This window comes from Paenibacillus sp. RUD330, from assembly GCF_002243345.2.
GTDB lineage: Bacteria > Bacillota > Bacilli > Paenibacillales > Paenibacillaceae > Paenibacillus_O.
In genome coordinates this window covers 3,549,731-3,665,073 of record NZ_CP022655.2, presented here as the reverse complement: position 1 = coordinate 3,665,073, position 115,343 = coordinate 3,549,731, and the positions used below count along the sequence as shown (strand labels likewise).

Below are 115,343 nucleotides of genomic sequence, written 5' to 3'. Positions count from 1 at the left end.
GCGCTTTGCGCGGAGCGGAGGGCATCGTTCATCTGGCGGCGATTCCGGCGCCGGTCGGGTTCCCGCACAACCATATTTTCACCAACAATGTCATCGGCGGGTTCAATATCCTGGAGGCGGCTTCCCTGCTCGGCATCAAGCGCGTCGTGATGGGATCAAGCACGTCCTGTTACGGGTTCGCCTGGGCGGAAAAGCCCTTTGCGCCGGCTTATCTGCCTGTCGACGAGGATCATCCCCATCTCGCCCAGGAGGGCTACGGCCTGTCCAAGACGCTGAACGAGCAGACGGCGGCGATGTTCAGCCGCCGCAGCGGGCTGGAGACCGTCAGCCTCCGCTTCTCCCTGATCGCGGCTCCGCAGGAGTATGCTCATCTGCGGGAAGCGATGAAGCGGCCGGAGGCTTTCCGCAAGATTCTATGGAGTTATGTCGATCTGCGGGACGCCGCGGCTGCTTGCGTGCTCGCTCTGACGGCGGAAGGAATCCATGGCGCGGAGGTGCTGAACATGACCGGGGATGATACGCTGAGCGAGCTGGATACGGCAGACCTGACGAGGGTGTATTATCCCGAGGTGAAGGAATTTAAGAAGGAAATGACCGGGCGGGAGCCGCTGTTCAGCAATGAGCGGGCAAAGCGGGTTTTGGGCTGGAAGCCGGGGTATTGCTGCGGAGATAACGATACGGGTGATTAGGATCGCTGCACTCAGCCATTGCACACGGTTGGATTCATCATGTTTGTTCAAGTTTCAAGTCCGCATAAAATGCGGGCTTTTTTCTTTACATACCTTTAACGAGCCGGCCTGGAAGGTGAAGAGAGCATCTAGATCCTTTATTCGTTTCCCACCCATGGACTGCTGTTGGAAATGAGGTCTCCGCCACTTCCATCTGAAGAAGCTTGTCTAAAAAGGCGGTATAAGCTATATTTTTGTCAGCGGCTCAACATGCCCATTTGTGAGCATTTGCATGCCTGGCCAGAAGTAGCCGCAGCGGTCGGCAAGCTTGCGAACCGCTCATTCCATACCCTTCCCCCCTGTTCACCTTGGCCGGTTGCGACCGTTCATATTTTCATAGAGGCAGGTCCGCGTTGCACCGCCGAAGTGCCGCATAGCGCGAGAGCAGCTCGACAACGTGTCCAGCCGCTCGTTTTCAATAATTTCCACATGCAGCATACGTGTTACGTGAATGCCCCAGCACCATGACGAAGTCAAGATTGACGCTTGCAAGAACCGTTCCACTTTGCATAAAATAGCCCTCAATCCTATTGAGCTGCGGCCCAGGCGCGTCTCACAGCGCCCGTCTTTTGATATATAGACCGAGCATCGTCGTTCGACCTTCGCAGTCGTCGAAGAGGACGACCGCATGGAGACGTCCTTCTTCCATACGCTTCAGGGATCGTTTATTGCTTGTGGCATAAAGACCATCCATCTATACAAGGCTCATTTTGCAGATATAAAAAGGGGGAAGCAAGGTGGGGCGTCTACTGAAGCAGAAATTGCATGCCCGTTCCGTATTCGTGAAGCTGATGTCGAGCTTTCTGCTGATCATTCTTTTGTACGGTTCGTTCATCTTGATTTCCCAGTCTTATTTCAAGAAGAAGCTGCACGAAGAAGTGGTGACATACAGCGGCTCAAATCATGCAAGTATGTCACGGGATTTTGAACAGTATTTTCAGGTTTTGAACAGTGTGACGATCAATTATTTCATTAGCAATGATTACATTAACAGCAATAATAATAGCTTTCGAAAAGATCTCGACTATGTTTCTGCATCCGATTTCATCAGCAGCATTCATCGATTTGTACTTAATCCGCAGCTGTTTCTGAAGAATATGCTTGTTTTTGACGCTCATCATTCATTGGTATTTGATAATGCCCGAGGTCAAAGTCCGGAAGCCATGTTTCAGGCCCACTATGGCAGCCCAAAATATTCAAGCGAATTCTGGGAGCAGGAAATCGCCTCGGGCATCCGCTCGAAAATGTATCCTGCAACCGTCCTCTCCGTTAAAACGGGTTCCGAGCCGAATCAGATCATGCCCTACTTGGTTAAAAGCGTGGCGTATCCGAACTTCGCGATTCTTGCGTTCATTGATATCAAGCCTTTGTTCCGGGACATAAACCGTATGATAAGCGGTCCCTTTTACATCCTGGATTCGAACGGATCGTTGCTGTATTCGACCGACACCGCCGACATAAGCCAATTTCCAAGATGGGATTCAAATAGGAAATGGTTGAAAAAGGGCGGCAGTTACTATTTTTATGAGAAAGGCGAGAATACAGGTTTCACTTATGTCCAAATGGTGCCGGACGAGCAAATCGCCTCCCTTGCGTCCATGAATATCACGCTGACTGTGCTTTTTTTAGTATCGATTCTGATCGGCGTTTTGGCATCGGTGTTTTTCAGCATGAGGTTCAATAATCCCCTAAAAGAAATCATTCAGTCTATTCGTCAGTTCAACCAGGATGAAGATATGGATAGGATCAATGAGTTTGACCTGATCAGAACCAATATTCATCGGATTGTAAGCTCGAAATCGGAGTATCAGGAGATGGAGAAGCATAAGTCTTCATTGAAATATTACGCTTATATGAACCGTGTAAAACGAATACGGGGAATCGGCCAGGAGCTGAACCAGCAGGATGAGGAGCAGAGGCCTTATCGATTCATTTTGGTTCAGCTCTCGTTCAAGCGAAAGCATAAGGATGATCTGGATCAGGAACGGATCGTTTATTATATCCGCGAGTTTATCGATCTCAGCTTCAAGGAAGCGGGCAGCTCCCATACGTTTCAGATTGAAAGCAATCAGGTGTTGACCATCGTGTATGAGAACCCCGATCAACCTGATTTGATGGATTCATTGCTCCGACTGAAAAGTGTAGTCGACAATGATGGGGACTATTTATTTGCGACTGTGGCAGTCAGCCGCCGGTTCGAACATGCTTCCGACATGACGGCCGCATACGAGGAGCTTTTGGATTTGATCAAGTACAGGCCTTTTACTGCGGATTCGCAAATTGTGTATGAAACCCAAACGACTGCCAAAAGGTTCGTTCCTTCCATAACGAAGATGCAGGAAATCGACATTAACCTGCAAGAAGGGAACCCCGAGCTGGTGATGCAGTCGTTGAAGAGCATCCTGCTGGAGATGAAGTCCAAAAACGCGGGAATGTATTTGTTTCACCGGTTTTTCGGAGAAATACACGAGAAGATAAGCCGAATGCATCTCCATGCACATACCGAGGGAATACCCGAAGTGAACCCAAATGACATCCATTGCATCGAGGATATCGAGCATGAGCTCGAAATATCGGTCCAAAAGACGACTTCCATCGTCAAGCTGCGAAAAGAAAAAGAGAAGTCGATCGTCAGTCTCGTTCTCAAATATATCGAGGAGCATTACGAGGAAGATGTCACCCTTGATTCGGTCGCTGGAAAGCTGGGCATTACCGGCAGATATTTGTCTATGCACTTCAAGGAAAGGACAGGCGTGAATTTTACGGACAAGGTGAATGAGGTTCGTGTCCATAAAGCGATGGAGCTGCTGAAAAAAACCGATCTGCAGATTCAAGAGATTGCTGCGCAGACCGGTTATAATACGCTCAGTTCCTTTAACCGGTCGTTTAAAAAAATAGCTGGCGTTACTCCACGGGCATACAGAAGATCGATAGATTCGTAAATGAAGCGGCATGGCCAACCTCCACCCCCTTGCACGAGGGTGGAGGTTTTTAGCGTTTTCATAGGTGTGACGATCTGTTCAGATACTGTGCATATTTACAGCTCGTACGCATTCAACGCTCGGAAGTTGAAAAAGCGCCGATAGGCAAGGATGCTGCCTTGTCTTACGATGAATCTGCATCAGACAACATGAAAGGAGATTCAACGCATGTCATCCAACGCACAGATCGCAGGCGCCAGCAAGCCGAAGATTGCTCGGCAAGCATTTTGGGCAAGGCTTTGGAGGGAACGGTACTTATTTGCATTGCTGTTGCCGGGACTTTTATATTTCATCATTTATAAATACATCCCGATGGCAGGCAATGTAATCGCTTTTCAAAACTTCAAGCCTTTGATCGGGTTTGTAGAAAGCGAGTGGGTGGGATTCAAGCATTTTGAAAAGCTGTTCCAGGACAGGGAAGTCATTCGGGTCATATGGAATACGCTGTATCTTTCTTTTCTGCAGATTATGTTCTCCTTCCCGATCGCGATCGTTTTATCGCTCATGCTGAACGAAGTCCGCAACGGAAAGGTTAAACGAGTTGTTCAGTCCATCGTGTACCTTCCGCACTTCTTGTCTTGGGTCGTGGTCATCGGACTCGTCACTTCGTTCCTGAAATCGGACGGAATCGTCAATGAGCTTTTTGCAGGATTGGGGCTGAAGACCGTCCCCTTCATGCAGAATCCGGACTGGTTCATGCCGCTTGTCGTGCTGGAGGTCATTTGGAAGGAATCCGGATTCAGCACGATCATTTTTTTGGCTGCTTTGTCGGCTGTGAATTACGAGTTGTATGAAGCTGCTGTCGTCGACGGCGCAAGCCGCATCAGACGGCTCTGGCATATTACGCTCCCGGCCATTCGCGGTACGATCGTCATCCTGCTGCTTCTCCGCTTGGGCAACGTGCTGGATGTCGGCTTTGAACAAATTTACTTGATGCTGAATCCGTTCAACAAAGACGTAGGCAACGTACTGGACACCTATGTGTACCTGAAAGGCATTCAACAGTCCGATTTCAGCTTCGCCACCGCGGTAGGTCTGTTTAAATCGGTGGTCGGATTTGTGCTGATTGTCGGCGCGAACCGGTTGGTGAAACGGATGACCGGAGACTCCATTTTCTAATTACCGGCATGGACAGGAGGCAAGTCAATGGAAAAATTCAGGAGCCGAAAAGAGAAGGCCGCAGATATCGCAAACGTCTTTTTCCTGATCGTTATTGCGCTGGTCATGCTGTTCCCCTTCTACTACATGATCGTCGTTTCCTTCACCCCTTATTCGGAGTATGTCCGTCACAACGTGGTGCTCTGGCCGCGGCAATGGTCATGGGACGCTTACTCGTTCATCTTCCATTCCCGATCGTTCGTTCGGTCTCTGGGGGTAACCGTCTGGATTACAGTGGCCGGGTCGCTGTTCAGCTTGGCGCTCACCTCCATGATGGCCTATCCGCTGACACGCAACATCTTCGGACAACGCTTCTTCATGTTCATGGTCCTGTTCACGTTTGTTTTCGGGGCGGGCATGATCCCGACTTATCTGGTCGTCAAGGCGACGCACTTGATCGATTCGTTCTGGGCGCTCATTATTCCCACGGCCATCAGTTCCTTCAATCTGATCGTATTGAGGCAATTCATGCTCGGCATTCCGAAGGAATTAATTGAAGCGGCAGTGATGGACGGAGCGAACGAGGGAAAAGTGTTCCGGAAAATTATTATTCCGTTGTCCAAGCCGGCGCTTGCCGCATTCGGATTATTCTACGCCGTAACGAATTGGAACACCTATTTCAATGCGCTGCTGTTCATCAACAATCCGGAAAAATGGCCGATCCAGGTCATTTTAAGGCAAATCGTCATTCTGAATCAGTCGATCGGCATCTCCGATGCGCGTCAGACGGGGATGATCGTCAACCCGCCTCCGCCGGAAACGATCGGAATGGCGGCCATCCTGATCGCGACGCTGCCGATCCTGGTCTTATATCCGTTTCTGCAAAAGCATTTTGCGAAGGGGGTGATGCTCGGTTCCGTGAAGGGGTGAAAACCCGCGCTTGCAGTAGAGAAAGAAATCGACCATCAGCAAAGGGAGGCTATCAAGCATGAAGGTTCGAAGGCTGTTTTTTTTACAAGCTCTCACCATCGCAGCATTGGCCGCGAATTTGGCCGCCTGTTCCGACACCACCGGGAATAGCCCGGATACGCCCAAGCCGTCCGGAGAAACGACTCCAGAAAAAATATCGATTTCGCTGATGGCGGGCACATGGGCAAACCCGATTCCTTCACCGGACAGCGAAGGCGTCAAGGCCATCAATGAGAAATTCCAGGTCGATTTCAAGCCGCAGCTGATGCCTTGGGACGTCTATTCGGAGAAGGTCAACGTGCAGATGGCCTCGGGGGATCTGCCGGACATCATTGCGACAGAATTTGCGGATTCCAACTTCGTGAGATGGGTGAGCCAGGGCGCGTTTTTACCCTTGAACGAATTTGTATCCCAATACGACACGATGAACAAGGTGGAGGATTTCATCTGGGACGCGTTGTCCGTGGACGGGAACATTTACGGGATTCCGAACTATTTTGCGACGAAGGGCGAAAAGAAGCCGATCATTCGGCAAGATTGGCTCGACAATCTGGGCTTGAGCATGCCGACGAACTACGAGGAGCTCCGGCAAGTTGCGCTTGCTTTTACCGAGAACGACCCGGATCAGAACGGAAAAAAGGATACGCTGGGATTCGGGCTGGCTAGGGACAACCTCAACATCTGGTACGATCCGGCATTCAGCGCTTATTACAAGATGGACAATTGGTATCACAAAAACGATGAGGGACAATTGATTCCCGGCTATATATCGCAAGCGAATAAAGAAAAGACGCAGCACTTGGCAACGATGTACAAGGACGGGTCGATCAACAAGGATTGGGCGATAACGACCTACAGCGACGTCTTCAAAGCTTTTGCGGCCGGCAAGGTCGGCATCTGGTGGGAGCAGCCGGGCGGAGAAAGCATCACGATGGATGTACTTCTTCAGAACGATCCAAAAGCGAAAGTCGCTCCGATTCCGCCGTTCGAGGCTCCGGACGGTACGAAAGGTTTCGTGCACGGCACAGGCTACTATACGGCGTACATGCTTAACGCCAAGCTGAAAGACAATCCGGAAAAGGTGAAGCGGATCCTGGAAATTCTGGAATATTTCAGACAGTACGTGCCAGTAGACCAGCAGAATCCCTCGAATGAGTATTTCGATTGGAAGTCCGGACACGAAGGAAAAGGCTATACGATGGAAAACGGCATCGCCCTCGTCGATCGCGAGAACTTTTCCACCTACGCGCCGGCAGCGCAGATTATCAACGCAGGCTGGACGACGAACGAGCAGACGTTGAAGGATTTCGTAACCAACGGCAGACCGGAATACAAGGATATGAATCAGGCTTTCATGGAACTGTACTCGCCGATGGAGTTTTACGTTAACCCGGTTAACCGGATTCATCCTCCGATGTATATGGAAAGAAAGAGCGAGCTGAATCAATATGTCGTCGACGAAATGACAAAGATGATCACCGGCCAAAGGCCTGTATCCGATTGGGACAAGATGGTGCAGGAGTACATGGCCAAGGGCGGGCAGGAAGTCATTGACGAAGTGAACGCAGATCTTCAGAAGCTGGGGATTGAAGGATCCTGGCAGCCCTAAAGCATGACCGCATAAGCAAAGAGGGAGAGGCCAGTCGATTTTACGATAAAGAATCGAGATCCTTTCCCTTTTTGAACCTACCTAGAAGAGGTGATTCATTGATGAAAAAGGCAGCCGCGATTTGGATTTGTATGGTGCTTCTGCTGCAAATCGCATGGACAAATACCGCTTACGGAGCCGAATGGGTCGATCCGCCCTTGGAAACGAACGCGCGCCTCGTGTACGAAACTTCGTTTGAAAATGCAAACGATCAGACATGGCTGTCCGGCGTAACCCGTTATGATTCAACGGAGCATGCCTTTGGAAGCAGCTCTTTGAAATATAACCGGACAGCAGCCGGCGATTATACGATTATTTCGAAAGCGCTTACCAAATTTGCGCCGGGAAAAGAATACTACGCCACCGCCTGGATTAAAACACAAGGATTGAGCGGTGCAGGCGGCGGGAAAGTGGCGATCGAAGCCTTTGACGCAAACGGAGCCTGGCTCGGCGGCAAATACGGCGAAGCTGTAAAAGCAGGTGATTGGACCTCTTTCAAGCTGGATAAGTACAGTCTTCCAGCAAATGCGGCCAAAGTGCTCATCCTGCTGTACCTGGATCAAAATACGACGGGGACGGCTTGGTTTGATGGCCTGAAAGTGTATGGAATCGGAGATGTTCCCGTAGCGGATCCGGAACCCGGCGCGCCGGAGCCTCCAGCTCGGCCCAATGCGGAAATCCTGTACCAAACCTCTTTTGAGGAACCGCATGATCCGGAGTACGTTTCCTCTTCGACCCGTTATGATGCGGGACAGTTCCGATCGGGAAGCCATTCCTTGCAGTATGCTCGAACCGACGCCGCGGATTATGTTCTCGTCCGAAAAACGTTTCCGGTTGCGGGGGGACAAGCTTATTACGTAAGCGGGTTTGCGAAGGCTCTGAATCTAGTAGGAGAAGCCGGCAAGGGAGCGAAGATTGCCATCGAAGCGTTCGATGCCGACGGAAATTGGATTCTTGGCCGATACAGCAATGCGGCCACAACGAACGAGTGGACGAACATGGCCACCGATACGTATTCGATTCCTCCCAATGCCACGCACATTAAACTGGTCGTTTATGTAGAAAAAGGGGTGACGGGAACCGTCTGGTTCGATGATATCAAGCTGTATCAGATCAAAACAAACGTTCTCTCGACCGAATTGATCAGTCCGTCTTATCGCGGCTTGTTGATGGAAGGCGACCATACCGAAATCAAAGTCAGAACCAGACTTGATTTAGGCGCCAACGACGCCAATCGGTACAGTACGTTGATCCAGCTGGTCGATTCCGCGAACCAGACGATAGCTTCCAAGGCCGATCCGACGGGGCAGGCCGATTTCACAGCCGCTTTTCCCGCGCAATCGCTGCCGTCAGGATCCTACAAGGTCAAAATTGAAGTAACCGACAAAACGTCGAATACGGTTTCCCAATCGGATGAGTGGGCGATAACCAAGCTGGGCGCCGCTGATCCTAAGCCGAAATCCTATGTCGATAAACACGGTCGGCTATTGATAGACGGCAAGCCCTTTTTCCCGCTGGGATTGTACTTTGGCTTTTTGAATGACGGCGAAATCAATGAATTGAAAAACAGCCCGTTCAACACGGCGCTTCCCTATCAATTCCAGGCGACGACCAATGAATTGCTGGACAAATTGAACCAGGCCGGGATCAAGTATATCCATGCGGTGAAAGACAAGGACACCTTCTTCAGCGGCCCGACGCTGGAGGCGGAGGCCGCGCTCATCGCTCAGCAAGTAAACAAATTCAAAAACCACCCGTCGCTTCTGGCCTGGTACATCAATGATGAAATGAACAAAACGGTATGGAGAGACAATTTGATTGCCCACAATAAAGCGATTGCGGCCAACGATTTCAATCATCCGTCCTATACGGTGGATATGGATTTGCCGAATGCGGATCTGTTCATGAAGTCGACGGATATTTTCGGCACCGATCCTTACCCTGTTTATGGCAAACCGGAAGACGCGGTATCCCGGCCGGGAGAATGGTCTAGAAGCACGAAGGCCGAACTGCCGAACCGAGCGATGTGGCATGTCGTCCAGGCCCACAACCTGAGCAACTATGATGCCGGCGTGGCATTGCGGGCACCTAATCTAGCGGAGCTGCGTTCCATGTCCTGGCAGTCCATTGCGGAGGGCGCGACAGGCCTCATGTATTATTCCTACTTCGATATCTTGCGCGACGCAAGCGGAACGCCATATGAGACACTATGGGGAAACCTCAAGCAAGTCGGGCAAGAAATCAAGCCCTTGATCCCGGTCATCATGTCTGTGGAGCCGACGCCGAACGTGCAGCTGATGAACGGCGGCAGCTGGCTGAACTGGACGGTGCGCCAGCATGAGGGGAAAACGTATGTCATTGCGGTCAACAACGGCAAAGAAGCTCGTCAGGCGTCCTTCAAGGTGCCGAATGCGACCGGCGTGAAAGTCGTTCATGGCAACCGCTCGATCCCGGTGACGGACGGTGCGTTTACGGATTCCTTCGAGGCGCTCGGCGTCCGTGTGTATGAAGTCTCGACGGCTCCGCAGGACACGACGCCGCCGACGGCAACGGTAGCTTACAGCCAGACAACGCCGACATCGGGCTCCGTCAAGGCGACGATCACGTTGAACGAACCGGCCACGATTATCAATAACGGCGGCTCGAGCAGCTACGACTTTCAGTTTAACGGCAGCTTTACGTTCGAGTTCGCCGATGCGGCAGGCAATCGCGGCACAGCGACGGCAACCGTGAACAACATTATCTCGAACAGCAAAGCCAAACCGAGTACGATTTCCCTGACTCACGACAATGGATGGGATAACGGGATTCAGGATGGCAAATACAATGTAAAGATGGACTTATGGAGCGGGAATAATGGAAAAGTATACAAGTTATTTGAAAACGATGTATGGATTGATACGAAGATTCTCCCGGAAAATTCACCTAGCGCCCAGCATGTCCAGACGGCCATTGCAAACAAGACGAATGGTACGTACCGGTATGTCGCGGAGCTTACGAATGCCTTCGGTACAACGCGCAGCAGCATGTTGACGGTACAAGTGTCGCAAGCAAATCCAGCGAAGCCCGTGCTGTCCAACAACAACTGGGATGGGGACGGAACGTACGCGGTCACGATGAACATGTGGTGGGGGACGAACGGCCGTACGTATAATCTGTATGAGAATGGAATTCTCATTCATACGCAGGAGTTGAACGACAACAGCCCGAATGCGTTATCGGTTGCGGTTAACCTCGCGAACAGGGCGAAAGGCTCCTATGAATATCGCGGCGAGCTCGTCAACTATGCGGGCGCGACCTCCAGCGACACGATGATCGTTAAGGTAACGAAATAGAGTATTTCCGTCATGATGCTGCCTCAAGACGTACGCCTGCTTGGCAGCCGTTTTGAGGCAGTTCGATTTCTTTATATTTGCAGATAACGTAGGGGGTTATAGAGGAGATGCTGCAACAAACGTTTGAGACCCGATGCCTAAGCTCGTTATCGAAAGTGTTTTGCGACGAAGAACTGCACGACAAGCCTTTCCGCAAGGCCTCCGCGCTGCTGGGAGAAACCTATTCGTTTCAGGTGGCGTTTCGTTCCGAGAACCAAGTCAAAGCGCTTCGGATCCGGATTGAGTCCGCTTTATGCGAACATATAACGATCCGATCAGTAGGCCTTGTGCCCTCGGAATTGCCATGCTTTGAAGATGCGGACGAGAATGTTCTGCGAACCACTCCGGGCTTGTATCCCGACCCTCTTTACCCGGATGAAGGGGGGAGGATAAAGGCTTTCCCGCAGCAATGGCGCTCCGTATGGGTAGCCGTTGGTATTCCTGAAACGCTCCATCCAGGACAGTATGGGATTCGAGTGACGTTCGAGAACGAGTCGGATGACTTGCTCGGCGAGGAAACATTTTCGCTAGCTGTCATTCCGGCAACGTTGCCGAAGCAGCGTCTCATTCACTCCGAATGGTTACATGCGGACTGCATCTCGACCTATTATGGCTGTCCGGTGTTCAGCGAAGAGCATTGGCGGCGTCTCGGACAATTTATCGAAACTGCCGCAGCGCATGGCATCAATATGATGTTGACCCCGCTGTTCACACCGCCTCTGGACACCGAGGTAGGAGGGGAGCGCCCTACGGTGCAGCTTGTGGATGTCGTCAGGAAAGGAATGGAGTATAGATTCAGATTTGATCGTCTGAAACGTTGGGTTGACCTATGCACGGATAAGGGCATTGAATATTTGGAGTTCTCCCACCTATTCACGCAGTGGGGTGCTAAGCACGCTCCGAAAATTGTAGCCTTCGACAACGGGGAGGAGAGGCGGATTTTCGGATGGGATACGGATGCTTCCGGAGAGGAATACCGCCATTTTATCAAGCAGCTGCTGCCCGAGCTTGTCAGGTTCTTGAAGGAGAATGATTTAGAACGACGCAGTTATTTCCACATATCGGATGAACCGTACGAGGAGCATTTGGATCAATACAAGACGGTGAGCGGGATGATTCACGAGCATCTTCATGAGTTTCCCTGTATCGACGCGCTATCGGATTATTCGTTCTACGATAAGGGGCTTGTGAAAATCCCGATCGCAGCCAACGATCATCTCTCCCCTTTTATAGAAAACGGGGTTGATCCACTGTGGACGTACTATTGCGTATCGCAGCGTCAAAAGGTGTCCAACCGCTTTTTCCATATGCCGTCCAGCCGCAATCGCATTATCGGGATACAGATCTACAAGTTTGGCATCGCCGGATTTTTGCATTGGGGATACAATTTTTGGTATGCCCAATATTCCAAAAAGAGCATTGATCCGTTCAAAGTGACGGACGCGGATGGAAATTTCCCATCTGGCGATCCTTTTCTTGTATATCCGGGAGAGCAGGGTCCGATCGAATCGATCCGCCTAGAAGTATTTTATGAAGCCCTTCAGGATTTGCGTGCGCTGCAATTGCTCGAGAGCAGACTTGGCAAAGAGAAGGTCATCGAGCTTCTCGAGGAGGGGCTCGCGGAGCCGATTACGTTCAGCCAATACCCCGTTTCGAGTGAATGGCTGCTTGCCATCCGCGAAAAGATTAATCAGGAAATTGCAACAGCAATAGGGTGAACATGGAGGAGCTCTCGATGGTTATTAATGGGGCTCTAGCTTCGGCACCTATATTTGGAGCCTCCGGTCCGACCGGTCAACTCACTGCAATTGGGACCCATCTGATCAACCTTCAGTTGAATACGCCAAACGGGTAATCGGAGTAAATACACGAACCGCAACGAGGGCGCCGAATTCGGTATCCTCGTTGCGGTTCGTTGGATTCATTATGCTTCCCGTCGCATCCAAAGCGCTGATGGAACGCTCTTCGATCGTGGAGGACTTCGAGCTTTTCTGAATGTCGACCATAAATAGGGCGAATCTGCTAAACGGTTGTATTCTCCTCCTCCAGAACGAGGACCTCCCTCGCTGCTTCTATGAAAGACGACAGGATGGGTGAAAGCCACTTGTCTTTATGCCACAACATCTGTGTATACACGCGCAAGTCCGGTATTTGCCATGGAAGAGCAACAAGTTCTCCGCGTTCAACTTCGGCTTCCGCTACAATTTCAGGAAGAAAGGCAATGCCGATTCCCGAAATGGCACATTGTTTGATGGCTTCGGCACTTTGAAACTCCAGATACGTAATGCTATCGATACCTTCTTTCTCAAATGACCGGTCAAACATGGTGCGATAGGGACAGCCCTTTTCATTCGTCAGGAACACTTCACCGTGAAAATCCTCCAGCTGCAGCACCGTTCGTTTTGCGAGCGGGTGGTCTGGAGCAGCGAGCAAGCGGAAAGTTTCTTCCCGCAACGGTTCCACGGCCAGTCCGCTCGAGCGGATAGGCTCGTCCAACATATAGACGACATCGGCGGTTCCCTCAAAGAGGGATTGCTTGAGCTCTTGATTCGGAACGGAGCGGAAGATCAGACGAACTCCCGGATGCTGCGAACGAAACCGTTGAAAGACAGCTGGAAGCCGATAGGCGCAAATGACTTCATTGGCACTGATCGTCAGGGTGCCGCTTATATTTTCATTGTCATGAACGTCGCTGCGAGCCTCGTCCAATTTGTCAAGGACACCTTGGATATGAGTTAAGAAACGTTTACCCGCAGTTGTGAGAACGAGCTGCTTGCCCAAGCGATCAAAGAGACGAACACCAAGCTCATCCTCCAATGCTTTCATTTGCATCGTGACGTTGGAGGGGACGTAGTTCAACACTTCCGCGGCCCGAGTGAAATTCAAGGTGGATGCAACCGTGCGAAACGTATTCAGTTGGCGCAACTCCATCTTACGATCCTCCTCATGCTTTCAATATTATTGAATGCTGCTTTTAATTTCATTCACTTTTATTGAGAGTATCACAGCCCCTATACTAAGTTCAAGAAATCACCGACTGAACGTGTGGTTTCATATGGAAGGGAGCGATCATACGATGGACTATGAGATTTTTACTTTGGGTGATGTCACCCTGCAATCAGGAGTGACGTTGCCAGGCGCTTTTCTTGCCTATAAGACTTATGGGAAATTAAATGAACAGAAAGATAATGTCATCGTCTATCCAACTGCTTTTGGTGACCAGCATGTTCAGAATGAATGGCTGATTGGCAGGGAGATGGCACTGGATCCTGAGAACTATTTTATTATTGTTCCGAATCTGCTGGGCAACGGATTATCCTCGTCTCCCAGCAACACGCCTCCTCCATACGATCGGGCTCGTTTCCCGCAGGCAACCATCTATGACAACGTCAGATTGCAGCATCGGCTGTTGACTGAAAAATTCGGCATCCAAAAGATCGCTCTCGTCGTTGGCTGGTCCATGGGAGGCATTCAGGCGTTTCAATGGGGGGCAAGTTATCCGGAGATGGTGGAACGAATTGCGCCTTTCGCGGGAATTGCCAAGCCTTGGCCCCATACATTTGTGGTCCTGGACAGCTTGAAAGCTTCGCTGCTGGCTGCAGTCGGCTTCGATTCAAGCAAGCTGAACCAGTTGACTTCTGCAGACATGCGAGCCGTTGGCCGGGTCTATGCGGGATGGGGATTGTCGCATGCGTTTTATAGAGAGGAGCTTTATCGCGAGCTGGGATTTGACTCCTTGGAGGATTTTGTGGCTGGCGTCTGGGAAGACAGCTTTATGAATATGGATCCGCATAATGTCCTGGCCATGTTATGGACAGGCCAACATGCAGATATTAGTGCAAACCCCTCCTATAACGGAGATTTCGACAAGGCGCTTAAGAGCATTAAAGCTCTTGCCTGCATCATGCCGGGGAGCACGGACCTCTTTTGCACAGCGGACGATAATAAATACGAAGCCAATCTTATGCCTCACGCTGTTTTTAATCCGATCGAGTCGATTTGGGGCCATTTTGCCGGTCGTGGAATCAACAGTGCCGATAATAAATTTATTGATGACAACCTGAAGCATTTGTTGGCGCGGAGTACAAACGGATAAATCATCATTAGCATTGGAGAGTCTGGCAGGGCATGGCATGGCAAGAAAAGCCGATGATCCTTTACGCTGAACCGAAAACAACACGCAGCGCGCAAGCGCTCGTGTTGTTTTCTTCCATTAGATGGAGGTTGCGTTCAGCAGAATCCTCCCGCGTCCATGTCTGGTTTCGCTTTTCTCCCGCGCCTTATCCGCTTGGCTCAACGCGAATAGGGATGTCTGCCTGGATAAGACTAGATTTACAACGGTAATGTCTTCCATCTTGCATGGGCGCGGAAGCGGCAAGGAAATCATGGAGCATATTCACAGGTCTCTGAACGCGCTGATGCATCAGGAGATACAGGCCCCAAGGGATGGGATACAAATCGATTGAAGTCGGTTGGAAACAGTGTTACTCTAGCAACGTTATCTCATGATCTATGTCAGGCAATAAATCTAATAACAGTCCCTATTTCAAGCACCAAGAAAGGTAATCTGATGATCAAAGCTGAGAAACTATCCTTCTCTTTTCCACAAAAAGAACTATATAAAGATATTTCATTTACGTTTGAAGAGGCACAACATTGCGCTTTTATAGGAACAAGCGGCAGTGGGAAAAGTACGTTGATAGATATACTGATGGATCCGGAAAGATATTTGTTCGAGGGCAGGCTGGAAATAGACCCCACTTGCAGGATTGGACATGTAAGTCAATTCGCGCAACTAGACAAAACGAAAGAAACAACCGTTTTCGAGTATATTGGGGAAGAATTCATGAAGATACAAAATGAAATCACAGCGATTTGTACGGAAATGGAAACATCATCGGATATGGATCCGTTATTGGAAAAGTATCAATTGGCTTTAGATGCCTTTGATTCCATCGGCGGGGATGATTTTGAAAGCAACATCAATAAGAAGCTAAATCTTGCCAACCTCATGAAGCTGAAAGATCTTAGGGTAACCGACCTGAGCGGCGGGGAATTCAAGCTTATTCAAGTGATGAAGGAAATGCTCAGGAGTCCAGACTTGTTGATTATGGACGAACCGGATGTATTTTTAGACTTTGAAAACCTGAATGCGCTTAAAAATCTGATCAATTCTCACAAAGGAACACTGCTGGTTGTCACGCACAACCGATATCTATTGAATCATTGTTTCAACAAAATCATCCACCTTGAAAACACGGAGATCCAAGAGTTTGATGGGCGATATATGGAGTATACCTTCAGCTTGCTTCAGAAAAAAATCGAGCTGCAGGAACTCGCAATCGCCGACGATGAAGAAATGGAGAGAAACGAGAACATAATTAACAATCTCAGAGCCATCGCAACTTATAATTCTGAAGCCTCTAGAGGGAAAGCGCTAAAAGCCAGAGTCAAGTTTCAGGAAAGATTTGAAGCGCGTAGAATCAAAGCGCCTTTTGTCGATATTAAGCAGCCGAATATTGATTTTGGGATTGAGGATGAAAGGGAAGACACCACGGTTGTAAATGTCACCAACTATCGTGCTGCCTTTGATGAGCTGCTTTTGGATAAGGTTAGCTTTGAGATCAAATCGACGGATAAAGTCGCCATTATTGGTGCGAACGGTACCGGTAAAACGACTTTGCTCCGAGATATCTATGCAAACAATCATGATTCCATTGAAATAAATGCCGATGTTAAAGTGGCTTACTTATCTCAGGTTCAAGGCGAAATGCTAAAGGATTCTAATACGATACTGGAAGAATTCATTGATGCCGGATTCAAGGCTTATGATGAGATTCGATCGTATCTTTCCAGCTTTGGCTTTGAAGGAGAGATCCTTACTCAAAAGATAGAGTCTTTATCCGGCGGAGAAAAAAATATGCTTCAATTGGCTAAAGTCTCTGCCCGTAAAGCAAACGTACTGCTTCTTGATGAACCGACAAGCCATTTGGACACCTATTCGCAACTAGCGCTGGAGAAAGCCATTGAAGACTATAAAGGTGCGATTCTCATGATTTCGCATGATTTCTATTCGGTTGTAAATGGCATGGATTATGTTTTGATCCTTGACGATAAGACGATCCGAAAAATGAGCATGCGAAAATTTAGACAGATGATTTACGCCAGTCATTTTGATCGGGACTATTTAGAAACGGAACAGAATAAAAAATCAGTTGAGATGAAAATAGAACTGGCCTTAAAAGCTGCTGATTTTGAACATGCAAAAGTATTGGCTGATGAGCTGGAAGAGCTGATTAAGCTGCTTTAAAGATCCATAAAAAAGACAAAGCGCGGCAGCCGTCCATAGACGGTGCCGCGCTTGTTTTATTTCTTACCCGCCATGACGGAATCAAGAAACTTGTCGGCGTCGCTGTTGAACTTCCAGACGATGCCGAACCTGTCGGCCAGCATTCCGAAGCAAGCGGACCAAGGCTGGCTGGACAATGGCATGATGATATGTCCTCCAACCGACAAGTTGTTGAAGTACGCGGCCAAAGCTTGTTGATCCTCGATAACGAGGCTGATCAGCACCTGGTTTCCTTGCACAAGCTCGCCCGTTACCGGCTTCATGGAAGGCAGGATGTCCGACATCATGATTTTTCCGCCGTCGAATTCTATGGATGACTCCATGATCATTTCCTGTTCATGGGACGGCAAGGGGTAATCGGGATTCTGGGGAAGATCCTTGAACTGGACTTTCTTGACCTCGGTCGCATGGAACGCTTCGGCATAAAAGTCGATCGCTTGACCTGCATTTCCATCCATATTCAAATACGCAACAGCTGACATGGTTATTCCTCCTTCTTATGATGCACTCAGCATAAGGTATAATAGGTGACAGCTACATTGTCACTTATTATCGAGCGCCCGAACAAAAGTTGGAATCAAATGAAGTGCATATGAGCGGCGACAAGGCTCGATTTCGAGGAGGGAGAAAATGGGGAAGATAGAGCGGCTGATCGCCAGCGTCATGATCCTGCTGCAAAAGGAAGTCGTGTCAGCGAACGAATTCGCCACGCTGTTTCAGGTGTCCAAGAGGACGATTCTCCGTGACATGGAAACGCTCGGCCTGTCCAATATCCCGATCTACTCCATTCATGGGGTGAATGGCGGTTATGGAATCATGAAGGAGTATAAGCTCGACAAGCGCCTTTTGAGCCATAAGGATTTGGAAAATCTGTTGGTCGCTCTGGGCGGACTGGGGCAAATACGGGTCCATCGGGAAGTGGAGATGACGTTAAGGAAAATCGAGTCCATGGTGAATGCGGCGTCTCCCAAAGGGTTTATTCAGCTGTCCTTTTACGATTGGGAAGGGCGGTCTGAAATTCAGCTGATCCTGGACATTTGCCAGCAGGCCATTTTGCAGAACAGACTGGTTTCTTTTGATTATAGGGATCGAAATGGCCTTGCGACCAAAAGAACGGTTGAGCCTTACCAGCTTCATTTCAGCGAGACGAGCTGGTACTTGAAAGGATTTTGCTTAGAACGGCAGGCGTATCGAACGTTCAAACTGTCGAGAACGGATCGTTTGATTGCCGGGAAACAAGCCTTTGCTCCTCGGGATGACCGGGACAATCCAGTCGCGGAAAATGGCTATCAGGCACAGCTCGTTGCCGTCAAAGCGCGGATTTCCCCCCGCATCCAAGATCAATTGATGGAAAGGTATGGCCGAAAAAGCATCGATGCCTCGGATCCTGAACAGGTGGTGGCTGCGATCAGCGTGCCTCAAGACGAGATCGGGTTTCAATTTCTGGCGGGCTTTGGGCGGAACCTGAAGATTATCGAGCCTGAATCCTATGCCGCTGACTATCGGGATTTTTTGGCGGGAATCATGGAGGCCTATACTTGAGAGAAGCAGAGCCAATATCCCCCTGCAAAAGCCAATTCCGCCCTATTATTTCCATTCCATCCTTGCGCTAACATGGACTTTAGAGCAATCCAGAAGAGTCTAGCGCGAGGTGAGAACAGTGGGAAGCATCACGTTCAATCATGTCTTCAAACGCTACAAAGGCGAAGCCCGCCCCGCCGTGGACGACTTTCATCTGTCCATCGAGGAGGGCGAGTTCCTCGTGCTCGTCGGACCGTCCGGCTGCGGCAAGTCCACGACGCTCCGCATGCTGGCCGGTCTCGAGGAGATCAGCAGCGGCGAGCTGTACATGGACGGCAAGTTCATCAATTACGTCTCCCCCAAGGACCGGGACATCGCCATGGTGTTCCAGAACTACGCCCTTTACCCCAACCTGTCCGTATTCGAAAATATCGCGCTCGGCCTCAAGCTGCGCAAGACCGCCAAGCATGAAATCGAGCTGCGCGTGAACCGCGTGGCCAAGATTCTCGAAATCTCGCATCTGCTGGAGCGCAAGCCGAGCCAGCTGTCCGGCGGCCAGAAGCAGCGCGTCGCCCTCGGCCGCGCCATCGCCCGCGAGCCGCAAGTATTCCTCATGGACGAGCCGCTGTCCAACCTTGACGCCAAGCTGCGGGCGCAGACCCGCGCCGAGCTCATCAAGCTCCAGAGCGACCTCAAGCGGACGACCGTCTACGTCACCCACGACCAGGTCGAGGCGATGACGATGGGCACCCGGATCGTCGTCATGAAGGACGGCGTCATCCAGCAGGTCGCCCCTCCGCGCATGCTGTACGACGAGCCGGCCAATCTGTTCGTGGCGGGCTTCATCGGCTCCCCTCAGATGAACTTCATCCCCGGCAAGATCCAGCGAGAGGACGGGACCCTTTATTTCACCAACCGCAGGATGAAGCTGCCGCTGCCCGCGGAGATGGAGCGCCGCCTCGGCGGCACCGACCGGTCGCTGCGCAGCGTCGTGCTCGGCGTCCGGCCGGAGCATGTGCGTCTCAGCTCCGCTCTCCCGGAAGGGGAGGAAGGCGGGTATACGGCCGCCGTCGTGCAGATGAAGGAAGAGACCGGAGCCGACTCCTATGTGTATCTGCTTGCCGGAGACACGAGAGTCATTGCCCGGACCGATCCTGAAAGCGCATACCATCCGGAGGAGCAGGCTGCCTTCGGCTTTCAGATGGACAAGATCCACCTATTCGACGAGAGCACCGGAGTGTCGCTGAGGAGAGAGCGGGCATGACGGGTAGCGGCAAAAGAACCTTCTTCCCGACATGGAGCCGGAAGCCTCTATCCCGGGCGGGCAAGCTCGGCTTGAGGCTGCTGCTCATCGCCGCTGTTGCAAGCGGTATCATCTGGTGGTCCTCCGGCAAGGAAGCGGCGACGTTCGCCCAGACGGTCAGCGCCTCGCAGCTGCTGGGGAATTCCACGCCGGCCGATGCCGAAGACAAGCTTCCCTATGCGAGGCTGATGCTCCGGCATCCCGAGGCGGAGGCGGAAGCGGCCTCCTCGCCGGCCATCTCGATCGATCCGCTCCGGTACACGGAAGCGGCTCCGGAAGCGAAGCTGGCGGAGACGGCCGGCCCGGACGGTCCCGCGCTGGGCTGGAACAGCGACTCCGGCTGGGTGGAATGGTCGTTCGAAGCTCCGCGCGCAGGCTGGTACGAGCTGCATCTGGACTACAAGCCGCTGCCCGGAGGCCGCACGTCCGTCATCCGGGGCGTGCAGATCGACGGCGCCTATCCGTTCGCCGAGTCGGAGACGATCGAGCTCCAGCGGCTGTGGAAGGACGCCGAGTACCCGTATGAACGCAACGAGCTCGGCATGCAGGTGCGCCCCCGGCAGACGGAGATATCGGAATGGTCCGTCAAGGCGGCGAGCGACTTCTCGGCCTCGTCCAGGCCGCTGCTGTACCGGCTGGAGAAGGGCGGCCACAGACTGAGGCTGATTGGAGAGCGGGAGCCGGTCGCGCTTAAGAAGCTTTCCTTCGAGCCGCAGCGCGCCCTTCCCTCCTACGAGGAGTATGCTTCCTCGCAGCCCGCATATCGGACCGGGAGCCAGCCGAAGTGGTACGGAATCACGGAAGCCGAGGCGTTCGACCGCAAGTCGAGCATCTCCATCCAGACGGACCACTGGGCCGAGCCCAACATCTCTCCCGATCCCCAAGGGCATCTCACCTACAACGTGCTCGGGGGCAACCGCTGGCGGCTGCCGGGAGAATGGGTGGAATGGAGGGCGGAGGTTCCGGAGGACGGCTGGTACGTCCTGGATCTGAAGAACTTCCAGAACTACCGCGCCGGCTTCAAGGCCTACCGCACGATCCAGATCGACGGCGAGGTTCCTTTCCGCGAATGGCTGCATTACGGGCTCGGCTACCACAAGGAATTCGAGATCGCCCCGGCGGCTGACGGCGAAGGCCGTCCTTACCGGATCTACTTGAAGAAAGGCGAGCACAAGATCACGATGACGGCGGATTCGTCGCCGCTCCAGCCGGTGTCGCTGGCGCTCAAGGAGACGCTCGGCCAGATCTCGGACTTCGACCGCCACATCCGCCTGATTACGGGCAATTACAGCAAAAACGCCTCGGATGCGAACATCGACTCCCAGCGCACCTGGGACATGAAAAAATACGATCCCGACGCCGGAGCCAAGTTGCAGGCGATCGTCGACAGGCTGAACGTCGTCCGCGACTATGTGAACGGCCTGAACGGCCGGGATTCCGATCTGTCTCAGGCGATCAAGTCCTCCGTCAGCATGCTGCAGGCCATGCTGGACGACGTGGGCGAGATTCCGAGCAAGGTCAACGACTTCTCCACGATCCAGGCCAGCATCGGAACCTGGATGTCGACGCTGACCCAGCAGCCGCTCATGCTCGATTACCTCGTCCTGCGCACGCCGGACAGCGATCCCGGCTTGAAGACCGCCTCGGTGCTGTCCCGCGTGCCGTACGCGCTCGGCGACTTCGGGCGCTCGTTCACGATGGACTACGATCTCAGCGGCAAGAACAAGCAGGGCGCGCTGACGATCTGGGTGCAGCGGGGACGGGACTACGTCGATCTGCTGCGCGAGATGGCGAATCAGGACTTCACGCCGAAGACGGGCATCGCGGTGAACATCAACCTGATGCCGAATCCGAACATGCTCATCCTCGGCAATGCGGCAGGCGAGGTGCCGGATGTCGCGCTCGGGCTCGGGGAAGCGACGCCGGCCGACTACGCGATGCGGAATGCGGCACAGGACCTGTCCGGATATCCCGGCTTCGGCGACGTCATGAAGCGTTTCATCCCGGGAGCGGCCCGGGCGCTCAGCTATGACGGCGGCACCTACGGCCTGCCGGAGGTGCAGAACTTCCAGCTGCTCTTCTACCGCACGGACATCCTGGAGAGCCTGGGACTGAAGGCTCCGGACACATGGGAGGACGTCTTCGACATGCTGCCGACGCTGCAGGAGAACGGAATGACGATGAACGTGCCCAAGGGGGACTACGCGACCTTCTTCCTGGAGAACGGAGCGGATCCGTATTCGGCCGACGGCCTCAAGGCCAATCTCGGCAGCCCGCAGGGGCAGCAGGCGTTCAAGCAGTGGACGGAAATGTTCACGAAATACAACCTGCCGATCGACATCCCGGCGTTCTTCCAGCATTTCCGCGACGGCGACATTCCGGTCGGCATCGCCGACTTCAACACCTACGTGCAGCTGCTCGTCGCCGCGCCGGAGATTACCGGCCACTGGGCGACCGCTCCGCTGCCGGGCGTCTCCCAGGAGGACGGAACGGTCGCCCGCTGGTCGCCGCAAGGGCTGTCGACGGCGATGATCATGAAGAAGAGTCAGCGGAAGGACGCCGCCTGGGAATTCCTGAAGTGGTGGACCTCGGACGAGGTGCAGGCCCAGTACGCGAGCGATATGGAATCGTTCTACGGCATGGAATACCGGTGGAACACCGCGAACGTCGAGGCGATGAAATCGCTCAGCTGGCCGGGCGCCGACCTCAAGGCGATCCGCGAGCAGTCCCGCTGGGCGAAGAACATGCCGAACGTGCCCGGCTACTATTTCCTGGGACGGGAGATGGAGTTCGCCTGGAACCGGACGGTATTCGACGGCATCCCGGCCAAGGAATCGCTGGAGCAGGCGCAGCTCTCGCTGCAGCGGGAAATGAACCGCAGGCAGAAGGACTTCGGCATCGCGGGCGTCGGCCTCGGCGTGCCGCAGATCGACAAGCCTTACGATTGGGGAGGGACGGACAAATGAATACCGGCACCGAGCTGACTCCCGGAATCGACATCGGCAGCGGGCGCAAGCCTTCTCCGGCGCTGCTGAAGCTGAGGCGCTTCGGAAGCGACCTGCGCAGGGACGCCTTCTGCTATCTGTTCCTCGCTCCGTTCCTGATCTGCTTCCTCGTCTTCATCGTCGTACCCGTCGTCATGGCGGCGACGCTCGGCTTCACGTCCTACGACGGCTTCGGCAAGCTGCATTTCATCGGCTTCGACAACTACATCGCGCTGTTCACGCAGGACATCGTCTTCCTGACCAAGGCGCTGCCCAATACGTTCCTGTTCGCGCTCATCGTCGGTCCGGGCGGGTACGTCCTGTCGTTCCTGTTCGCCTGGCTGATCCATCAGCTGCCGCTGAAGGTCCGCGATTACTACACGCTCGTCTTCTACGCCCCGTCGATGGCGGGTGCCGTGGCGCTGTCCGTCGTCTGGATCGCCGCCTTCAGCGGGGACCGCGTCGGCTACGTCAACAACTTCCTGCTGTCGATGGGCTGGATCGACGGGCCGGTCGTCTGGCTCCAGGATCCGAAGTCGCTCATGAAGATCATGATCCTCGTCTCGCTCTGGATGAGCTTCAGCGTCGGCTTCCTCGCGATGCTCGCCGGCCTGCAGACGGTGAACCGGGAGCTGTACGAGGCCGGGCGCATCGACGGCATCTCCAGCCGGCTGCAGGAGGTGTTCTACATCACCGTCCCGTCGATGAAGCCGCAGATGCTGTTCAGCGCCGTCATGACGATCGTATCCACGCTCAAGGCAGGCAGCATCTCGACGCAGCTGACCGGCATGGCGGTGACGCCGCAGTACGCGGGGCATCTCATCATCAACCATATCGACGACTACGCCTTCATCCGCTTCGAGCTCGGCTACGCGTCGGCGCTGTCGGTCATCCTGCTGCTGCTCAGCTACTTCGTCATGAGATTCGCCTATCGCCTGTTCAACTCGAAGGAGGAGCTGTGAGCCATGATCGCCAGACTCCGAAGATTCCGCTCCGCATCGCCTTTCCAGGCCATTCTGATCGGCGGCTTCACCGCGCTCGCGGCGTTCATGTCGCTGCCGATCATCTTCATCTTCAGCCATGCGTTCAAGCCGCAGAACGAGCTGTTCCTGTTCCCGCCGCGCTTCTTCGTCCAGCATCCGACGCTGCGCAACTTCGAATCGCTGTTCCTGCACGCCTCGAACGCGACCGTTCCGTTCACGCGCTATCTGTTCAACAGCATCGTCGTGCTCGGCCTGACGCTGGCGAGCGTCATCATCGTCAGCACGATGGCGGCCTATGTGCTGGCGAAGCACCGGTTCCACTTCAAGGCGCTCATCCTCTCGATGATCACCCTGTCGCTCATGTTCGCGCCGGAGACGGTCTCCATCCCGAGGTATCTGATCGTCAGCGGCATCGGCCTGAACAACACCTACTTCGGCCATGTGCTGCCGTCGCTCGCCTCGCCCGTCGCCGTCTTCATGCTCGTCGGCTTCGTCTCGCAGATTCCGAACGATCTCATCGAGGCGGCCAAGATCGACGGAGCGAGCCATGTCGGCATCTTCGCCCGCATCGTGCTGCCGCTGTCGGCTCCCGCCATCGCGACGATCTCGATCCTGACGTTCCAGACGGTATGGGGCGACGTCGAGACGTCGACCTTGTTCATGCAGAAGGAAGCGATGCGGACGCTCGCCTTCTATGTGAACAGCCTGCTCAGCGGCTTGCAGAACAACGTCGCCGGCCAGAACATGGCCGCAGCGGCCGGACTGCTCATCTTCATCCCGAACCTGATCATATTCCTGCTCTTCCAGCGCAAGGTGCTCGAGAGCATGGTCCATTCCGGGATCAAGTGATTCCATCAGCAAAGGAAGTCGGACAATGAAGAAATGGATCGCTCTACTGCTCGTCGCGGCGCTGGCCTGGATCGCCGTGCCGGAGCCCGCTTCCGCCGGGCTTCCGTACCGGACGTTCTATTACGACAGCAACCAGTCGGACTGGTTCCGCATCCAGCCGATCTATACGCCGGCGGGCGCCTACACCGCGGACTTCCAGGAGCCCGCGGATCTGCAGGCGGGACCGGACGGCAGCATTTACGTGGCCGACAAGAAGCTGGACCGGATCGTCGTGCTGCGCAAGGACGGCTCCCTCGACCGCCGGATCGGCGAGGAGGAGGGACCCGGCAGCCTCAGCTCGCCGGAGGGGGTGTTCGTGACGCCGGACGGCAGCGTCTACGTCGCCGATTCCGGCAACCAGCGGATCGCGGTGTTCGGCCCGGACGGCGCCTTCCGCAAGGAATACAAGAAGCCGGAGTCGCCGCTGCTCGGGACCGAGCATTTCATCCCGGTCAAGCTTGCGGTCGACCGTCGCGGCGTCATGTACATCGCGCTCAACTCCTCCTACCAGGGACTGGTCCGGCTCAGTCCGGCCGGCGAGTTCATGGGGTATTTCGGAGCGAACAAAGCCGATACGTCCATGCTGAGCTGGCTCAAGAGGCTGATCCTGAACAAGGAGCAGCTGTCCAAGGAGAAGGCGGCGCTGCCGAGGCCGATCACCAACATCGCGATCGACGGAGACGGCTTCATCTATACGGCTACTGCCGGAGGAGAGGGCAAGGGGGCGCTCCGCAAGCTCAATGCGGGCGGGGTGGACGCCTTCAAGAACAAAACGCTCGTGAACGGCCACGGCATCGTGGATGCGGCTCTCGACGACGAAGGCTTTCTGTACGACGTCGATACGGACTCCGGCTTCATCACCCTGTACGACCGCAGCGCCGAAGCGCTGTTCGCCTTCGGCGCCGTGGACAAGGACACGCAGCAGTACGGCATACTCGGCTTCCCGACCGCCATCGGCGTCGACGGAGACCATGCCGTCTGGATCGCCGACAGCGCCACCCGGACGGTGCACAAGTTCGTCCGCACCGAATTCGGTCGGGAAGTCCTGAAGGCGATGGCTCTCTACGCGGACGGCAGGTACGAGGAGAGCAAGCCCTTCTGGGAGGCGGTCTATGCCCGCAACGACATGTTCGGCGCGACCTTCCAAGGGCTGGGCAAGGTGTATCTGCATGAGGAGGACAACAGCAAGGCGCTCTCGTTCATGAAAACGGCGTTTGATACGGACGGATATTCCAAGGCGTTCTGGCAGATCCGGCTGGAATGGCTGCAGAACCGGTTCGTCCTGCTGCTCGCCGGACTCGCGGTCTTGCTCCTCCTGATCCGGTTCGGAGGGAAGGGGATTCGGCGGCTCTTAAAGAGGCGTCCGCTGCCGGAGTCCTGGAGGAGCCCGGTCGGCCATCTGCGGAACTTCGGCTCCGTCATGATCCATCCCTACGACGGCTTCTACCGGCTCAAGGAAACCCGCGTTCCGGCCTGGATCACCGTGCTGCTGCTGGCTGCCGTGCTCGCCGTCAAGCTGGCCCGGATCTATTGGACCGGGTTCCTGTTCCATCCCGTCGATCTGGCCGGCATCAACCTGCTGAGTGAGCTCGGCCTGTTCATCCTCCCGTGGGCGACGTGGATCATCGCCAACTACCTCGTCTGCAGCGTCCGGGACGGGGAGGGTCGGTTCCGCGAGGTCGTCCAGGGCAGCACGTACGCGCTGGCTCCGTATCTGTTCCTGTCGGTCCCGATTCTCATCCTGTCGAACATCGTGACGCTGGACGAGAAGGTGCTGGTCACTTCCCTGACGACGGTGACGGCGATCTGGCTCGGCGTCCTGTTCATCGTCATGACCCAGGTCATCCATAACTTCGACTTCATGGAGACGATCAAGAACTCGGCGGTGACCGTCTTCGCCATCGGCACGATCTGGCTGTTCGGCTTCATCGTGTTCGGCCTGTCCTACAATCTGCTGGATTTCTTCCAAGAGCTGTACAAAGAGGTGAACTTCCATCCTTAACTTTCTGAGACGAATAGCCCGGATTCCGCTGCGGATCAAGCTGATCGCCGCTGTGGCAGCCGCCCTGCTGGCGGTGCTGGCCGTCCTGCTCGGGGGCGGCGGAGGCATGACGGCGGCGGAGACATTCGCCCGGATCGGCATCGATCCCGCGCCGCCCGTCCATGCCGCCGTGCGGCCCGGCGAGCCGTGGAAGCCGGCCCCCGATGCCGACGGATACGCGCTGGCGGCGGAAAACGAAGGCTTCGCCCTCTATGTCCGACCGGACAACGGCGGCATCGCGGTGCTGAACCGCAAGTCCGGCTACCGCTGGACGAGCAATCCGTCCAAGGAGGAGCTGGCCAGGGAAAAGGTCAAAGGCTTGCCGCTGTCCAATCTGCAGTCGACGTTTGTCCTTACCTATGTGCGGAGCCAGGGAGCGGATCAGACGATCCGGGAGTCGGTCAACAGCGTCAGTCCCGGCGTCGTCCGCGATATGGCCAAGGAAGGCGGGGCGCTCCAGATCCGGTATTCTTTCCCGGACAAAAAGCTGGGCGTCACGATTGCCTACGAGCTGACGGAAGCGGGGCTTAAGGTCGGCATTCCGGCGGCCGGAATCCGGGAGGAAGGCGATTTCGCCGTGTTCTCGATCGACCTGCTGCCGTACTTCGGCTCCGCTGCGGCGGCGGATGACGGCTACCTGTTCGTGCCCGACGGCCCGGGCGGGCTGATCCGCTTCGACGCTCCGCGCGCCGGCATCTCCAAGGGATATCTGCATGAAGTGTACGGGACGGAAGTGACCAATTCCGCCAACTGGACGCGCGACGCCGGAATGAGGGAGGATATCGCCTATCCCGTGTTCGGGCTCAAGAAAGGCGCCGAAGCCTTCCTCGCCGTCCTGACCAAGGGCGAGGGATCGTCGCAGATTGCGGCCATGCCGCCCGGAATCAAGTCGTCCCGGTACAACGTCTACTCGAGCCAGATGTACCGGGAGGAGTACCTGTACCGGATGAGCCGGCTCGCCGCACCGACGAAGGCGGTCCAGAAGCAGCCGCTCGACTTCGACCGGGAGGTGGAGTACCGCTTCCTGAGCGGGGACGAGGCGGATTATTCCGGCATGGCGGCCTCGTACCGCGATTCCCTGATCGCCGCGGGATCGCTGGGCGAGCCGCTGCAGCCCGCCGGGCATGTGCCCCTGTATCTCAAGATCATGGGAGGCAACTACGAGAAGGCGTTCGGCAGGGTGCGCTACGTCGCCGCTACGACGTTCGCGCAGGCGGGAGAGATCATGCGCAGCCTGCAGAGCCGAGGAATCGCCCGCGCGAGCGTCGCCTTCTACGGCTGGCCGAACATGGGCGACTACGACATGGAGAGGCGGTTCCCGATCGAGCCGGCTCTCGGCGGAGAGTCCGGCGCCAAGGCGTTCATCGACGAGATGCGGAAATCCGGAACCGACGTCAGCTTCTACGAGGACTTCCTCTGGGTCGACGGCCATTCCTCGGCGTCCGGCAAGAGCGACGCCGTGCGCGGTATCGACGGGACGGCCTTCATCGACGAGGGCTGGTTCCTGGCGAAGCCGTCCTTCACCGCCGCGAGCGCGGCGGCGGCCGTGGACCGGCTCAAGAAGCTGGGCGTATCCGGCATTCTGTACAGCGGACTCGGCGATACGACGTTCAACGACTATGAGCCCTCCGGCATCCTGTCCCGGGGATATACGGGCGAGGTGTACGCCGGCTTGCTGGCGTACACCCGCAAGGAGCTCGGCTCGGCGGGCGTATTCCGCGGCAACGCCTACACGCTGGGCCAGGCGGACTACATCAGCTCGCTGCCTTCGGAATCGAGCTACGATTTCCTGATCGACGAGACCGTTCCGTTCTATCCGATGGTGCTGCACGGGTATGTGCCCTATACGTTCGGGGAAGGCAATCTGCGCGACGACGAAAGGAAGGAATTCCTGCGGGCGATCGAATACGGCGCCATGCCGTCCTTCATGGTGACCCATGACGACTCTCGCAAGCTCAAGGAGTCGGCCTCCAATTTCCTGTACAGCAGCCGCTTCGACAAGTGGGAAGGCCGCATCGTCGAGGAATACCGCAGGTTCGACTCGCTCGCGGACTTGTTCGCCCAGAGGATCACGGCCCATGAGAAGCTGTCGGCCGACCGGTACGCGACGACTTACGAGGACGGAACCCGGGTGATCGTCGATTATGCGGCGGGAAGCTTCTCGGTCGAGAAAGGAGGCGGAGCATGAGCCGCCCTGCGCCATACAGACGAAAAGCGATGGAGCATCACGCCAAGCGGTACGGGATCGGCATGCTGTTCATGCTGCCCTGGATGATCGGCTTTGCCGTCTTCGTCGCGGTGCCGATCGGCTGGTCGATGTTCATGTCGCTGCACAAGGTCGCCGTCGTGCCGGGCGGCTTCAAGTACGACTGGATCGGCCTGCAGAACTACCGGGACGCGTTCCTGAAGGACAATGTATTTCCGATCGAGCTCATCACGTACTTCCAGCAGATGCTGCTGATGGTTCCCGTCATCGTCATCTTCGCGCTGCTCATCTCGCTGCTGCTGAACCAGAAGTTCCCCGGCCGGTTCATCTACCGGGCGCTGTTCTTCCTGCCGGTCATCTTCGCTACGGGCCAGGTGCTCTCGGAGCTGTTCTCCCAAGGGGCGGGAGACATCCCGTTCCTCGACCAGTACAATCTGGAGCCGCTGGTGCGCCAGTATGTCGGAGGGGAGCTGGCCAAGACGGTGATGGAGGTGCTCGGGCGGATCGTGCTCATCCTGTGGTATTCGGGCGTCCAGATCCTCATCTTCATCGCCGGCTTCCAGACGGTCTCCCCGTCCATCTACGAGGCGGTCCGCATCGACGGCGCCTCTCCGTGGGACAGCTTCTGGAAGATCACGCTGCCGGCAAGCATGCCGTTCGTCAGCCTCAATGTGCTGTACACGATCATCGACCTGTTCACATTCCCGCTCAATCCGGTGCTGAAGCATATCCGGGACAACATGTTCAAGGTGGACACGGGATACGGCTACGCGAGCGCGCTGGCCTGGATATATTTCGCCTTTATATTCGCGCTGATCGCCATCGTGATGGGACTGTTCAGCCGCAGCATGAGCAAGAGGAGGGGAAGGGCATGAGCGCCAACGTATGGCTTCAAAAGGCGGGCAAGCAGGCAAAAGGGCTGCTCTGGGGGCGCCGCGTCCAGAAAGCCAAGATGATCGTGCTCGGGCGCAGCCTGTCGGACGGCCTGCTGGCGAAGCTGGTCATCTACGCGCTGCTCTCCATCGTCGCGTACCTGTATTTGCAGCCGCTGCTGTACATGGTCAGCACGATGCTCAAGGACATGAGCGACCTTCTCGATCCGACCGTCAAATGGATCCCGCGCGCCGTCACCTGGGAGAACCTGTCCAAGGCGGTCAAAGGGCTTCAATACCCCGAAGCGCTGCGGAACACGACGCTGATCGCCCTCAGCTGCTCGCTCGCCCAGGTGCTTCTCTGCGCCATGACGGGGTACGCGCTGGCTAGGCTCGCCGTGCCGTTCAAGGGGCTGATCACGGCGCTCGTCATCCTGACCTTCCTCATCCCGCCGCAGGTGATCATCATTCCGCTGTACGTCATCTTCAGCAAGCTCGGCCTGCTCAACACGCTGTTCGTCTTCCTCGTGCCGGCGCTGTTCGGCCAGGGGCTCAAGGGAGCGCTGTTCATCCTCATCTTCCGCCAGTTCTTCCGCGCGCAGCCGGCCAGCCTGGAGGAGGCGGCGAAGCTCGACGGGGCGTCCTCGTTCCGGCTGTTCTTCCGCATCATGCTGCCGCTCGCCCAGTCCGCCTGCCTCGTCGTGTTCCTGTTCTCGTTCATCTGGTACTGGAACATGTACTACGAGCCGTCCATGTTCCTCGCGAACGGCTTCACGCCGCTGTCGATCCGCCTCGACAATCTCGAGGACGTGCTCAATCCGTCCCTGCTCGGCAATACGCATTTCATCACGAATCCCGTGACGGAAGGCACCAAGATGGCAGCCGCCTTCCTCATCATCCTGCCGCCGCTGCTCATCTTCATGGTGCTGCAGCGCTGGTTCGTCGCCGGAATCGAGCGGACGGGAATCGTGGAATGAATCGGGGCCGCGGCCTTGAAGGGAGGGATGCGCCTTCGTCCGGCGCGGACGTGCCAGTTTGACCTTCAAGTCATCATTTACGGTTCATATCAGGGGAGGATATCCAAGATGACCAGCAAAAAAACGATCCATTCCGTGCTCGGCACGGTGCTCGCCCTATCCGTCGTTCTGGCCGGCTGCAGCGGCAACAACGCGAACAACGCTCCAGCCTCCGGAAGCCCGTCTCCGAGCGCGGCGGCCAATACGGATGCGGCAGGCGGCGGAGGCGGCTCGGACGTGAAGCATGATCCCGTCACGCTGAGATTCATTTCGTGGAAGGATTCCTACAACGAGCTCTACGGGCTTTTCCACCAGAAATACCCTTGGATCACCATTGAGCAGATCCCCGTCAACTCCCAGCCCATCATGGAGATCATCGCGGCCCAGGAAGCGGCGGGCACGCCGGCGGACGTCACGGAGATCGACTCCGACCTCATCACGTTCCAGCAGAACGGCCTGATCGAGGATCTGACGCCGTACATCGACAAGAGCGACATCTTCAAAAACGCCAAGTTCCCGGACGGTTTTTTCGACACGATGACGTTCAAGGGCCAGAAGCTCGCCGTCCCGATGGTCGACGTGCCGATGTGGGTGCTCGTGAACAAGGATCTGCTCGCCAAGCACGGCGTCGAAATGCCGGGCAACGACTGGACGTACGACGACTTCCGCGACGTCTCGAAGAAGATCACGGATCCGGATGCGGGCGAATACGGCGTGACGACCCAGCCCGAGATCCAGATGCGCCTGCTCAGCACGAAGGCGATCGCGGACGGCCATGCCGACAATCTGCAGTACATGAACAAGGATCTCACGCAAAGCCTGCTCAGCACCCCGGATGTCATCAACGACGCCAAATGGCTGCGCGAGTTCGTGACGAAGGACGGCTCGATGCAGAGCGAGGCCGCGGCCGCGGCCAGCGGCGGCGTGACCAAGGAGTTCATCAACGGCAAGACCGGCTTCGCGATCGGCGGCGACTGGGTGCTTCCGACGCTTAAGGAGAAGGCGGCGTTCAACTGGGATGTGCTGCCGTTCCCCAAGGGCAAGGTCAGCCAGCCGGGCTACTCCATCTACGGACCGCTCGCGCTGCTGTCCGGCTCCAAGCATAAGGAGGAGGCGTTCCTCTGGCTCAGCTTCCAGTTCACCAAGGAAGCCCAGAAGTGGAAGATCGACCAGGGCGCGAACGCCTCGGTCGTCGATCCCGAGCTGACGGCTTATTACGACCAGGCTCCGATCTGGCAGGGCAAAAACATCGAGGCGGTCAAGATTGCGCAGAAGAACGCCTACATCCAGCCCGGCCTGACCGTCCCCGGCTGGAACGAGTACAACTACAACAACATCGTCAACGACATCGTGTTCGGCGACCGTGACATCAACGACCTCATTCCGGAGACCGAGGCCTGGAACAAGAAGACGACCGAGCTGGCCGCGACGCTGAAGTAGCGGCAAGGACGGAAATGGAATTTCCAGGCTGAAGGGAAAAAGGACTGTTCCGCAGAGCCCTCAGGGCTACAGGGAACAGTCCTTTCTGCGCGGCGGCGAACATTGGAGAAGGAAAGCCGTCTCCCTGAGGAAGACGCCAGGTGCCGAGTGCGGCTTTTGCACTTTATCTGGAGAATCCGCCAAGATCAGACGGGATTGTTTGCAATCGCCTCATTGTCGGAAGGAGGAAGCGGAGCTATCATTAATGGGAAGCGCACCAAAATGAAAGCGCATACCCGACAAGGCGCCGTCCGGCGCCTGTTTTCATATACCATTCCATAACCGAAGGGAGAGCTCTCGCGCATGTTCGGGACCAAGCTAGGCAAACTCGCAGCGGCTGCCTGCGTTCTCCTCATTCTGGCCGGCCTGTCCGTCTACATGGCCCGCGGCACGGACCGCCATGCCGCCCGGGACCCGCAGCTTCCGCCATCCGAGCCGGAGGTCACGCTCAAGTTCTACTTCGGCGGCGACAAGAAAGCCGCGACCGACGAGGTCTGGACGGCGGTGAGCGATTACGTCAAATCCAAGGGCTTGAACGTGAAGTTCAACGTCAACTTCATTCCTTGGCCCGAATTGCCGGGCAAGCTGCTCGTGATGGCCGCGGCCGGCGACCGCTGGGATCTGAACTTCGACTCGGACAACTCCTATCAGCAGATGGCTGCTCGCGGCTCGTATCTGCCCCTGAACGAGCTGCTGCCGAAGTACGCCCCCCGCCTGTACGAGAAATACAAGGATCTGGACACGCTGTCCGCCACGACGGTGAACGGCGAGGTGATCGCCCTGCCCTGGACGATCAAGATGAACCAGCGCTTCTATGCCGGCTGGCGCTCCGATCTGGCCGAGAAGGCCGGCATCCGCCGCAGCCCGGGCTCCGTCCGGACGGTCGAGGACGTCGATGTGCTCCTGCATGAGCTGAAGGCGGCCTATCCCGACGCCAAGTTCACGAGGACGGCTCCGCTGCCTCTCTATATGGTGAGGGAGGAATGGGTCGACCTCGGCTTCCACGGCCTCGGCTTCTATTACGGTGATCCCAAAGTGACGGTGCGGGCGATCGAGCAGCAGCCGTTCTACCTGGAATCCGCGGAGATGAGCCGGAGGTGGTACAACGACAACATCCTCAACCGCGACTCGACGATCGACAAGGAGAGCGCCGCCGACCAGTGGAGGAACGGGAAGATGCTGTTCACGATCACTTCCCACGAATGGGCCTACGCCGCCGATCCGGGCTTCTCGGACGACTCGTACCGCCAGCAGATGTCGCTCATGTATCCCGACAAGCGGTATATCAACCGTTCTCCGATCGCGAACGTGGCCGCCATCAACCGCAACTCCGAGCATCCCGACCGGGTGCTCCGCTTCCTGGACATGATGGAGACGGACCGGACGCTCTATGATCTGGTCATTTACGGCATCGAGGGCAAGACGTACGAGCTGGAGGGAGACACGGCGGTCTATCCCGGCAACATGGGATTCGCCACGAGCAATTATATGGACTGGGGCGGCCAATGGGCGTTCTGGAAGCCGGCGTTCATGCGCCCGACCGCGACGTATCCGTCAGGCTTCTGGGAAGAGGAGACGCGCTTCGCCGAGCAGCCGGTGAACGTGAAGTCGCCCGTGGAAGGGCTGTTCATCAGCGATGCGGGCATCGGCGCCAAGCTGGCGGCGCGCGATCAGAGCTACGAGGACAAGGGGAAGGCGATCGAATACGGCATGGTCCAGGATGTCGGCCCATCCGTGGAGGCCTATATCGCGCTGCAGAAAAAGAACGGCCTGGACACGGTCATCGCCGACGTGCAGAGGCAGATCAACGACTATCTGGGCGCGAAAAGAATGCAGCACGCGAAGTCAGGAGGATGATAGGATGCTCAGCGCATTGATCGTGGATGACGAATACGAGATTCGCGAAGGCCTTCGCCGGCGGATTCCCTGGTCGGAATTCGGCATCGGCACGGTGCTGGTGGCGGACGACGGGGACGAGGCGCTGACGATCGCCGCCGAAGCGAGGCCGGATCTCATCATTACGGACATCAAGATGAACCGGATGTCGGGATTGGAGCTGCTGGACGCGCTCCGGGAAGTGCCGGACTACGACTGGCAGGCCGTGCTGATCAGCGGCTACGACGATTTCGAGCTCGTCAAGCAGGGCATGCAGCTGCGGGCGATGGACTATATCCTGAAGCCGATCAACAAGGAGGAGCTGGAGCGGATCGTGCGCAGGGCGGTCGACCTCATCGTCGGCAAGCGGATGGACAAGCAGAGCCGGGAGCTGATGAACGACCAGATGCGGCTGGCGATGCCGAAGCTGCGGGAGGAGCTGCTGCGGGAAATCGTGGAGAGCGACTACGATCCCTACCGGGAGACGAGGGTGCTGCACCGGCTCAAGGCGCTTCAGCTGGGATGGCTCGAGAAGACGCCGCTCATGCTCATGATGGCGGAGGCCGACGATCTCAAGGCCGTCGCTTCCCAGAAAAGCTTTCCGTCCGAGAAGGAGCTGATCCTGTTCGGCATCGGCAACGTGGTGAGCCAGACTCTGCAGGAGGAATACCCGGGCGAATTCACGCTGTTCACCGATTCCGGCGACCGCTGGATCGCCGTGCTCGGCAGCCGGGACGGGCGGAATCCGGAGCAGAGCCTCGCCGTAGCGGGCGTCTGCCTGCAGCGGATCAACCAGTTCGTCAAGGTGAAGGCGAGCATCGCCCTGACCAGCGTGCCGAAGGACTGGAGCCATCTGCACGTCCAGTACGTCGAATGCGGCGAGTGGCTGGAGCAGAAGGCGCTCTACGGCGGCAACCGGCTGTTCACGGAGACGATGGACGAGGAGAGCCGGCACGAAGGCCCGCTGTCGATCCGCGAGCCCGCGGACGTGCTCGATCTCGTCCGCTACGGCTCCGATCAGGACATCACGGCAGCGATGGCCAGCTTCGTCGATATGGTGAAGAGCTGGGAGCTGGCGAGCCTCAAGGATATCCAGCAGCAGCTGTTCAAGTGGCTGATGGGCATCTACCGGGCGGCCTCAGCGGCGGGCTGGGCGGACCGCACCTGGGAGAAGGATCCCATCGCGCTGTGGGAGCAGCTGGAGCTGTACGACAATCTCTTGTCGCTGCAGGAGCATGCGGAGGCCGTCCTGCTCTCGATGGCGGCCGGCTTCCGGCGGATGACGGAGCCGACGAGCCAGATCGTCCACGAAGCGGAGAAGATCATCGCCGCGAGGTTCGGGGACAATCTGTCGCTGCAGGCGGTGGCGGAGGAAGTCCATGTCACGCCCGTCTGGCTGAGCAAGCTGTTCAAGAAGGAGAAGGGCAAGACGTTCCTGGAGGCGCTCACGGAAATCCGGATGGCGAGGGCCAAGGAAATGCTCGGAGACGTGAAGTTCAAAATCTACCAGATCTCCTATCAGGTCGGCTACAAGGACCCGGTGCATTTCACCAAGCTGTTCAAGAAGCAGACGGGCATCACGCCGAAGGAATACCGGAGACAGCGGGGAATTCTGGATGATTAAGGCTTCGCTGAAGCTCGCCTCCTCGTTCCGCAACAGGATGATCCTGATCTTCTTCGCCATCACGATCGTGCCGTTCATCCTCTTCGCTTCCTACGCATATACCAAGTCGGTCGAAGGCATCCAGAAGGCGAACGAGACGTTCTCGATGGGATATCTGGAGCAGGCCCAGAAAAATGTGGAGGCTTACCTGAGCCAGCTGAACGACCAGATCAACGACCTGATCGGGGACAAGACGCTGCAGACGCTGCTGGAGCGGCCGCCGGCCAGCGCGCAGGATGAGGAAGCCTTCGCGGTCAACATGCTGAATCTCGTCTATCAGAAGAAAAAGCAGATCGACGCCCTTCAGCTCCGCGTCTACCCGCTGCCGCTGCAGGCGTATCCGACCTATATGAGGACGCTGGGAGAATCGCCGGGCATCGGCGGGAAGGCCTGGTTCGCTGGGGCGAGGGAAAGCTCGGTGCCGACCTGGCATCTGTCCCTGCATGAGGGGCCGGGCGGCAGCCCGCTGCTCGTCTACGTGAAGACGTTCACCGGGCTGCATGACCGCGTGCCGCGCGGGCTGGTCGTCACGGATCTGGCCGACAGCCATCTGAGCCGCTTCTTCTCGCCGACCAAGCAGCTGGAAGGGCAGAAGTTCCTCGTCATCGGCCAGGGCGGCGAGGTGCTCTTCGACTCCTCCCGCAACGAGACGACCGGGCAGACGTTCGGTTCGGCGAAGCTCGCGGAGCAGCGCAGCATCCATACGGAAGGCGAGCTCAGGCTGTCGCTGCACGGCAAGGAGCATCTGGCTACGTTCGTCAATATGGAGAGCCTGCCGTGGACGATCGTCAGCCTGACGCCGATGAGCGCCCTGACCAAGCCGGTGGAGGACTTGAACAGGCTGCTGGTCTTTTTCCTCATCGCATACCTGATCTGCTCCGTCGGCGTCGTCGCCTACATCACCCTGACCTTCACCCAGCCGGTCTTCCAGCTCGTGCGGCTCATGCGGAGGCTGGAGGAGGGCGACTTCAAGCTCGCCATACCGCATCAGAAGCGCCAGGACGAGATCGGCTGGCTGTACCGGGGCTTCAGCAGCATCCTGCGCAAAATCGAAGGGCTGATCGAGCAGTCGACCCGGGCCGAGCGCAACAAGAAGGAGCTGGAGTTCCAGGTGCTCAGCCATCAGATCAACCCGCATTTTCTCTACAATACGCTGGAGTCCATCCGGTGGAAGGCGGAGAACCACGGGCGCAGCGACATCGGGGAGATGGTGTCGGCGCTCGGCAATCTGCTGAGGCTGAGCCTCAACCAGGGCAAGGACATCACGACGGTCGGCCGCGAAATCGAGCAGGTGAAGGCGTTCGTGCAGATCGAGCAGGCGCGGATCGGCCAGCCGCTGCGGGTCGTCTATTTCTTCGACGAGGAGATGCTCGCCCTGCCGTTCATGAGGCTGCTGCTGCAGCCGCTGGTCGAGAATGCCATCCAGCACAGCATCCGCGGCAACTTCGAGAAGGGAAAGGTGCTGCTCTCCGGGCATGTCGAGGAGGGAGATATGGTCATCGCGATCTCCGACAACGGCAAGGGCATTCCCGACTCCGTCCTGCGGCAGCTGGACGATGGCGAGGATGGAGCGGGCGGCGGGGAAGGCAAGCGGCCGGGCGTCGGGCTGCGCAACGTCAACGAACGGCTGAAGCTGTATTTCGGGAACGACTACAAGCTCCAGATCGATACCGGTGAAGGCAAAGGGACGAAGATTACGATCCGCCACCCTATTCTGCCTGCCGGGGAACCGGGGGATGAGGATGGCGATGGATCGGAGAGGCGGGGGTAAGCGCCGCTTTTGGCCTGAAAGCCCGGCAGCGGCCAAGGAACCCCTGCAAAGTTTAAGGATGCCTCATTTCGAGCATGTCCGGCACCGCGGTAAGATAATGGCATGCGCCGCGGCATGATAGGACAACAGCTATTCGAGGAGGATTCGGCATGAGCCATCCCATAGAAGCATCTGCGAAAAAAACGGCGGGAAATCCCGTCATCACATCCATCTACACGGCGGATCCGTCGGCCCATGCGTGGGGAGACGGAAGAATCTACGTGTATGCCTCCCATGACATGGACCCGGCCCGAGGCTGCGATCTCATGGACCGCTACCATGTCTTCTCATCGGACGATATGGTCAACTGGATCGACGAGGGCGAGATCCTGCGCTCCGAGGACGTCTCCTGGGGACGGCCGGAGGGCGGATTCATGTGGGCGCCGGACGCCGCATGCAAGGATGGAATCTATTACTTCTATTATCCCCATCCAAGCGGTTCCCAGTGGAACGATACGTGGAGGATCGGAGTGGCGACGAGCAGCGAGCCGGCGCGGGGATTCGTCGACCGGGGATATATCGAGGGACTCGGCGGCTTCGCCATGATCGATCCGTGCGTGTTCACCGACGGCGACGGCCGTTCCTATATGTATTATGGCGGCGGCGGCAAGTGCCAGGGCGGCGAGATGGGAGAGGACATGATGTCCATCCAGGGCGCCATGGCGGATATGGAAGGGCTCGAGGATTTCCATGAAGCCGCGTGGGTGTTCAAGCGGGAAGGAATCTACTACCTCACCTATGCCGACAACCTGCATGACAACAACCGGATGCATTATGCGACGAGCCGCCATCCGCTCGGACCATGGACCTACGGGGGAATCTTCCTGGAGCCGACCGGATGCTCCACTACCCACGGCTCGGTCGCGGAGTTCAAGGGACAATGGTATTTGTTCTACCATAATCAGGCCATCTCCGGAGAAGGAAATCTTCGGAGCATGTGCATCGACGAGCTCCGCTTCGAGGAGGACGGCTCCATCCGGACCGTCGTCCAGACGAAGGAAGGCGTGCGTGCCGCAGGCGGAGGGGCAGGCCGGACCGGCACGGCCTCCGTCTACCCGGCCGGCGGCTGCGCTCCCGGCGGCGGAGCCGGTCTGGAGCCGATCGGCAGCGGGGAACAGGCGCTCGTCGGCATGCATCTTCCGGAGGCGTTCGCCGTCTTCGGCGGCGTGGACGGAGGCGCCGGCGGCAGAGCCTACGTCGAGCTCCGCTATGCGACGGACGAGCGCCTGGCCAAGGTGAATCTGACCGTCAACGGCAGCGACTATTCGCTGCTGAATGCGCTGCCCACGGGCGCCGGCGGCAGCTTTGCCGGCCGTACCGGCATTACGGTGCCGCTGGAGCCGGGCAGCCGCAATGAAATCAGGCTGGACGGCGGCAAGGGGAGCTTGTCCATCCTGTCCGTCTCCGTTCAGCTGCTCTAGTCGCAAACGGTTCTTTCCCGCTTCACAGCTCAAGCCGGCCGGCGCCGATGATCGGTGCGCCTGCCGGCTTTTTGCCGTTTCAAGACAAGGCGATCGGAACGTGCTGCAATTGGGAGCGATGGGGAGCGGAATGGCTTCGGTGATTCCATGCGAGGGTCAGGTCAAGGCGGATTCGGATACCGGAGAGGATGAACGGGTCAAAAGATGGGAGGCATACAGAAGCGGGTATTCGTACGCGGCTCGCTTGGACTGCTTGAAGGAGGAATAAAGGCTCTTTTGCGGCATTCCGTTCACTTCGATGATCCAGGGATGTCCGGCGCGGTCCAGCGCCAGATCGACGCTCAATTCGCCGAGGCTTCTCTCCTGGGCCTCGTCCAGCCGTTCCGCGGCGGCGATGCCGATTGCTTTGATTTCTTCCAGGAGCGGCTTGGCGCGTTCCGGCAGAAACACGATCTTCAGCACGTCGGCTGTCAGGATGATGCGTTCGGCGATGCTGGTATTGAAGCAGCCTTTGGCGGCGATTCGGCTGACGGCGCTGGTCGCAGTCCATTCGCCGTTGCCGTTTTTCTGAACAAGCACGCGAATGTCGAAATACTGGCCGAACAAGGTGAGGGCGGGAATTCCGGATTGAACCATATGAGGGGCGGAGCCGAGGAGCTCTCGGAGCTGATGATGGAACCGGGAATGGTCTTCGAAGATGTGGCTGGGAAGGAGATAGTGGTTGCCGAGGTGAATCTCGCCCGAAGCCTTCAGCTCGGCGCGGAAGACGCCGATGCCCTTGCTTCCGTGGATGGGCTTGAAGTAGAGGATGCGGTGAAGATCGAGGAGTCTGTCGACCGAGGCTTCGTCATGAGGCTCGCCGGCCGGGAGGTGGGGAGCGAGCACGGGGCTCAGGATGCGGTGGACGTCCATCTTGTCGAGGTGGTTGATGCCGTTGAAGAGGAATCCGGTGCCGATTTCGGCCTCAAGCCTTTTGATCAGCAGGGGGTCCGGCTCGTAACAGCGGTTGTAGATGACGCGGGGGAGGGGGAACTTCGACAGACCCCATCTTCGCTTCAGGCGATGGAGGGCGGTCACCCGCTTGCGCTTCCAGTCGATATCGGAGAGGGTGAAGCAGATCAGCTTCAGTCCGGTCGGATTGTGGCGCCGGTAGAGGGCGAGGAGCGCTCTGCCCGTTTTTGCATTCGGCACGAGGATGCCGAGCAGCTCTTTCTTGCTCATGGGCTTTCTTCAGCAGCCTCCTTCGGGTTGTCATGGCTGTCCCTGTTAGAATATGCCTTGTCTGCCGCTTCTGATTGGACAGCGATGCACCGCCCCAAAAAATGTGCGCCTGTCTGGCGTAACTCCCTAGACCGCAGCGGAATAAGATGATTGCGGGATGGGAAATCCTTCCTTCGTCTGAATCAACCGTATTTATATAGCTTAGAGGAGTGGGTACTTTCATGGGTAGACTTCCAGGGCCTCCAGGGCCTCCAGGACCGCAAGGACCGCAAGGACCGCAAGGACCGCAAGGACCTCAAGGCATTCCGGGACCGATCGGTCCGATCGGCCCCGCAGGGCCTGCAGGAGCAGCGGGCGCGGCAGGTCTTGTCGGCGCAACGGGAGCGACGGGAGCGACGGGCGCGGCAGGTGCGGCAGGCGCCGCCGGCGCAATCGGAGCGACAGGGGCAACGGGCGCGACGGGAGCAACGGGCGCTACCGGGGCGGCTGCCGGCGGAGCGATCATTCCATTCGCTTCGGGCATTCCTATCGTCATGGCTTCCGTAATCGACGGCCTGGCCGGCACAGCCGGACTCGTAGCCTTCGGCACGGGCGTTCCGAGCGTCGCGCTTGTCGGCACGACGATCGATCTGACGGGCGGAGCGCTCGGCACGACGCTGGATGAATCGTTCGTCGTCCCGCGGGCCGGCACGATCAACGCGGTTTATGCCTCCTTCAGCAACGTCCTGGCCCTGACGCTCGTCGGCACGACCGTCACGGTGACGGCGCAGCTGTACAGCTCGCCGGCAGGCAGCACGGTGTTCACGCCGCTGGCCGGCACGGCTGTCGCTCTCGCTCCTGCGCTCACCGGCATTGTCGCTGTCGGCGCGGTCAGCACGGGCTCGGTTACAGGCATAGCGGTTCCGGTAGCGGCCGGCACGCGTCTGCTGCTCGCGTACACGATTACCGCGACCGGCCTCGATCTCGTTCAAGTCGTCACCGGCTTCGCCAGCGCGGGCGTATCGATCATCTAGAACGGCTGCATGAAGGCATTTCGGATCGCGGGAGCTTCGTTCCTCCCGCAATTCCGGAATGCCTTTTTTGAATCGGACCGCAAAAAAATCCCCGTCCGGTCCGAACCGGTACGGGGATGAAGTCAAATGAACAGGTTGATGCCGGACTGATCGGCCTTGCCGAGGTAATAGCCGACCCCGCCGAGCTTGACGCCGTCGATCAGCTCCTCGCGCTTGATGCCCATGACGTCCATCGACATCGTGCAGGCGACGACCTCTACGCCTTGCCCGATCGCGGTCTGGATCAGCTCCTCGAGGGAGGAGATGTTGCTGCCCTTCATGACGCCGCGGATCATCTTGGCGCCCATGCCGCCCATATTCATCCTGGACATGCCCAGCTTGCGGCTGCCGCGCGGCATCATCATGCCGAACAGCCTGCCGATGAAGCTCTTCTCCACCGCCACCTTTTCGGAACGGCGGATGACGTTGAGTCCCCAGAACGTGAAGAACATCGTCACTTTCTTGCCGCTGGCTGCAGCGCCGTTGGCAATGATGAACGAAGCGATCGCTTTGTCCAGATCGCCGCTGAAGACGATGAGGGAGCTGCCTTCGGGCGCATCGCCCGAACGGGGAGAGGCCGCCGCGGCTTCGGCGGCGGCAGGCTTGCGCACATAAGCCTCGATGACGCCGCGAGGTTTCTTCTCAAGCTGCAGCAGCTCGTTTCGGGACATGGCGGCCCAAGCTCTTATATCCTCATAGAAGCCCGGGTCGGTCGCAGTGACGCGGAGCACCTGTCCTTCCTCCATCGCATCGATCTTCTGCTTGACCTCGATCAGCGGGCCGGGGCAGCTGAGGCCGCATGCATCGAGCTCGGCGTGGGCTTGGGCGACAGCCTCCTTCGGCGGCGTTGCTTGTCCGGCAGCCGATTCGGCAGCGGCTGCCGATGGGGCTCCGGCCGGCGGAATCATGACGAGCGGCTGCCGGGGCGGATTCGGTTTATACTGTGCCATTTGGTAGCTTTTATACCCTCCTGTCAGGTTGCGTACGGAGAAGCCCTTCTGGAGCAGGATGCGCGAAGCGGTATAGCCGCGGAGCCCGACCTGGCAGTAGACCCAGATTTCCTTTGCGGGGTCCAGCTCACCAAGGCGTTCGCGCAGCTCGTCCACCGGGATATGGAGCGAGCCCGGAATATGGCCGTTTTCATGCTCCGGCACCGTGCGGACATCGATCAGCATCGTCCCTCCGGCGCTGCGGGAGCCGAGCTCATCCGCCGTGAACACATTCGTTCTGCCGGTCAAAATGTTCTCCGCCGTATATCCGGCCATGTTGACGGGGTCCTTGGCGGAGGAGAAAGGAGGCGCGTAGGCGAGCTCCAGCTCCGTCAGATCCGTGACGCTTCCGCGGAGCCGGATGACAGCGGCAATGGAGTCGATCCGCTTGTCGACGCCGTCGGCTCCCACGGCCTGGGCTCCCAGAACGCGGCCTTCATCATTGAAGATGAGCTTGAGCGTCATTGGCGAGGCGCCCGGATAATAGCCGGCATGGGAGCTCGGATGGACAACGGTGACCCGGTAGGGAATGCCGAGCCGCTTCAGCATCTTCTCGTTCAGTCCGGTAGCCGCTCCGGTCAGGCCGAACACTTTGATGATCGAGGTGCCTTGCGTGCCCTTGTAGCAGCTGTGTAGTCCGCACGCGTTGTCGGCGGCGATCCTTCCCTGCTTGTTGGCAGGTCCGGCCAGCGGGATGGCGGCAGCCCGTCCGCTGACGTAATCCACCACCTCCACCGCATCTCCGACCGCGAACACATCCTGCAGATTCGTTTCCAGGCGTTCGTTGACGCGGATATGGCCCCGCTCGCCGAGCTCAAGACCGCTGTCCTTCAGGAAATTCGTGTCGGGAACGACGCCCGCGGCCCAAATGACGATGTCGCCGGCAACCGTCCGGCCGCCTGCAAGGCGCGCTTCAATCCGATCGCCGGCATCCGCAAAAGCTTGAACCGTATCGTTCATGATCAGCGTGACGCCGCTCTGCTCCATTTCCCTGGCCAGCGCGGAGGCCATCTCCGGATCGAACGGAGCGAGAATCTGGCTGCCGGACTGGATGAGCGTGACATCGAGACCGAGCTCTCGCAGATTCTCCGCCATTTCCACGCCGATGTATCCTCCTCCGACAACGAGGGCCGCGCGTACGCCGTCCCGGCCGACCTGTTCCTTGATGCGGTCCATGTCGGGAATATTGCGCAGGGTATGCACCTTCGGATTGCCGATGCCTGGGATATCCGGCTTCAGCGGCTTCGCGCCGGGCGACAGGATCAGGGCGTCGTAGCTTTCCTCATATACCCCGTCCGCGGCAGATCTTACGGTGACGGTCCTGGCTTCCGCATTGAGGCCGATCACTTCGCTCCCGGTGCGGATGTCGAGCCCGAAGCGCCGCGTCATCGCCTCCGGCGTCTGGACGAGCAGCTTGGAGCGGTCCTTGATGGAATTCCCGATATAATAAGGCAGGCCGCAATTGGCGAATGAAATGTAGGCATCCCTTTCGAACATGACGATATGGGCTTCCTCGTCGAGCCTGCGCAGCCGCGCGGCAGCCGAAGCGCCTCCTGCGACTCCGCCGACGATCAGTATTTTTCTAGGCATCAAGCTTCATCCTCTCCGGTAATCATATGGACAAGCGCATGGACTTTGGCATCCGGCACCGAATAATGGACTTCAAGGCCGCTGCGGCTCGTCACGACGATGCCGGCAGAGCGGAGCTTCTGCAGATGCTGGGAAACGGTCGACTGCGGCAGTCCGAGGCATTCCTGCATATAGGAAACATTGCAGGAGCCCTTGCCGATCAGTCCTCTGACGATGCAGAGGCGGATCGGGTGGGCAAGCGCCTTGAGCAGCTCGGCCGCCTGCTCGTAAACTTTCACATTCATGTTCATGTCCATCCTGCTGATTCTCCCCTCCCGTCATAGTATCGTAATATTAGAATATAGCGATACAAAAGGCAAGGAAAGAGAGGGGAATTCATGCCGGAAATGTGTCCGGTTCCTTTCTCTGCCGGCAGGGGCATTGGGCGTCCGGAATGAAAGCAGCCTTAATCCCATGGAGGATCAAGGCTGTCTAGCTGCTTGATGATCCTGCAGGCAGGCGCGGTTGAACTTCTCCAGGAGGGCGCCGAACTGCTTCTGCTCCTCATCGGACCATCCCGCCAGCAGCTCGGCGATATAGTCGGCTCTGACTTTGCGGTTCGCCTCCAAGGCCAGGGCGCCGGCCTCCGTCAGCTCGAGGGAATAGGAACGGCCGTCCTGGGGATTCGGAATCCGGTACGCCAACCCCTTCTGCTCCAGGGCAGCCGATTGGCGGCTTACGGTGGATATGTCCAGACGGAAATCATCTGCGAGCGCCTTGACGCCGGCCGATCTCCTCGATGAGATCTGCTGGAGGAGCAAATAAGCGGAGCGGTCCAGCATTCCTTCCTTCCTGTAGGTCGTGGCGGAGGCTACGAGCCTGGCGAGGATGGAGAGCTCGAGCTCGATATGCTCGAAAGGAAGTTCGTTCATGGCAATTCCTCATTATCGTTCGGCATAGGTTCGGGGCAGCTCATCCCGCTGCTGCATGAACTCTCGGCGGCAGGGATGACCCATTGACAGGATGTCCAGTAGTTGTATAATACAAGTATATACTTTCATCATACAACTTGTTTGAGGCATCCGCAAATCGGTATCGAGGGGTTATGAGGATGAAAGCCAAGGATTTTATGATCTCGAAGGTTTATAAGGTCAAGGAAACCGATACGGTGAGGGATGTCATCGAGAGATTTCTTGCTTACCGCATCAGCGGCCTGCCCGTCGTCAACGAGCGCAACGTTATCGTCGGATACGTCAGCGACGGAGACATCATGCGATATATCGGCAAGCATGAAGACATTGTCGTCGATGCCTTTTATTTCACGGCCGTCGTGAATGGCGACAACGACGAGTACGAGGAGAGGCTGAAGCGGCTGCTTCCTTTGAACGTCATGGCGATCGCCAAGAAAAAAGTTGTAACCGCTTCCGTGGAGGACGACATCGAGCAGATCGCCGCCATCCTGGGCAAGAAGCAGATCAAAAAGCTGCCGGTCCACCGGGGCGGCGTCCTTGCGGGCATCATCAGCCGCGGCGACGTCATCCGGCAATCGTTTCAGTCTCTTCTGTAAGAAAACAGCCTGCAAGCGCTGTCCGGCCAAAAAAGAGCCCATGATGCCGATCCGGCATCATGGGCTCTCCTTCGTTCTGCGATCCGCGGATCACTTCATCGCTTGATAGATGGCTTCCAGCAGCTCTCCGTTCATGTTCTGGCCGTACTCCCAGAACATGATGCCGCCGAGGCCGCCGGATTTCGCGTAATTCACTTTTCCCGTCAGCGATTCCGCATCGTCGTAGCTGAGGAAGCCGCCGCTGGAATTGGTCAGGTACGGGGCCCTTGCGGTGGAATCCCACTGGCGAGTCCAGCCGTTCTTGTTGATATAGCTCGCCTTGAGCTCATCATAGGTGTAGTCGCCGGAGCCATGGGAGTAAAAGGCGCCTCCGGCGACGAGCTTCGCTGCCGGAGCGCCCTTGCTCTTCAGCAGTTTGACGGCGGAATCGACGCTGAAGCTTGCCATCGAGGAGTTGTATAGAGCGGTGTGATGGGTATTCGCTCCGTTCTGCAGATCGTACGTCATGACATTGAGGAAATCGAAGGAAGGAATGACGGCGGCGATATCGATGTTGCCGAGACCGTAATCGGAGGCGCCGACTGCGGCAGTGAGCTGGTATTTGTTGGCGGAGCGTCCATCGGCGGAGCTGGCCGCGTCCAGAACCGAACGGAGCTTCTGGATGAACAACGTATAGTTCGCGCGGTCGCCGGAGCCCGGATATTCCCAATCGATATCGATGCCGTCCAGCTTATTGGCCCTGATATAGGAGACGGCGCTGTTGGCGAACGCCGTGCGGCTTGCTTCCGAAGCCGCCGCTGCCGGGAAGCTGGCGGAGCGGCCCCAGCCGCCGACGGAGACGAGAACCTTGAGATTCGGATTTTTGGATTTTAGCGAGACGAGCTGCGACAGCTTGCCGGCATCCCCTCCGCCGACACCGGTAGAGGTCGCGTCGGCGAAGGCGTAGAACACATGCGTCAGCTTCTCGGCCGGCACGGTGCTGATGACGGGGAAATGCCAGTCGGCTACATAGGCGCCGATGATTTTTCCGGCAGGCGCAGGAGTGGCCGTCGGCGTCGGCGTTTTGGTCGGCACCGGCGTCGGTGTCGGCGTGGCGCTAGGCTTAGGCGTTGCCGAAGGAGCAGGCGTTACTGTCGGAGTCGGCGTAGGGGATGCCGAGCAGACGGACAGCACTTTCCAAGCTCCCCATTCTCCGGCGAGATCCGGACGCTCGCCTTGCGTCCACCATTTGGCTTCGTACAGCGTGCCGGAGTAGACCGCCTTCTGCCCGACGGTATAGATGGATGACGAGCTCCAGGCAGCGATTCCGCTGCATGCATCCGCAGCGCTGGCCTTCTGGACGGCGACGCCTTGCGGAATGAGCGAGAAGGCAAGCAGCACGGCAAGCATCAAGACTCTCAGCGCGGAAGCGGCGATGCGGCGGTTCGGTTTGAACATGAACGATACCTCCTGAAGGATGGAATGATAGGGGCGAAGCAGGAATGAGAGGGAATATCCGGCCTCCTTTTGTCGAATCTATTGAAAGCACTTTCATTATCAATGAAAGTGCTTATCGATAAAAGGGGAAAATTGGATGGAGACAGGGAGAAATTTCTAGCAAATGGGAATAGAGGCCTGGAGAGGATCAAGGAAAAGGGACTATTCATGCCGTGCAGGGGAGGGGGCGGGCGCAATCCTATTCCCTTCGCCTCGTCCGCTATCCGGCAATCGTCATCTTGGAAAAGATATTGAGCAGGATCGGCGTGGAGGGGAGCTGGAGAACATCGAGCCAAGAAAGAGTCGGCGTCATTCACAACGCAATTCGACAAAACAGCTATTCTTGAAGGCTCGGGGCCATCCTGGTGCCAGGCTTTGATTATTTGGCGCCGTTCATGGTGCCGAACAGATTATCCACTTTTCGTAGAATTATAGGGATATGCAACTAAAGCCGTGCCAATGCTGGAGGCTTTTCATAGTCTGGAATACTATGCATAGTTCTGCAAGCCTACCAATTATGAAAGACTTCTAATAATCCAAAGGGAGGAGTTCGACAAGAAACTACGAATATTAACCATTAGCAAACAGGCTTGAAACAAATAAATGCCGAATTTTCGTTAAGAAAAACGGGGGAACCAATCGGGGTGAATGAATTCTGCAAGAGAGAATTCTAGGGAACCTTCTACCGAACCCATCAGCTAACTTCGTAGGCACCGGAGGGAGAACCATCTGTGAAGAAAGTCATCATGTCCATCACCGCTTTCATTCTTATTGCCGTGTTCGCATCATCCAGCGTATTCGCGAGCACCGAGTTGAAGTCATCCATCGGCAAGGTTCTCGGCACTCCCTACAAGTATGGAGGCACGACTACGGCAGGGTTCGACTGCTCGGGATTCGTCCGCTATATTTTCGGTCAGTTCGACGTGAAGCTGCCGCGCTCCTCCCAGTCCCAGGCCAAGGCCGGCACGAAGGTGGACAAGGATGATCTTCGTCCGGGGGATCTCGTCTTCTTCAACACCAGCGGCCGCGGCATCTCGCATGCCGGCATCTATGTCGGAGACGGCAAGTTCGCCCACTCCTCGAGCAAGGGCGTCCGTTACACGGATCTGGACGATGCCTACTATGCCAAGCGCTACGTTACGGCGCGCCGCGTCGCGACGGGCGAGGATTACAGCAAGATGGTGAGCGAAGAGGAAGAAACGGCCGACGACGCCGGAGAATGACGGGCGGTAGTGTAGGATGAAGAGAGACAGGCGGCATGAGCCGCCTGTCTCTCTTTTTTGCGCAGTCGGCCGAATTCAGCAGCAGGACCAAAAAGAAGCCTTCCCGCGGGGGAAGGCTTCTTTTTGGCTTCAGTCCGAAGGCTCTTCCTTCGGCACATGCTTGAATATCTCGCCGGATTCCATCAGATCGATGACCCGGTCCAGCCACAAATAATAGTCGATCGCTTGGCGGATCTTCTCGAGATCGCCGCCGATCAGGACTTGCATGGCTTCCGAGCCGCCGCTCTCCGCCAGCTTGTCGAGCTCCGCCTTGGAGCGGCGGAGCGCCATCAGGTTGAGCTCCACGGCCTTTCTCCACTTCAGGACGAAAAAATCGGCGAAAGTCTGGTGCCAGTCCCGCTCGACCTCATACAAGTCCTTCCGCGATCCCTTCTCCCATACCTTGTTCACCATATTCAAATCAACCAGCGTGCGGATACCGGTGCTCATGCTGGTTTTGCTCATTTCCATCGCTTGGCCCATCTCGTCGAGATTCATCGGCTTGTCCTGGAAAAACATGAGCCCATACAGCAGTCCTGTCGATTGCGTAATGCCGTACAGGTCCATGTTCTTGCCGATGGACTCGATCACGCGCTTGCGCGCCTTCTGGATTGCCTGCTCCTGCGCGGCCTCCAAGCCGGCGAAATCATTGGTCATCATGTCCGCTCCTTCATCGCCTTCTCGGCTGACAAAGTAATTGTAAGAAACAATTCCGGCAATGTAAAGCGGTTAATGAACGAGCATGTGAGAGGATACGGGAGCATTTCGCATGTAAAGTATGTACAGAAAAAACCGTACGTACTTATTATACGGATAAAACGGTTGACGGTGTCCTAAATTGTTCGATAGACTAGTTCGAGTGAGCGTTGGCCGCAAGCGAGGCCATGAGGAGGTGAAGCGCTTGTCGATCATTGAAGTCACGGATGTGACGAAAATATTCGGCGAGGATCCAAAACGAATTCTGCCGCTTCTGAAGGAAGGGTGGAGCAAGGACAGGATCTTTAAAGAAACGAGGCATACGGTTGGGGTCAACCGGGTCCAGTTTGCCGTCGAGCCTGGGGAAATCTTTGTCATCATGGGATTGTCCGGCAGCGGCAAATCGACTCTCGTGCGTCTGCTGAACAGGCTGATCGAGCCGACGGGAGGCGCCATCCGCATCGCGGGACAGGATATTACCCGCCTGAATGCGGAGCAGCTGAGGAAGGTGCGCCAGAAAAAGATCAGCATGGTCTTCCAGAAATTCGCGCTCTTCCCGCATCGGACGCTGCTTGAAAACGTGGAGTACGGGCTTGAGGTCCAGAAGGTGCCCAAAAAGGAAAGAGAGCCGAAAGCGAGGGAAGCGCTGCGGCTTGTCGGGCTGGAAGAGAGGGCCGACAGCTATCCCGAGCAGCTGAGCGGCGGCATGCAGCAGCGGGTCGGACTGGCAAGGGCGCTTGCGAACGACCCTGAGATCCTGCTGATGGACGAAGCGTTCAGCGCGCTCGATCCGCTCATCCGCAAGGACATGCAGGACGAACTGCTGGAGCTTCAGGAGAAAATGAAAAAAACGATCGTGTTCATTACGCATGATCTGGATGAGGCGCTGCGGATCGGGGACCGCATCGCGCTCATGAAGGACGGAGCGATCGTGCAGATCGGCACGCCGGAAGAAATCATGGTCAATCCTGCCAACGAATATGTGGAGAGGTTCGTCGAGGACGTGGATCTGTCCAAGGTGCTGACCGCCTCCCATGTGATGCTGCGTCCCGAGACGATCGGCCTCGACCGCGGCGCCAGGGTCGCCCTGCAGCTGATGCGCGAGAGCGGCATCTCCAATCTGTTCGTGACCGACCGCAGCCGCAAGCTGATCGGCGTCATTACCGCCGACGACGCGTCGGAAGCGGTGAGGCGCGGGCAGCCGCTGGAGGAGATCGTCGTCCGTGATACTCCGGTCGTCACTCCGGAGATGCTGCTCCACGAGCTGTTCGACATATGCGGCACCAGCAAGTACCCGGTCGCCGTCGTGAACGAGGCGGGACGGATCGTCGGCGTCATCGTGCGCGGAGCGGTGCTCGGAGCGCTTGCCGGACATGTCGCGGAACGGGAGGTGAGCGTCGATGCTGCCGAAACTACCGCTTGATAAATGGGTGGACCGCATGGTCGATTCCATCGAGGAGAACATGAATTTCCTGTTCGATCCGATTTCAGCCGGAATCGAAGGCGTCGTGGACTTTTTCTCTTATCTGCTCCATCTTCCCCCTGCGCTCGTGCTGATCGTCCTGTTTACGGCGCTGGCCTGGTGGATCATGCGCTGGCCGATGGCGCTGTTCACATTCGTCGGCTTGTTCCTGATCGACAATCTCGGCTATTGGGACCATACGATGGATACGCTGGCGCTCGTGCTGACATCGGCGATCGTCAGCATCGTGCTCGGCGTGCCGATCGGAATCGCCTGCGCCCGGAACAACCGCACGCAGAGCATCGTGACGCCCATCCTTGATTTCATGCAGACGATGCCGGCCTTCGTCTATCTGATCCCGGCCGTGACGTTCTTCAATCTGGGCGTCGTGCCCGGCGTCATCGCCTCGGTCATTTTCGCGGTGCCGCCGACGATCCGCCTGACGAATCTCGGCATCCGGCAGGTGCCCGCCGATCTGGTGGAGGCGGCCGATTCTTTCGGCTCCACCCCTTCCCAGAAGCTGTTCAAGGTGCAGCTGCCGCTCGCGGTGCCGTCGATCATGGCGGGCATCAACCAGACGCTCATGCTCGCTCTGTCCATGGTCGTCATCGCTTCCCTGATCGGGGCGCAGGGCATCGGAGCGGATGTGTACCGCGCCGTCAGCCAGATCAAGACGGGCAAAGGCTTCGAAGCCGGCCTGGCCATCGTCATTCTGGCGATCTTCCTGGATCGGCTGACGCAGCATCTCGTCAAAGGAAAAAAACATGCAGACAGGAGAGGATAGATTTTGATTCGGAACTCTTGGAAAATGGCAGGGATACTCGGACTTGCTGGAGCCATCGCGCTTGGAGGCTGTTCAGCGGCCAACAATGGAAACGGGACGGATTCCGGCGGAAGCGAGCAATCCGTCGGCAAGGCAGTCGGCTATAAAATCATCGGCATCGATCCCGGCGCCGGCCTGATGGCTGCCGCCAATCGGGCTGTCGAGGACTACGGCCTGACGGATTGGACGCTGGTCGAAGGCTCGGGAGCGGCGATGACGATTGCGCTCGACAAGGCGATCAAGAAGAAGGAGCCGATCATCGTCACCGGCTGGACGCCCCACTGGATGTTCGGGAAGTATGATCTGAAATATCTGGACGATCCCAAAAAATCGTTCGGGGAGGACGAGGAGATCCATACGATCGTGCGCGGCGGATTGAAGCAGGATGCGCCGTCGGTTTATGAATTCCTCGACCGCTTCGAATGGACGGATGCCGATATGGCCAAAGTGATGGTGGCCATCCAGGAAGGCGCCGAACCGGCCGCAGCCGCAGCCGATTGGGCGAAAGACAACGCGGCCTTGATCGACGGCTGGGTGGACGGCATCGAGAAGGTGTCCGGCAAGCCGTTCAAGCTCGCCTACGTAGCCTGGGATTCCGAGATCGCCAGCACGAACGTTGTGGCGTGGGTGCTGGAGAACCGTCTCGGCTACAAGACGGAGCTGCTGCAGGTGGAAGCCGGTCCGATGTGGGCGGGAGTGGCGAACGGCGACGCCGACGCGATCGTGGCGGCATGGCTGCCGATCACGCACAAGGACTATGCGGAGCAGTACAAGGACAAGTACGAGGATCTCGGGGCGAACCTGAAGGGTACGAGGCTTGGCCTCGTCGTTCCTTCCTATATGGATATTTCCTCGATCGAGGATTTGGCCAAGTAGAGCGGCTCGGAGTTTCGGCAGGCTCCAAGCTCAAGGATCGGGGCTTCAGCAGCTTGCCGGACGGGCAAATTGAAAACCAGCAGGCAGGCGCATTTCCGAATGCGCCTGCCTGCTGGTTTTTTATGTCTTAGCGCGGGACAGCCGCTTTATCCGCTCAAGCCGCTCCGGCCCGGAAAACCAGCGGTCCTGGGAAAGGAGCGGATGCGCCTGGCCGAAGCATTCGGCGGCTTCATGATAGCGTCCAAGCGCAAGCAGGCATTCTCCGAGCTCCTCGTATACGTACCCGTCCGGATCGGCGGCATCCCTGGACTTCAGCAGATCCAGCCGGATCGGATAAGCTTCGCCTGCCCGGCCGCGACAAAACAAGGCAGCGCTTCCGTCTGGCGGGAGGAGGAGTTGTAGACGCGGCCCCGCTCCAGCCAATAGCGGATTGCGGCCGAAGGAGTGGATTCCGGAAGCAGCGTCTGCGCGATGTCCAGAACGGCTTCGGCCTCGCTGAATTTCTGCTGAAGGCCGAGGGAGCGGGCAATCTGCGTCAGCAGCTCGGCCCGATAGCCGCAGCTCTCGGACTTCTCGATTTCCTCGTACCGGGTCCTGAACCGCTGCTCCGTCTGATCCGGCTGTACACCTTCCTTTTTCCCGGGGATGGAAGGGATGGAGCTGTCCATCGCGCCGTATTATAATGAAAGGCGTAATCGCAAGACAGAAAGGAGGCGAAGCGAATGATTTTGGTCAGCTCCCGCTTGGCCGGGCATGAAGTCAGATACGACGGGACGCCTTGCTTGAGCGAGAAGATCAGGGCGATGCTCCGGGACGGGCGCGCCGCCGCTGTGGTTCCGCGGCATATGTCCATCATAAGGGGGAGCTGGGCCTTGGAGTACGGGCAAGAACATGCTGAGGAACAATCCGGCTTGACATACATACCCCCTGGGGGTATATTGAAAGGGAAAGAGCATTCAAATCCCGGCTCCGGCAGAGCCTGAAGGAGATGTGGAATAGATGGCGACAGAAGTTCTTCAAGTGAAGGGAATGTCCTGCGGGCATTGCGTCAATTCCGTCGAAGGCGCGGTCAAGAGTGCGGGCGGCAGCGCGAAGGTCGACCTTGCATCCGGCAAAGTGACGGTGGAGTTCGACAATTCCAAGCTGTCTCTGCAGGCGATCAAGGAAGTCATCGAAGAGCAGGGCTACGATGTCGTTTGATTCGAACGGATAGGCGTGCTTCAACAGGGAAGGATTCGGGCGGCGATCGCCCGGATCCTTCCTTTTTTGTTTCAAGCGTCAGGGCATGGATGCAATGTCGCAATTTTGAATAAAGAATGTCCTCATTCGCTAGTCTTTTCCGTCCAGGCTCTGTGGTACATTAAAGATGGGTAAGGGCTTTCAATTACAAGTTGCGGAGGTTGGACAATGAGCAAACTGCGTGTGGGCATCATCGGCTGCGGCGGCATCGCGAACGGCAAGCATCTGCCGGCATTGAGCCAGAACGGAAACGTGGAACTTGCGGCATTTTGCGATATCGTCGAGGAGAAGGCGCGTCAGGCCGCGGACCAGTACGGCATCGATGGCGCAGCCGTATATACCGATTACCAGGAGCTGCTGAAGGACGGCAGCCTGGATATCGTGCATGTGCTGACGCCGAACGATTCGCATTCGCCGATCTCGGTCGCCGCGCTGGATGCCGGCAAGCATGTCATGTGCGAGAAGCCGATGGCCAAGACCGCGGAGGAAGCCAGAGCGATGCTGGAGGCGGCGCGCCGCTCCGGCAAGAAGCTGACGATCGGGTACAACAACCGCTTCCGTCCGGACAGCCAGCATCTCAAGAAGGTGTGCGAGGCCGGAGAGCTCGGCGAGATCTATTACGCCAAGGCGCATGCGATCCGCCGCCGCGCCGTTCCGACCTGGGGCGTCTTTTTGGATGAGGAAAAGCAAGGCGGGGGACCGCTTATCGATATCGGCACGCATGCGCTGGATCTGACGCTGTGGATGATGGACAACTACAAGCCGGTGTCGGTGACGGGCTCGGTCTTCCACAAGCTCGGCTCCAAGGAGAACGCGGCCAATGCATGGGGTCCCTGGGACCCGGCCAAGTTCACCGTGGAAGACTCCGCGATGGGCTTCATCAAGATGGAGAACGGCGCGACGATCGTGCTTGAAGCGAGCTGGGCGCTCAACACGCTGGATATCGACGAAGCCAAGTGCTCGCTCAGCGGCACGGAAGGCGGAGCCGACATGAAGGGCGGCCTCCGGATCAACGGCGAGGACAGCAGCCGCCTGTACGTCAAGGAAATCGATCTGAACGCAGGAGGCGTCGCTTTCTACAGCGGCACATCGCAGCGCGATATCGACGTGGAATGCTCCGCATGGATCGATTCCGTCCTCAACGATACCGAGCCGGTCGTGAAGCCGGAGCAGGCGCTTGTCGTGACGGAGATTCTCGAAGCGATCTACGAATCCGCCCGCACGGGCAAGACGGTCTACTTCGACTGATCCAGCTGTGCAGCTAAAAAAACGGTCCTATCCCGGCGACGGGGAGGACCGTTTTTTCATTTCTCCGCCATCTCAAGCGGGCTGCCGCCTTGAGGCTCAGACCTTGAGCCGAAGGGCCAGCATGCCCAGGTATTCCTTGAGAGCCGCGGAGCTGGCCGCCATGGCTCCGCCGGAGGGGAGCAGCTTGCTCCAATAGAAGACGGCATCGGCCGGCGCCCCATAGTCGACTGGATAGGGAAGGGGCGTGAGCCCGGCTTGCCGGAACGTCTCCACCGAGCGTCTCATATGGAAGGCGGAAGTGACGAGCACGGGACGGCTGAACCCTTCGGCCTCCAGCAGCGCCTTGCTGTATGCGGCATTCTGCTCGGTATTGAGCGAACGGTTCTCGAGAAAGATGCTCTCGGCCGGAATTCCCAGCCCGCGCAGCTGCCTGGCCGCGATGTCCGCTTCATTGCCGCTGTCCGGGAATACCCGGCCTCCGCTGAACAGGATCGGCAGCCCTGTCCTGAGATGCAGCCGGACTGCCGCCAGCAGCCTCGCTTCTCCCGAACCGGACAGGTTGCCGAGTCCTTCGAGATCGGGCGTATCCCGCGTCGCTCCGCCGCCGAGCACGACGATGACGTCGGCCTGCTTGCCCACATCGGCCGGCTGCGGCTGCGGATAGCGGCTTTCGATGCTGCGCACGAGAGCGTCGCTGGCCAGCCCCGAGCTCATCAAGTACAGCGCGACAAGCAGCAGCAGCGGGAGCCATGTCCATTTGCGGTCCCGGATCCACGCTCTCCAGACGGCGGCCCCGAGCAGAAGCAGGAACAAGCCGGGCGGAAGGAGCAGGCTGTAGGCGAATTTGACGAAATAGATCAAGGCTTGTCCTCGCTTAAATTCCGGGGAACGGCGGAGCGGATGCCTTGATGCAGCCGGCCGCGCCGTTCCCCTTGCTTTTGGATATCATCTATTATAAATCACAAACCGGAGCCGATTGGCAAGTGGCCGCCAGCTCGAAAAACAGAGGAAAGCAGCCGTATGCTCCTGTTCTCGGGGAAAAGGGGGGCTGAACGGCAGGCAATGCCGTCTATCCTGGAGAGGACATATCCCGGCCAGGCATCTTTTCCGGTTCCCTCAGGAAACTTCTGCAATTTGACATGGCTATGTCAGAATACTAGAATAAAGACTTTGGGAACGGGGTATGAAAACCGCGCCGTTCCGCATGCTAGTACGATATTTCATCGACTATAGACAAACCCATCGTCCGCCTATATAATACCACTTAAACTACTTGGTTTTATAGGATTTGATAGGCGGTGTTGTTCCGGGAGGGATAAACCTGATTCACTTGCAGGATGTGACGAAAACATACCGCAGCGCTGGCGGCGGAGAAGTAGACGCGATCCGCGACATCACGCTCGATGTCCGCAAAGGCGAGATATTCGGCATTATCGGCCATTCCGGGGCCGGCAAAAGCACGCTGATCCGCTGCATGAATCTGCTGGAGCGTCCGACGCGCGGCACGGTGAAAGTCGGGGAAGTCGTCCTGACCGATCTGGGAGAACGGGGCTTGCAGAGGGAGCGCCGCAAGATCGGCATGATCTTTCAGCATTTCAATCTGCTCTCCAGCTTGACGGTCCGCGATAATATCGCGTTCCCGCTCAAGCTGGCAGGCCATACGAAGCCGGGAATCTCCCGCCGTGTGGACGAGCTGCTTGCGCTTGTCGGCCTGCAGGCGCACGGGAACAAGTTCCCGTCCCAGCTGTCGGGCGGCCAGAAGCAGCGTGTCGGCATCGCCAGGGCGCTTGCCGCCGATCCCGAGGTGCTGCTCTGCGACGAGGCCACTTCCGCGCTCGATCCGCAGACGACGAACAGCATCCTTGCGCTGCTGATGGACATCAACGAGAAGCTGGGCCTGACGATCGTGCTCATCACGCATGAGATGGGCGTCATCCGCTCCATCTGCGACCGCGTCGCGGTCATGGACGCCGGTACGATCGTCGAATCCGGCAACGTGCTCGACGTGTTCCTGAAGCCGTCCCACCAGGTCACGAGGCAATTCGTCGACGAGATGTCCGATCTGTCGGACGGCGCGCCGCTGCGGACCCGCGACAATTCGCGCCTTATCCGGCTTCATTTCGTCGGGGAAGAAACGTACCAGCCGGTGCTTTTCGAAGCGCTGAAGGGCAGTCCCGTGCAATGCGCGATCCTCCAGGGAACCGTCTCCCGCATGAAGCATACTCCTTACGGACAGCTTCTTGTGGAGCTGAGCGGCGGAGGGCCCGGCGAAGCAGACGCCGTCATCGAATCGCTCCGCGCGAGCGGACTTGACGTGGAGGTGCTGCCGGAATGACCTGGGAGAATATCAATTGGGACGAAATCTGGCAGGCGACGCAGGATACGCTGACGATGATGGTGTTCTCCATGATCTTCACGGTCATTCTTGGCCTCGCGCTCGGCGTTCTGCTGTACTTGACGTCCAGCCGCCAGCTGCTCCACATGCCGGTCCTGTATTCCGTCCTGTCGTTTGTCGTGAACATTCTGAGGTCGGTGCCGTTCATCATCCTGATGATCGCGGTCATGCCGCTCACGGAGGCGATCGTCACGACGACCATCGGCGTGAAGGGAGCGATTCCGCCGCTTGTCATCGGAGCCGCTCCGTTTTTTGCCCGACTGGTCGAGACGGCGCTGCGGGAAGTCGACAAAGGCGTCATCGAGGCCGCTCAGTCGATGGGAGCCTCCAAATGGGATATCGTCCGCCGGGTGCTGCTGCGGGAATCCCGTCCGGGACTGCTCGCCGCGATTACGGTCACGGCGGTCACGCTGGTATCGTACACCGCGATGATGGGCACCATCGGAGCAGGCGGGCTGGGCGACCTGGCGATCCGTTACGGCTATATGCGCTTCCAGACCGACATCATGATCGTGACGGTCGTCATCCTCATCGTGCTGGTCCAGCTGCTCCAGGTTCTTGGAGACTGGCTTGTCCGCCGGATCAGCAGGAGATAAGACCAGAGAGAGATTACACTACATTTATTGGAGGGTCATACTCATGAAAAAATGGTTTACTGTCCTCACCTTGTCGCTGCTTGTGCTCGCCCTTGCGGCTTGCGGAGCCAAAAACGCCAACAATGCCGGCGGCGCGGCTGCAGAAAACGCCGCATCCAATGCCGGAGCAGGCGCTTCCGAGCCGATTACGCTGAAGGTCGGAGCCTCCCCGGTCCCTCATGCCGAGATTCTCAACCACATCAAGGATGCCCTGGCCAAGGAAGGCGTCAACCTTGAAGTCGTCGAGTTCACGGATTATGTCCAGCCGAACGTCCAGCTGTACGAGAAAAAGCTGGATGCGAACTTCTTCCAGCATGTTCCTTACCTGGACGAGTTCAATAAAGAGCGCAGCTATGATCTCGTCAGCGTCGGCACGGTGCATGTCGAGCCCATCGGAGCCTACTCCGACAGCCTCAAGTCGAAGGACGAGCTGAAGGACGGAGCGACCATCGCCATTCCGAACGACGCCACCAACGGCGGCCGCGCGCTCAAGCTGCTGGCCGACAACGGCCTGATCACGCTCAAGGACGGCGCCGGAATCAGCGCGACGGTGAAGGACATCGCGACGAACCCGAAAAACCTGAAGTTCAAGGAGCTCGAAGCGGCCACGCTGCCGCGCGTCCTGAGCCAGGTCGACATCGCGATCATCAATACGAACTACGCTCTCGACGCCAAGCTCAACCCGACGAAGGACGCCCTGTTCATCGAAGGCAAGGATTCTCCTTACGCCAACATCGTCGCCGCCCGTCCGGACAACAAGGATTCCGAAGGCATCCAGAAGCTGATCAAGGCTCTGAACAGCGACGACGTGAAGAAATTCATTGAAGACAACTACGCGGGAGCCATCGTTCCGGCGTTCTGATCCAAGCTGTACAGAGAAGGCCCTCGCGCAATGCGCGAGGGCCTTTTTTTGACGGCTGGAGGTCAGAGCACCCGCGCGGCGGATACAAACCGTTTCTGGTAGCCGCTGTCGAAGCTGCTGATGAGGATGCCGTTCACGTTGGAGCCGATCGTGTTGTGGATGAACTTCCCGTTGCCCATGTAGATGCCGACATGTCCGATCGATTTGGAGGAGCCGACGGTGAAGAACATGAGATCGCCCTTGCGCAGGTTGGCTTTGCTGACCTTGGCGCCCTGCTTGCTTTGCGCGGCAGATCCCCATTTGAGCGAGACGCCTTGAGAAGCGAAGACATATTTGGTGAACGAGGAGCAGTCGAAGATAAGCTTCGACGGGTTGTTCGTTCCGTAGCTGTACTTCACTTTGCCTTTCAGGGATTCCGCATAGGCGACGATGCGGTCGGCCTTGGTTGCTGCGGATACGGATGCGGCAGCGGCTGCAGTGTCATATGTACTGCTGGCCTGCGCGGCATGGACGGGCTTGGCCGCCGCCGCTGTGCCCGCGGCAAGGATGAGGGACAACGCGGCGGCGCCGGCGACGGTTTTGCGAAGATGCAGGAAAAGATTCATGATGTTCCTCCTTCTGTCGATGTAAGGCCATTCTAGCATCGCTTGATAGAAGGTGGATATTTTCTTAGAAAAGCCTAATCATGCCAAAAAGAACCAAAATAAAAGCCCGCCGAGAGGCGGGCAGGAATCGGATGAGATCAGCTGTTGCTCAAGCGGCCGGATCGATCGGGCAGGGAGGTATTTTCCTCTGCTGCGACGTACCGGTTGCGTGCGGCTCCGATGCCGAGCAGGATGACGATGCAGGAGAGGCCGAGCAGGATGGCGAGCACCGGCTTCCAGGAGCCGGACAGATCATGGATGGAGCCGAACAGGATCGGCCCGAGCGCCGCCAGCAGGTAGCCGAGCGACTGCGCCATTCCGGACAGCTTCGCGGCTTCTCCGGCGTTCCGCGTGCGGAGGCCGAAGAAGGTGAGGGCCAGCGAGATGGTCGCTCCCTGACTGAGGCCGAGCAGCGTGATCCAGAGCCAGGTCATGCCTGTGCTGCCGAACAGAAGTCCGGAATAGCCGCCCAGCGACAGAGCGCCGGACACAAGCACAAGCGGCACCTGGGAGCGCATGCGGCTCGCCCATACCGGCATGAAGAAGGAGGTCGGCAGGCTGACGAACTGCATCAGCGAGAGCATCCAGCCGGCGGCGGAGGCGCTCATCCCATTTTCGTGGAATACTGCCGGCAGCCATGCGATCGTCACGTAGAAGGTCATGGACTGGATGCCCATGAAGAACGTGATCCTCCAGGCCAGCGAGGAGCGGAACATGCTCGGCGCTGATCCTGCTTTATAGGAAGCGGCAGCGGGAGCCGCTTTCCGGGAATAGGGAATCCATACGGCCAGCGCGGCTGCGGCCAGCAGCGCCCATATCAGCAGCGCTCCCTTCCATCCCCAGCCCGGCACGGAAGCCAGCGGGACGGATACGCCGGAGGCGATGGCGGCGAATATGCTCATCGTCACCGAATAGGAGCCGGTCAGAATTCCGATCCGCGCCGGGAAATCACGTTTGATGATGCTCGGCAGGAGGACGTTGCTGAGAGCGATCGCCAGACCGAGCAGGGCGGTGCCGGCGAACAGTCCGGCTGCGGCGGGCAATGTCCGCAGCAGCATGCCCGCAATGAGGAAAAGCAGCCCGTAAAGCAGGGAGCGCTCTGCGCCGAAGCGGTCCGCGATGCGCGGAGCAAGCAGGGACATGACGGCAAAGGCGATCAGGGGAAGCGAGGTGAGCAGGCCGGACATTTCGCTGCTCAGGCCGTAGCTGGCGCGGATCTGGTCGATCACGGGCCCGACGGAGGTTATGGCTGCGCGCATATTGGCGGCGATCAGCAGGATTCCTGCGATCGCCGAGGCAGTCAGAAGCCTGCTTCGGCCGGAAGCAGGCTTGGGAATGTGGCTCATGAATAAGTTCCTTCTTTCCAGGCCCCTTGGTTGACATTGTATGTGAGCTTTTTAGGGTACCAATAACGTATAATATCCTACTTCACGGCTAAAGTAAATATAAAATGACGCTTCCTGCAGCGGCAGCGCCAGTGAAGCGGCCCGGATTGATCTGCTCCTTTTACATAAGATGCCCCGCGGACGCAAGCCGGCGCCTGGCAATCGATGGCGGAGCGGAAAAGCTGGATAAGACTTGAGGGAAAGGCGAATAATAACCTCCAATTCATGGCTTGCGATGCTGCGCCGCAGGACGGCGCCTGCGATAGCGGCCAGCAAGGGGGAACATCGATGTCAAGCAAAAGCGCGCGGCGCGAAGGCTTCAAGAAAATGACGATGTCGCCGAAGGAGTATCAGGCGTTCGCCAAGACGAGGGAGCCGTCCCGCTCCGTTTTAAGCAACTGCGTGCGCGCCTTTCTGGTCGGCGGCTTTATCTGCCTGATCGGCCAAGGCATTCAGGAATTTTTCATGCATGCCTTCAAAATGCCTGTGGACAAGGCGGCGAATCCGACCGTCGCCGTCTTGATCCTGATTTCCGTTATCCTGACCTGCCTGGGCGTCTATGACAAGATCGCCCAGTGGGCGGGAGCGGGCACGGCGGTGCCGGTCACCGGCTTCGCCAATTCCATGTGCTCGGCAGCGCTCGAGCATCGCAGCGAGGGGCTTGTCCTCGGCGTCGGAGCGAATATGTTCAAGCTGGCCGGCTCGGTGATCGTATTCGGCACCGTAGCGGCTTTCTTCGTCGGCATCGCGCATCTCATCCTGGGTACTGGGGGGCAGCCTTAAGATGCAAAGAGGAAAGCAGACCTGGTGGTTCGAGAACCGTCCGGTCATTGTCGGGACGGCTACTGTCGTCGGTCCTGACGAGGGAGAAGGGCCGCTTGCCGCTGATTTCGACCTGATCCACCCTGAACTGGACATGCAGCAGAAGAGCTGGGAGAAGGCGGAGCGGCTGCTGCTGGAGCAGGCTTCGGATCTCGCGCTGAAAAATGCCTCCATGACGAAGGAGCAGCTGGAGTTTTTCGTCGGCGGGGACTTGATGAACCAGATCATCAGCAACACCTTCGCCGCCCGGACGCTGGGCGTGCCCTATCTGGGCGTCTTCGGCGCCTGCTCCACGTCCATGGAGTCGCTGGCGATCGCGTCGCTGATCGTCAACTCCGGCGCAGGCAAATCCGTGCTGGCCGGAACATGCAGCCACAACTGCACGGCGGAGAAGCAGTTCCGGTATCCGACCGAGTACGGGTCGCAGAAGCCGCCTACGGCGCAGTACACGATCACGGGAGCAGGAGCGGCCGTCGTCGCGCCTGCAGGCATCGGACCGGTCGTGGAATGCGCGACGATCGGCCGCATCGTCGATCTCGGCATCACCGATCCCTTCAATATGGGCGCGGCCATGGCTCCGGCCGCGGTCGACACCATCCAGATGCATCTGACGGACACCGGCCGCTCGCCGGGCGATTACGACATGATCGTCACCGGGGATCTGGCGACGGTCGGCCACGGCATCGCGGCCGATCTGCTCAAGCGCAACGGAGTTCCGATGGAGCAGACGCAGTTCAACGACTGCGGTCTGATGATCTACAATATCGACAAGCAGAAGGTGCAGGCCGGGGGCAGCGGCTGCGCATGCTCGGCCGTCGTCACTTACGGACATCTGCTGAAGCGCGTCCAGTCGGGGGAGCTGAAGCGGATTCTCGTCGTGGCGACGGGAGCGCTCCTTTCGCCGCTGTCGTTCCAGCAGGGCGAGACGATTCCATGCATCGCGCATGCGGTGTCCATTGAACAAAGCGGGGTGTACGCATGATTTATTTATGGGCGTTTCTGATCGGCGGGGCGATCTGCGTCATCGGGCAGCTGATGTTCGACGTCGGCAAGCTGACGCCGGCGCATACGATGGCGACGCTGGTCGTCGTCGGAGCCATCGTGGACGGCTTAGGCTGGTACGAGCCGATGATCAAGTTCGCCGGCGCGGGCGTCACGGTTCTGATCACGAGCTTCGGCAACTCGCTCGTACACGGCGCGCTGACCGAGCTGCACGATACGGGATGGATCGGGGTCATATCCGGAATATTCAAGGTCACCAGCGCAGGCATAAGCGCGGCGATCATCTTCTCCTTCCTGGCGGCTCTCGTCGTCCGTCCGAAGGGATGAGCGAAACATTTTGTCCCCAACTATCGTATGCATTGGAGAATCCCTCTGTGGGATTCTCCAATTTTTTTTGGAAACGGGTGTTATTGTTAGAATTAGTCGGTTCTTGTAAACTAATAAAATACCGCTCTCGCAGGGGAAGCAGTCTTCGGAAGGAGTCATGGACATGGAAGTCTACGCATCCGATCTACAGCTGTGCACGGACATTCGCCGCAATCTGGAATCCTGCATCCTGGGCAAGGAGCGCGAGATCGAGCTCGTGCTGATCGCCCTGCTGGCAGGAGGCCATCTGCTGCTCGAAGATGTGCCGGGAACAGGCAAGACCCAGCTCGTCAAAGCCCTCGCCCGCTCCATCGGGGGCGATTTCAGGCGCATCCAGTGCAATCCGGATCTGCTGCCCACCGATATCACCGGCTTGACCATCTATCATCCCCGGGAGGAGCAGTTCATCTTCCGTCCCGGTCCGATCATGTCCCATCTCGTCCTTGCGGACGAGATCAACCGCGCGACGACGAAGACACAGTCGGCCCTCCTGGAGGCGATGGAGGAGAGAAGCATCACGGTGGACGGGGAGACGTATTCGCTGCCCAGCCCGTTCATTCTCATCGCGACCCAGAATCCGATCGAGTTCGAGGGAACGTATCTGCTTCCCGAGGCCCAGATGGACCGTTTCATGATGCGGCTGTCGCTCGGCTATCCGGGAGAAGCCGAAGAGAGGCGCATGGTGCTCAAGCAGGAAAGCGGCCATCCTTCCGATCTGCTCGGCCGGGTCGCCGAGATCGGCGACATCGTCAAGCTCCAGGAGCTGGCGGAGAAGGTCCATGTGGACGAAGCGGTCGGGGAATACCTGGTCCGGCTCGTCCGCAGCACCCGCGAGCATGAAGGCGTGCAGCTGGGAGCCAGCCCGCGCGCCGCGGTAGCCTTGATGCGCGCCGCCAAAGCCCGCGCGCTGATCGAGAAGCGGGAATACGTCATTCCGGACGACGTCAAGCAGCTCGCCGTCCACGTGCTCTCGCACCGGCTCCTGCTGAAGCCGGCCGCAAGGCTTGGCGGCACCCGCGCCGAGACGGTCATCGAGGACGTCGTCGGCCGGACCAAGGTGCCGGTCCGGCTGGAGCGCTGACGTATGGGCTTGAACCCTGCAAGGAGGCGCCAGTCCGCCTTCAGGTGGCGGCTGCTGGCGCTGATCTACGTCTCCAGCCTTTTGTACATGCTTTTTCAAGGCGGCAAAACCGCCGTCATGATCTTTTGCATCCTGAACGGACTGATCCTTTATATTTCTCTCGGTTATTGGAGCGGAATCCGCGGCATATCGGGCAAGCGCCTGATCGCGGCTTCCGGAGACCAGTCGCCGGCCGCCCAGGCGGTTCTCAGCGCGGGCAGCTCTCAGGAAGTCAGGCTGAGCATGAAGCTGCCCGGCTATTATCCGGTTCCCTATGTGCTTGTCCGTGAAGTGCTGCAGCGCAACGGCAGCGAGGAGATCCCGTTCGAGATCAGCTTCGTCCCGAATGTGAAGCGGAGCGGACTGGCTTCCTACAGGACGCCGCCGCTGGAAAGAGGCGTCTACCGGTTTTTGCCGACGGAATGCTCGACGCGGGATTTGTTCGGCTTTTTCGAGCATACCGGCCATTTCGAGTCGGCGGACGCTTTTGCGGTGAGGCCGAGAACGATCGAGCTTCGCGGCTGGGAGCGGGTGCGCAGAGGGGCGAAGGGCCATTATTCGCATGCCTCGGCTCCCCGGGCCTCGCGCGAGACGACCCAGATCAACGGCATCCGGGAGTTTCTGCCGGGCGACCGCCTCTCCCGCGTCCACTGGGGGGCGACCGCCAAGACCGGACAGTGGAAGTCCAAGGAATTCGAGCGCGAGGCGCTTCCGCGCACGATCGTGCTCCTGGATGCCTGCCGCCGCCAGGCTCCGGGCGCCGAAGCGCGATTCGAGACCGCCGTATCGACGGCGGCGTCCCTGTTCCAGCACGGCCTCCGGCGCAACACGTCCATGGGGCTCTGGATCTCCTCCCGGATTCCCGGAACTCTCCGTTCCGGCAGCGGCGGCGACCAGCTTCATCGGGCGATGGATCTGCTTACCGCAGCGGACAACGATGGAGCGGAAGGAATCGACGCCGCCCTGTCGGAGGCGGAAGCGGTGCTTGAACGCGGCTCGCTGGCTGTGCTCGTGACGGACGCCGGTCCGGACGAAGTGCGCCGGGCGATGTCGAGGCTGTCCCGGCGGGGCATGAATCCTTGCTGCATCAAGATCGAGGACCGTTCCTCCGGAACGGACAGCGGCTCTTTCCACGATTACGGCGGCCCTGTCTATGTGATCTCAAGCCTGCAGGAGCTTCCGGACGCGCTTGACGGAAGGGAGGCGGCCGCCGATGCCTGAAGGCAGGAAAAACCGCCGCTGCCTGGGGCTTGTCCAGGGAATGAACGCCCCCTCCGCCCGCTGGTTCGTCATGCTGAGCAGCCTTCTGACAGCCGTCATGATCGCGAGCAGCCTATCGGTGCTGGAGAAGATCTGGTGGCCCGAAACATTCCGGGTCGTGTACCTCGTCCTGGGGGTGTCCGCCCTGATCGAGCTGCTGCCTTTGCGGAGAACATACCGGATCCTATTGCAGCTCGCGTCCATCGGCGTCATCCTCTCCGCCGCCGCTCCCATACAGTGGACGCCGTACGACCCGATTCTCATGGACGGCCGCTTGGCCCATCTGGCCGACAATCTCGCCGCCCTTCATCCGTTTCTGGAAATCGCGCTTGCGGTGTGGATGGTCTATGTTCTCTTCTCCGCATGGACGCGCATCCGGCTTCGGATCGCCGGCTTCACCTCGGCATGCCTGCTTGTCCTGGCGGTGACGGATTCCTTCACGCCGATCTATCTATGGGACAACACGGCCATCGTCATTTTCGCCGGACTCGTCTGGCTGATCGCCGAGCACTTCGCCCGCTTCCAGCGGGACCATCCCGCGAGCTGGACGAGGCTGAAGAGCTATCCGGCGCAGCTTCTCCTGCCGATCGTGCTGGTGCTCTCCCTCGTCATGGCGACGGGATTGTTCGTTCCCGAGATTCCGCCGATCATCAAGGATCCGTACACGGTGTGGAAGGAAGCGCAGGGCGAGCAAGTCCAGTCTTTCGTAGGGGACAAGGGCATTGCCCCGGCGAACTCCAGCAAGCAGAGCAGCAAGTCGGGCTACAGCCGCGAGGACGGCAAGCTTGGCGGAGGCTTCAACTACGACTATTCTCCGGTCATGACGGTCAAGTCGGACCGCAAGAGCTATTGGAGAGGCGAGACCAAATCGGACTATACCGGCAAAGGCTGGGAAGACAGCGAGCTCGAGAAGAACGAGAAATTCATGCCTTATGGTGTGGGGGACGAGCTGCCGCTCGGATGGGATCGTTCCGCCGCCGAAACGGTGGAGATCCATCAAGAGTTCAAGATGGCGCGCAAGGACGTGTTCCCGGTCCTGTTCGGCGCCTCCGCCATCAAGTCGCTGGAGTCGTTCAACGACTCCAAGGATTTTTCCGGCTCGGGCGGCTGGGGTTCATCCTCCATGGAGCTCCGATATGAGAACGGACAAAAGACATACCCCAAAACCTATGCTCTCGTCTCGGAGCAGACGCTTGTGGACGACGGCGTCAAGGCGGCGCAAGCGGTCATTCCGGACCCGCGGCTGCAGAGCATGTACACGCAGCTGCCGATGGATATTCCGGCCCGGGTCACTCAGCTCGGGCGCGATCTGACGTCTGCCGAGCCGACGGATTTCGGCAAGGCTGCCGCCATCGAGGAGTATCTCAAGACGAACTTCCCGTACACCAATCAGCCGGACACGAGCAAGAAGGTCAGCGCCGACTTCGTCGATTCCTTCCTCTTCGAGATTCAGGAAGGCTATTGCGATTATTATTCGTCGGCCATGGCCGTGCTCGCCCGTTCCGTCGATCTGCCGACCCGCTGGGTGAAAGGCTATGCTTCCGGCTCGAACCGCGTTCCGACGCCGGGCGGCATGCGCGGCGGACCTGAGGAGTGGATGGAGAGCGACATCTATACGGTGCGGAATTCCGATGCCCACTCCTGGGTCGAAATCTACTTCGAAGGCTACGGCTGGATTCCGTTCGAGCCGACAGCGGGCTTCGCCTATCCGTATCCGGCGGCAGCCGACGATGCGGCGGCGGCAACCCCGACGCCGGCGCCAAGCGCGGCTCCTGCAACGGACACGGAGGCGGCCGATGCCTCCGGCTTCACCGTGCCGTCCTATGTCTACGTCGTCGGAGGCATCCTCCTGGCTGCAGCCGCAGCTGCCGCGGCATTCGTGAACCGGCATCTCCTTGCGGAGTCTTGGCGCCGCCTGCGCATCCGCTCGCTGTCTGCCGAGGAGCGGATATCGTGGGATACCGGCCGGTTGATTCGCTCCGCCAGACGGGGCGGCCTGGTCAAGGAGGATCACGAGACGCTGAGAGAGGCGGTGCTGCGGTGGTCGAAGCAGCGCAAGTATTTGCAGCAAGAGCTTCAGGCTATCCTGGCTGATTTCGAGCAGGTGAAATACAGCGGAAAGCCCGTTTCATACGGCGACGCCGAGGCATTCGCCGGCAAAGTCAACGGCGTGCTCGGCAGGTTCGGCAAGCCGGGCTGATCCGGGCCGCGACGGATAATTTCGGGAAAGGAACCGCTCCTGTTGACAGGGCGGTTCCTTTTTGCGCCGTTATCCTGTAATATGGTATAGTTTCGTAAGATAGCAGGCTCTAAGCAAGGGAGACTAAGCGATGTTTGAACGGCTGGTGCCGCACATGCGCGTGAAATCTATATATGAAATCGATCTTGATCTGCTGAAGGAGAAGGGTGTTCGAGGCATCATCACCGATCTCGACAACACGCTCGTCGGCGCCCGGATCGCACTGGCGACCCCGGAACTGATCGCCTGGCTCGACAGGGTCAGGGAACTCGGCTTCCAAGTCGTGGTCGTATCCAACAACCACGAGACCCGGGTATCCCGATTCGCCGAACCGCTGGCGATTCCGTTCATCCATGCGGCCCGCAAGCCGTCCACCCAAGCGTTCCGCAAGGCGCTGGCGGTGCTTGGCCTGGAGGCGGAACAGACGGTGGTCGTCGGCGACCAGATGATGACCGATGTATTGGGAGGCAAGCGGATGGGGCTGTATACGATACTCGTAGCTCCCATCTCGCCGGCGGATGAAGGCTTCGGCACCCGGATCAACCGGCTGCTGGAACGGATTGCCCTCTCCCGGCTGCGCCGCAAGGGCCTGTGGCAGGAGGAGGAAACAAGCAAGTGAGCGAAAAACAACTGGACAAGCAAGGATGCGCAGGCTGCGGAGCCGCGCTTCAGTCCGACAGCAAGGACAAGCCGGGCTACGTCCCGGCATCGGCAAAGGGCGGCGAAGCCGTCATTTGCCAGCGGTGTTTCCGCATCCGCAACTACAACGACGCCGTATCGGTGTCCATGGACCATGACGAATTCCTGAGGCTGCTCGGCGGCATCGCGTCCACCGACAGCCTCGTCGTCCATATCGTCGACCTGTTCGACTTCGAAGGAAGCCTGATCTCCGGCTTGCAGCGCTTCGTGGGCAACAATCCCGTGCTGCTCGTCGTCAACAAGATCGACCTGCTTCCGAAGGGGACGAACTACAACCGCATCCGCAACTGGGTTCAGCGGCAGGCCAAGGCGCAAGGACTGCGCACGGTCGATATCGTCCTGTGCAGCGCCAAGAAAGGCATGGGCTTCGAGCGGGTCGTGGAGGCGGTCGAGGAGCTGCGCGGCCGCCGCGACGTCTACGTCGTCGGCGCCACCAACGTCGGCAAGTCGACGCTCATCAACAGGCTCATCTCCGACTACAGCGATCTGGACCGGGAATTGACCGTATCGAGGTTCCCGGGAACGACGCTCGACGAGATCCGCATCCCGCTTGACGACGGCAAAGCCATCGTCGACACGCCGGGCATCGTGTACCGCTCGCGCTTGACGGAGCTCGTGCCGCGCGGCGTTCTGGGAGCCTTGCTGCCGGACAAGCCGATCAAGCCGCTCGTGTATCAGCTCGATGCCGGCCAGACGCTGTTCTTCGGAAGCCTGATCCGGTTCGATTATGCGGCCGGAGCCAACCTCAGCTTCACGCTGTACACGGCCAATGCGATGAAGGTTCACCGGACGAAGATGGAGCGCGCCGACGATCTCTACGCCCAGCACAAGGGCGAGCTGCTCGCCCCGCCCTCGCGGGAAGAGCTCGAGACGATGCCGGCATGGACGCGCCATTCCCTGCGCATTCCAAAAGGAAGCGAGTCCGACGTGTTCGTATCGGGCCTGGGCTGGATCCGCGTCAACGGCACCAGCGGCGCGCAGATCGAAGTTTATGCGCCCAAGGGAGTCAAGGTTCTCGTCCGCGAGGCTTTAATCTGACAGAGACGGGAGAGCTGACGGCATGATGGCAAAGACGCATGGGATGTCCGGAATGGAGATCGACAGCCACACGACCCTGTACGGCGTCATCGGCGACCCGATCCGGCATTCCAAATCGCCGGTCATGATGAACCGCGCCTTCCGCGAGACCGGAGTGAACGGCGCTTATGCCGCCTTCCATGTTGCGGCTGACCGGCTGGGCGATTTTTGGGCCGGAGTCAGGGCGATGGGCATCCGCGGCGTCAACGTGACCATTCCGCACAAGCTGGACGTCATGAGCCATCTGGATCATGTCGACGAAGGAGCCCGCCTGATCGGAGCCGTGAACACCGTCGTGAATGATGGCGGCGTCCTGACCGGCTACAACACGGACGGAATCGGGTATGTCCGTTCCCTGAAGGAGGAGGCCATGCCCGAGCTGCGAGGCAAGCGAATCGCGGTCATCGGAGCCGGCGGGGCCGCCCGCGGCGTGCTGTACGCGCTGCTGAAGGAAGGACCTGCCGAGGTCGCGGTGCTGAACCGGACGGAGGAGCGCGCCAGGGAGCTGGCGGATGCCTTTGCCCCGCATGGACGGGCGCGGGCGCTTCCGCAGACCGGCAGCGAGGCGGAGGAGGTTCTCCGTTCAGCCGATCTCGTCGTGAATACGACCTCGATCGGGATGCATCCTAATGTGGACGCATGCCCTGTCGACGTATCTCTGCTGCGGCCGGACGCGGTCGCAAGCGACCTGATCTACAATCCGCTTGAGACCGCTTGGCTGGCCCAAGCCCGCAGCCTCGGCCACCGCACGCATGGCGGACTCGGCATGTTTATCTACCAAGGCGCTTACGCCTTTGAATACTGGACCGGCATACCGGCTCCGACCGGAGCGATGAGGGAAGCCGTCCTGCAGGCGATGCAGGAGAAGTCCGCACCATAGAGAGGTATGTGATTTTATGTTGACAGGCAAACAAAAACGTCATCTGCGCGCGATGGCGCATCATCTGACCCCGATCTTCCAAATCGGCAAAGGCGGCTTCAACGAGCAGCTGGTGAAGCATGTCGAGGAAGCGATCGAGAAGCGCGAGCTGCTCAAGGTCAATCTCCTCAACAACTGCGACGAGGATGCGCGCGAAGTCGGCGCCCAGCTGGCGCAAGGCTCCGGCTCGGAGCTCGTGCAGGTGATCGGCAAGACGATCGTGCTGTACAAGGAGTCCAAGGACTACAAGACGATCGTGCTTCCCCGCTAGGCTGGCGCTTCCGCGCTACCGAAGCAAGCCGGGCATGGGGAGGAGGGGATCGAATGCGCAAGGCAGGCATCATGGGAGGCACGTTCGATCCCATTCATATCGGGCATCTGATCGCGGCGGAGAGGGCGATGGAGGCTTGCGGGCTGGACGAGATGCTGTTCATCCCGAATGCCGGGCCGCCTCTCAAGGACCGCGCTCCAGGGGCTTCTCCGGAAGACCGCTTGAGCATGGTCCGGCTCGCGGTGCAAGCCCATCCCGGCTTCCGGGCGCTGGATGTCGAGCTGAAGCGCGGCGGAGTCAGCTACACGTTCGATACCGTCCTGCAGCTGCAGGAAGAGATGCCGGAGACGGAATTCCATCTCATCATCGGAACGGACCGGATCGGGGATCTGCCGAAATGGCATCGGATCGGCGAGCTTGCGGAGAGGATCCGCTTCATCGGCGTCGACCGTCCGTCCGACGACGGCGATCCGGCCATGTCCGCGACCGCCGCGGCCGGCAGACTGCCGGACAAGCTGAGGGAGCGCCTGCTGCTGGCTTGCATGCCTCGTCTGGCGATCTCCTCGACGGCGATCCGGGCCCGGCTCGGAGCGGGCTTGTCGGTCCGGTACCTCGTGCCGGAGCCGGCGCTTGATTACCTTCTGGAGAAGGGACTGTACCGTCATGATGGATAAGCATCAGATGATCGAATCGATTCGCTCCGGCATGCCTGAGCGCCGCTGGCAGCATGTGCAGGGCGTCATCTCGACGGCCATCGTGCTCGCCGGACGGTTCGGAGCCGATCCGGACAAGGCGGAGCTGGCCGCCATCCTTCACGATCTGGCCAAATACTGGCCGGTGGACCGGATGGAAGAGGCGATCCGGGAAGAGGGCGCCGACCTCGGCATCCTGTCTTACGACAAGGAGCTGTGGCATGCGCCCGCAGGGGCGTGGATATCCCGCCGGGACTACGGCGTCGCGGATATCGAGGTGCTCGACGCCGTCCGTTACCATACGTCCGGCAGGGCCGGCATGACGCTGCTGGACAAAGTGGTCTGCCTCGCGGATTACATGGAGCCGGGACGGGACTTCCCCGGCGTGGAAGGCATCCGGGAGCTGGCCGAGACCGACCTCGATGCCGCGCTTGGAGCCGGTTTCGATTCGACGATACGATTTTTGCTGGAGAAGGGAAAAGTCATTTATCCCCTGACGCTGGCAGCACGGAACGACCTGATCACGACTATAACGAATAGACATTAGGAGGCAACTGAATGGCCCTGAATTCCGAACAACTGCTGCAGGCCGCCGTCGAGGCGGCCGAAGATAAAAAAGCGGGCAACGTCGTCGCGCTCAACCTCAAGGATATTTCCCTCGTCGCGGATTATTTCGTCATCTGCCACGGCAATTCCGATACGCAAGTGCAAGCGATCGCCACGGAGATCCGCAAGCGCGCCCAGGAGGGCGGCGTGACGATGCGCGGCCTTGAAGGCATGGATACCGCACGCTGGGTGCTGATCGACCTCGGAGACGTCGTCGTGCATGTGTTCCATCGCGACGAACGCGATTATTACAGCCTGGAGAGACTGTGGTCCGACGCCAAGGTCGTGGAGTTCGCATGACTCCTTATGCCGGACAGACATTGAAGCTGAGGGTGGCGCGCGAAGTGTCGCCCTTCGGCTTTTTTCTAAGCCTCGGTGACGATGAGGATACGGAAGTCCTGCTGCACTACAGCGAGACGAACGGACATAAGCCGAAGGAAGGTCAGGAGCTGGAAGTGTTCCTGTTCCACGATACGGACGACCGTCTGTCCGCCACGATGAAAAAGCCGCTGATCCAGCTCGGCGAGCTGAAGCGGCTCGCTGTCGCGGACATCCACCCGCGTCTCGGCTGCTTCCTCGAGATCGGCCTCGGACGCCAGCTGCTGCTGCCGCTCTCGGAGCTGCCGGAGCTCGCCGACCTCCGTCCGCTGCCGGGCGATGAAGTCTACGTCACGCTGTCGCATGACAAGAGCGGCCGCCTGCTGGGCAAGCTCGCGCGCGAGGACGATCTGGCGGGGCATGTGTTCCCGGTTCCGTCGACATGGCGCAACGAATGGAAGGAAGGCTGGGTCAGCCGCACGCTGCAGATGGGGTCCTTCGTCGTCCTGGACGGCGACGTCATCGGCTTCGGAGCTTACGGCATGATTCCGGCATCCGAGCGTCCGGAGCCGCTGCGCCTTGGCCAGCGCGTCCGCGCCCGTGTCACCTTCGTCCGCGAGGACGGCCGCGCCAACCTGTCGATGGGCCAGCTCAAGCAGGTCGGACGCCTGGAGGACGCGGACCGCATCCTCGCGTTCATCAAGGAGCGCCCCGGACAGGCGATGCCTTACTCCGACGAGACTCCCCCGGAGATCATCAAGAACAAGTTCGGCATCAGCAAGGGTGCGTTCAAGCGGGCTGTCGGCAAGCTGATGCGCGAAGGTCTCGTCCGCCAGGAAGGCAACTGGACGAAGCTGATCACGGAAGCCGAGGGCGGCGCTCCGGCAGACGCCAAGGCGGATGCAGGGGCGCCGTCGGAGGAGAACGGCGGAGGCGAGTAGTCTCCGCCTGAAGACGGACGCTCCGGCCGGGAGATTGCGGAGCTGTCCCGACAAGGCCGATGCGACGGAATGCCCCGGCTGCGGCTGCCGTTGCAAATGTGTTTGCTTAGGAGGTTTTGCCATGAGGGCTTACCGCCAATTCGCCGGCGTCTACGACCGGCTCATGGAAGATATGCCTTATCCGGACTGGATCCGGTTCATGAGAGAGTGCTGGGAGCGATACGGCGTGCCGGAAAGCATCGCCGACCTCGGCTGCGGCACCGGCAGCCTGTCGATTCCGCTCGCCAAGTCAGGCTTCCGCGTCTATGGAATCGACCTGTCCGCGGACATGCTGTCCATCGCCCGCAGCAAATGGGAAGAGACGCCCCAGCAGGCGATCCGTTCCAATGCCGGCTCCGTCCGCTGGCTGCAGCAGGATATGAGGGACTGGGAGCTGCCGGCTCCGGTGGACGCCGCGATCAGCTTCTGCGACTGCCTGAATTACCTGACGGAGGAAGAAGATATCGAAGCGGCCTTCAGGGCGACATTCCGGGGGCTGAAGGACGGCGGCGTCTTCCTGTTCGACGTCCATGCGCCGTCTACGCTTCGGAGGTACGCGGAGGAGCAGCCTTTCTTCCTCGACGAGCGGGATGTCGGCTACATCTGGACGTCCGAGCTGGAGGAAGACCGCATCGAGATCCGCCATCATCTGACGATCTTCGCCAAGGACACCGGCGACCGCGACGGAAGGTTCATCCGCTTCGAGGAAACCCATCTGCAGCGCGCCTACGATCCGGACTGGATCGTCCGGGCTCTGAAGGCCGCCGGCTTCGGCCGGGTGGACCGTTATGGAGACTTCAGGCTGAGGGAGCCGGGACCGGATTCGGAGCGGCTGTTCTTCGCCGCGGTGAAAAGTCCGGCAAGCGCGGGATGAGCTTCATCATTTCTTTACTTTGCAAAACCTTCTTCTTTTGTTATCCTACAATCCAATCTTAACGAAAAGGAAACGTAAAGAGATGCCACCGGAAAGCTTGGAGAAGACGGCTTACGAGATGCTGCGGAGCCGCATCGTTTATGGAGATTATATGCCAGGCGTCATGCTGTCCGAAAACGAGATCGCAGCGGCCTTCGGCATGAGCCGGACGCCGGTACGCGCGGCGATCTCGCTGCTGGAGCGGGACGGCTTCGTGGAGAGCTTCAAGGGCCGAGGCGTTCTGGTCAAGGAAATTTCGTTCCGCAAATTCTGCGAGATCTACGAGGTGCTCGTCTCCATGCAGACGTTCGTGCTCGATTTGGCGGACAAGGGCGAGCGGGAGTTCGACCTGCCGGCTCTGAAGAGCTGCCTGGATCAGCAGCTTGCGGCCAGGGAAGCGGACGATTACGCCGGATATTACGAATCCGCTCTCGACTTCATCGGCATCATGCTCCGGTCGAGCGGCAACGCATTCATGATGCAGGTGCTGGATCTGTGCAGAGGCAAGTTCATCTGCCGGATGGTGACCTTCCGCAAGCAGCATCCGACGCCGAAGCCGAACTGGAGCGGACTGACCAATGAAAAGGTGTACGAGGCGCTGACCGCCGGCAAGATCGAGGAGGCCAAGGCAGCCATCATGGACAACTACGACCGAACGACTCGCCAGCTCGCCTACTCGGGCATGATCTGAGAAGGCATCCATTCTCCCGTCGTTCCGAAGACTCCTGCCATCGCAGGATGTCGTCGGAACGATTTTTTTGTCTTCAATGACCCCGAGGTTGCCGGACATGCCTTCACGATACCTTAAGATCCCGTTGACGCTGCACTTACATACAACCTGCATACTTGTTCTTGCAAGAGCGAAGACAAAGGGAGTGTGGGGAAATGGACAAGCCGATGATTCCGATCTGGACGGATGAAAGCCACGATGGGCCCGCTCAAGCCGGAGCGCTCAAAAAGCCGTGGTTCGGGCAGCTCGACGCGCAGCTGCATGCCAGCAGGGAGCTGTCGTTCGCCGTGCTCGGCGACCGCTGCGGCATGATGACGCCGGGGGTGTTCGAGGATGCGCTGGAGACGGTGCGTACGCTGAATCCGGACTTTGTCCTGGCGGTCGGAGATTTGATCGAGGGCTACTGGCGCGAGGAGGACAACGCCCATGCCGAGTGGGACGAGCTAGACAGCCTGCTGGAGGGGCTGCAGCGTCCCGTGTTTCCTGTCGTCGGCAATCATGATTGCGGCAGCGAGCTGATGCGCCGGGTATGGGAGGAACGCAAGGGCAGCAGCTATTATGCCTTCCGGATCGGAGGCCTGCTGTTCCTCATGCTGAACACGGAGGACCCGCCGATGGAGATGCCGGATGTCATCATCGATGTCATCAAGGAGGCGACGGACAAGTTCCACCGCGACCCGGAGCATGCCGACGAGCATATGCAGGCCTTTTTCCAGGGGATCATGGAGACGATGGACCCCTCCGACCTGGTGAAGCTGTCGCAGGTGGAGCTTGCGATCGGAGAGCGGCAGCTGCGCTTCGCCGAGCGCGTGCTGGCCGACAATGCCGATGCGGAGTGGACATTCGTGACGATGCATAAGCCGGGCTGGAAGGCGGAGTCGCCGGCTTTCGACCGCTTGATGGAGCTGTTGAAGGAACGCCGCTTCACCGTGTTCGCGGGCCATCTGCACACGATGGAATATACGAGCAGCGGCGAGCAGGAGTGGATCCAGCTGGGCCGCACAGGAGGCCATGGCCACGGCTCGGGACCACAGAGCGAGCATCTCGTGCTGTGGGCGACGGTCAAGGACGGCCGTCCATCGTACCGTGTGCTGGAGCTGTCCGGGATGAACCGGATCGAAGGATACGACCCGAAGCCGCATGTGCATGAGGAAAAGGAGGCGCAGCCAAAATGATCTTTGCCCATATTACAGACACGCATGTCAACAAGCCCGGCCACAATCCCCTCTTCGGAATGGATGCCGCAGCCAAGCTGAGGGAGGTGTTCGCCAAGCTGGGGCAGCAAGCGCAAAAGCCGTCCTTCGTTGTCATCACCGGCGATCTGACTCATGACGGCGATGCCGATGACTATCGCTTCCTGCGGGTGCTGCTGCAGGAGGAAGGGGACAAGCTGGGCGTGCCCGTGCATGTCGCGCTCGGCAACCATGACTCGCGGCCGGGTTTCCGTGAAGGCTACCTGGGAGAGGCGCCGAGCGAGCAGGCTTATTATTATGCGGTGAACGAGCAAGGGCTGCGCCTGATCGTCTTGAACACGCAGCTGCCCGGCTCGCATGACGGAGCGGTCGATGAGGAGCAGCTGGGGTGGCTGCGCGCGCAGCTTGCCGAGCCGGCACCGCTCGGCACGGTCATCGCGCTGCATCATCCGGTCGTAGCGACTCCTTCGGAGCAGATGGACCGGCATCTGCTGCTGGAGCCCGAGCGGCTGCAGGCAGCCATCGAGGGCAGCGATGTGATCGGACTGCTGGCCGGTCATATCCATTTCAACAGTGTCGGCCTTTTTGCCGGAGTGCCTTGCTTTGCCGGTACCGGCTCATCCTTCGGCATCGATCCCAGCAGCCGGGGCACGATGAGGTTCATCGACAGCAGCGGCTACAATCTGGTTCTGGTTAAAGACGGACGGCTGATCTCGCATCCGATCGCGATGCCTGGCGAGCAGAAGATTCTATTCGAATACGAAGAGGAGCGGGTCCACGCATGAAGACGATTCGAATGGGAGCGGCGGCGCTGGCTGCCTCAGCTCTGCTGACCGCCGCGGCATGCGGCAACGGCGGCACGGCGGATACGGCATCCGGAGAGGGCAGCGGTTCCGCCTCGCAGAGCGGAACGCAGGAGAAGCCGGTCACGCTGAAGTTCTACAGCTACAATCTGGCGATCGCCAGCCAGGTCGAAGGCACGAAGAAGCTCATTTCCGAATTCGAGGCGGCTCATCCGACTATCAAGATCGACGCGGTGCCGGTCGCCTCGACCGACATCAACGCCAAGGTGCAGGCCGACATCGTAGCCGGAACCGCGCCCGACGTCGCCCAGCTGACGTTCGACGGCCTGGATTTTGCCGTGAACAACTTCAATGCCAAGCCGCTCGAGGACTTCGTTCCCGCCGACGAGATGGCGGAAAATTTCAAGGACTTCTCCCCGAACGGGCTGAAGCTCGGCCAGCTGAACGGCAAGACATACGGACTGCCGTTCACGTTCAGCACGCCCGTGCTGTTCTACAACGCCGATCTGTTCCGCAAGGCAGGCCTCGATCCCGACCAGCCGCCGAAAACATGGGAAGAGGTCAAGCAGGCGGGGCTGGCGATCAAGGAGAAGACCGGCGAGGCGGGCGCCATCATCAACGGAGCTTCGGGCGGCGACTGGATCATCCAGGCCGTCATCGGAAGCAACGGGGGCTCGGTGCTGTCGGATGACCGCAAGACGATCACCTTCGGCGAGCCGGAAGCCGTCGGCGCCATTCGGATGTGGCAGGACATGATTCAAAGCGGAGCCAGCAACAAAATGAACCAGGGCGAGGCGATGGAGGCGTTCAGCCAGGGCAAGACCGGCATGCTGCTGTTCACGAGCGCGCTGCAGAGCTCGTTCCTCGCCAGCGCCAAGGCCGGGGGCTGGGAGCTGCGCACGGCCAAGATGCCGGCCTTCGACGGGAAGCCGACGACGCCGGTGAACTCCGGCAGCGCGCTGTTCGTCCTGAGCGACGACAAGGCCAAGCAGCAGGCGGCGTGGCAGTTCCTCAAGTTCGTCACGAGCAAGCGCGGCTACACGATCATCACGTCGGAGATCGGCTACCTGCCGCTGCGTCCGTCCATTGTCGACGATCCGGAGTATCTGAAGGGCTGGGTCGAGGAGAATCCGCTCGTCAAGCCGAATCTGGAGCAGCTCGAGACGCTGCGTCCGTGGGTATCCTATCCGGGCTCGAACTGGAAGCAGGTCGAAACGCTGCTACAGGACGCCGTGTCCAAGTCGATCCTCGGCAAGGAAGATCCGGCAGCCATCCTGCAGGATGCGGCCAAACGCGCCCAGGCGCTGATCCAATAAGAAAAGAGGCGCTGCCATCATGTCTTTCAATCTGGCGGAAGGGCGCAAGCGCGCGGGCTTCCGGAGGCGGACGGAGCGAAGCGGCTCCGCCGCCTTGCTGCCGCTGCGCCGCTTCGGCAAGCTCAAGCCTTACCTCTACCTGCTGCCGGCGCTGCTGTCGATCGGCTTCTGGATCTACAAGCCGCTGATCGAGACGTTCGGCCTCAGCGTCTACCAATGGAATCTGCTGCCGACGTCGCCGAAGACGTATGTCGGCCTGGACAACTTCCGGCGGCTGCTGACGCTGCCCGAAATGGGCGCAGCGCTCAGCAATACCGTTGTCTATACGCTCGGCGTGCTCCCCTTCTCGCTGCTGCTGCCGCTGCTGATCGCCATCGGCACCGACAACATCTCGCGCCGATGGGGCAATGTGTACCGCGCGCTGATCTTCGTGCCGATGATCATGGCTCCAGTCGCCGTCTCCTCGGTCTGGCGCTGGATCATGCACCCGGTCAACGGAGTGGCGAACCGCGAGCTGCAGCCGCTGTTCGGGCTGGAGGAGCCGATCCGCTTCTTCACGGACGAGCGCTGGGCGATCTGGACGATCACGTTCATTACCGGCTGGAAGCTGATCGGCTTCAGCACGCTCATCATCTCGGCGGCCCTTGCCGGCATCAACAAGGAATATATCGAGGCGGCCCAGATCGACCGGGCGAACCGGCTGCAGATCATCGTGCATGTGCTGCTGCCGCTGCTGTCGCCGACCCTTTTGTTCCTGTCGATGATGAGCCTGCTGTTCGCTTCGGAATGGAGCTTCGCCTATATCAATGTGCTCACCCAGGGCGGACCGTTCAATTCCACGACGAATGTGTACTATCTGCTATGGCAGAACGGCTTCGAAACGTTCAACATCGGCGCCAGCTCGGCTGCCGCAGTCGTGTTTTTCCTCGGCTTCGGCGTTCTCGCCGCAGCGTTCATGCGCCTTTCGCGCAAGCTGAGCTTTTACGACAACTGATCAAGGAGGCGTTGCCCGCATGTCCCGAATACCAACCCCGCGGAAGCCGGCTCTCGCCTCCGTGCCCGGGGGGCTGCAGACCGAAGCCGAGACGCCCCGCCGCAAGCGGGCGGGCGCTCCGGCTTTGGCGGCGCAGGGCGGCAAGCATGTGCTGCTCATTGCCGTCTCGTTCCTGGCCATTTTTCCGCTGTACTGGATGATCGTCACCTCGCTCAAGCCGGAGGCGGAGGTGTACAGCGCGGCGTGGTTTCCCTCTCATCCGACGCTGGACAACTACAAAACGGCCTGGAGCTCGATTCCGATGGCGCGCATGCTGTCCAATTCCCTCGTGACCGCGGCCGCCCAGACGGCGGCGCAGGTCGCCACCAGCATCCTCGCGGCCTATGCGTTCGTACGCTGGCGGTTCCGCGGCAGCGGCCTGATCTACGGACTCATAGCGCTCACCTGGCTCGTTCCCTTCCAGGTCATCATGATTCCGAACTATGTGGCGGTCAGCGGCTTCGGCTGGCGCGACTCGCTGATGGGTCTAATCGTGCCGAACGCGGCGTCGGCATTCGCCGTCATGCAGCTGTACGGAGCGTTCCGCTCCTATCCGGCTGCCTTGATCGAAGCCGCCAGGCTGGACGGCTGCGGCGACTGGGCCATCCTCTGGAAGACGATCCTGCCGAATCTGAAGGCGCCGATCGCCTCGATCGCGATCCTGCTGTTCATTACGTCGTGGAACGACTATTTCTGGCCGCTGCTCGTGACGACCAAGATGGAGCATTCCACGATCCAAAAAGGCCTCCAGATGTTCATCTCCTCCGACGGCAACATGTGGGGAGCGCTGATGGCAGGCACGACGATCGCGAGCCTGCCGGTACTGGTCATTTATTTGCTGCTTCAGCGGAGCATCATCGATTCTTTTGTGAAGGGCGGACTTAAATAATGGTGATGGAATCTTATGTACGCAAAATCGAGCTTGACGGAGCCTGCAATGTGCGCGATATCGGAGGTTATGCGTCGGCGGACGGAGGCAGCGTCATGCGCGGCCGCCTGTTCCGCGCCGACGGCTTGCACAAGCTGAGCGAAGCCGACCGGGGAGAGCTGCTCGGACGGGGCGTGAAGCTGGTCATCGACCTGCGCTCCGACCATGAGCTGGCGGCCAAGCCGAATGTGTTCGCGCAATCCGCCGAGCTGCGCTACCGGAACATCAGCCTGCTGAACCCGGCGCTGCCGGAGACCGCATCGCCGCGCACCCTGGGAGATCTGTATGTCTCGATGCTTGACGGCGCGGGGGAACAGCTGCGGGAAGTATTCGGCCTGATCGCAATCGAGCCGGATGCCGTGCTGTTCCACTGCGCCGCCGGCAAGGACCGCACCGGCGTCGTGGCTGCGCTGCTGCTGCAGCTCGCGGGCGTGGAGGACCGCGCTATCGTTGCGGATTATGCGGAGACGGGCCTGAACCTGGCGCCGGTCATGAACGAACTTCGCGCAGACCGTCCGGAGGCTGTGCCGGCCGACCTGTACGAGATGTTTCTCGGCAGCGACCCGTCCAATATGGAGACCATGCTGGCTCATCTGCACAGCCGTTATGGAGGCGCGGAGCCCTATCTCCGCTCTATCGGCGTGACGGAAGCCGAGCTGGCCTCGCTGAGGAACAAGCTTAGCGGCGTTTAAGCTCGAACCGCAGATTCGATCCGAAGCGAGGCCACAGACAGTCTCTAGCCGAATCGTTGGGCATTTTCACCCATGGGGTGAGAGGCCGGGGATCTGCTTATGTGCGGATTCCGCAAAAAAGGCGGGTAACGGGAAAAAAGGTATCCAAAAGGGCTGCTGCCCTCTCGATATGCGTCGAGAAAGCAGCAGCCCTTTTGGCAGCCCGGTTACCTTAATAAGGTTTCTCCAAACATGTAATAGGGGAGGTATAGCAGTATTGAGGAGCTGCCGCAGCGGAAGCTAGAGAAGCGAATGGAAGGGCAAGCAATGCGGTCAAGCCAAGCATGAGAAACATCTTCTTCAAGTTCATCACCTCCATTTACCATTTACTGCATTATATTATATATCAATGGAACAAGATAGACGGATGTAACCTACGTGGCAGTAAATTCAGGCTTCAACTAGTAAAAGCCTGCAGAGATCCTTCCTCTCGGAGAGTCTCGGCTCTGGGCCGGATCAGCGTCGGGAATAGCCATCATGAACCTCTATTTGGCTTCAAACACAGTGAACATTCCCGTCATGCCGGGAGCATGGTTCCTTAGGCCGAACTTTTCATAGAATGTCTCCTTGCCTTCCGCAGCGAACAAGCCGGCAAACGCAATGCCGCTGTCCATCTTGCTCTGCCGTACATATCCAAGCAGAATGTCCATGATCATTTTGCCGATTCCCTGGCCTTGATGGTCCGGATGGACGGCGACATCCTGAATATAGAAGTACATGACGCCGTCGCCGACGATCCGGCCCATTCCGACGGCCTTGCCGTCCAGTTCGGCTACGACTGCATAACGAGATTGGGCAATGGAATTTTGGATCATTCCAGAATCCGCATGTCCCCAGCCGACCGCTTGCCACAGGGAGATGAACTCTTCTACGGAAGGCTGGCGCTCCAAGAGGACGATAGAGTTGCGGTTCATATGCCTGCCCGCCTCCATGGTCTTCAACTCCTTTCGTCGAATTCCTGATCGAGAATGCTCATGAGCAGCCGATTGCAGTAACGGCCGTTTTTGTACACCTCATCCCTCAGGATGCCGTCCCGGCGAAAACCGCATTTCTCGTAGCAGCGCATGGCCCCGGGATTATCCTCGTCCACGGTGAGCATGATTTTGTGAAGGTTAAGACGGTGAAAGGCGAATCCCAGCAGCGTGTGGACGATATCGGTTCCGTACCCTTTGCCGCGGCTTGACTTCTCTCCAATCCATAGCCCGAGTTCCGCGCTGCGCGCCCAATGATTGATTCCGAACAGCTGGGCGCTGCCGATGTTTTCGCTGCTTTCCAGCTCCATGACCGTAAAATAGGCGCTGTCAGCATTTCTTTTGGCATATTTTGCTGTCCGTTCCTTGACCTCGGCAGGAGTAAGCGGCATTCCGGCCCCTGAAGAAAGAGTGGCGGATACCTCCGGATCGACGAGCCATTTGTAGCGAAGCTCCCAATCGTCTTCAACGACCGGCCGCAGCATAACCGATTTTCCTATGAGCATTATAGAAGCTCCCCCTTTTCGCCGTTCAAGGCGGCATGGTATACTTTCCCGCAATAGAAATCATTCAATGCCGGTCCGGGAAATCCCTTTAATTGGGGAGCTGGCCGCATGTGGTCGACGGGGAGAGAGGGATGGCTATGGCGGATGTGAGGCTGGCGGCTCCGGATTTGCGGCTGGAAGAGGAATATAAGGCTTTTTACGAGGAATGGATCGACAGCGGCGAAGACATGGTTCCCTGGGTCATCGGGAAGGATCCGGCGGATTTCCCCGCGATGGTGGATTGGCTCGGGAAAAACAGCGCCGGCATCGGACTTCCGGAAGGCTGGGTGCCGGATTCGACGTTCTGGCTCGTCGATGAGAGCGGGCGCGTGCTCGGAGCTGTCAACATCCGTCATGGGCTGACGCCGTTTCTGCTGACGAGCGGCGGGCATATCGGCTATGGCATCCGGCCTTCCGAGAGGCGCAAGGGCTATGCGACGGAGCTGCTGAGGCTGGCGCTGGAGAAGACATCCGAGCTCGGCATTCCCAGGGTGCTGGTCGTCTGCGACCGCTCCAACGAGGCTTCGGCGAAGACAATCCTGAACAACGGTGGAGTGGAGGATGCTCCGCATGCCGAGGAGAACGGGAATGTCGTTCGGAGATTCTGGATCGGCGGCTAGCATTCGTCCGGCACGGTGCGCATGGAGACTTGTTTCGCGGCATGCTGTTGGACAAGGAGCACGGATAGAGGACGAAGAAGGCGGTGGATCAAGCGGATGACATTTCGCAGGACGAAGCGGATGACAATGCGTAGGACAAAGCGGAGCTTAAAGATCGGATGACGAGGAGAACAGGCTCTTTCCTTTTGCTGGGATTTGCTCTCCTGCTCATGGTGAGCTGGAGCGCTTGCGGCCGCCAAGCCGACAGCGTGCCGGACAAGGCGGCGGCGGTCATCACCTCCGATCAAGGAAACGAAATCGAGCTTCCATTGGATGAGCTGCCGCAGCTGCGGGCTTATCTGGAGGACGAAGGCGCCGCGGAAGAGGAGCTTGAACGAACGGCCTTCTCCGAAATCGAGACGGGAGGGACCGGCCGGCTGGGAGTGGTGAAATACGGCTGCGGCAATAAATCCTGCTCCCTGCTGCTCGTCCGCATTGGAGACGCCGGGACGTCAAGCATCGAGCTGCCGAGAGGGCTCTACGTGGACAGCCGCGCCGCCAAAGGCCGCATCCTGCTTCGCCTTGCCTATCCCGAGGGAAATCGCGTCGTGCGCCATAGGATCCTTCCCGTCGATTATCGAACGATGACGCTGCTTCCTTACGGAGACGAGAACGACCAAAAGGAGCTTGTTGCATCCCCTTCATGGCCGGTCATGGACTATGGATGGGACGGGACGGACCGGATTTGGATCGAAACGGCAGACGCGGAAATCGGGGAATATGGAAATTTGGAGCCATGGTTTGCGGATGAGAACCGGAGGCTTCGGATTCGGAAGCTTCCCCTGCTGCCTTCGTGAAGCCAGCAGCCTCCGAAACGTCCAAAAAGCCGGCATTCCCAGGGAATGCCGGCTTGTCTCATGAAATCAAGGATTGGTCGTCCAAATGCCTGCGGTCTTGATGAAGACGCGGTCCGGGAGCTTGAGCGCGGCGACGATCAGCTCCGCGACGTCCTCGGGCTGCATCATGCCGCTGTTGTCCTTGTCCGGGGAGACGAGTCCGCCGCTGACGGACAGCGGGGTGTTGACCGTGCTCGGAGTCAGCGCCGTGACGCGGATGTTCGACTTGCGGACCTCCTGCATGAGCGCCTCGGTGAAGCCCATGACGGCGAACTTGGAGGCGTTGTAGGCGGAGCCGGTCGCGAAGCCGCGCTCGCCCGCAGTGGAGGCGATGTTGAGAATGGCGCCGCTTTTGCGCTCCAGCATGGAAGGAAGCACGGCATGGGTGACGTAATAGGTGCCGAACAGATTGATGCGGACGATCCGCTCCCATTCGGCCGGATCCATCTCGGCCACCGTGCCGAAGGTGGCGACTCCGGCGTTGTTGATCAGGACGTCGACGCTGCCCAGCTCCTTGGCGAGGCCCTTGGCGGCATCGGCCGCCTCGGCGGCGTCGGAGATGTCGGCGACGGCGTAGTGGACGCTGATGCCGTATTGGGAGGTCAGCTCCCTTGCCAGCGATGCCAGTTCGGACTCGGTGCGGGATATCAGGCCCAGATGGACGCCTTCCTTGGCGAGAGCGATCGCGGCCGCACGGCCGATGCCTTTGCCGGCGCCGGTGATGAGGGCTGTCTTATTTTTCAATTCCAATGGAATCTCTCCTGTCTGTGTGGATTGGGCTTGCACAGCATTTCTATTATATAGGAAGGCTGGTTGGAGGAACAAATGAAGAAGCCGTGAGCGAGCGACATGACGCGCCGCAGGGTTCGACAGCCGTCGACGGCTTCTTGACTCCCGGCCTGCAATCCACTATAATCGGACTTAAATTAGCCATATTGGCGTTGAAGAGGAGCAGTAAGCCGCATCGCGTGGATTTAGAGAGCCGGCATCAGTTGGTGCAAGCCGGACCCGCAGCGTGCCGAATCTCGCCTCGGAGCCGCAAGGTCAATTCCGGATTCGGAGCAGCCTTGCCGCATGGCCCGCGTTAAGGGCTTCATGAGTGGGTGTCCGCGGCAAAGCATGCCGGGCGCCAACTAGGGTGGTACCACGGGAATTCAAACCTCTCGTCCCTAGCGATTAATCGCTGGGACGGGAGGTTTTTTGCGTTTGCGCCCCCGCACAATGAACAGGAGGCATAGGCCATGAGTCAGGAAAGAATCGAAGGACAAGGTTATAACCCGCAGAAGCTGGAGCCGAAGTGGCAGCAGCATTGGGATGAGCATAAGACGTTCCGCACGACGGAGGACTCGGGCAAGCCGAAATTCTACGCGCTTGACATGTTCCCATACCCGTCCGGAGCCGGCCTGCATGTAGGCCATCCGGAGGGATACACGGCGACCGACATCGTCTCCCGCTACAAGCGGATGAAGGGCTTCAACGTGCTGCATCCGATGGGCTGGGACGCCTTCGGCCTGCCGGCTGAGCAGCATGCTCTCGATACCGGCGAGCATCCGCGAGAGATCACGGTGAAGAACATCAACAACTTCCGCCGCCAGATCAAGTCGCTCGGCTTCTCGTACGATTGGGACCGCGAGATCAGCACGACCGATCCGGATTATTACAAGTGGACGCAGTGGATTTTCATCCAGCTGTACAAGAAAGGCCTCGCTTACGTCGCGGAGGTGCCGGTCAACTGGTGTCCGGCGCTGGGCACCGTGCTGGCGAACGAGGAAGTCATCAACGGCCTCAGCGAGCGCGGAAATCATCCTGTCATCCGCAAGCCGATGCGCCAGTGGGTGCTGAGAATTACCGAGTATGCCGAGCGCCTGCTCGAAGACCTGGAGGAGCTGGACTGGTCGGAAAGCATCAAGGACATGCAGCGCAACTGGATCGGCAAGTCCGTAGGGGCGGAGGTCGCGTTTGCGGTCGACGGCTCCGAGGCGGAGATCCAGGTGTTCACGACCCGTCCGGATACGCTGTTCGGCGCGACCTACTGCGTGCTTGCTCCGGAGCATGAGCTGGTGGACTCCATCACCTCGCAGGAACAGAGGGCGGCGGTCGCCGACTACCGCGAGGCGGCTTCCCGCAAGAGCGATCTCGAGCGCACCGACCTGGCGAAGGACAAATCCGGCGTCTTCACGGGAGCTTACGCGGTCAATCCGGTCAACGGAGCCAAGGTTCCGGTCTGGATCGCGGATTATGTCCTGGCCGGCTACGGCACGGGAGCGATCATGGCCGTGCCGGGCCATGACCAGCGGGACTGGGAATTCGCCAAGCAGTTCGGCCTGCCGATCATCGAGGTCGTGCAGGGCGGCAGCGTCGAGGAGGAAGCCTTCTCCGGCGACGGCCCGCATGTGAACTCGGACTTCCTGAACGGACTCTCCAACAGCGAAGGCATCGCAGCCATGATCAGCCGCCTGGAAGAGACGGGCAAGGGCCGCGGCAAAACGACGTACCGTCTGCGCGACTGGCTGTTCAGCCGCCAGCGCTACTGGGGCGAGCCGATTCCGATCCTCCATCTGGAGGACGGCTCGATGAAGCCGGTTCCGGAGGACCAGCTTCCGGTGGTGCTGCCGGATGTCGACGCGATCAAGCCTTCCGGCACGGGAGAATCCCCGCTCGCCAACGTTGCGGACTGGGTCAACACGACCGATCCGGAGACCGGCCTGCCGGCTCGCCGCGAGACGAACACGATGCCGCAATGGGCGGGCAGCTGCTGGTATTACCTGCGCTTCATCGATCCGAAGAACGACCGTGAGCTGTGCTCCGCCGAGAAGCAGAAGGAATGGCTGCCGGTCGACCTGTACATCGGCGGGGCGGAGCATGCGGTGCTTCACTTGCTGTACGCGCGCTTCTGGCACAAGGTGCTGTACGACCTCGGCGTCGTCGACACCAAGGAGCCTTTCCACAAGCTGGTCAACCAAGGCATGATTCTCGGCACGAACAACGAGAAGATGAGCAAATCCCGCGGCAATGTCATCAATCCCGACGACATCGTGGGCGAATACGGGGCCGATACTTTGCGCCTGTACGAAATGTTCATGGGGCCGCTGGAAGCGACGAAGCCGTGGAACACGAGCGGCGTCGAGGGCATGCACCGCTTCCTCAGCCGCGTCTGGCGCTTGTTCGTCGGCGAGAACGGCGAGCTGAATCCGAAAATCTCGGATGCCGAAGGAAGCGACGCGATGAACCGGGTGTGGCATCGCTCCATCAAGAAGGTGTCGGACGACTTCGACAACCTGCGCTTCAACACCGCGATCAGCCAGCTGATGATCTGGGTCAACGAAGCCTACAAGGCCGATGCGCTGCCGCGCCGTTCCATGGAGAACCTCGTGCAGCTGCTGTCTCCGCTCGCTCCGCATATCGCCGAGGAGCTGTGGGAGAAGCTGGGCCATTCCGAATCCGTCACGTATGTGGCATGGCCTTCTTATGAAGAAGCCTGGACGGTGGATCAGGAGGTCGAGATCGTCGTGCAGGTCAACGGCAAGATCGCCGAGCGCGTATCCATCGCGGCCGATACCGATACGGACGAAATGGAACGGATCGCCAAAGAGCTCCCTCGGGTGAAGGAGCTCACGGAAGGCAAGACGGTCCGCAAGGTCGTCGCAGTCAAAGGCAAGCTCGTCAATATCGTAGCCAATTAAAGTGATTCCGAAGGCGGCTGGCCTCCTTGATTGAGAGGAGGGAAATGCCGCCGGAGGCTCTTTCTGAGGAAAGCATCCCGGAAGAGGTGAACGGGCCCTGGAGGTTTCGCATGCGCGAACGCCTCAGGGGCCGTTCACCTCTTCGCCGTATAGGGAAGCTTCGACCTTTTCGAGATCCTCGCGGAATTTGTCGTGGGTGATGCGGATCAGCTTCTGGAACATGCCGTCCGTCTCCTGCCGGAGCAGCTGCAGGCCTTGCTGGGTAATGCCGCCCGGCACCGAGACGCGGCGGATCAATTCATCGGGCGTCATGCCCCCTTCGGTCAGCAGCTTGCCTGTGCCGAGCAGCATGGCGCTGGAGATGGCGACCGCCTCGTCGGGATCGATGCCGGTCATCTCGACGGCGGCGTCGATCAGGCGCTGCAGCAGGAAGGAGATGAAGGCCGGACCGCAGCTGGACAGGTCGGAGACGATCCGGGTGTACTGCTCGTCGATGAGCAAGGGCTCGCTTATGCGCGACAGGATGCCTTCCAGGTAGCAGCAGTCTGCGACGGTCATGCGGCTGCCGAACATGCAGAGCGAGGCGCCGCTCAACACTCCGTTCGTAATGCTGGGGATGATTTTGGCGATGCGGCAGGGGAGCTGGTCCTCCAGATGGCTGATGAGCACGGCGCTGGTGATGGACACGACGACCTGGTCGCTCCGGACGGACGGCTGGATTTCCTGCAGGACGGATTTGAATTCCGAAGGCTTGACGCACAAAAAAAGGCAGTCGCTCCGCTGTGCGGCTTCGCGGCTTGATGGAACGGCCGCAACGCCGGGATGCTGCGCGGCGAGACGTTCGGCCTTATGGAAAGTCCGGTTGGCGACGACGACATCGGAAGCTTCGACAGCGCCCGACCGGATGAATGAATCCACCAGCAGGCTGCCCATGCTGCCCGTGCCGATAAATCCGATCTTCATGGGATCCCTCCTTGCGAGCTGGGAGTCCGCTCCAGGCCGGAGCCGGGAGTGGCGGACGTCCCGCATGGGGATAGAATGCGGCGGCCAGCCGTGCCGGCCCCTATGCCCCTTCTGACCATCCGTTCCCGGGAGGCGTTTCTTATCCAGGGCGGAAGGCGGATTGTTAGTACTCTATGCAGGACGGCTCGGCAAACATGTCGAGGAAAGGAAAACCTTCACGAATCATTGCCGGAAGGCAGGGAGGAGCATGCTTGTGGAGAGATATGGATCGCGGAGGCGGGGCCGGAAAACGGCCGTGCTGGCGCTCGGCTTGGCCGGGGCCGGCCTGATCGCCTTCGGGCTTCAGCAGCCGCGGGATTCCGAGCCGGCCGGCTGGGTTCAAGTGAATGCGGCGTTGGCGGAGGCGATGTCCGCCAAGGAAGCTGCATCGGGCGGCGGCGGGGCGAGCGGCGGAACGGGGATAGAGGAGGGAGGCGCGGTTTCCGGACAAGCCGGTTCCGGCGGCGAGGCTGCGGCAGGAACCGGCTCCGCCGCAGGAGGAGCTGCTGGCGGAGCCGGGGCGGCAGGGGCTCAAGGCGGCGAAGCAGGGAAAAGCTCCCCATCGGACGGGAGTTCCCTTACCGGACAAGCTGCCGCTGCCGGCACGGCCAGCGGAGAAGGCGCGGGAAGCGGAGCGGCCGGCTCAAGCGTTACTGGAGCCGATGCGGCCAACAACGGGGCGGGAATCAAGGCAGAGGGCGGCGGAGCGGCGGGATCGTCGGGAAGCGGAGAGGGCGCGGGCAGCGGACAAGCAGCCGGCGGATACGCCGCGTCGGATGGTAGGCTCGACCTGAACCGGGCTAGCGCCGAGCAGCTCGATGCGCTGCCCGGCGTAGGTCCCGCCAAAGCGAAAGCGATCGTCGAGGAGCGGGAACGAAGCGGTTTTTTTCTATCGGTCGAGGATGTCCAGACGGTGAAGGGAATCGGTCCGAAAATCGTGGAGAAATGGAAAGATCTAGTTGTCGTCCTTCCATGAATGTGAGAGAATGGGCATAATTCCATTATTTCATCCCGATATAGGAGGTTTTAAGAAGATGACTGAACCTCGCAAGCTTGCTCTTGAAACGCTGGCCGTCCATGCCGGCCAAGAAATCGATCCGACCACCCTGTCCCGGGCCGTGCCCATCTATCAAACGACATCGTACGGCTTTCATGATACCGACCACGCGGCGGATCTGTTCGGACTGAAATCGTTCGGAAATATCTATACCCGCATCATGAATCCGACCAGCGACGTATTCGAGAAGCGGGTTGCGGCGCTGGAAGGCGGAGCGGCAGCGCTTGCGGTTTCCTCGGGATCTTCCGCCATCTCCTACTCGATTCTCAATATCGCTTCGGCAGGCGACGAGATCGTCAGCTCGTCCAGCCTGTACGGAGGCACATACAACCTGTTCGCGCATACCCTGCCCAAGCTCGGCATCAAGGTGGTCTTCGTGGACGCTTCCGATCCCGAGAACTTCCGCGCAGCGATCACGGATAAGACAAAAGCCGTATTCGGCGAAACGATCGGCAATCCGAGAGGCGACGTGCTCGACATCGAAGCCGTCGCCAAGATCGCGCATGAGAACGGCGTTCCGCTCATCGTGGACAATACGTTCCCGAGTCCCTATCTGCTGAGGCCGATCGAGTTCGGCGCGGATATCGTCGTCCACTCGGCGACCAAATTCATCGGCGGACACGGCACCTCCATCGGAGGAATCATCGTTGACGCCGGAGCATTCGACTGGCTGGCGAGCGGCCGATTCCCTGGCCTGACGGAGCCGGATCCGAGCTATCACGGCCTCGTATACACGGATGCCGTCGGACCTTTGGCTTATATCATCAAAGCGCGCGTACAGCTTCTCCGCGATCTTGGCGCCGCCATCTCGCCGTTCAATTCCTTCCTGCTGCTGCAGGGACTGGAGACGCTGCACCTGCGGATGGAACGCCACAGCTCCAACGCGCTGGAAGTCGCCCGGTATCTGGAAGCCCATGACGCGGTGGCATCCGTCAGCTATCCCGGCCTGCCCGGACATCCGTCGCATGAGCTGGCGCAGAAGTATCTGCCGAAAGGGCAAGGAGCGATCCTGACCTTCGAAATCAAAGGCGGAATCGAAGCCGGCAAGCGGATCATCAACTCCGTGCAGCTGTTCTCGCATTTGGCGAACGTCGGGGACTCCAAGTCTCTCATCATCCACCCTGCGAGCACGACGCATCAGCAGCTGTCTCCGGACGAGCAGCTGGCGTCCGGCGTCACGCCGGGCCTGATCCGCTTGTCCATCGGCACGGAAGGAATCGCCGACATCCTGGATGATCTCGGACAGGCGATCGCCGCCAGCCAGACGAGCGAGGTCGCCAGCGGCTCCTGATCGGATCGAGCCTTTTGGGTTCATGACAAAGGAGACGGTTCATGCGGAGCTGAAGCACTTCCATGAGGCTGATCGGCCGAAGCATTTGGCTTGGCATCAACCGATTGTCGCTTTCCCGCTGCATTCGCTATAATGGAATTCAACAGGAACCGACAGGGAAGGGGCTGCACCGCATGCCGACTACATCCGCCGTCCAGCAGGATGCCGCAAGAAAAGACTGGGACACCTATTTCATGGACATCGCCTATATGGTATCGACCCGATCGCGCTGCCCAAGGCGGCACGTGGGAGCGCTGCTCGTCCAGGGCAAGAAGCTGCTTGGTACAGCCTACAACGGAGCTCCGATGGGCGTCGCCGACTGCTCCGAGGCCGGCTGCATGATCGTCGAGGAATGGGAGCAGCGGATTACGGACGGCCAGGCCGATATGGTCAAGAAGCAGCGCTGCATCCGCACCATCCACGCCGAGCAGAACCTGCTTCTGTTCACCGACCGGAGCGACCGGGAAGGCTCGACGGTTTATGTGACCGACCAGCCTTGCTGGACGTGCGCCAACATGCTGGCGAACAGCGGCATTTCCGAGATCGTCTATCATCGCGGCTATCCGAAGGACTCGGAGAAAGTCAGGGCGCTGATGGAGCAGAAGGGAATCGGCTTCCGGCAGCTGGAAGGCTACGAGCCTCCGCCGCAGGCGGGGCTTGCCGTAACGGATTAGCGGGCGGCGGATTTTGGATTTGATAGGGCTAAGGCTGAAGTTTGAAGGCTGATGCCTGACATTCGGAGGAAGCACCTCCACGAGAACTCCTTACGGAGAATCGTGGAGGTGCTTTTAGTTGTGCAGGAAAGGAGCGGGAGAATGAAAGCGAGAGGTTATATGGACGGAAGGCCGCTATTGTGGGCGGCCGTCTGTTTCGTCGCGGGCAGCTCCGCGGCGGCGTATTGGAGTCCCGGCGGAGCGCTGAGCGCCGGGCTGGGCCTGGGCCTGCTGCTGGCGGCGCTGGCGCTCGCCGGTCAGGCCCGTCCCGGGCTGGCCGCCGCTTGCCTGGCGGCCTATGCCCTCGCCGCAGGCGAGCGGCTGTGGGCGGATGCGCGGTCCGCGACCGCGCTGTCCGCCCTGTACGCCGCCGCCTCGGCGCAGCTGCCGCCGACGGACGTTCCGGCCGTGGCGGAGGGGGTCATTGCGTCGCCGGTCGAGATCGACGGCGACGTGGTGCAGCTGCGCATGACGGCGCAGTCCGTCCGCGCGGGGGACGCGCAGCAGGCGGAGCGGCTGCGCGAGCGGCTGCTCGTGCGCGTCAAGCTGCTGCGCGAGGCGGAGCTTGACGCCGCCCGCCAGTGGCGGCGCGGCGACCGCATCGCGGTCTCCGGCGCGCTGCAGCTGCCGGCGGGGCCGGCCAACCGCGGCGGCTTCGACTACCGGCGCTACCTGCGCAGCCAGGGCATCCACTGGCTGCTGCAGGTCCAGGGCGCGGGCGCGGCAGACGTCTCGCCCGGCAGCCCCTGGAGCGCAGCCGCGCTGCTCGGACGCGCGGACGCGGTCCGCTCGCAGCTCGGCTCCGCGCTGGAACGCTCGTACCCGGCCTCGCAGTCCGGATACATGAAAGCTCTCGTCCTCGGCGACTCGGACGACATCGATCCCGGCCTTTACGCCGGCTTCGCCCGTCTCGGCCTGACGCACATCATGGCCGTCAGCGGCATGCATGTCGCCGTCATGCTCGGCCTGCTGGGATTCCTGCTTCGCCTCTGCCGCCTGACCAAAGAACAAATCCTGCTTGCGCTCATGCTCGCCGTTCCGCCGTACGTCCTGCTGACAGGAGCCGCTCCATCCATCATCCGTGCCGGCGTCATGGCGCTGATCGGGCTGGCTGCAGCGCGTGCAGGCAAGCTGAAGGACGGCCTTCATCTGCTCGCTGCCTCCGCCGTGCTGATGCTGCTCTGGGATCCCCGCCTGATCGAAAGCGTGAGCTTCCAGCTCAGCTTCATCGTCACCGCAGGCCTGATCCTCGGAGTGCCGGCTGTGAACCGGCTGCTTCCACACATCCGCAAAGGCCGGTTCCTGCTCGACTCGCTTGTCGTGACAGTCGTCGCCCAAGCGGCATCCTTTCCCGTGTCGATCTATTATTTCAACCAGTTCCATCTGCTTTCGCTGCCGGCCAACCTGCTGCTCGTGCCGTTCATCAGCCTCCTCATCATGCCGGCCGGCGCGGCTGTCATGCTGCTTGAGCCTATATGGCCGGGGGCGTCGCATGTCATCGCAGCCCTATCCTCTCGAGGGAACGACTGGTCATTCCGGGTCGTGGACGGCATGAGCTCCTGGAGAGGAGGGGCGACAATCTGGGCCAAGCCGTCCCTTTGGTGGATCTTTGCCTGGTATGGCGCGCTTGCCTGCTTGCTCGCTGCTTCGGCTGCCTGGAGACGCGTCCGGAAGGAAAAGCGGCAGCCAAGTCCAGAGGAGACTTCCGGCGACGAGACAGGGCCGCTCCCTGATGCCGGTCATCTTGAACCTCATTGGCCTGAAGGTGGAAATGCGGATCGATGGTTGACGGCATCCGATTGTCAAAATAATCGGCATGGCGGCCCGCCGGGCGGCAGCAGGCGAGATTACGATCTTAAATCCCTATCTTCGGGCGGAAAAATAACTCCGGCCGCTTTTGTCGATCGTCTCTTTCGAACATTCACCAACGAGGCGCCTCGATTTCTGCGCAGTCCGGGATTCTGCTTCTTTGCCTGCTTTGCGGCTGTCGTTCTTCTTCTGTTCCATGCCTATCACCCGGATTGGCCTCGCCGCAGCGCGCAAGTGGATTTCCTGAATGTCGGCCAGGGAGACTCGACCTTGATCCGGACGCCATCGGGCAAAGTCATTCTCATCGATGGAGGAGGAACGATGGATTTCGGCAAGGAGCCTTGGCGAATCCGCCGCGATCCGTATGAGATCGGACGCAAAACGCTGGTACCGCTGCTTATGCAACGTGGCGTTCATCATATCGATCTCCTCGTCGCCACGCATCTGGATCAGGATCATATCGGAGGTTTGGCTGCCGTTCTGGATTCCATCCCCGTTCGCCGATTGTTGTGGAATGGAACGCTGAAGGAAGCGGGCAAGGCGGAGCCGATCCTGCAGGCTGCCGTCGACTTGGACATTCCGGTCTACTCCGCCGGATCCGGCCAGAGCCGGCAGGCGGATGCCTCGACCCGTCTGGACGTTCTATGGCCGCTTGCCGCCAGCAGCCAAGCATCCACTGCCAAGGGAGAACGGGAACTGGCGATTGAGGAGGAACAAAACGAGGAAAGCATCGTGCTCATGGTTTCCATATATGGCAGGCGCTTTTTGCTCCCTGGCGATCTCGGCTCTGCAAGCGAGCAGGAGCTCATTCGGGAGAGCATACCCGAGTTCGGCCAGCCTTCAAGAGGAGCAACTGAGCAAGGCCTGCCGTCCACAGCAGCAAGCGGGCCCCGGCAAGCTTCAGCGGAAGCCAAGCCTGGACAAGCTTCAACGAAAGCCGGGTTCGACCACCTTTCAGGGGAAGCCAGGAGCGGTCAGCCATTAACGTTAACGACTACCGAGAAGGATAGGCCAACCTCGTCCGTGGATGTGCTGAAGGCCGGACATCACGGAAGCAAGAACTCTACCTCTCCGCTCTGGCTCGCCTATTGGAAGCCGACGATCGCCGTTCTGTCTGCCGGACTTAACAATCGGTACGGACATCCAAGCGCCGATACGATGGAGAGGCTCCACGAGGCGCGCATCCTAGCGGTTCGGACGGATCTTGACGGCGAGATCCAGTTTGAAATCCGGAAGGAGTCTTTGCGTATGCGGCTTCTCCGTCCATGAGCCTTGCCCTGTGTTCCCATGAGCAGGCGGCTTCTCCGTATTTAGCTTTGCTCCTATGTTCCATGAGCCTCGTGTCATCCAACAGCCTTGGCAAATGGCATATACCATGATATATTAGTATAAATTGCTGCTGAAGCAGGTTGTCATTTTTGACCGCAAGGAAAGGTGTAGAGGCCTGAAATGTCGAGCGAACATTCCAAACCGATGTACGAGAAAATAGTCGAGGCGCTGCGCGGCCAGATCGTGGAAGGGAAGTACAAGGCGGGCGACCGGGTCCCTTCCGAAAAAGAGCTCGGCGAAGAATACAAGGTCAGCCGCATCACGAGCAAAAAAGCTCTCGAGCTTCTGGCCGGAGAAGGTTACATCGTCCGCCAGCCGGGCAGAGGCTCGTTCGTATCCGAGGAGCCGCCCCTCCGGGCGGCGGGAAGGCAGCCTCAGCATCCGCTTCTCTCGCATAACGGCAAGAAGACGGGCAAGCTGCTGATCGGCCTTGTCATTACCGATTTTGCCGACAGCTACGGAACCGGCTTGATCTACGGCATGGAAGAGGCCTCGCGCGAGCAGGACTGCTATCTGGTGCTCCGGCGCACCTTCGGCATCCCCTCCATCGAAGAGGAAGCGATCAAGGGGCTGCTCGAGCTCGGAGTGGACGGATTGATCATCTTCCCGGCGCAGGGCGAATATTTCAATGCGGAGATATTGAAGCTCGTCATCAACCAGTTTCCGTTCGTGCTTGTAGACCGCCATCTGAAAGGAATATCCGCAGGCTCCATCTCAACGGACAATGCGGGAGCGGCCCGCGAGGGAACGAACTATCTGTTCGAGCTCGGGCACAAGTCCATCGCGTTCCTGACTCCGCCGCCGACCGACACAACCGCGATCGAGGAGCGCATCGAGGGATTCATCCAAGCGCATGCGGAGAAGGGCATCATGGTCGACCGGGACATATGGCTGGAGGACATCGCCTCGACGCTTCCGCAGGCCAACACGGAAGAGAACCGGCTGGAGGATATCCGCCGGATCGTCGGCCATCTGCGCAAGCATCCGCACATCACCGCCGTATTCGCGACGGAGTACAACATCGGCCAGCTGGCGATGGACGCCGCCCGGGAAATGGGCCGGTCCGTTCCCGGCGATCTGTCCGTCCTCTGCTTCGATTGTCCGGAGACGAACGGACGCTTCCCGCTCACCCATCTGAGACAGAATCAGACGGAGATGGGGAGGCTCGCCTTCGAGAACGTGCTCAAGCTGATCGACGGGCAAGCCGTGCCGAACAAGATCATGCTGGAGGCGGCTCTCATTCGGAGCGGCTCTACCGGACCTGTTCCGCGGAACGCTCAGACCTACTTGTGAAAGCCTCGACCAGAGGCTTTTTTTGATTTGATCAAAGGTCAGCCGGAATATCCGGTTGGCCTTGTTTTTATGGCCATTCTTACGGATGGAGGCAGGCGGGATGAAGGAGAGACTGTTCCGGCTTGGCTTTATTCATGATTTTGGATAGTACAACTATTGATATAAATGATCTAAAAATACATATTGACATACTAACTTATAGAAACCTATAATGACAATATCAAATGAAAGCGGTTCACTTCAGAATCGAAGCGGACAGGAGAGGGCGGACAGATGGGGATATTTGCAGGGAGCAGTTCTTCAATTGAAAGGCTGCAGCAAGAAATAAAGGAGATTTTGCCTGATTTTCCTGGAATGACGGCGATATTCGACCATTGCTTCGGCAACACGCTGAACACGACCATTCAACGAATGCCCGATGGCACCACATTTGTTATAACAGGTGATATACCAGCTATGTGGCTTCGCGATTCCGCCGCCCAGGTCCGCCCTTTTCTGGCATTGGCGGCAGAGGTCGAGGAATTGGCGGACATGATCGAAGGGTTGGTCCGCAGGCAGCTGGAATGCATTTTGCTTGATCCGTATGCCAACGCTTTCAATGAAGCTCCGAATGCTGCCGGCCATCAGGATGACGAGACGGAGATGAGTCCTTGGCTGTGGGAAAGGAAATACGAGATCGATTCCCTCTGTTATCCGCTGCAGCTCGGCTACCTGCTGTGGAGGAACACGGGCCGCACCTCGCACTTCAATGAAACCTTCCGGCAGGCGGCTTCCGCGGTGCTGAGACTGTGGCGGACCGAGCAGCATCATGAAACCGAATCGCCTTACCGGTTTCAGCGGTTCCATGGCCCCGACAGCGATACGTTGAGCAGGGACGGCAAGGGCAGTCCGACCGCCTATACCGGGATGACCTGGAGCGGCTTCCGGCCGAGCGACGATGCCTGCGCATATGGCTACCTGATTCCTTCCAACATGTTCGCCGTCGTGGTTCTCCGCCGCCTCGCGGAAATAGCGGCAGAAGTCATGGAAGACGAGGAGCTAGCGGAGGAAGCCAAGACGCTGGCGGAGGAGATCGACCGGGGAATCCGAGCCTATGGCATCTGCGAGCATCCCGAATACGGGCCTGTCTATGTCTACGAGACCGACGGTCTCGGAGGCTGCAATCTGATGGACGACGCGAATGTGCCGAGCCTGCTGTCCATTCCTTATCTGGGCTATGCGGACAAGGATGATCCCATCTACCGGAATACGAGGCGCATGATTCTGAGCGAGGCCAATCCGTACTTCTACAAGGGCGCCGTGGCGGAAGGCATCGGAAGTCCGCATACACCCGCGGGCTACATCTGGCCGATCGCGCTGGCGATGCAAGGACTGACCGCCGATTCCCGGGAGGAGAAGCTGCGGCTGCTCCAGCTGCTGGAGGCGACAACCGCCGGCACAGGACTGATGCATGAGGGCTTCCACGCCGACGATCCGTCCCGCTTCACCCGGCCATGGTTCTCATGGGCCAATATGATGTTCAGCGAGCTGCTGCTGGATTACGCCGGCATCGAGATCAAGACTTGAGACGCGGTTTCAAGCCGAGGGAACTTGCCTTCGGAACTTATAGAAGAGGTCCACAACAAAAGGGAGGCTTCAACATGAAAAAATGGATATCCGTTCTTGCCATGTCCGCCGTTCTTCTCGGTACGGCCGCAGGCTGCGGCAATGGCGATTCGGGAGGGGACGCGGCAGCCGGCAATTCAGCCGGCCAGAGCGATTCGAAGGGGAGCGGCAAGCCGGTCGAGCTGACGTTCTGGGGCGATTGGGGCGGCGAAGGCCAGAAGCAGTTCGAGACGATGGTCGACGCCTTCAATAAATCCCAGGATAAAATCAAGGTCAAATATGTGCTTCAACAGGATATGATCACCAAATTCCTGACGGCCTCCACCTCCGGCGGGGCTCCGGATATCCTGTTCTGGGACAGATGGCGCACGTCGCTGTACGCTCCGAAAAACGTGCTGGCGCCGGTGGACGACTTCCTGGCCAAGGACGGCATCAACAAGGATGACTTCTACGGCGAGGCGCTCAAGGAGCTGTCCTACGACGGCAAGCTGTACGGACTTCCGCTGACTGTCGATGCGCGCGCTCTCTTCTACAATAAAAAGATTTTGGAGGAAGCTGGCGTCAAGCCGCCGACAACCTGGGATGAACTGGAGCAGGCGGCGATCAAAACGACCAAGTGGAACGGCAGCAAGCTGGAAGTCGCGGGCTTCTCCCTGGGCGACAACGGATTGTTCAATATGTACCTGCAGCAGGCCGGCGGCCAGATGCTGACGGAGGACGGCAAGAAGACGGACTTCAACAACGACAAGGGAAGGTCGGTTCTGGAGTTCTGGGACCGCCTGCTGAACAAGGACAAGGTGTACAAGGTCGGCTTCGAGCAGGGCCTTGGAGAAGGCACGGACGCCTTCGTCACCGGCAAGCTGGCGATGCAGTATACGGGGCCATGGATGCTCAGCACATACAAAAAATACGGCAAAGACCTCGATTTCGGCATCGTTCCGCCTCCGGTAGGGCCGAACGGCGACAAAGGCAGCGTCATGGGCGGCTTCGGCCTGGTCATTCCGCAGGGCTCCAAGCATCAGCAGGAAGCCTGGGAGTTCGTCAAGTGGTGGACGGCGAACAAGGACAACGCGCTGCTGTGGGCCAAAACGAGCCTGAACATCCCGGGCTACAAGCCGGCGCTCGAGGATCCGTTCTTCAAGGACGATCCGTTCTGGAAGCCGTTCCTGGAAACGCTGGACATCGCCAAGATCCGGCCGGCCCATCCGGGATACTCGGTCATGGAGAATGACGGCCTCATCCCGAATCTGCAGCTGTTCCAGCAGAACAAGCTGAGCGCGGACGATGCGCTGAAAAAATCGCAGCAGCGCGGGGACCAGCTGCTGGCGGACAACGAAGCCGCCAAGTAAGAACGATCAACGGCCGCAAGACCGTGGCGGGCGAGGGAGCCGTTAGCTTCCCGTCCCGCCGCGCGTCTGCTTGCCGCAAGCCCTCCTTGAGGGCGAAAGGAGGAGTGCCATGTCTTCCATCGGAAATCTCAACAAGCATCAGGCCCGGACAGCCTATTTGTTCATCACGCCGACGATGCTGCTGTTTTGCGCTTTCACCGTCATTCCGGTCGCAATGGCGCTTTATTTGAGCTTTACGAACTATGATGTCGTCAGCCGGATGGATTTCGTGAAGCTGGACAATTACAAGCGGCTGCTCAAGGACGACCTGTTCTGGACGACTTTCAAAAACGTCGCGTTCTACTCCGTCATTTTCGTTCCTTTGAACATCATCCTGTCGCTGCTTCTGGCGCTGCTGCTCAACTTCAAACGGCTCGGCGTCAAGCTGTTCAGGACGATGAACTACTTGCCGACGCTGACGTCGGCGGTCGCGGCCGCGACCGTATGGATCTGGCTGCTGCATCCGGAGTTCGGCCTGGTGAACAATCTGCTCGGGTATATAGGCGTCACGGGGCCGGCCTGGCTGTCGCAGACGGAAACCGCGATGCTGTCCATTATCATGGTGACGCTCTGGCAGGCGGTGGGGTCCAATATGGTCATCTACATCGCCGGCTTGCAGGGGGTTCCGGACTATCTGTACGAATCCGCCAAGCTCGACGGGGCGAACGCCGTCCAGCGGTTCCGCTTCATTACATGGCCGCAGCTGCGTCCGACGACGTTCCTGGTCAGCACGATGTCCATCATCGGAGCGCTCCAGCTGTTCGACCAGGCGTTCGTGCTGACGCAGGGCGGTCCCGGCAACGTGACGAAAACGCCGGTATACCTGATCTATCAGCAAGGCTTCAACCAGCTGCAGATGGGCTATGCCTCCGCGCAGGCGTTCGTGCTGGCGCTGGCGATCCTGATCTTCTCGTTCGTCAACATGCGCGTGACCAAATCCGAAGAGCCTGTCGTGTAAGGAGGATGCATCATGGCTGAACCATCCCTGCCGGCCGCAAGCGCCGGAATGCCGGCAACGACAGCCTTCGCGGCCCGGAAGGCTCTGTCGAGAATAACGTTCTACGCGGCCGCTATACTCATATCCGTCGGCATGTTCCTGCCCTTCTTCTGGAGCTTGATGACATCGTTCAAGCCGAGCGATGAGATTTTCTCCGTCCCGATCAAATGGATTCCGTCCAGCCTGACGCTGGAGCATTACCGGAGCGCGTTCACGACGGTTCCGTTCGGACTGTATTTCCTCAATTCCTTCATCCTAGCGGCGAGCGGCGTGCTGTGCAACCTGTTTTTCGGCTCGCTCAGCGGCTACGCCTTCGCCAAGCTGAACTTCAGGCTGAACAAGCCGCTGTTCAAGGTGCTGCTGGCCGCAATGGTCATTCCGGGCATCGTGACGATGATCCCGAGCTTCTACGTGCTGATGCATTTTCCGCTGATCGGCGGCAACGATATCGGCGGGGCGGGCGGCCACGGCTTTCTCAATTCATTCTGGGGCATCATCCTGCCGGGAGCTTCCGGCTCGTTCGCCGTGTTCTTCATGCGCCAGTTCTTCCTTACGTTGCCGTCGGACATGATGGAGATGGCCCGGATCGAGGGCTGCGGGGAGTTCCGGATTTTCTGGAACATCTACCTGCCTCTGACCAAGCCGGCTCTGGCGACGCTCGGCATCTTCACGTTCCAGGCGGGCTGGAACAGCTTCCTGTGGCCGATGATCATTCTGAACGATCCCCAGAAGGCGACGATCCAGATGGGGCTGCAGGCGTTCTCGTACAACCACCAGACCGACTTCGGTCCGATGATGGCGGGCGCGCTGATCGCGACGCTGCCGATTCTTATCCTGTTCCTCATGCTTCAGAAGTATTTCGTGCAAGGCATCGCGTTCAGCGGCACCAAGGGGTGACGAGCCGGCTGCTGCGAATCGAATGGCGGGCATAAAAACCATTTCCAAAGGAGCGTGCTTGTACATGATCTTGGGAAAACGCATCGTTATTCTGGCCGTTGCGGCGGCGCTCGCGCTGCCGGCCTTCGGCGGAGCGAAGCCGGCTGCCGCGTTCACGGCCGCCAATGCGGATACGGCCATGAACGGCTTGATCAGCACCTTTTACGATTCCTCCGCCAACTATTTCTACACGAACAGCGATCACGCCGTCCACTCGCATGCCAGCGGGCCGAACGGAGGCTTGTACACCGATTTCTGGTGGGAGGCGCAGCTGTGGGAAACGGTGATGGACGCCTACCAGCGGACGAACAGCTCCGTCTACCGGACGATGATCGACGATGTGTATGCCGGCTTCAACGCCAAGTACGCCGACATGATGGCCAATGACTTCAACGACGATCTGGGCTGGTGGGCGCTGGCCTGCATGCGGGCCTACGAGCTGACTGGAACGGCGGAATACCGGAATCGGGCCTCCTTCCTGTTCGATCAGATTTATGCCTTCAACGACAGCACGTACGGAGGCGGCATCTGGTGGAAGCGGGATGGAACCTCGCCCCAGAAAAACGTCGCGACCAACGCGCCGATGATCATGACCGCCATCAAGCTGAAAAACGCGACGGGCGACAGCGGTTATCTGACCAAAGCCCAGGGCCTGTATGCCTGGCTGAAATCCCGGCTCGTATCCGGCAGCAAAATCAACGACCATATCGAAGGCAGCGGCAGCGGCACGGCCGTCAACTGGGACTTCACGTACAACTACGGCACGTTCCTGGGAGCGGCGCTGGCTCTCTACCAAGCGACGGGCACGGCAAGCTACCTGACCGACGCCAACAGCGCCGCGAACTATGTCATCAACAATATGACGCTCTCCTATTCGCTGCCGTACGAAGGGGAGGACGACGGGGCCGGCTTCAAAATGGTGTTCGCGCGCAACCTGAACCAGCTGCGCATCGCCACGAACAATGCTTCCTACCTGAATTTCCTGCAGCAAAATGCGACACAGGCGTTCAACCACCGCCGCGCCTCGGACAACGTCATCGGCAGCGACTGGACGGCGCCGACCGGAACCGGCTACGTGCAAAGCCTGGCGGCAGCTGCCGGCGCCTCGATCCTGCAGCTCGTCCCGGCCGACAACTATACCGGCTACATCGCCGGCAACGGCGTCTATGAGGCCGAGAACGCCAGGCTGAGCGGAATCGGCACGGAGGCGGTCCAGTCCGGCTACTCGGGCCGCGGGTATTTGGCCGGATGGAACACGAACGGCACGAGCGTCACGTTCAACGTCAACCAGAACAGCGCCTCCACGAGGACTGTGACGATCCGCTACGCGGCGGGAGCAGGCAACGCTTCCCGCTATGTATCGGTCAACGGCTCCGTCGCGGCCGCGAATCTCAGCCTGCCGGGCACAGGCGGCTGGGGAACATGGAGCACGGTGACGCTGAACGTGAACCTGAACGCGGGGTTCAATACGATCGTCATCGGCTATGACAGCAGCAAGGGCAACAGCAATTATGTGAATCTGGATCAGATTTCCGGACTGTAGAGGGACAGAGGCAGGAGTAGAGAAGCGGGCGGGCATGGAGCTGTTTTTGTGCGGAGCCCTGGGAAGCTGTCGGCCATCCGCGCAAGGGTTCCCGATTCCGCCTGCAAGAGACAGGGAGTGAGCAGCATGACTTGGGCAGAACGAGCCGAGCAGTCGCAGCGGGCGCTGGAGAACTTGTACTGGAATCCTTCGATTCAACTGTACGACATCGAAATTCCTTGCCCCGACGGGGCGTGCAACACCATTTTCCACTACTGGTGGATGGCTCATGCCGTCGACGCTTTGGTAGACGGCTATCTCCGGACAGGAAATTCCGTCTATGCGGATCGGCTGGCGGAGCTTCATGACGGCATTGTCCGCCGCAATGGCGGCGAGTGGCCCAACGAGCTCTACGACGATATGGAATGGATGGCGATCGCCTGGCTAAGGGCGTTTGAGGCGACGGGCCATGCGGCATACAAGGAAACGGTCGATATTCTCTGGGCCGATATCCAGACCGGCTGGAACGGCCATATGGGCGGCGGCATCGCCTGGCAGAAGTCCCAGCTCGATTACAAAAACACGCCGGCCAACGCGCCGGCGGCCATTTTGGCGGCAAGGCTGCACCGGTTGTCGGGCCGTCCGGAGGATCTGGAATGGGCGCTCAAAATATACGGATGGCTGAAAGAGAGCCTGGTCGATCCGGCGACCGGCTTCGTATGGGACGGCATGAACCGCACCGGCGACGGGACGATCGACAAGGACTGGAAGTTCACGTATTGCCAGGGGGTCCATATCGGCGCAGGCGTGGAGCTGTACCGGATTACGGGCGATGGCAGCTATTTGCAGGACGCCCTGCGCACGGCTGAAGCGATGCGCAGGGAGCTGGTCGATCCGGCGAGCGGACTGCTTCCCGAGGAAGGGGATGGGGACGGCGGCTTGTTCAAGGGCATTCTCGTCCGGTATCTGGGAGAGCTCGTTGCCGAAGCTCCACAGGAGATGGCCGTCATTGACCTGCTGGAAGCTCAAGCCTCCTCGCTGTGGAGCCGAGGACGCGATCCGCAGCGCCAGGTGTTCAGCACCAGCTGGTCGGAGCCGCCGGAGGAAAGAGTGACGCTGAGCGCCCAGCTGAGCGGCATCATGCTGCTGGAGCAGCTGGCGGCGATGGAAAAGAAAGCTCTGGCGGCGATGCCGGGTTCCGGCAGGACGTATCCATGACCGTTCGTATAATCGTCATTGTGGAGGCTGTCCATCCTTCCTGCGGATGGTCCGGAGCCCCTGCAGGGCAATCTCATTAAGTTAAGGCGCATTGCCAAAAATCAAGAAGAAGAGCAGGTTATCGAAAAGATAGCCTGCTTTTTTTGCATGAAAACAGAAACAGAGCCTGACAAGCAGTTGGAAGTGTGTGGCAAAGCCCCTTGGAAAAACGAGGAGGTTTCGACAATGGATGCGTATGCGGATTTACTAAAAAAACGCTGACATCGCTCATAAGAGAAATGTCAGCCGCTCCGGCACTTTATGTCAAAATGAATGAGAGCCACGATGTTAATATATTTGAGCCCGCATGTTAATGGAGAGAGCCATCAAGTAAGTAAATGATGGCTCTCAATCATCCCATTCAACTATCGTTTGACGTTAGTTCAAAGAACAGTTCATCAACAAATTACCAATTCAGTCTTTCGGAAATATTTTTACTTATTTCTTCAGGATGTTTAACACCAATGATCAACTTTGATAGTTTGAACTTACCAACTTGAAAGCTATTCAAATCTAAATGAAGAGTTTCAAGCTCATTTTCAAAAAAGTGCAGTTGATAACCGCCATTTGATCTAAATAACCCACTTCTCATTCCTCCCAATGAAGCACCATATAGTTTAAAAGCATTTGGTATCGGTCTACCTGTTGTTATTTCCTTGATTGAAGAGTATGGAATTTGCAACGCTTTGTCTAATTTTAAAAAGGGTGGATTTCCTAGGTCGATATTTACGTAGGTTTCCATTAGTTGAATTTTACGTTCCATATTTTGAATCCCCCATTTCAAATAATCTATTTATTTTACAACCCATAATGACATATAATACCACAAAAATCTCTTATATTCATAAAAGTCTAAGCTCTGCCCTTTAGTTTAATGACTACTCTCTATAATGTTTTTCACAGCCTTAATCTAAAGGGGCTCTCACCGTTAACAACTTGGCTCTGTTTCATTAACACGGTGGCTCTCCATCATTAACTCGATGGTTCTTCGGCATTAACATTTGCGGCACGCTTTTTCCTTTCTTGCACCAAAAACCAAACGGCACAGGACTTTTTCCCATACCGTTTCCGATTCCTTTTTTATTCCCGGTCTTGTTTTTGAGCTTAACTTAATGACATTCCCCTGCTGGGGCTCCTTTTTTTGGTCCTATTTATTGCCCGCGGCGCGTTAGAAGCTATTCAGACGAACGAGGCTTCGCCCGGCCATCCAGCTCGACATGAATCAGGCCTGCCGCTTACTTCACCTTGTCCGGATGGCGGAAGCGCAGCGCGGACCACGCCTCGTCGATCGCCACGTTGCTGACGGGGCGCAGGCCGATGAGCTCCTGCACGAGCGCCGCCAGGCTGTCGCGGTTGATGTCGGGCTTGACCGACTTGCTTTTTTTCGGGTAGGAAATCCAGAATACCGCATCTTCCTCCAGCATTCCGGCCGCTTCCGCCGCGCGCTCCCGCACCTCTGCGGCGCTTTCGACGAACAGCTGCACGAAGGCGTACTTTCCTTCCGTCCCTCCCGTGTCCGCGACATTCAGGACGTAGCCTTCCGGCGCGAACAGAACGGCAGCGGGACCTTGCTTGTAGTGGAGCTTTTTCAACAGCTGCTCCTGCATCAATGACCACCCTCTCCGGAGTCGTCTGCCTGCATCTATTGTACGGATTCCGGCAGGCAGGAGACAAGTCTGGACGTATCACCGGCGAGGAGTCCAACCACGGCTGCACCCCCAAGCGCATGGCAGATGGAGCGGCGCTTGGCTGGATCACTGCGCGGCTCTCGCGAAAAAAGCTGCGCTGCCGTCCTCTCATCTTAAAGGAAATCCTCTTCGCAGGCTGAACTTATACTTTGACTATGTATCGCCGGGAGGAACATCCGTGGACAAGCATGAGAATGTTAGCAACGACGGGCAGCAGCGCCAAATATCCGAGAGCAGTAGCAAAGCGGAGGGTTCGCTTCGCCGCCTATTTTCGCTTCTCGATCTCGACCTTCCCGAGCTGGGCCGGGTTGCTCAAGAGGTCCTTCATGACAGGCTCGACAACGCCTGCCAAGCCTTGAAGGAGCATCTGCTGGAACGGCTGCCGCCTCTTTTTTGCTCCGACAAGGAGAGCGCCGCCGACATCGCCGCTTACGTCCGGAGGCATCAGCCGGAGGAGACGGCGCTGGTCATGGACACCTCCGAGGAGGTGCTGCGGCAGACGTTCCATTTCCGCTTTCCGACCGACATGGAGCGCAGCTCCGTTCCCGTGACCTTTGCCGGTGAGATCGATTGGAATCATGTTCCCGACAGGGACGAGGAATGGGCGTACATGCTCAACCGACATCGGTACTGGGGCGCGCTCGGCCAAGCCTATCTGCTCACGGGCGAAGAACGCTTCGCGGAAGGCTTCTGCCTGCAGCTGGACGACTGGCTCCGGCGCAATCCGGTGCCGGCCGAGGTGACGAGGGACACGATGAGCTGGCGGTCAATCGAAGCCGGCATGCGGATGAGCCACTGGCTCAAAGCTCTGGCATACACGCTGCGAAGCCCGGCGATGACGCCTTTGCTGACGGCGCGCATGCTGCTGTCTTTCCATGAGCATGCGGATTATTTGGAGAGAGCCTTCTCGCGCCTGAAGATTATCAGCAACTGGGGCGTGCTGGAGAACGGCGGTCTGTTCCAGATCGCTTCCGTCCTGCCGGAGTTCCGGCGGTCGGAGCATTGGGCGGAGACGGCCAGACAGAGGCTGGAGGAGACGGCCCGGGTCCAGATCATGAAGGATGGCGTTCACTGGGAGCAGTCGTTTTCCTACCATCTCGAGGTGATGAGCATGTATCATGAGGTGCTCATGCGGGCGGACCGGCAGGGGATGCGCCTGAATGCGGACTTTACAGCAACCGTGCGGGAAATGGCTTATGCATCCATGCATCTGGCCAAGCCGGATCACCGGCAGGTGCTGCTCGGAGACAGCGACAACAGCGATATCCGTTCCGCGCTGACAGCTGCGGCATGGCTGCATCGGGAGCCGTTACTCAAGTCCGGCGCCCATTCGGAGATGGATTACGACAATGCCTGGCTGTTCGGGATTTCCGCTATCCAGGAATACAGCCGGATGAGGGCGGAGCTTCCCGCCCGGCTTTCCCATGCTTTTCCCCATTCGGGCCATTACGTCATGCGCTCCGGTTGGAAGGAGGAGGATCTGTTCCTCTACTTCCGCTGCGGGCCGCTGGGAGGCGGTCATGGCCATGCGGATCTGCTGCATATCGACGTCCATGCCTATGGCAGGGAGCTGCTGACGGATTCGGGCCGCTACACCTACAGCGACGGGAAGCCGGAGCGGCGCGAGCTCAAGCAGGCTGAGGCCCATAACACGACCTTGGTGGACGGGCGTCCTTTCACGGAAATCATGGATACATGGACAACCGGCCGCGCCGCCTCTCCAACCGGCGTCAGCTGGATTTCCGAATCGGCCTACGACTATGCCGAAGGCAGCCATACCGGATACCGGCTTGAGAAGGAGCCTGTGTATCCGAAGCGGCGAATCCTGTTCATCAAGCCGTTCTTCTGGCTGCTGACCGATGCCTTCGACGGACGGGGAGAGCATGAGCACGAGCAGTATTTCCACTTTGCTCCCGGCGCGGCAAGGTTGTCCGAGGAAAGCGGCGTTTGCCTTGCGGACGGTCACGGCGGAGCCAGGCTGGCCATCCTTCCTGTCGAGCCCGGAGCCATGCGGTTCCGCTTGCAGGAAGGCAAGGTATCGAAGGTCTACAACGAGATCGAGCCGAGAGCGACTGCCGTCTACAGCCGGAAGGGGCCGGCTCCCTCGGCGATGATGCAGGTGCTGCTGCCTCTGCCTTCCTCCGGATCGGCGCTGCCGGTCGTGGAGAAAATGCCCGTCCGGCTTCTATCGGGCGAGCTGGCGGGCGACGACCGGGCGGCGGCGTGCAGGATTGAGATGACGGATTCGGGAGAAAGCCATATCATCCTGATCGCTCATGAACCGCCCGCGCAGGCGGGGGATTGTTACGTCGTGGACGGAATTCAGGTATTCGGAGAGGTCGTCTGGATCCATCGGCGGGGCGGCGAAGCCAAGGCAACCGTCGTGAAATAGCAGGGACGGACAGAGCGGCAACAGCAGGGATGGACAGAGCGGCAACAGCAGGGATGGGCAGAGCGGCAGATCGGCAAGCGGGGTGGCCCGCGCCATCGATCTCGCCGCTTTTTTTGCGTTGGAAAAACTTTATTCGCCAAAGCGCAGGGGAAACCATGATATCCTTCGTCTATTCATGGGAAGGGGGGAAACGACATCCAAAGCGATATCGAATGGCTGCAGTCCGTCCGCGACGGCGGCCCGGAACGGTTCGGCGAAATTATCGACGAGTACGGGGCTTATCTGTACCGGACCGTGTATGCCGTCCTGCGATCCCCCCAGGATACCGAGGACGTCCTGCAGGAGGCGCTGCTGGCGATCAGCCGGGCGCTTCCGGAGTGCAGGCTGGAAGGCTTCAAGACTTGGATCACCCGCATCGCCGTCAACCGAGCCATCGATTACAGGCGCAAGCGGCAGCGGCAGGAGGCGAGGTCAGGATCAGGCGAAGCGCTTGATGATTCGCCGGAAGTCATGATGAGGAGCGGGGAACGGAACGATTCCCCTCCGGATCAGCTGATTGCGATGGAGGAGCGCCGGCGGGTGCAGGACAAGCTCGAGGAGCTTCCTCCGGAATATAAAGGGATCGTCAGGGACTATTATTTCCGCCGCCGATCCTATCAGGAAATCTCGGAGGAAAGCGGCCTGAAGCCGAAAAGCGTCGAGTCCAAGCTGTACCGGGCGCGAAGCTGGATGAAGCGACATTGGAGAAGGGAGGATTTCGATTGAGCGAGGGCCGGCATCACAATCAGGAGGCATGGGCGGCTTACGCCCGGAATACGCTGCCCGACCGGCAGCGGGAGGAGATGGAGCTCCATCTCTCCTACTGCGACGGCTGCCTGGAGCTGCTGGTCCAGGCGCTCGACATTCCCGGGAGTCCGGCCGAGGACAAGTCGGGAGCCGCTCCCGGCACCGGATTCTCTGGCATCGACTCCATGGCCGTTCCCGTTCCGGCTGCCGCCATGGAGCGGATCCGCTGCCATGTGCTGGAGCTTATGGAAGGGGACCTTCCCGACGTCAAGCGCGCTTCAAAATCACGAACCGCCTGGCTGAGGCGTCCCGCTCTCCATTACGGGCTTGCCGCCTCGCTCACGCTGCTCTTGTATATGAGCGGGGCTTTCACGGACATGGACCGGTTTCTTGAGAGCCGGGAACCGCAGCAGGGAGCTTCCGCAGCGATCCCGAATCCGGCATCCGGGACGTCTTCCGAGAGCTGGTCGAACCGCATGCTGGATCGGACCGCGCATCTGCTTCAAGAGATCCAGGACCGCCGGTACCGGTGAGCGCAGGGGAAATGGAATGGACGCCAGTGAACCGCGGACTAGGGAACGACCTCGGAAACAACGGGAAGAACCGATTAAACGCTGAATAACGCTAGCAACCCTGAAAGGATGATTGCCCCACATGAGAACTCTTCCAAACCCTTTTGTCGCGCTGCTGCTAGGCTTCATTCCCGGCGCCGGCCATGCCTATCTGGGCAAATATTTGCGGATGTTCGTCTACGGCGCTTTTGTATGGGGGCCGGTCGCTATCATGCTGCTGCTCGCCGTCACGAACAATCTGGACGGGGATGCCGCTCCGCTCCTTCTGATTCCGATCGGAGTCTGGGGAGTCAGCATGATCGATATCCTCGTGACGGTGCTTGCCCGCCCGGCGCAGACGCATGCCTATGCTCCAGGCCCGATGGACGGGAACGGAATTCCTTCGGCCCTTGCGTATCCGCTCAGAACCGCCGAGGACCAGAGGGAGAAGGCTTTGACGATCGTGCTCTCCTTCATCCCGGGTCTGGGACATATGTCGCTTGGCCTCATGCAGCGCGGAACCGCCTTCATGATATCTTTCGCCGGCCTCGGCGCTTTCATCGTTTTCGTCGCCGTGGTCCTGCATACGCCGGTTTTCCTCGTTTTTCTTCTGCTGCTTCCGGTCGTATGGATCTACAGCATGTTCGACGCCATCCTGCATGTGAACCGCAAGCAGGCGGGAGAGCTTCTTCGGGACATCTCCTTGTTCGAGGAAGTGGAGAACCGCTTCTCCGGATCCCGCAAAAACAAAACGCTGGCGGCGCTGCTGTCGTTCCTTCCCGGCGCCGGCCATCTGTATCTCGGCTTGCAAAAGAGGGGGCTGCAGCTGCTGCTCGGATTCCTGCTGCTCATCTATCTCATGGACAGCATGCGGATTACGCTGTTCCTGTTCATGCTTCCGCTGCTCTGGTGCTTCTCGCTGTTCGACGCTCTGCAGCAGTACGGCCGCTATCAGCGGGGCGAGATGCAGGACGTGCCCGTCCTGACCGAGCTTGCCCGCTACCACCGCTGGCTTGGAGCCGGGCTGATGGCGCTCGGCGTCTATTATATGATGGACCGCTTCCTTGGCCAGGCCATCTACGACTATCTTCCGCGCTTCGCCTCGGCCTATGACTGGTTCTTCCGCAGCCTGCCGCTGGCGGTCACATCCTTCCTGCTGATCGCGGGGGGCTTGCGGCTGTTCCTCGGGAAGCCTGCGCCGCCTGCGCCGATGCCGCTTCATGAACGCCCGGCGACTTATGCGAGCTCCGGTGGACGGGAAAGCCTGGCTCCGGAGGAGAGGTGAGACGGGGACAAAAGGAAAGGGGATTGTCGTGACTTTCGGGAGACAATCGGCAGGCATCCGCAGTGGAGACTGGAAGCTAGTCTGCCTTAAGGCCTGAATCAAATATGGTTTCATCCTGCCGCGCCAGCTGCTGCCGGATGATTGAAGGGCCAAGCTGATCTAGCCGAGCTGTCCCGCTGGCTGAATGCCAGCTCCACTGCTGTTTCGCGGGAATCCCGCAACAAGGATTCGTGACGGGTTCCTGAATCCTTCGTCTTGAGCCGACAAGAAACAAGCCGCCCCTGGTCCGGAGCCAGGGGCGGCTTGTTTGGATTTCCATTTTTGTGTCATGCATTCAACGGGGACGGAATATCCGAGGCCGCCTTCCATCAGCGATGGCGCGGGGCTTGGCAAGAAGGCGACGGCCCCTTAACATGGCTGTGCCCTTGAGCCGCCGCCGGCCGCCTTTCAGCTTCACCCCAGCTTCTCCAGAAAACGATGCCGCAGGGCCAAATGCCGCGCCGAGCGGAAAAGGATCCATCCGATGAGGACCAGCAGAGACGTCAGCGCCAGCATCGCGATGTTGCCGAGCAGCAGCATGCCGGTCGCCTGGCCGGCGACGAGCGCCAGTACCGGCAGAACGATGACTCCGCCAAGCTGATACGCTTCCTGGAAGCCCTTGACCTTGGCCGATACCAGCATCGTCGCCAGGACGATGACCGCGGTCAGCGAGGGCACGACGAGCAGCAGCAGCGGCAGCCAGTTCCAGGTCGGGAAGATCAGGTGCGAGAAGAGCGGATAGGCCAGCGAATTGACGATTACCCCATAGACGACAAAGCTTCCCAGTGTCAAAGCTATCGACGGCAGGAAGGCGGCGAGACCTTTGCCGAGGAGGAGCTGGTTCATGGAGATCGGCGCATACAGCAGCCCTTCCAGCGTCTTCCGCTCCTTCTCCCCGGCAAAGCTGTTGGCGGTGATGATGCTTGAGGTCATGACCGGGATGAGCAGGAACATCGGAGCCATAAGGTAGGTGAGCATGAAGTAGAGCACCCGATGGCCGTCGCTGGGCAGCTGCGACAGCTCGGCCTGCAGAGAGGGCGGAGCGAGAGAGATTGCCGACTTCAGCAGGTAGGCGATGTCGCTGGAGCTTCCGAACCCGCCGCTGCCTCCCGGCAGCACCTTATAGCGGAACACGAGCAGCAGAATCGCAGGCAGCACGGCGCTGAATACGAGCGGCACGATGATCATAGGCAGCCATAGCTGCAGGCTGGCCTTGAGCGCGTTGATATCCTTGCGGGCGATGGACCAGCTGGGAGAGAAGCGGTTCATGGCAAGTTCTCCTTTCGGATCTGAAAGTAGATGGACTGCAGATCATCATTCAGGATGCGGGCTTCATAAAGCCGGGATTGCGCGGAAATGGACCGCAGCAAGCCCGGCAGCGCCTCATAGGATTCCGCCTCGATCTGGATGTTTCCGTTGCGTCCCTGCCAGTCGCGAACCCTGATTTCCAGCTGCAGGGTGGAGATGTAGCGTTTCCGCAGTTCCTGCAGCGTGCCCTCGGCCTTCTTGGCTCCCTGCTCCAAAAAGATGTAGCTGGAGCAGACGGTCTCCAGCTGGGAGAGCACGTGGGAGCAGATCAGCACGGTCACGCCCTCATGCTCATTGAGCCGCTTCAGATAGAGCAGCACATCCCGCGTGCCGTCGGGATCAAGGCCATTGGTCGGCTCGTCGAGCAGAAGCACAGACGGCTTGTGCAGCATGGCTCGGGCGAGGCCGAGCCGTTTTTTCATTCCGGTGCTGTAGGTGCCGGTCTTGCGGTCGAGAAATTCCTGAAGCGAGAGCACGCCGGACAGCTCCTGGATTCTGTCCAGGCCATGAATGCCATACAGGCTGGCATAGAACCGAAGATTCTCCCGTCCCGTCATATCGTCGTACAGTCCGGGCTGTTCGGTCAGCGTGCCGCAGCTCCGCCGCACCTCATCGCCATCCTTCTCCGGACTCAGACCATCCACGGCGATGGACCCTTCCTCCGGCAGCAGCAGTCCGTTCAGCAGCCGGATCAGCGTCGTCTTGCCGGCGCCGTTGGGACCGATCAATCCGGTGATCGACCCCGCTGCCAGATCCGCACTGAAGCCATCCAGGGCCGTCTTGTCCTGAAATCTCTTCGTTACCCCTTGCAGCTTGATCAACTTTCATCCTCCTCTTCACGGTTGCTGTTCTCAAGTGTGCCTATTTGTCGTTTGGCTTAGACAAATCGTTCAATGCCGAGGGATTTATTTTCTGCAAGCTGTCTTCGTCAGGCCAGTCTCCGGTTTTTTCACGAGGTCACAATCTTGATCTTTGAAGTCATTACTTTGGTAGTTGGACCTCCCCCCAAAGTCCTACAATGACATCAGCAAGCGAAACCAACCGACGAGATCCGGGGAGGATACAGAGATGAAGAAGCAAAAAACCGCCGCAGCGGCGCTGGCGATGGCCATCGCGCTGACGGGGCTGACGGCATGCGGCAGCAACAACAACGCGGAAAACAATGCGGGCGCCGCAAATACAGGCGCTGCAAATACAGGCGCAGCAACGGAGCCGGCTGCCAACACGGCGGCCAACACAGGCGCAGCCGACAAGGCCGGCGCAGATGCGGCCAATATGCCGGAGAAGCCGGCCGAGCTGACGATCTGGCCGGACGACAACGCCGACAGCGTGGCTACGATTACAGATATTACGAAGAAGTACACGGAGAAAACCGGCATCAAGGTCAACGTCAAGCCGGTCAAGATGAACGACCAGCAGCAGATTCTCTCGCTTGACGGTCCTGCCGGCAAAGGTCCGGACCTGTTCTACCAGCCGGGCATCGGCAACCTGGTGCTCAAAGGCCTCGTGCAGCCGGTCAAGGCCGAGCAGGCCGTGCTCGACTCCTTCACGCCGGAAGCGCTCAAGGCGCTCAGCCAGGACGGCCAGCTGTACGGCCTGCCGTTCGTAACGGAGACCTACGCGCTGTTCTACAACAAAAAGCTCGTGCCTGCGGCGCCGGCGACAATCGCAGACCTGGAGAAGCTGGCCCAGGAGCAGACGGACGCCAAGAAGCAGACCTACGGCTTCCTGTTCGAAGGCATCAACTTCTACTACGCCTGGGCATTCATGGGCGGCAACGACGGCTACATCTTCAAGGGGACCGACGCCGGCGGCTACGATGTAAACGACATCGGCCTCAACAAGGAGGGCGCTGTCAAAGGCGTCCAGCTGATCCAGGATTGGTTCAAGAAAGGCTACCTGCCCAAAGGCGTGAACGGCGATATCGTCGGCGGCCTGTTCGGCTCCGGCAAGGTCGGCGCGGTCATCAACGGACCTTGGGCGATCACGGATTACAAGAAGCAGCTTGGCGACGATCTGGCGGTGGCTCCGCTTCCGACGCTGGAAAACGGCAAGCACCCGACCTCCTTCATCGGCGTGAAGGGCTGGATGCTCTCCAAGTTCTCCAAATCCCCGGAATGGGCTTCCGATCTGGCGGCCTTCATCACCAACCAGGAAAACGCGCTTGAATATTACAAAAAGACCGGCCAAGTGCCTCCGGTCACTGCGGTTCTGAACGACACCGCGCTGACGAGCGACCCGCTCGTGAAGGGCTTCACGGAGCAGGTCCAATTCGGCCAGCCGTTCCCTACGGTTCCTGAGCTTGATTATGTCTGGGATCCGATGAAAAACGCGCTCCAGTTCGCTTCCGAAGGCAAGGATGTGCAGAAATCGCTGGATGACGCCGTGAAGCAGGTTCAGGACAAGATGGCGATGTCCGGCAAATAAGAAGGCTGCGCTATCGGATCCGGCTCCACACAGGAAATCATCGCCTGGCCGTCAAGGCAAGGCGGCGGCGGGACAGCAACACCACGATGCCCGCGGGCTGGCGCTCACCGGCGCGGCCCCCGGGCTTTTGCTTTTGGATCGACCCGGATATTCATGGACGGACCTCTATATAAAGAGCAAGGATCGGAAGGTGAAGGAACCATGCAAAAAGCATTGCAACCGAAGGCCGGTCCCCAGCCTTCTCCAGCTGCGGCAGCCGCGCTGTCCATCATTCCAGGCCTGGGCCAGCTGTACAATCGACGCTTCATCAAGGGCGTGCTGTTCCTCGTGCTGGCGCTGTCGCTCGCGGCATCGATCGGCGCATGGACGGCGCACGGCATCGAAGGGCTGATCACGCTGGGCGACGATCCGAATAAAGACGATTCCCGAACGCTGCTGACGGAGGGCATCCTCTCTCTGCTGCTAGCGGCCGTGCTTCTGTACAGCTATATCCTCAACATCAAGGATGCTTACCGGGATGCGGTCCGCCGTCAGGACGGCGAGCGGATTCCATCCGTGAGGCAGGCTTTCCATGACAGCTACGACAAAGGCTTCCCTTATTTCGTCGTCGTTCCCAGCTTCATCCTGCTGGCGATGGTCGTCGTTTTCCCGCTGCTGTTCATGGTCGCGCTCGCGTTCACGAACTACAGCCTGTACAACTCTCCGCCAGCGAAGCTGCTGGACTGGGTGGGCTGGATCAACTTCAAGGAGCTGTTCACCAACCCGATCTGGACGCAGAGCCTCGTCTCCGTCGTCACCTGGACGGTCGTCTGGACGCTGGTCGCGACCTCGCTCCAGATCGGCCTGGCGATGCTGCTCGCCGTGCTCGTCAATGACAATCGCGTGCGCTTCAAGAAGCTGATCCGCACGGTCTTCATCCTTCCCTGGGCAGTGCCTTCGTTCATGACCGCGCTCGTGTTCGCCGCGATGTTCAACGATACGTTCGGGGCGATCAACATGCAGATCATGAGCAGGTTCGGCTTGATGGTTCCATGGCTGACGGACCCGACCTGGGCCCGCGTCGCGATCATCCTGATCCAGATCTGGCTCGGCTTCCCGTATGTGTTCACGCTGTTCACGGGCGTGCTGCAGAGCATTTCCAAGGACTGGTACGAAGCCGCCGAGGTGGATGGAGGCAGCCGCTGGCAGAAGTTCCGCTTCATCACTTTGCCCCATATCCTGTTCGCCACGGCGCCGCTCCTCATCATGCAGTATTCGTTCAACTTCAACAACTTCAACATCATCTTCCTGTTCAACAAGGGAGGACC

97 protein-coding genes, 1 riboswitch and 1 other annotated feature (2 of these 99 running past the window's edge) are annotated in these 115,343 nt (G+C 58.9%); of the genes, 76 read left to right on the top strand and 21 right to left on the bottom strand.

Features of this window, described 5'->3' with window-relative positions:
* Both CIC07_RS16570 and CIC07_RS16565 read left to right on the top strand, forming a co-directional pair.
* Window positions 1–689, top strand: the 3' portion of a protein-coding gene (locus CIC07_RS16570; protein ID WP_076354512.1) for an NAD-dependent epimerase/dehydratase family protein. It extends 166 nt beyond the left edge of the window; only the last 689 of its 855 coding nucleotides appear in the window; the start codon falls outside the window, past its left edge; it ends in the stop codon at window positions 687–689.
* 776 nt (window positions 690–1,465) lie between these two features.
* Window positions 1,466–3,670 carry a helix-turn-helix domain-containing protein gene (locus tag CIC07_RS16565; RefSeq protein ID WP_076354514.1) on the top strand — a complete coding sequence of 735 codons (2,205 nt, stop codon included), beginning with the start codon at window positions 1,466–1,468 and terminating at the stop codon, window positions 3,668–3,670.
* Between the two features lie 200 nt (window positions 3,671–3,870).
* Here the strand turns inward: CIC07_RS16565 and CIC07_RS25695 are convergent, their stop codons facing one another.
* A complete protein-coding gene (locus CIC07_RS25695) occupies window positions 3,871–4,005 on the bottom strand; it encodes a hypothetical protein (protein ID WP_277345216.1) in 135 nt (44 codons plus the stop codon).
* Between CIC07_RS25695 and CIC07_RS16560 the strand changes: the two genes are divergently transcribed.
* The 5 genes from CIC07_RS16560 (at window position 3,974) to CIC07_RS16540 (ending at window position 12,516) form a co-directional block, all read left to right on the top strand.
* A complete protein-coding gene (locus tag CIC07_RS16560) occupies window positions 3,974–4,828 on the top strand; it encodes an ABC transporter permease (protein WP_240923515.1) in 855 nt (284 codons plus the stop codon). The two genes, CIC07_RS25695 and CIC07_RS16560, sit on opposite strands and share 32 nt — an antisense overlap.
* A 27-nt stretch (window positions 4,829–4,855) precedes the next feature.
* On the top strand, window positions 4,856–5,737 hold the full coding sequence (locus tag CIC07_RS16555; RefSeq protein WP_076354516.1) for a carbohydrate ABC transporter permease: 882 nt from the start codon (window positions 4,856–4,858) through the stop codon (window positions 5,735–5,737).
* Window positions 5,738–5,795: 58 nt separating this feature from the next.
* Window positions 5,796–7,385, top strand: a complete 1,590-nt coding sequence (locus CIC07_RS16550) for an extracellular solute-binding protein (RefSeq protein ID WP_076354518.1) — start codon at window positions 5,796–5,798, stop codon at window positions 7,383–7,385.
* 101 nt (window positions 7,386–7,486) lie between these two features.
* Complete coding sequence (locus CIC07_RS16545) at window positions 7,487–10,759, top strand: hypothetical protein (RefSeq protein ID WP_076354520.1); 3,273 nt, start codon at window positions 7,487–7,489, stop codon at window positions 10,757–10,759.
* A 107-nt stretch (window positions 10,760–10,866) separates the two neighbouring features.
* Window positions 10,867–12,516 (top strand): DUF4091 domain-containing protein, encoded by a 1,650-nt coding sequence (locus CIC07_RS16540; protein ID WP_076354522.1) that lies wholly within the window; start codon window positions 10,867–10,869, stop codon window positions 12,514–12,516.
* A 304-nt stretch (window positions 12,517–12,820) separates the two neighbouring features.
* On the opposite strand, the gene CIC07_RS16535 is transcribed toward CIC07_RS16540, so the two are convergent.
* On the bottom strand, window positions 12,821–13,729 hold the full coding sequence (locus CIC07_RS16535) for a LysR family transcriptional regulator (RefSeq protein ID WP_076354526.1): 909 nt from the start codon (window positions 13,727–13,729) through the stop codon (window positions 12,821–12,823).
* Window positions 13,730–13,874: 145 nt separating this feature from the next.
* Here CIC07_RS16535 and CIC07_RS16530 point away from each other — a divergent pair, with 145 nt between their 5' ends.
* Together CIC07_RS16530 and CIC07_RS16525 are read left to right on the top strand one after the other, a co-directional pair.
* Window positions 13,875–14,894 (top strand): alpha/beta fold hydrolase, encoded by a 1,020-nt coding sequence (locus tag CIC07_RS16530; RefSeq protein WP_076354528.1) that lies wholly within the window; start codon window positions 13,875–13,877, stop codon window positions 14,892–14,894.
* 474 nt (window positions 14,895–15,368) lie between these two features.
* Window positions 15,369–17,108, top strand: a complete 1,740-nt coding sequence (locus tag CIC07_RS16525; RefSeq protein ID WP_076354530.1) for an ABC-F family ATP-binding cassette domain-containing protein — start codon at window positions 15,369–15,371, stop codon at window positions 17,106–17,108.
* 56 nt (window positions 17,109–17,164) lie between these two features.
* On the opposite strand, the gene CIC07_RS16520 is transcribed toward CIC07_RS16525, so the two are convergent.
* Window positions 17,165–17,629 (bottom strand): VOC family protein, encoded by a 465-nt coding sequence (locus CIC07_RS16520; RefSeq protein WP_076354532.1) that lies wholly within the window; start codon window positions 17,627–17,629, stop codon window positions 17,165–17,167.
* Between the two features lie 148 nt (window positions 17,630–17,777).
* Between CIC07_RS16520 and CIC07_RS16515 the strand changes: the two genes are divergently transcribed.
* The 14 genes from CIC07_RS16515 to CIC07_RS16450 all read left to right on the top strand — a co-directional run bounded on the left by CIC07_RS16515 (window position 17,778) and on the right by CIC07_RS16450 (window position 39,209).
* Window positions 17,778–18,689 carry a helix-turn-helix transcriptional regulator gene (locus CIC07_RS16515; protein ID WP_076354535.1) on the top strand — a complete coding sequence of 304 codons (912 nt, stop codon included), beginning with the start codon at window positions 17,778–17,780 and terminating at the stop codon, window positions 18,687–18,689.
* Window positions 18,690–18,807: 118 nt separating this feature from the next.
* Window positions 18,808–19,932, top strand: coding sequence for an ABC transporter ATP-binding protein (locus tag CIC07_RS16510; RefSeq protein ID WP_076354537.1), 1,125 nt, complete (start codon window positions 18,808–18,810; stop codon window positions 19,930–19,932).
* Window positions 19,929–22,937, top strand: coding sequence for an extracellular solute-binding protein (locus CIC07_RS16505; protein WP_076354539.1), 3,009 nt, complete (start codon window positions 19,929–19,931; stop codon window positions 22,935–22,937). Before CIC07_RS16510 ends, CIC07_RS16505 begins: the two co-directional genes overlap by 4 nt.
* Window positions 22,934–23,917 (top strand): carbohydrate ABC transporter permease, encoded by a 984-nt coding sequence (locus CIC07_RS16500; RefSeq protein ID WP_083687898.1) that lies wholly within the window; start codon window positions 22,934–22,936, stop codon window positions 23,915–23,917. Before CIC07_RS16505 ends, CIC07_RS16500 begins: the two co-directional genes overlap by 4 nt.
* A gap of 3 nt (window positions 23,918–23,920) precedes the next feature.
* The gene (locus tag CIC07_RS16495) at window positions 23,921–24,787 is read left to right on the top strand and encodes a carbohydrate ABC transporter permease (RefSeq protein ID WP_076354541.1); all 867 of its coding nucleotides are present in this window, start codon (window positions 23,921–23,923) and stop codon (window positions 24,785–24,787) included.
* A 25-nt stretch (window positions 24,788–24,812) separates the two neighbouring features.
* On the top strand, window positions 24,813–26,828 hold the full coding sequence (locus CIC07_RS16490; RefSeq protein ID WP_076354543.1) for a YIP1 family protein: 2,016 nt from the start codon (window positions 24,813–24,815) through the stop codon (window positions 26,826–26,828).
* 52 nt (window positions 26,829–26,880) lie between these two features.
* Window positions 26,881–29,055, top strand: coding sequence for a DUF5696 domain-containing protein (locus CIC07_RS16485; protein WP_076354545.1), 2,175 nt, complete (start codon window positions 26,881–26,883; stop codon window positions 29,053–29,055).
* Window positions 29,052–29,948, top strand: a complete 897-nt coding sequence (locus CIC07_RS16480; protein WP_083687899.1) for a carbohydrate ABC transporter permease — start codon at window positions 29,052–29,054, stop codon at window positions 29,946–29,948. The genes CIC07_RS16485 and CIC07_RS16480 overlap by 4 nt, the downstream gene beginning before the upstream one ends.
* Window positions 29,945–30,922 carry a carbohydrate ABC transporter permease gene (locus CIC07_RS16475; RefSeq protein WP_076354547.1) on the top strand — a complete coding sequence of 326 codons (978 nt, stop codon included), beginning with the start codon at window positions 29,945–29,947 and terminating at the stop codon, window positions 30,920–30,922. The genes CIC07_RS16480 and CIC07_RS16475 overlap by 4 nt, the downstream gene beginning before the upstream one ends.
* 108 nt (window positions 30,923–31,030) lie before the next feature.
* Entirely contained in the window at window positions 31,031–32,401 is a 1,371-nt protein-coding gene (locus CIC07_RS16470) for an ABC transporter substrate-binding protein (protein ID WP_076354549.1), read from the top strand.
* Between the two features lie 342 nt (window positions 32,402–32,743).
* Complete coding sequence (locus CIC07_RS16465) at window positions 32,744–34,297, top strand: extracellular solute-binding protein (protein ID WP_076354551.1); 1,554 nt, start codon at window positions 32,744–32,746, stop codon at window positions 34,295–34,297.
* Window positions 34,298–34,301: 4 nt separating this feature from the next.
* The gene (locus CIC07_RS16460) at window positions 34,302–35,939 is read left to right on the top strand and encodes a response regulator transcription factor (protein ID WP_076354553.1); all 1,638 of its coding nucleotides are present in this window, start codon (window positions 34,302–34,304) and stop codon (window positions 35,937–35,939) included.
* Entirely contained in the window at window positions 35,932–37,749 is a 1,818-nt protein-coding gene (locus CIC07_RS16455) for a cache domain-containing sensor histidine kinase (RefSeq protein WP_076354555.1), read from the top strand. The genes CIC07_RS16460 and CIC07_RS16455 overlap by 8 nt, the downstream gene beginning before the upstream one ends.
* 149 nt (window positions 37,750–37,898) lie before the next feature.
* Window positions 37,899–39,209, top strand: coding sequence for a family 43 glycosylhydrolase (locus CIC07_RS16450; RefSeq protein WP_076354557.1), 1,311 nt, complete (start codon window positions 37,899–37,901; stop codon window positions 39,207–39,209).
* Window positions 39,210–39,365: 156 nt separating this feature from the next.
* Here CIC07_RS16450 and CIC07_RS16445 read toward each other — a convergent pair whose 3' ends face one another.
* The gene (locus CIC07_RS16445) at window positions 39,366–40,430 is read right to left on the bottom strand and encodes a YheC/YheD family endospore coat-associated protein (protein WP_076354559.1); all 1,065 of its coding nucleotides are present in this window, start codon (window positions 40,428–40,430) and stop codon (window positions 39,366–39,368) included.
* 221 nt (window positions 40,431–40,651) lie between these two features.
* On the opposite strand from CIC07_RS16445, the gene CIC07_RS16440 reads away from it, so the two are divergent.
* Complete coding sequence (locus tag CIC07_RS16440; protein ID WP_076354561.1) at window positions 40,652–41,443, top strand: exosporium glycoprotein BclB-related protein; 792 nt, start codon at window positions 40,652–40,654, stop codon at window positions 41,441–41,443.
* A 122-nt stretch (window positions 41,444–41,565) separates the two neighbouring features.
* On the opposite strand, the gene CIC07_RS16435 is transcribed toward CIC07_RS16440, so the two are convergent.
* From CIC07_RS16435 to CIC07_RS16425, 3 genes are all read right to left on the bottom strand, one after another.
* The gene (locus CIC07_RS16435) at window positions 41,566–44,061 is read right to left on the bottom strand and encodes a DsrE/DsrF/DrsH-like family protein (RefSeq protein WP_076354563.1); all 2,496 of its coding nucleotides are present in this window, start codon (window positions 44,059–44,061) and stop codon (window positions 41,566–41,568) included.
* Window positions 44,061–44,351 carry an ArsR/SmtB family transcription factor gene (locus CIC07_RS16430; RefSeq protein ID WP_076356844.1) on the bottom strand — a complete coding sequence of 97 codons (291 nt, stop codon included), beginning with the start codon at window positions 44,349–44,351 and terminating at the stop codon, window positions 44,061–44,063. The genes CIC07_RS16435 and CIC07_RS16430 overlap by 1 nt, the downstream gene beginning before the upstream one ends.
* 171 nt (window positions 44,352–44,522) lie before the next feature.
* Window positions 44,523–44,972, bottom strand: coding sequence for a MarR family winged helix-turn-helix transcriptional regulator (locus tag CIC07_RS16425; protein ID WP_076354565.1), 450 nt, complete (start codon window positions 44,970–44,972; stop codon window positions 44,523–44,525).
* 179 nt (window positions 44,973–45,151) lie between these two features.
* Here CIC07_RS16425 and CIC07_RS16420 point away from each other — a divergent pair, with 179 nt between their 5' ends.
* Window positions 45,152–45,607: a CBS domain-containing protein gene (locus tag CIC07_RS16420; protein WP_076354567.1), complete on the top strand. Its 456-nt coding sequence runs from the start codon at window positions 45,152–45,154 to the stop codon at window positions 45,605–45,607.
* Between the two features lie 90 nt (window positions 45,608–45,697).
* Here the strand turns inward: CIC07_RS16420 and CIC07_RS16415 are convergent, their stop codons facing one another.
* A complete protein-coding gene (locus CIC07_RS16415) occupies window positions 45,698–47,044 on the bottom strand; it encodes a glycosyl hydrolase family 18 protein (protein ID WP_076354569.1) in 1,347 nt (448 codons plus the stop codon).
* A gap of 633 nt (window positions 47,045–47,677) precedes the next feature.
* A riboswitch (cyclic di-AMP (ydaO/yuaA leader) is annotated at window positions 47,678–47,811 on the top strand.
* Window positions 47,812–47,814: 3 nt separating this feature from the next.
* Between CIC07_RS16415 and CIC07_RS16410 the strand changes: the two genes are divergently transcribed.
* Window positions 47,815–48,306, top strand: a complete 492-nt coding sequence (locus CIC07_RS16410) for a C40 family peptidase (RefSeq protein WP_021881457.1) — start codon at window positions 47,815–47,817, stop codon at window positions 48,304–48,306.
* A 129-nt stretch (window positions 48,307–48,435) separates the two neighbouring features.
* On the opposite strand, the gene CIC07_RS16405 is transcribed toward CIC07_RS16410, so the two are convergent.
* Window positions 48,436–49,005 carry a GbsR/MarR family transcriptional regulator gene (locus CIC07_RS16405; protein ID WP_076354571.1) on the bottom strand — a complete coding sequence of 190 codons (570 nt, stop codon included), beginning with the start codon at window positions 49,003–49,005 and terminating at the stop codon, window positions 48,436–48,438.
* Between the two features lie 241 nt (window positions 49,006–49,246).
* On the opposite strand from CIC07_RS16405, the gene CIC07_RS16400 reads away from it, so the two are divergent.
* The 3 genes from CIC07_RS16400 to CIC07_RS16390 are packed head-to-tail and all read left to right on the top strand — an operon-like array spanning window position 49,247 to window position 52,202.
* Window positions 49,247–50,464: a quaternary amine ABC transporter ATP-binding protein gene (locus tag CIC07_RS16400; RefSeq protein WP_076354573.1), complete on the top strand. Its 1,218-nt coding sequence runs from the start codon at window positions 49,247–49,249 to the stop codon at window positions 50,462–50,464.
* Complete coding sequence (locus CIC07_RS16395; RefSeq protein ID WP_076354581.1) at window positions 50,442–51,287, top strand: ABC transporter permease; 846 nt, start codon at window positions 50,442–50,444, stop codon at window positions 51,285–51,287. Before CIC07_RS16400 ends, CIC07_RS16395 begins: the two co-directional genes overlap by 23 nt.
* A gap of 24 nt (window positions 51,288–51,311) precedes the next feature.
* Window positions 51,312–52,202 carry a glycine betaine ABC transporter substrate-binding protein gene (locus CIC07_RS16390; RefSeq protein WP_076354583.1) on the top strand — a complete coding sequence of 297 codons (891 nt, stop codon included), beginning with the start codon at window positions 51,312–51,314 and terminating at the stop codon, window positions 52,200–52,202.
* A gap of 311 nt (window positions 52,203–52,513) precedes the next feature.
* Here the strand turns inward: CIC07_RS16390 and CIC07_RS16385 are convergent, their stop codons facing one another.
* Complete coding sequence (locus CIC07_RS16385) at window positions 52,514–52,870, bottom strand: hypothetical protein (RefSeq protein WP_076354587.1); 357 nt, start codon at window positions 52,868–52,870, stop codon at window positions 52,514–52,516.
* Window positions 52,871–53,201: 331 nt separating this feature from the next.
* On the opposite strand from CIC07_RS16385, the gene CIC07_RS16375 reads away from it, so the two are divergent.
* Together CIC07_RS16375 and CIC07_RS16370 are read left to right on the top strand one after the other, a co-directional pair.
* Window positions 53,202–53,402, top strand: coding sequence for a copper ion binding protein (locus CIC07_RS16375; RefSeq protein ID WP_076354591.1), 201 nt, complete (start codon window positions 53,202–53,204; stop codon window positions 53,400–53,402).
* 207 nt (window positions 53,403–53,609) lie between these two features.
* Window positions 53,610–54,689, top strand: coding sequence for a Gfo/Idh/MocA family protein (locus CIC07_RS16370; protein WP_076354593.1), 1,080 nt, complete (start codon window positions 53,610–53,612; stop codon window positions 54,687–54,689).
* Between the two features lie 96 nt (window positions 54,690–54,785).
* Here the strand turns inward: CIC07_RS16370 and CIC07_RS16365 are convergent, their stop codons facing one another.
* On the bottom strand, window positions 54,786–55,550 hold the full coding sequence (locus CIC07_RS16365) for a YdcF family protein (RefSeq protein ID WP_076354595.1): 765 nt from the start codon (window positions 55,548–55,550) through the stop codon (window positions 54,786–54,788).
* A 460-nt stretch (window positions 55,551–56,010) separates the two neighbouring features.
* On the opposite strand from CIC07_RS16365, the gene CIC07_RS16360 reads away from it, so the two are divergent.
* The 3 genes from CIC07_RS16360 to CIC07_RS16350 are packed head-to-tail and all read left to right on the top strand — an operon-like array spanning window position 56,011 to window position 58,581.
* Window positions 56,011–57,024 carry a methionine ABC transporter ATP-binding protein gene (locus CIC07_RS16360; RefSeq protein ID WP_076356846.1) on the top strand — a complete coding sequence of 338 codons (1,014 nt, stop codon included), beginning with the start codon at window positions 56,011–56,013 and terminating at the stop codon, window positions 57,022–57,024.
* Window positions 57,021–57,680 carry a methionine ABC transporter permease gene (locus CIC07_RS16355; RefSeq protein ID WP_076354597.1) on the top strand — a complete coding sequence of 220 codons (660 nt, stop codon included), beginning with the start codon at window positions 57,021–57,023 and terminating at the stop codon, window positions 57,678–57,680. The genes CIC07_RS16360 and CIC07_RS16355 overlap by 4 nt, the downstream gene beginning before the upstream one ends.
* A gap of 43 nt (window positions 57,681–57,723) precedes the next feature.
* Entirely contained in the window at window positions 57,724–58,581 is an 858-nt protein-coding gene (locus CIC07_RS16350; protein WP_076354599.1) for a MetQ/NlpA family ABC transporter substrate-binding protein, read from the top strand.
* A 62-nt stretch (window positions 58,582–58,643) separates the two neighbouring features.
* On the opposite strand, the gene CIC07_RS16345 is transcribed toward CIC07_RS16350, so the two are convergent.
* Together CIC07_RS16345 and CIC07_RS16340 are read right to left on the bottom strand one after the other, a co-directional pair.
* Window positions 58,644–59,186 carry a C40 family peptidase gene (locus CIC07_RS16345; protein WP_076354601.1) on the bottom strand — a complete coding sequence of 181 codons (543 nt, stop codon included), beginning with the start codon at window positions 59,184–59,186 and terminating at the stop codon, window positions 58,644–58,646.
* 137 nt (window positions 59,187–59,323) lie between these two features.
* The gene (locus tag CIC07_RS16340; protein WP_076354603.1) at window positions 59,324–60,571 is read right to left on the bottom strand and encodes a CynX/NimT family MFS transporter; all 1,248 of its coding nucleotides are present in this window, start codon (window positions 60,569–60,571) and stop codon (window positions 59,324–59,326) included.
* Window positions 60,572–60,898: 327 nt separating this feature from the next.
* Between CIC07_RS16340 and spoVAC the strand changes: the two genes are divergently transcribed.
* The 22 genes from spoVAC (at window position 60,899) to CIC07_RS16230 (ending at window position 80,589) form a co-directional block, all read left to right on the top strand.
* Window positions 60,899–61,393 carry a stage V sporulation protein AC gene (spoVAC, locus tag CIC07_RS16335; protein WP_076354605.1) on the top strand — a complete coding sequence of 165 codons (495 nt, stop codon included), beginning with the start codon at window positions 60,899–60,901 and terminating at the stop codon, window positions 61,391–61,393.
* A 1-nt stretch (window position 61,394) separates the two neighbouring features.
* The gene (gene spoVAD / locus CIC07_RS16330; RefSeq protein WP_076354607.1) at window positions 61,395–62,414 is read left to right on the top strand and encodes a stage V sporulation protein AD; all 1,020 of its coding nucleotides are present in this window, start codon (window positions 61,395–61,397) and stop codon (window positions 62,412–62,414) included.
* Window positions 62,411–62,761, top strand: coding sequence for a stage V sporulation protein AE (spoVAE, locus tag CIC07_RS16325; protein WP_094248058.1), 351 nt, complete (start codon window positions 62,411–62,413; stop codon window positions 62,759–62,761). The genes spoVAD and spoVAE overlap by 4 nt, the downstream gene beginning before the upstream one ends.
* A gap of 163 nt (window positions 62,762–62,924) precedes the next feature.
* Window positions 62,925–63,881 carry an AAA family ATPase gene (locus CIC07_RS16320; protein ID WP_076354611.1) on the top strand — a complete coding sequence of 319 codons (957 nt, stop codon included), beginning with the start codon at window positions 62,925–62,927 and terminating at the stop codon, window positions 63,879–63,881.
* A gap of 3 nt (window positions 63,882–63,884) precedes the next feature.
* Window positions 63,885–65,141: a DUF58 domain-containing protein gene (locus tag CIC07_RS16315; protein WP_076354613.1), complete on the top strand. Its 1,257-nt coding sequence runs from the start codon at window positions 63,885–63,887 to the stop codon at window positions 65,139–65,141.
* Window positions 65,134–67,380, top strand: coding sequence for a DUF4129 domain-containing transglutaminase family protein (locus CIC07_RS16310; protein WP_076354615.1), 2,247 nt, complete (start codon window positions 65,134–65,136; stop codon window positions 67,378–67,380). The genes CIC07_RS16315 and CIC07_RS16310 overlap by 8 nt, the downstream gene beginning before the upstream one ends.
* Window positions 67,381–67,510: 130 nt before the next feature.
* Entirely contained in the window at window positions 67,511–68,038 is a 528-nt protein-coding gene (locus CIC07_RS16305; protein ID WP_021879578.1) for a YqeG family HAD IIIA-type phosphatase, read from the top strand.
* On the top strand, window positions 68,035–69,156 hold the full coding sequence (gene yqeH / locus CIC07_RS16300; RefSeq protein ID WP_076354617.1) for a ribosome biogenesis GTPase YqeH: 1,122 nt from the start codon (window positions 68,035–68,037) through the stop codon (window positions 69,154–69,156). Before CIC07_RS16305 ends, yqeH begins: the two co-directional genes overlap by 4 nt.
* Window positions 69,157–69,178: 22 nt before the next feature.
* Window positions 69,179–70,075: a shikimate dehydrogenase gene (gene aroE / locus CIC07_RS16295; protein WP_234992880.1), complete on the top strand. Its 897-nt coding sequence runs from the start codon at window positions 69,179–69,181 to the stop codon at window positions 70,073–70,075.
* A 16-nt stretch (window positions 70,076–70,091) separates the two neighbouring features.
* On the top strand, window positions 70,092–70,385 hold the full coding sequence (yhbY, locus tag CIC07_RS16290) for a ribosome assembly RNA-binding protein YhbY (protein ID WP_021879575.1): 294 nt from the start codon (window positions 70,092–70,094) through the stop codon (window positions 70,383–70,385).
* A gap of 53 nt (window positions 70,386–70,438) precedes the next feature.
* Complete coding sequence (gene nadD, locus CIC07_RS16285) at window positions 70,439–71,059, top strand: nicotinate-nucleotide adenylyltransferase (RefSeq protein ID WP_076354619.1); 621 nt, start codon at window positions 70,439–70,441, stop codon at window positions 71,057–71,059.
* Entirely contained in the window at window positions 71,052–71,624 is a 573-nt protein-coding gene (yqeK, locus tag CIC07_RS16280) for a bis(5'-nucleosyl)-tetraphosphatase (symmetrical) YqeK (RefSeq protein WP_076356850.1), read from the top strand. Before nadD ends, yqeK begins: the two co-directional genes overlap by 8 nt.
* Before the next feature lie 11 nt (window positions 71,625–71,635).
* On the top strand, window positions 71,636–71,983 hold the full coding sequence (rsfS, locus tag CIC07_RS16275) for a ribosome silencing factor (protein ID WP_021879573.1): 348 nt from the start codon (window positions 71,636–71,638) through the stop codon (window positions 71,981–71,983).
* Window positions 71,980–72,942, top strand: a complete 963-nt coding sequence (locus CIC07_RS16270; RefSeq protein WP_076354622.1) for a CvfB family protein — start codon at window positions 71,980–71,982, stop codon at window positions 72,940–72,942. The genes rsfS and CIC07_RS16270 overlap by 4 nt, the downstream gene beginning before the upstream one ends.
* Before the next feature lie 121 nt (window positions 72,943–73,063).
* Window positions 73,064–73,855 (top strand): class I SAM-dependent DNA methyltransferase, encoded by a 792-nt coding sequence (locus tag CIC07_RS16265; protein ID WP_076354624.1) that lies wholly within the window; start codon window positions 73,064–73,066, stop codon window positions 73,853–73,855.
* 82 nt (window positions 73,856–73,937) lie between these two features.
* Window positions 73,938–74,585, top strand: a complete 648-nt coding sequence (locus CIC07_RS16260) for a GntR family transcriptional regulator (protein WP_076354626.1) — start codon at window positions 73,938–73,940, stop codon at window positions 74,583–74,585.
* Between the two features lie 194 nt (window positions 74,586–74,779).
* Window positions 74,780–75,799, top strand: coding sequence for a metallophosphoesterase family protein (locus CIC07_RS16255; RefSeq protein ID WP_076354628.1), 1,020 nt, complete (start codon window positions 74,780–74,782; stop codon window positions 75,797–75,799).
* The gene (locus CIC07_RS16250; protein WP_076354630.1) at window positions 75,796–76,602 is read left to right on the top strand and encodes a metallophosphoesterase family protein; all 807 of its coding nucleotides are present in this window, start codon (window positions 75,796–75,798) and stop codon (window positions 76,600–76,602) included. The genes CIC07_RS16255 and CIC07_RS16250 overlap by 4 nt, the downstream gene beginning before the upstream one ends.
* Window positions 76,599–77,936 carry an ABC transporter substrate-binding protein gene (locus CIC07_RS16245; RefSeq protein ID WP_094248057.1) on the top strand — a complete coding sequence of 446 codons (1,338 nt, stop codon included), beginning with the start codon at window positions 76,599–76,601 and terminating at the stop codon, window positions 77,934–77,936. The genes CIC07_RS16250 and CIC07_RS16245 overlap by 4 nt, the downstream gene beginning before the upstream one ends.
* 19 nt (window positions 77,937–77,955) lie before the next feature.
* Window positions 77,956–78,930, top strand: coding sequence for a carbohydrate ABC transporter permease (locus tag CIC07_RS16240; RefSeq protein WP_076354634.1), 975 nt, complete (start codon window positions 77,956–77,958; stop codon window positions 78,928–78,930).
* 19 nt (window positions 78,931–78,949) lie between these two features.
* On the top strand, window positions 78,950–79,858 hold the full coding sequence (locus CIC07_RS16235) for a carbohydrate ABC transporter permease (RefSeq protein WP_083687902.1): 909 nt from the start codon (window positions 78,950–78,952) through the stop codon (window positions 79,856–79,858).
* Window positions 79,858–80,589, top strand: coding sequence for a tyrosine-protein phosphatase (locus CIC07_RS16230; RefSeq protein WP_083687903.1), 732 nt, complete (start codon window positions 79,858–79,860; stop codon window positions 80,587–80,589). The genes CIC07_RS16235 and CIC07_RS16230 overlap by 1 nt, the downstream gene beginning before the upstream one ends.
* Window positions 80,590–81,113: 524 nt before the next feature.
* On the opposite strand, the gene CIC07_RS16225 is transcribed toward CIC07_RS16230, so the two are convergent.
* Together CIC07_RS16225 and CIC07_RS16220 are read right to left on the bottom strand one after the other, a co-directional pair.
* The gene (locus CIC07_RS16225) at window positions 81,114–81,560 is read right to left on the bottom strand and encodes a GNAT family N-acetyltransferase (protein ID WP_234992881.1); all 447 of its coding nucleotides are present in this window, start codon (window positions 81,558–81,560) and stop codon (window positions 81,114–81,116) included.
* Window positions 81,561–81,565: 5 nt separating this feature from the next.
* Window positions 81,566–82,105, bottom strand: coding sequence for a GNAT family N-acetyltransferase (locus CIC07_RS16220; RefSeq protein WP_076354636.1), 540 nt, complete (start codon window positions 82,103–82,105; stop codon window positions 81,566–81,568).
* A 137-nt stretch (window positions 82,106–82,242) separates the two neighbouring features.
* On the opposite strand from CIC07_RS16220, the gene CIC07_RS16215 reads away from it, so the two are divergent.
* Both CIC07_RS16215 and CIC07_RS16210 read left to right on the top strand, forming a co-directional pair.
* Window positions 82,243–82,764 (top strand): GNAT family N-acetyltransferase, encoded by a 522-nt coding sequence (locus CIC07_RS16215; protein ID WP_076354638.1) that lies wholly within the window; start codon window positions 82,243–82,245, stop codon window positions 82,762–82,764.
* 158 nt (window positions 82,765–82,922) lie between these two features.
* Complete coding sequence (locus CIC07_RS16210) at window positions 82,923–83,600, top strand: hypothetical protein (RefSeq protein ID WP_139334405.1); 678 nt, start codon at window positions 82,923–82,925, stop codon at window positions 83,598–83,600.
* A 66-nt stretch (window positions 83,601–83,666) separates the two neighbouring features.
* On the opposite strand, the gene CIC07_RS16205 is transcribed toward CIC07_RS16210, so the two are convergent.
* Window positions 83,667–84,389, bottom strand: a complete 723-nt coding sequence (locus CIC07_RS16205; RefSeq protein WP_076354642.1) for a 3-ketoacyl-ACP reductase — start codon at window positions 84,387–84,389, stop codon at window positions 83,667–83,669.
* Between the two features lie 182 nt (window positions 84,390–84,571).
* Window positions 84,572–84,813 (top strand) — a binding site (T-box leader).
* A gap of 67 nt (window positions 84,814–84,880) precedes the next feature.
* On the opposite strand from CIC07_RS16205, the gene leuS reads away from it, so the two are divergent.
* Entirely contained in the window at window positions 84,881–87,322 is a 2,442-nt protein-coding gene (leuS, locus tag CIC07_RS16200; RefSeq protein WP_076354644.1) for a leucine--tRNA ligase, read from the top strand.
* Between the two features lie 123 nt (window positions 87,323–87,445).
* Here the strand turns inward: leuS and comER are convergent, their stop codons facing one another.
* On the bottom strand, window positions 87,446–88,285 hold the full coding sequence (comER, locus tag CIC07_RS16195) for a late competence protein ComER (RefSeq protein WP_076354646.1): 840 nt from the start codon (window positions 88,283–88,285) through the stop codon (window positions 87,446–87,448).
* A gap of 253 nt (window positions 88,286–88,538) precedes the next feature.
* Here comER and CIC07_RS25690 point away from each other — a divergent pair, with 253 nt between their 5' ends.
* The 11 genes from CIC07_RS25690 (at window position 88,539) to CIC07_RS16140 (ending at window position 103,521) form a co-directional block, all read left to right on the top strand.
* Window positions 88,539–89,300 carry a ComEA family DNA-binding protein gene (locus CIC07_RS25690; protein ID WP_076354648.1) on the top strand — a complete coding sequence of 254 codons (762 nt, stop codon included), beginning with the start codon at window positions 88,539–88,541 and terminating at the stop codon, window positions 89,298–89,300.
* A 58-nt stretch (window positions 89,301–89,358) separates the two neighbouring features.
* A complete protein-coding gene (locus CIC07_RS16185; RefSeq protein WP_076354650.1) occupies window positions 89,359–90,672 on the top strand; it encodes a homocysteine synthase in 1,314 nt (437 codons plus the stop codon).
* A 173-nt stretch (window positions 90,673–90,845) separates the two neighbouring features.
* Window positions 90,846–91,385 carry a deoxycytidylate deaminase gene (locus CIC07_RS16180; RefSeq protein WP_076356858.1) on the top strand — a complete coding sequence of 180 codons (540 nt, stop codon included), beginning with the start codon at window positions 90,846–90,848 and terminating at the stop codon, window positions 91,383–91,385.
* Window positions 91,386–91,526: 141 nt separating this feature from the next.
* A complete protein-coding gene (locus tag CIC07_RS16175; RefSeq protein ID WP_076354652.1) occupies window positions 91,527–94,502 on the top strand; it encodes a ComEC/Rec2 family competence protein in 2,976 nt (991 codons plus the stop codon).
* Between the two features lie 180 nt (window positions 94,503–94,682).
* Window positions 94,683–95,855 carry a GntR family transcriptional regulator gene (locus CIC07_RS16170; RefSeq protein WP_076354654.1) on the top strand — a complete coding sequence of 391 codons (1,173 nt, stop codon included), beginning with the start codon at window positions 94,683–94,685 and terminating at the stop codon, window positions 95,853–95,855.
* 273 nt (window positions 95,856–96,128) lie between these two features.
* Window positions 96,129–97,421 (top strand): glycoside hydrolase family 125 protein, encoded by a 1,293-nt coding sequence (locus CIC07_RS16165; protein ID WP_076354656.1) that lies wholly within the window; start codon window positions 96,129–96,131, stop codon window positions 97,419–97,421.
* A gap of 74 nt (window positions 97,422–97,495) precedes the next feature.
* A complete protein-coding gene (locus tag CIC07_RS16160; protein ID WP_076354658.1) occupies window positions 97,496–98,809 on the top strand; it encodes an ABC transporter substrate-binding protein in 1,314 nt (437 codons plus the stop codon).
* 109 nt (window positions 98,810–98,918) lie between these two features.
* A complete protein-coding gene (locus tag CIC07_RS16155; RefSeq protein WP_076354660.1) occupies window positions 98,919–99,806 on the top strand; it encodes a carbohydrate ABC transporter permease in 888 nt (295 codons plus the stop codon).
* A 48-nt stretch (window positions 99,807–99,854) separates the two neighbouring features.
* Window positions 99,855–100,742 carry a carbohydrate ABC transporter permease gene (locus tag CIC07_RS16150; protein ID WP_076356860.1) on the top strand — a complete coding sequence of 296 codons (888 nt, stop codon included), beginning with the start codon at window positions 99,855–99,857 and terminating at the stop codon, window positions 100,740–100,742.
* A gap of 64 nt (window positions 100,743–100,806) precedes the next feature.
* Window positions 100,807–102,324 carry a glycoside hydrolase family 76 protein gene (locus CIC07_RS16145; protein ID WP_076354662.1) on the top strand — a complete coding sequence of 506 codons (1,518 nt, stop codon included), beginning with the start codon at window positions 100,807–100,809 and terminating at the stop codon, window positions 102,322–102,324.
* 126 nt (window positions 102,325–102,450) lie between these two features.
* Window positions 102,451–103,521 (top strand): glycoside hydrolase family 76 protein, encoded by a 1,071-nt coding sequence (locus tag CIC07_RS16140; RefSeq protein ID WP_076354664.1) that lies wholly within the window; start codon window positions 102,451–102,453, stop codon window positions 103,519–103,521.
* A gap of 445 nt (window positions 103,522–103,966) precedes the next feature.
* Here CIC07_RS16140 and CIC07_RS16135 read toward each other — a convergent pair whose 3' ends face one another.
* Together CIC07_RS16135 and CIC07_RS16130 are read right to left on the bottom strand one after the other, a co-directional pair.
* Window positions 103,967–104,323, bottom strand: a complete 357-nt coding sequence (locus CIC07_RS16135; RefSeq protein WP_139334406.1) for a hypothetical protein — start codon at window positions 104,321–104,323, stop codon at window positions 103,967–103,969.
* Between the two features lie 472 nt (window positions 104,324–104,795).
* Window positions 104,796–105,167 (bottom strand): hypothetical protein, encoded by a 372-nt coding sequence (locus CIC07_RS16130; RefSeq protein ID WP_076354668.1) that lies wholly within the window; start codon window positions 105,165–105,167, stop codon window positions 104,796–104,798.
* A gap of 259 nt (window positions 105,168–105,426) precedes the next feature.
* On the opposite strand from CIC07_RS16130, the gene CIC07_RS16125 reads away from it, so the two are divergent.
* The 4 genes from CIC07_RS16125 (at window position 105,427) to CIC07_RS16110 (ending at window position 110,262) form a co-directional block, all read left to right on the top strand.
* Window positions 105,427–107,640: an alginate lyase family protein gene (locus CIC07_RS16125; protein WP_094248056.1), complete on the top strand. Its 2,214-nt coding sequence runs from the start codon at window positions 105,427–105,429 to the stop codon at window positions 107,638–107,640.
* A gap of 171 nt (window positions 107,641–107,811) precedes the next feature.
* Window positions 107,812–108,405 (top strand): RNA polymerase sigma factor, encoded by a 594-nt coding sequence (locus CIC07_RS16120; RefSeq protein WP_083687907.1) that lies wholly within the window; start codon window positions 107,812–107,814, stop codon window positions 108,403–108,405.
* Window positions 108,402–108,959, top strand: a complete 558-nt coding sequence (locus CIC07_RS16115; RefSeq protein ID WP_076354674.1) for a zf-HC2 domain-containing protein — start codon at window positions 108,402–108,404, stop codon at window positions 108,957–108,959. Before CIC07_RS16120 ends, CIC07_RS16115 begins: the two co-directional genes overlap by 4 nt.
* A 121-nt stretch (window positions 108,960–109,080) precedes the next feature.
* Complete coding sequence (locus CIC07_RS16110; protein WP_076354676.1) at window positions 109,081–110,262, top strand: hypothetical protein; 1,182 nt, start codon at window positions 109,081–109,083, stop codon at window positions 110,260–110,262.
* A gap of 453 nt (window positions 110,263–110,715) precedes the next feature.
* Here CIC07_RS16110 and CIC07_RS16105 read toward each other — a convergent pair whose 3' ends face one another.
* Window positions 110,716–111,570, bottom strand: a complete 855-nt coding sequence (locus tag CIC07_RS16105; RefSeq protein WP_076354678.1) for an ABC transporter permease subunit — start codon at window positions 111,568–111,570, stop codon at window positions 110,716–110,718.
* A complete protein-coding gene (locus CIC07_RS16100) occupies window positions 111,567–112,430 on the bottom strand; it encodes an ABC transporter ATP-binding protein (RefSeq protein WP_076354680.1) in 864 nt (287 codons plus the stop codon). The genes CIC07_RS16105 and CIC07_RS16100 overlap by 4 nt, the downstream gene beginning before the upstream one ends.
* A gap of 247 nt (window positions 112,431–112,677) precedes the next feature.
* Between CIC07_RS16100 and CIC07_RS16095 the strand changes: the two genes are divergently transcribed.
* Window positions 112,678–114,036: an extracellular solute-binding protein gene (locus CIC07_RS16095; RefSeq protein WP_076354682.1), complete on the top strand. Its 1,359-nt coding sequence runs from the start codon at window positions 112,678–112,680 to the stop codon at window positions 114,034–114,036.
* Between the two features lie 201 nt (window positions 114,037–114,237).
* A protein-coding gene (locus CIC07_RS16090) for a carbohydrate ABC transporter permease (protein ID WP_076354684.1) crosses the window boundary here: on the top strand, window positions 114,238–115,343 show its 5' portion. It continues 184 nt past the right edge of the window; only the first 1,106 of its 1,290 coding nucleotides appear in the window; it begins with the start codon at window positions 114,238–114,240; the stop codon falls past the right edge of the window.

Coding starts and splice junctions, on each gene's coding strand:
- CIC07_RS25695 (WP_277345216.1), bottom strand. CDS start 4,005: ATGATGAAATATAAAAGTCCCGGCAACAGCAATGCAAATAAGTACCGT.
- CIC07_RS16555 (WP_076354516.1), top strand. CDS start 4,856: ATGGAAAAATTCAGGAGCCGAAAAGAGAAGGCCGCAGATATCGCAAAC.
- CIC07_RS16550 (WP_076354518.1), top strand. CDS start 5,796: ATGAAGGTTCGAAGGCTGTTTTTTTTACAAGCTCTCACCATCGCAGCA.
- CIC07_RS16545 (WP_076354520.1), top strand. CDS start 7,487: ATGAAAAAGGCAGCCGCGATTTGGATTTGTATGGTGCTTCTGCTGCAA.
- CIC07_RS16540 (WP_076354522.1), top strand. CDS start 10,867: ATGCTGCAACAAACGTTTGAGACCCGATGCCTAAGCTCGTTATCGAAA.
- CIC07_RS16535 (WP_076354526.1), bottom strand. CDS start 13,729: ATGGAGTTGCGCCAACTGAATACGTTTCGCACGGTTGCATCCACCTTG.
- CIC07_RS16530 (WP_076354528.1), top strand. CDS start 13,875: ATGGACTATGAGATTTTTACTTTGGGTGATGTCACCCTGCAATCAGGA.
- CIC07_RS16525 (WP_076354530.1), top strand. CDS start 15,369: ATGATCAAAGCTGAGAAACTATCCTTCTCTTTTCCACAAAAAGAACTA.
- CIC07_RS16520 (WP_076354532.1), bottom strand. CDS start 17,629: ATGTCAGCTGTTGCGTATTTGAATATGGATGGAAATGCAGGTCAAGCG.
- CIC07_RS16515 (WP_076354535.1), top strand. CDS start 17,778: ATGGGGAAGATAGAGCGGCTGATCGCCAGCGTCATGATCCTGCTGCAA.
- CIC07_RS16505 (WP_076354539.1), top strand. CDS start 19,929: ATGACGGGTAGCGGCAAAAGAACCTTCTTCCCGACATGGAGCCGGAAG.
- CIC07_RS16500 (WP_083687898.1), top strand. CDS start 22,934: ATGAATACCGGCACCGAGCTGACTCCCGGAATCGACATCGGCAGCGGG.
- CIC07_RS16495 (WP_076354541.1), top strand. CDS start 23,921: ATGATCGCCAGACTCCGAAGATTCCGCTCCGCATCGCCTTTCCAGGCC.
- CIC07_RS16490 (WP_076354543.1), top strand. CDS start 24,813: ATGAAGAAATGGATCGCTCTACTGCTCGTCGCGGCGCTGGCCTGGATC.
- CIC07_RS16480 (WP_083687899.1), top strand. CDS start 29,052: ATGAGCCGCCCTGCGCCATACAGACGAAAAGCGATGGAGCATCACGCC.
- CIC07_RS16475 (WP_076354547.1), top strand. CDS start 29,945: ATGAGCGCCAACGTATGGCTTCAAAAGGCGGGCAAGCAGGCAAAAGGG.
- CIC07_RS16470 (WP_076354549.1), top strand. CDS start 31,031: ATGACCAGCAAAAAAACGATCCATTCCGTGCTCGGCACGGTGCTCGCC.
- CIC07_RS16465 (WP_076354551.1), top strand. CDS start 32,744: ATGTTCGGGACCAAGCTAGGCAAACTCGCAGCGGCTGCCTGCGTTCTC.
- CIC07_RS16460 (WP_076354553.1), top strand. CDS start 34,302: ATGCTCAGCGCATTGATCGTGGATGACGAATACGAGATTCGCGAAGGC.
- CIC07_RS16455 (WP_076354555.1), top strand. CDS start 35,932: ATGATTAAGGCTTCGCTGAAGCTCGCCTCCTCGTTCCGCAACAGGATG.
- CIC07_RS16450 (WP_076354557.1), top strand. CDS start 37,899: ATGAGCCATCCCATAGAAGCATCTGCGAAAAAAACGGCGGGAAATCCC.
- CIC07_RS16445 (WP_076354559.1), bottom strand. CDS start 40,430: ATGAGCAAGAAAGAGCTGCTCGGCATCCTCGTGCCGAATGCAAAAACG.
- CIC07_RS16440 (WP_076354561.1), top strand. CDS start 40,652: ATGGGTAGACTTCCAGGGCCTCCAGGGCCTCCAGGACCGCAAGGACCG.
- CIC07_RS16435 (WP_076354563.1), bottom strand. CDS start 44,061: ATGCCTAGAAAAATACTGATCGTCGGCGGAGTCGCAGGAGGCGCTTCG.
- CIC07_RS16430 (WP_076356844.1), bottom strand. CDS start 44,351: ATGAACATGAATGTGAAAGTTTACGAGCAGGCGGCCGAGCTGCTCAAG.
- CIC07_RS16425 (WP_076354565.1), bottom strand. CDS start 44,972: ATGAACGAACTTCCTTTCGAGCATATCGAGCTCGAGCTCTCCATCCTC.
- CIC07_RS16420 (WP_076354567.1), top strand. CDS start 45,152: ATGAAAGCCAAGGATTTTATGATCTCGAAGGTTTATAAGGTCAAGGAA.
- CIC07_RS16415 (WP_076354569.1), bottom strand. CDS start 47,044: ATGTTCAAACCGAACCGCCGCATCGCCGCTTCCGCGCTGAGAGTCTTG.
- CIC07_RS16405 (WP_076354571.1), bottom strand. CDS start 49,005: ATGATGACCAATGATTTCGCCGGCTTGGAGGCCGCGCAGGAGCAGGCA.
- CIC07_RS16395 (WP_076354581.1), top strand. CDS start 50,442: ATGCTGCCGAAACTACCGCTTGATAAATGGGTGGACCGCATGGTCGAT.
- CIC07_RS16390 (WP_076354583.1), top strand. CDS start 51,312: ATGGCAGGGATACTCGGACTTGCTGGAGCCATCGCGCTTGGAGGCTGT.
- CIC07_RS16385 (WP_076354587.1), bottom strand. CDS start 52,870: ATGGACAGCTCCATCCCTTCCATCCCCGGGAAAAAGGAAGGTGTACAG.
- CIC07_RS16375 (WP_076354591.1), top strand. CDS start 53,202: ATGGCGACAGAAGTTCTTCAAGTGAAGGGAATGTCCTGCGGGCATTGC.
- CIC07_RS16370 (WP_076354593.1), top strand. CDS start 53,610: ATGAGCAAACTGCGTGTGGGCATCATCGGCTGCGGCGGCATCGCGAAC.
- CIC07_RS16355 (WP_076354597.1), top strand. CDS start 57,021: ATGACCTGGGAGAATATCAATTGGGACGAAATCTGGCAGGCGACGCAG.
- CIC07_RS16350 (WP_076354599.1), top strand. CDS start 57,724: ATGAAAAAATGGTTTACTGTCCTCACCTTGTCGCTGCTTGTGCTCGCC.
- CIC07_RS16345 (WP_076354601.1), bottom strand. CDS start 59,186: ATGAATCTTTTCCTGCATCTTCGCAAAACCGTCGCCGGCGCCGCCGCG.
- CIC07_RS16340 (WP_076354603.1), bottom strand. CDS start 60,571: ATGAGCCACATTCCCAAGCCTGCTTCCGGCCGAAGCAGGCTTCTGACT.
- spoVAC (WP_076354605.1), top strand. CDS start 60,899: ATGTCAAGCAAAAGCGCGCGGCGCGAAGGCTTCAAGAAAATGACGATG.
- spoVAD (WP_076354607.1), top strand. CDS start 61,395: ATGCAAAGAGGAAAGCAGACCTGGTGGTTCGAGAACCGTCCGGTCATT.
- spoVAE (WP_094248058.1), top strand. CDS start 62,411: ATGATTTATTTATGGGCGTTTCTGATCGGCGGGGCGATCTGCGTCATC.
- CIC07_RS16320 (WP_076354611.1), top strand. CDS start 62,925: ATGGAAGTCTACGCATCCGATCTACAGCTGTGCACGGACATTCGCCGC.
- CIC07_RS16315 (WP_076354613.1), top strand. CDS start 63,885: ATGGGCTTGAACCCTGCAAGGAGGCGCCAGTCCGCCTTCAGGTGGCGG.
- CIC07_RS16310 (WP_076354615.1), top strand. CDS start 65,134: ATGCCTGAAGGCAGGAAAAACCGCCGCTGCCTGGGGCTTGTCCAGGGA.
- CIC07_RS16305 (WP_021879578.1), top strand. CDS start 67,511: ATGTTTGAACGGCTGGTGCCGCACATGCGCGTGAAATCTATATATGAA.
- aroE (WP_234992880.1), top strand. CDS start 69,179: ATGATGGCAAAGACGCATGGGATGTCCGGAATGGAGATCGACAGCCAC.
- yhbY (WP_021879575.1), top strand. CDS start 70,092: ATGTTGACAGGCAAACAAAAACGTCATCTGCGCGCGATGGCGCATCAT.
- nadD (WP_076354619.1), top strand. CDS start 70,439: ATGCGCAAGGCAGGCATCATGGGAGGCACGTTCGATCCCATTCATATC.
- yqeK (WP_076356850.1), top strand. CDS start 71,052: ATGGATAAGCATCAGATGATCGAATCGATTCGCTCCGGCATGCCTGAG.
- rsfS (WP_021879573.1), top strand. CDS start 71,636: ATGGCCCTGAATTCCGAACAACTGCTGCAGGCCGCCGTCGAGGCGGCC.
- CIC07_RS16270 (WP_076354622.1), top strand. CDS start 71,980: ATGACTCCTTATGCCGGACAGACATTGAAGCTGAGGGTGGCGCGCGAA.
- CIC07_RS16265 (WP_076354624.1), top strand. CDS start 73,064: ATGAGGGCTTACCGCCAATTCGCCGGCGTCTACGACCGGCTCATGGAA.
- CIC07_RS16260 (WP_076354626.1), top strand. CDS start 73,938: ATGCCACCGGAAAGCTTGGAGAAGACGGCTTACGAGATGCTGCGGAGC.
- CIC07_RS16255 (WP_076354628.1), top strand. CDS start 74,780: ATGGACAAGCCGATGATTCCGATCTGGACGGATGAAAGCCACGATGGG.
- CIC07_RS16250 (WP_076354630.1), top strand. CDS start 75,796: ATGATCTTTGCCCATATTACAGACACGCATGTCAACAAGCCCGGCCAC.
- CIC07_RS16245 (WP_094248057.1), top strand. CDS start 76,599: ATGAAGACGATTCGAATGGGAGCGGCGGCGCTGGCTGCCTCAGCTCTG.
- CIC07_RS16240 (WP_076354634.1), top strand. CDS start 77,956: ATGTCTTTCAATCTGGCGGAAGGGCGCAAGCGCGCGGGCTTCCGGAGG.
- CIC07_RS16235 (WP_083687902.1), top strand. CDS start 78,950: ATGTCCCGAATACCAACCCCGCGGAAGCCGGCTCTCGCCTCCGTGCCC.
- CIC07_RS16230 (WP_083687903.1), top strand. CDS start 79,858: ATGGTGATGGAATCTTATGTACGCAAAATCGAGCTTGACGGAGCCTGC.
- CIC07_RS16225 (WP_234992881.1), bottom strand. CDS start 81,560: ATGGAGGCGGGCAGGCATATGAACCGCAACTCTATCGTCCTCTTGGAG.
- CIC07_RS16220 (WP_076354636.1), bottom strand. CDS start 82,105: ATGCTCATAGGAAAATCGGTTATGCTGCGGCCGGTCGTTGAAGACGAT.
- CIC07_RS16215 (WP_076354638.1), top strand. CDS start 82,243: ATGGCGGATGTGAGGCTGGCGGCTCCGGATTTGCGGCTGGAAGAGGAA.
- CIC07_RS16210 (WP_139334405.1), top strand. CDS start 82,923: ATGACGAGGAGAACAGGCTCTTTCCTTTTGCTGGGATTTGCTCTCCTG.
- leuS (WP_076354644.1), top strand. CDS start 84,881: ATGAGTCAGGAAAGAATCGAAGGACAAGGTTATAACCCGCAGAAGCTG.
- comER (WP_076354646.1), bottom strand. CDS start 88,285: ATGAAGATCGGATTTATCGGCACGGGCAGCATGGGCAGCCTGCTGGTG.
- CIC07_RS16185 (WP_076354650.1), top strand. CDS start 89,359: ATGACTGAACCTCGCAAGCTTGCTCTTGAAACGCTGGCCGTCCATGCC.
- CIC07_RS16180 (WP_076356858.1), top strand. CDS start 90,846: ATGCCGACTACATCCGCCGTCCAGCAGGATGCCGCAAGAAAAGACTGG.
- CIC07_RS16175 (WP_076354652.1), top strand. CDS start 91,527: ATGAAAGCGAGAGGTTATATGGACGGAAGGCCGCTATTGTGGGCGGCC.
- CIC07_RS16170 (WP_076354654.1), top strand. CDS start 94,683: ATGTCGAGCGAACATTCCAAACCGATGTACGAGAAAATAGTCGAGGCG.
- CIC07_RS16165 (WP_076354656.1), top strand. CDS start 96,129: ATGGGGATATTTGCAGGGAGCAGTTCTTCAATTGAAAGGCTGCAGCAA.
- CIC07_RS16160 (WP_076354658.1), top strand. CDS start 97,496: ATGAAAAAATGGATATCCGTTCTTGCCATGTCCGCCGTTCTTCTCGGT.
- CIC07_RS16155 (WP_076354660.1), top strand. CDS start 98,919: ATGTCTTCCATCGGAAATCTCAACAAGCATCAGGCCCGGACAGCCTAT.
- CIC07_RS16150 (WP_076356860.1), top strand. CDS start 99,855: ATGCCGGCAACGACAGCCTTCGCGGCCCGGAAGGCTCTGTCGAGAATA.
- CIC07_RS16145 (WP_076354662.1), top strand. CDS start 100,807: ATGATCTTGGGAAAACGCATCGTTATTCTGGCCGTTGCGGCGGCGCTC.
- CIC07_RS16140 (WP_076354664.1), top strand. CDS start 102,451: ATGACTTGGGCAGAACGAGCCGAGCAGTCGCAGCGGGCGCTGGAGAAC.
- CIC07_RS16135 (WP_139334406.1), bottom strand. CDS start 104,323: ATGGAACGTAAAATTCAACTAATGGAAACCTACGTAAATATCGACCTA.
- CIC07_RS16130 (WP_076354668.1), bottom strand. CDS start 105,167: ATGCAGGAGCAGCTGTTGAAAAAGCTCCACTACAAGCAAGGTCCCGCT.
- CIC07_RS16110 (WP_076354676.1), top strand. CDS start 109,081: ATGAGAACTCTTCCAAACCCTTTTGTCGCGCTGCTGCTAGGCTTCATT.
- CIC07_RS16105 (WP_076354678.1), bottom strand. CDS start 111,570: ATGAACCGCTTCTCTCCCAGCTGGTCCATCGCCCGCAAGGATATCAAC.
- CIC07_RS16095 (WP_076354682.1), top strand. CDS start 112,678: ATGAAGAAGCAAAAAACCGCCGCAGCGGCGCTGGCGATGGCCATCGCG.